This window comes from Dokdonella sp., assembly GCF_041395345.1.
Taxonomy (GTDB): domain Bacteria; phylum Pseudomonadota; class Gammaproteobacteria; order Xanthomonadales; family Rhodanobacteraceae; genus Dokdonella.
In genome coordinates, this window is the sequence record NZ_JAWLAR010000004.1 from 1 (window position 1) to 115,343 (window position 115,343).

A 115,343-nucleotide genomic window follows, 5' to 3' on the forward strand; every position below is an offset into this window, starting at 1 on the left:
ACGGATAACCGTAGTACCCCCCGTAGTAGCCTCCGAGGCCGTAACCATAGCCGCCGTAACCGTAGCCACCGTAGCCATAACCTCCGAAGCCCCAGCCGGATGCGTAACCCAATCCGCCCGCATAACCCCAACCCGTTCCGTAGGGATAGGAATCCAGGATCACGTCAGCGCCCGCGTCTTCGTAGTAGTAGTCGCCGGCGCCTTCGTAGGAATAGTAGTTGCCGGGATTGCTGACACATCCGGACAGAAAAGGCAGCGCAACGGCGAACAGCAGCAAGCGAATCATGGGACACCTCCAACCACGGGCCCCGGAAGCCGGGGCACTATGGACAACATGACGCTTGTCGACTCCGGTTTCAAGTTTCCGGGTGAGTTCAGCGCAGGCCGGGACACGCAATCGCGGCCCGCAGACTCGCGCAGACCGGATTCTCCGATGCCATGCTGCTGCCGTCGCCAGTTCCGGCTAGGCCTCGCCCAGCGCGCGCGAAACGATATCGGCGAGATCCGCCGAAATCGGTACGGTCGATTGAATGCGCAGGAGTTCGACGTGCATCAGTTCCCTTCGCACCGGCTCAAGACGCCGCCAGAGTGCGAACGCCCCGGCCAGGCGCGCTGCGACTTGCGGAATGCTCAGGTCGATGCGGATGACCGCGTCGGCGACCAACCGGTAGCCGGCACCATCAACACGATGGAAAGCACGCGGGTTGCGCAGCGCGAAATTCGACAACAGCGCATGGATCTTGTTCGGATTGTCCCAGCTGAAATCCGCATGCCTGCCGAGATTTGAAACCCATTCAACGGTATCTGGTGCTGGGCGCGTTGCCTGCACTGCAAACCACTTGTCCATCACGGTCGCAACTTCGCGATAGCGGCTTTCGAATTCTTCAAGTTCCGTCCGCGCATCGGAGTCGATCGCGTGCACAAGACAGGTCAAGGCCGACAATCGGTCGCTCAGGCAGTTGGCATTGCGAAAGCGGGATCGCGCGAGCGCACGGTGGGAGGAATCGGCCACGCAAAGCAGGCTGAGGCAACGGTTGCTCAGGCGTCGACACGCCTGTGCCGATGCGGACATGCCTTCGCGGGTGCTCGCAAGACGTGCCTCGCACTCGCGCAATGGCTGCTGCAAGGCATTGGCCAGCCGTCGCTCCAGGCTGGCGCGCGCCAGGAACACCGCTTCGGGATCCAGGCTCTCGCGCATTTCGCCCAGCGACGATTCGTCGGCAATGGTGAGCATTTCTGCCAGCGTCGAGGGGTCAAGCCCGGTGTCCGCAAGGGCGGCTCGCAGACTGTCAGCCAGGGCCTCGAAAGCTTCTGTTGACGCGGCATCCGCATCGAGTTGGCAGGCGAATGCCCGGCGGATCAGCGCATCGGTTGCCACCCAGCGATTGAAACCATCAGTTTCACTGGCGGCCAGCACCGCAAGGTCGCGCGAGGGCGGGTCATGCAGCAATCGCACGGGCGCCGAATAGCCGCGCAGCAGGGAAGGAATCGGCTCACACTCGATATCGAGGAACTTCAGCGAAACCTGCGCGGCATCGAGCACGACGACACGCTCGCCGCCCGAGGGCATGCCCTCCCCATCCAGCTTCAGCGGCAAAGCAGCTCCGGAGTGGTCAAACAGGGCGAGTGAAACCGGAATTGGAAGCGCCTTCGGTTGCGGCTGACCGGGCGTCGCCGGCGTGAACTGGCTCAGGGTCAATTCGAAGCTGCGATCGCGCTGGCAGTATTTGCCGACCGCCGTCACTTGCGGCGTTCCGGCTTGCGAATACCACGCAAGCCAGGGGCGCAAGTCCCGTCCATTGGCATCGCCGAGCGCAGCCAGGAAATCCTCGACGGTCACCGCAGCGCCGTCATGACGTGAAAAATAGAGGTCCAGTCCGCGCCGAAACGCCTCGCTGCCGAGCAGGGTCGACAGCATGCGCACGATTTCGGCACCCTTGTCGTATACCGTCGTGGTGTAGAAGTTGTTGATTTCGCGGTAGTGGTCCGGGCGAACCGGATGCGCCAGCGGACCGGAGTCCTCGCTGAACTGGCTTCTCCAGAGCGCGCGCACATCCTCGATCCTGCGCAGCGTCCGCGAGCCCAGATCGGATTCGAACTCCTGCTCGCGAAACACGGTCAAACCTTCTTTCAGGCTGAGCTGGAACCAGTCCCGGCAAGTCACCCGGTTTCCACTCCAGTTGTGGAAATACTCGTGGCCGATGATGGCCAGCACGCGTCGGAAATCGTCGTCCGTGGCGTGATCCGGGTCTGCCAGAAGATATTTCGAGTTGAAGATGTTGAGCCCGGTGTTTTCCATCGCTCCCATGGTGAAATCATCGGTCGCCACGACATGGAATATGCCGCTCTGGTAGCAGCGACCAAACCGCTGCTCGTCCCAGCGCATGGCTGCCTTGAGGCAATCCATCGCATGCCGGCAAAGTCCGATGGAATGCGCGGGAGCCCAGATCAGCAGGCGCACCTGCCGGTCTTCGCTGGTGACATGCGCATCCTCGATGCATTCGAGATGCCCGGCCACCAGTGCGAACAGATAGCTTGAGCGCGGCTGGGGATCGACGAAGCGGGCCCAGTGTCGGCCGTCGTCGAGTTCGCCGGCACCGTCCACATCGCCACCGGCGAGCAGCACCGGAAAGCGTGAGCGCAGAGCCCGAAGGGTCACTGTGTAGCGCGCCAGCACATCGGGCCGATCAATCGACCAGGAAACATGACGGAAGCCCTCGGCCTCGCACTGGGTCAGAAGAAAACCCTGCTCGATTCCGCCGCTCATGTAGAGGCCGAGCATGGCCTTGTTGCGCGAGGGATGAATCCTGGACTGCGTTTCGATTGCGGCACGTCCACGCAGCCCGGGAATGACGAGGCCGTCCGGTTCAAGCCGGTATTCACCCTTACCCAGTTGCCGGCCATCGACGGAAACGGAAAGCAGTTCGATACCGACGCCGTCGAGACGAAGGTCGATATCCGCCTGGTCCGGATCCTGGGCCACGACCATTCGCGTCTGCACACCGGTGATCTCCGCATCGAGATCGAAAACCAGTTCGATGGACTCCATGCGCCATGGCGGCGGGCGATAGTCGCGCAGATGGATGACGGGTTTCATTCGGCTTCGGGGATTCCGGCAAGGGCACTGCGTGGCCAACGCGGTCGGCGCGTGCTGCAAGTGACATGTGGGTTAGAGTCCATCTGGACCGCGAGATTGGGATATCGCGATGGGCAGCGTCAATCGGAGGCTGCAACCGCTGCCGTCAGGCCAGCCAGACGATTGGCGATGGAGGGGGATGAGAGCACAATCGCAGCCTGAAGCGTTCTGAAGCCCACGCGTCTGGCACGTACGGGCGTAGCCCATGTAAGGTGCGCGCTGTCCTCGCGAACAGGTTTCTGCCATGACTCCGGAAGTCGACATCAACAGGCCTGATTTCGCGGCAATCGAAAAGGCTGCCGATCGAATTGCCGCGCACGCTCATGTCACACCGGTCATGCGATCGGATTCGATCGACACGCTGGCTGGCGCTAGCCTGCTGTTCAAGTGCGAAAACCTGCAGCGCGCGGGCGCGTTCAAATTTCGCGGAGCCTGCAATGCGGTGTGGTCATTGTCCGACGCCGAGGCGGCGCGCGGCGTGGTCACCCATTCCTCCGGCAACCACGGTGCTGCCTTGGCTATGGCGGCGCGTACCCGGGGCATCGAGTGCCATGTCGTCGTGCCGAAGGGCGCCGTGCGTTCCAAGGTCGAAGCCATCACGAACTACGGCGCCAGCGTGCATCGCTGCGAGGCCACGATATCGGCACGCGAGCAGGCCGCCGAGACGGTCAGGCAGCAAACCGGCGCCAGCCTCGTGCACCCCTATGCCGACGCAAGAATCATTGCCGGGCAAGGTACGGCGACACGCGAATTCATCGCCGAAGTCGGTGCGCTCGACGCCCTGATTGTTCCGGTGGGGGGTGGCGGCCTGGTCAGCGGCACGGCCATCGCTGCTTCAGCGCTGGCGCCTGGCCTGAGCGTATTCGCAGCGGAACCCGCCGGCGCCGCGGATACGAAGGCCTCATTGCTCTCCGGTGAACGCATTGCCGATTTTGCTCCGGAAACGATCTGCGATGGCTTGCGCGCGCTGGTCGGTGCCGTCAATTTCGAGATCATCCGCGATCACCGGGTCGAGGTGCTGACCGTCGACGATGAGGAAACGGTCTCGGCCATGCGCCTGATATGGCAACGCATGAAGATCATCGTCGAGCCGTCGGCAGCAATCGTGCTCGCCGCCGTGCTTCGGCACCGTGAACGATTTGCCGGCATGCGCATTGGCCTGATCCTGAGTGGCGGCAATGTGGACCTGGATGACCTGCCCTGGGTACCCCACTTCGGGGTGGATGCATGAAGGACGCAGACACCCCGCCGGACGATGGCCAGAGCCGCTGCAACTGGGCCTGCGGAACGTCGGTCAAACGGGCCTATCGCGACTATCACGACGGCGAATGGGGCGTACCCGTACATGACGACAATCGCCTGTTCGAGTTCATCGTACTCGAGGGGGCACAGGCCGGTCTGAGCTGGCGCACCGTGCTCGACAAGCGGGACAACTACCGCAAGGCGTTCCACCAATTCAAGATTGCGCGCGTTGCCGCGATGAAGGATAGGGAACTCGAGCGCCTGCTGACCGACCCTGGGCTGATTCGCAACCGGTTGAAGATCTTCTCCGCTCGCAACAACGCGCTGCATGCCCTCGAGCTGATTGCCGAACACGGCAGCCTGGATGCGTGGCTCTGGGATTTCGTCGACGGCAAGCCCATCGTCAATCAGTGGAAATCGCAGGGCGAGGTTCCGGCGACCACCGCGATCTCGGATCAGATGAGCAAGACCCTGCACAAGCGCGGGTTTCGCTTTATCGGTTCGACCATCTGCTATGCCTTCATGCAGGCCACCGGCATGGTCAACGATCATCTGGTCGATTGTTTCAGGCACCCGAGAAATGCGGCCGGTTCCGGCAAGGCGCGCGCGTGATCGTCACCGATCCCCGCGCGTTCATCGAGGCGATGGCAATGCACTCGTTCGCTCCAGACCGCGCTGCCACGGCGCGCGCAGCGTTCCTGGTCAGCCCGGCCGAGTTTTCGCTGGCGACCGAATCCGCCAGCGACAACCTCTACATGAATCTGCAAGATGCTCCCGATCCGTTGCGCGCGCTTGCCGAACACGGCGAACTCGCACGCAAGCTGGCCGAGGATGTGCCGGTGATCAGTTTTCCGGGCGATCCGGCAGCCCCCGACGGGGTCTTCCCCAACAACGCATTCGCGACCTGCCCGGGACGCCTGATTGTCGGCAGCATGCGTCACCCCGTCCGTCGGCGCGAAACCGAGCGGGCAGATATCCGGGCCTGGTTTGGCGATCTGCTGGGTCGCGAGATCGTCGACCTGTCCGGCGCAGACCTGACCGCCGAACTGACCGGTTCGCTGGTGATCGACCGCGCACGCGGGATTGGCTATTGCGGACTGTCCGAGCGCTGTGACCTGGCCGGCGCGCGCGCCATGCACGACGCGTTCGACCTGCGCCTGACGTTCTGTTTCGAACTGGCCGCTGGCGAATATCACACCAACGTGGTTCTTGCGATTCTCGCGGGCCGCGCCGCCCTGATTGCCGAATCGGGATTCGCCGATCCTGCTGCCGCGCGGGCCATCGCCACGATCTACGCCGGCCAGGTGCTCTGGTTGCAGCCCGGGCAAAAGCAGGCTTTTGCGGCAAATGCGATTTGTCTTCGGCCGGAGCGGGTCTGGATGAGCGCCGTGGCGGAATCCGCCCTGAGCGCTTCCGAGCGCCAGGCGCTGAAAGCCTGGGGTTTTTCGATCGGCGCGGTGGGAATCGGCGAGCTGGAAAAGGCGGGTGGCAGCCTGCGTTGTTGCGTGGCGGAGATTTTCTAGGGTCAAGCGACAGGGCCAGCCTGAATCCACGGTTCAGGAACCGGCTGGCGCCGTCGCCAAGTTCAGGTTGAATTCAATGCGCGCCGTCGAGACTGCAGCATCGACGCCGTTCCAGCGACCGTCTTCACGTCCATCAAGGTTGAAATGCTCGCAGCCCAATTTCGTAGACAACTGCTCGTCGTGGTTGCGATCGCGGCCTTCGCTGTGGGCACTCCGCAGGCGTACGCCGCTGAAATAAGCGCGCAGGAAGCCGTGGATCGCGTGCAGCAGGAGACCGGGGGCAAGGTTCTCAGCGTCCAGACCCTGCGCATGGGCAAGCGCAAGATCTTCAGGATCAAGGTGCTGACCCCAAGCGGCCAGGTACGCGTCATAGAAGTACAAGCGGATCAATAAAGGAGAAAGCAATGCGAGTTCTACTGGTTGAAGACGAAGCCCCGCTTCGCGAAACGCTCGCCGCACGCCTCAAGCGTGATGGGTTCGCTGTCGATGCCGCAGGAGACGGCGAGGAAGGACTGTTTCTGGGTCGCGAGGTCCCTTTCGACGTCGCCATCATCGACCTGGGCCTGCCGAAAATGTCGGGCATGGAACTGGTCAAGCAGTTGCGCGAAGACGGCCAGCGTTATCCGATCCTGATTCTGACCGCACGCTCCTCGTGGCAGGACAAGGTCCAGGGCCTGAAATACGGCGCAGACGACTACCTGGTCAAGCCTTTTCACGTGGAGGAGCTGCTGGCGCGCCTGAATGCGCTGGTGCGTCGCGCGAGCGGCTGGTCACGCCCTCTGCTGGAATGCGGACCGATCGCACTCGACACCACGGCGCAGACCGTCAGCTCGAATGGAAACCAGGTCGATCTGACCAGCTACGAGTACAAGGTGCTCGAGTACCTGATGATGCACGCGGGCGAACTGGTCTCCAAGGCCGACCTGACCGAGCATATCTATCAGCAGGATTTCGATCGTGACTCGAACGTCCTCGAAGTCTTCATCGGCCGCCTGCGTCGCAAGCTGGATCCCGAAAACACGATCAAGCCGATCGAGACCGTGCGCGGACGTGGCTATCGTTTCGCACTCGAACGCACCGATTCGGGTGCGGACGAGCCCGAATCCGCTCCCGCCGCCTGAGCCCGGTCAGGCAATGGCACGCCCGCTGTCATTGCAGGCCCGCTCGCTTGCGGCGGCGGGCATTGCACTGGCCGCGTTCCTCGGGCTGACGTTCTTCGCTCTGGACCGGGCCTTTTTCGACGCGGCGCTCAGTTCGCAACGCGAGCGGCTTCAGGGGTATCTGCATGCCTATCTGGCCGGCGCCGACACCAATCGCGCCGGCAACCTGATCCCTCCCGAGGTCGGCCCGGACCCGCGCTTCGATCGTCCTGATTCGGGACTCTACGCAAGCATCGTCGGCGATCACGTGCGCAACGCCAGGGAGCGCCAGTGGCGGTCGCCTTCGGCGCTCGGAATCGATCAGCCCCTGGACAGCGAACTGGCACCGGGCGAGACCCGCTTTGAGGGCCCGCTGAAGTACGCTGATGGCGAGCTGTTTGTGTTGTCCCAGGGCATTTCCTGGAGCGTCGGCGATCGGCCCGAACTGAAGCTGACCTTGCACGTTGCCGAAGACAGTACGGCGCTGCAGAACCAGGTCCTCGCCTTTCGACGCACCCTGCTGACCTGGCTGGGTGGCTTGGGTGTCGGTCTGTTGCTGTTGTTGCTTGGCGTGTTGCGCTGGAGCATGGCTCCGCTGCGCAAGGTCGCGGGAGACCTGGCCAGAGTCGAGCGCGGCGCCGAGGAGCACCTTGGGGATCGCTACCCTGCCGAACTGTCGGGACTGGCCACCAACCTCAACAAGTTCATCGACTCCGAACGTGATCGACTCAAGCGCTATCGGCATACGCTGGCCGATCTCGCCCACAGCCTGAAGACCCCGCTGGCCGTAATTCGTACGCAACTGGAGTCGGAAGTCGAGGGCAAGCAATTGCGCTGGACGGTGCTCGAGCAGGTCGGTCGCATGGATGAAATCGTCGCCTACCAGCTATCCCGCGCGGCAACCTCGGGACGACAGACATTCGCTGCTCCGTTACCGCTCGAACCCTATGCCGAGGAAATCGTGCGCAGCCTGGAAAAGGTCTATGCCGACAGGCAGGTTCTGTGCGAGTTCGAGATCGATCCGGACAGCCGGTTTCGCGGCGACCAGGGAGATCTGATGGAGCTGCTCGGGAATGTGCTCGAGAACGCCTTCAAATGGGCGAAGCGCTCGGTCCTGCTGACGACCCGACCGATCGCTGCGCAGGGAAACCATCGAAGCGGCCTGGAGCTGATCGTCGAGGATGACGGTCCGGGCATTCCCGAGGATCGGGTCGACCATCTGCTCCAGCGCGGCGTACGTGGGGATGAGCGAGTCCAGGGGCACGGAATCGGATTGTCCATTGTCCAGGACATCATCAAGGCCTACAGCGGCAGCCTGAAAGTCACGCGTTCGTCAGCTCTCGGCGGCGCACGCTTCGAATTGCGGCTCATGGGCGACTGAGCAAACCTGTCTGGCTCGGCAAAGCCGCTCCGGGCGCAGGTCCGCGTCAGCCCGCAGCCAGCAACTCCACTTCGGCGCTCAGGCGCCCGGCAACCTGCTCACGACTGTAGTTCGCCAGCACGTAGTCCCTGGCCTTGCGTCCCAGCTGGCGGCGCTCGCCTGCCCCCATCGCGACCACGTTGGCGAAGGCTGCAACGAGCTCGTCCTGGCCCCTGAAAACCTGCCCACTGCCGCTGGCATGGACGTGATCGACAAGCACCTCGCACTGGCCGTTGACAATGATCGGCGTGCCCTGGGCCATGGCTTCGAGCAGTACGATACTGAGGCTTTCATAAGGTGAAGGCTGGACGAAGGCCAGGGCGCCGGCCATCAGCTCGAACTTGCGGGTCTCGTCGACGAAACCGAGGTAGCGGACATCCTTGCGATTTCCAACGCCGAGGACATCGTTGCCCGTCAGCACCAGCTCGACGTCCGATTCCGGATGCGCCGACTTGTAAGCGCTGAATGCGTCCAGCAACAAGGCACAGCCCTTGCTGACGTCGATGCGGCCGCAATAGAGGAGATAGCTGCGCTCTTCACTGGCAGCGCTGACCGGATCCGTCTCGACCGTCATCGCGACGACGTTGCCGTGGTCCACGTTCCAGATGCGCTTGCCGAGTCTGCGCTCGGCCTCGGTGTTCCAGAGCAGTCGGGGCGCTCGTCGTGCCATGCGCGCAAAGGTTTTCAGGTAGGCCGGTGGCTCATCGTGCAAGGCCGGTATCAGAGCCCAGCGCCGATGCCTGAGGGCGCGAGTGCCATCCAGGGTCGGCGGATACAGATAGGGCAGAAAGAAGACCGCGGCATAGTCGTCTCCGTGCGCGACCAGGTGCTGCTGGAGTCCGGGACAGTTCGGGCCTTGCGCGCGGATGAACTCCTCTTCCAGGGCCTCCGGCCAGCCATAGCGCTGAAGCGGTTCGGAGGATGGCGATCGCTCGAACGCCGAAAGCATGTTCCTGTGCAGGGCATGAAAGTACGAACCGCGCCCACGCTCAACCGTAAATCTGTGGATCGAGATGCCTTCCCGTTTCTCGACGCCCGGCTCAAGATCGTTGTCCCAGGCCTGGTAGTCGAAGGCGGTCGAGCTGAGTACATCCACCTCGTAGCGGGCCGAAAGCAACTGCGCATACTGCCAGGCGAGTGCCTCCGCGCCACCGACCAGGCGTTCGTGGCAACGCTGAACGACAATGGCGACGCGCGGCTTCAAAGCACGGGGGCCAGATGCTGGAGAAAGCGCTGGCGCAACACATCGACCGCGAAGGTGTCCTGATAGCGCTTGCGTGCCGTCATCAACAGCTCATTGCGCAAGTCATCGTCGCTGAACAGGCGTGCGGCGCTGGCGGCATACAGCCACGGATCATTCTCCTCCCAGCAGATTCCGGCATCACCCAGCGTTTCCGGCACGGCACTCGAGGCGTGCGCGACAATCGGCGTTCCCACCGCCATGGATTCGATCAGCGGCACGCAGAATCCTTCGTGCTGGCTGAGCAACATGAATACATGGCTGGCCAGATAGGCGGCCTTGAGCTGCGCCTCACTGGCACCGTTGATCCAGACAACCTGCTGACCCACGCCAAATTCGTCGATGCGTTGCCTGATCGCGCTGGTGTAGTTCTCCAGGCGCGGATCGATCTTGCCCAGCAGTATGAGACGCGCCGAATCGGAATAACCGCGGACATAGGCAGCGAATGCTTCGACCAGCTCGAGGTGTCCCTTGTTCGGCGCAACGCGGCCGACCATGAGGAAATTCCGCGAACCGTCAGTCAGGGTATCGACCAGGTTGGTGTCCGCTTCGACCTGGACGATTTCCTCGACGCGATGAAACGGAGGCAGGACGCCGCCCCGGTCCCTCGGCGCGCCGGCCTCGAGCAACTCCTCGAGGTTGTAGGCTGAATCGCCCAGATAAAGCTCGCAACCAAGCTGGGCCATCGTCGCAAGTTCTCGGCGGCCGGCTTCGCAGGCTGCCTGGTAGTCGGCGGAGTAGTCCTTGAAGAACGTCGCCGGCGTGATGTTGTGATACTTGACCACGCGAAAGCCGCGGCAACGCCCGAGAATCTCGACCGCAGTCGGCCAGCCGGTCGAAAAATGATAGATGACCAGATCCCCAGGACCTCCGGCAAATGCAGGCAGGCGCTCGGCGGGCCAGGTCTTGCGTTCCACATCCATCGAGGACAGGCAAAACACGCGTGTTTCGATGCCAAGGTCTTCAAGGGCCTGTGCCATCGCGATGGCGTCTGCGCCGACCGCATCCTTGCTCGTCAGTACGGGTATGAGTATCGCTGCCTTCATGCGCATGTACCCTCGGCACGCGGCAGAATGCAACGCTTGAAGAGGGATTCGCACGAACCAGTCAATTGATTCATGCCTGGTTTCCCACGCAAGCCAGAACGCAGATGGCCCCATCGGCCGACTGCACCTGCTCGACATGCTCAAAACCCGCTGCCAGCAACGCCTGGGCGATCAGGGCACCATCAACGATGGCCTCGGGTCGTCCGTCCAGTCGATCCGCAATCGTTGCGGGCTCACCGTGGAATCCGAACAGGACCCAGGCCCGCTTGCGCAGCACGCGGCGCGTCTCGTCGAGCAGCTGTCTGGCTGGCATCCTGCGCAGGAGACAGCCCACATCCAGCGCAGTCAGGGCATGCAGCGAATGATCGGCGCTGCGCGCAAGCACGGACGCCGGTTCGGCAACGATGATGGCCTGCCCCTGTTCTCTCGCTCGTTGTGCGATTTCGTTGTTGGTATCCACTCCAGTCGGCTTCAGACCCTTGTCGCGCAGGTGCCTGAGCCAGTCATCGCCACTGCACAAGTCCAGAACCTGCGCGGATTCCTGCAGATTGGAGGCCAGGCGCCCGGACCACTGATCGAGGCGTGCAGATCGGTGCGGATCCGATTGCAGGACGCGCGCCGAGATCTCGGCATGAAACGAATCCGATTTTCGCGTTTTTTCCGACTCGGCGAGCTCCAGTGCGGAAAGGTTCCTGCGCAGGGACGAGAGCCAGTGATTCATGCTCAACACCATGTGGCGCAGCTCCGTCGACTCCGAGCTGATGCGCTCAAAATCTTCACTCAGCGGTCCTACCCTGTCGAACAGTTGCTTCAGCTTGGCCGACATTTCCGGATTCTCGCTGCCGAGCTTGCCCAGTTCGATGAAGATGACCTCGATCTGCTGGGCAATGCTCCTGCACTGTTCGGCCAGCTCATGTTCGCGTGCACTGTGGAATGCATCGGTCGCGCGCTGGTGGCGAATGATTCGAGGCAGGCTGAAAAAGCCGATCAGCCATTCAAGCAGATACCCGAGCACAGGAATCAGCAGAATCTTGGCAAGCACATAGCGTGGCAACAACCACGGCACACGCACACCGATGTCGCGACCTTCCGGCGACCAGCGAATATTGCCGAGAATCTCGATCTTGCTGCGCCCCTGACTCAAAAGGCGCAATTGCGCGTCATATCCCGCTGGATCGGAACTGCGTCTGAGCAGGATCCTGTAGGCCTGATCCAGGAAGGAGATGTAGTTGGACTGACACAGCTCGGCGAGCGAGCAGGTATCGCGCATCTCGACCGAATCACGCCGCTGTACGCTCGTACGGCCCTCAATGCCCACCTTCAGGTCACCCGCACGCAGACGCGCCAATTCGGCATCTGCACGAATTTCTTCCTTGACGCGGCCTGGGGTAATTTCTGCGGGTGCTTGGTTCACGGGGAAAGAATGGCAGGTGTTGTCTGCAAGGACCCGACCGATGGCAGCGGGGCAGCGGTTGCACTGCCATCCTTGCGGCCGACAGCGAGCGGCATGATGCCATAGGCGCGCGCCATCGAAATATCGATCAGCGCATAGTCGGGCCGGTGCCGCCCGTCCAGGCGAGGCACGGCACTGCGATATCTAGCCCTGCCCGCCTTTCGTGCCGCTTCGAATCCGCGCGTGGCCCTGCGCCGGACCTGTTCGGCGGATTCCGCAACCGAGGAAAACCCTGCCGGCGCCTGCTGGCCCAGGAACGTGGTTTCGAGGAACTCCGCTTCGCGCTTGTCGGAATCCGAGTAGAAGCCGACGAAGGCATGCCCCGGGACCAGCACGAGAAAGCTGCCGATACCGAGCCGTTCCAGGGCCGAGGCAATCAGCACGCTGCCATCGAGACAATTGGCGACCCGGTCGTCCCAGGTGCTCGAAAGCAGGCGTACGCGCTGGCTGTAGATTTCCGGCCCCTGGCTGATTCCCGCACCCTCGTCCGCGTAGCGCAGGCCATGTCTCTCGAGCGCCAGCCAGAGTGCGCGGGCCACACGCACCCTGTCTGCATTGTTGTCTGGCGTCCAGTTCGGCGCGGTCATGTCCAGCCCCGCCAGGGCGATCATCTCGTCGACAACCGGATCGAAGGGATCGACCCAGGCCGCGAATGCCCAGCCGAGATCGATCCGTGCGTCGCCGTCACGCACGAAATAGAGCGCTTCGTCGAGCGGGTGCACGCGAATATCCAGCGATTGCTCGATCGTGCGCATGCCCTTGCCCGTCACCGAAACCCGCAGGACCTGGCTGCGTGTGCCGCGCATGCTGCGCAGGGCTCGCGGATCCCAGTCCAGGCGTGGCCGCAAAACCGTACCCGCCTCGACCCGCGCGTCGATCACGCTGGGCGCGCGCAATCCGGGCGTGGAAATCGTCAGGCGAACCTGCGTCGCCGGGCGCGCATCGTGGAACCGGATGCGCAGCAATCCGCTGCCGGCAACCGCGGGAGCCCGCGACGAGTCAGCCGATTGCGACAGTTCGAGCGCCGGAAAGACCTCTCCCGCCGGCGTCGTTTCGATATCCACCGACATGCCCGCTGCCGCGGATACCCACGCCGCGGCCAGACAGAAAAGGGCTGCCATGGCCGGTGTTCCTCGGCCTATGGCCGGCGAGTTCGCCCGATCCGGAGAATTTCGTGTTGCCAGTGAGACCATGCCGCGACTATCGTTGCCCCGACCTGCTCCTGTCCAGTCGGAATTCGGCTTGCATGAGCGCGCCCCCCTTTCTTCAGCACGGAATCACCATGCGTCTATTTGTCCTGTCCGCCCTTGTTGTCTGCACGCTTGCCGCTTGCGACCAGCCTGCACCCGAACCCACAACACCTCCAGCCGCTCAGGAGACTGCAGCCACAGCGCCCGCCACCACCGCGCCGGCCGAAGCTGTCGTAGCCAAGCCCCCCGAGGGCGATTGCGGTGACCAATCCGGCATTCCTGCGGAGGAGCGCCTCGCGAATACGCCCAAATGGTCTCTCGCCAGCGAACAGGACAACTTTGGCTTCGACGTTTTTCGCGGCGACACCGAGGATGGCGAGTTCATCAAGTTGAATGAAAATCCGATACTCGGTGCCGGTACGACCGACGAAACGCAGAAGTACCAGTTCCGCGACGACACGATCGATCCGTGCCGCGAGTACTGGTACTACGTCGAGTCGATCAGCACGGCTGGCGTTCGTGAAAAGATGACACCCACCTTCAAGGCGGCAGCCAAGCGATCGCCGAGATCGGATCCGTCCGCACAATGAGTCCGGTGGGGGACAAGGAAGATCCCAGTGCGGCGTCCCTGCACGGTGTCAATCAGTACTGGCGTGCACTCGAACCCGCGGATATGGATCGCGGCGACCATCGCTCGATGGTCGGTGCGATGTGGGAGGAAGTGGGCCAGCTCCAGTTCGAGTTCCTCCGAAGCGAGGGACTCGAACCACGGCATCGGCTGCTCGACGTCGGCTGCGGCGCAATGCGGGGAGGCGTGCACTTTGCGCGTTATCTCGACCGCGGCAACTATTTTGGACTCGATGCCAATGCATCCCTGATCGAGGCGGGTCGACGCGAACTCGATCTGGCTGGGCTTGCCGACCGTGATGCTCAGCTGATTGCCGATGCGAATTTCGATGTCGCCAGATTCGATGCGCGTTTCGACTACGCGATTGCCGTGTCACTGGTGACGCATCTTTACTTCAATCACATCCAGTTGTGCCTGGCCAGGGTTGCCGAACACCTTGAACCTGGCGGCCGCTTCTACATGACTTTTTTCGAAGCACCAGCCCCGGCACATTTCCAGAACCTGAGCCACGCGGGAGGTGAAATCACGACCTCCTACCTCAGCGATCCCTATCATCAGTCCTTCGATGAACTTGCCACGCTGGGACGGCGTGCGGGCCTGCATGCGCACCGGATCGGCGAGTTCGGCCATCCTCGCGGCCAGAACATGATCCTGTTCGCCGCCGAATGACGCGATGAATTCGTCGCAGGCTTCAGCATTGCAAAAATCGGGAAAGCCATGGCTCAGGCTGGCCATCGGCACGTGGCTGCTGCTCAACATCGTATTGCTCTGGCTCTACTACAGCCCGGCCCGGAAACCGCTGGTCGGTGACGAATTCGACTATCACGCCCGCGCGCTGGCCCTGCTGGCAGGACAGCCGGTGATCGAGCAATTCATCTGGCCGCCCGGCCAGACCTGGTTTCTGGCGGCGATTGGATGGATATCCGGCTCGACTGTGCTGGCCGCGCAACTGGTGCAAACCGGCTTGCTGGTAGTGTGCGCTGGCCTGCTGATCCGGCTTTGGCGGACCGTCGACAACCCGCTTGCAGCCTTCCTTGCCGCATCGATTTTTCTGCTCAACCCGGGGAATCTTGCCTACGCACACTGGCTTTGGCCCGAGGTCACGCATCTGGCTTGCCTGCTCGGTGCACTGGCCCTGTTGCTGACGGTGTCGCAGCGGCCTCGCCTGTGCGCATTCCTGGCCGGACTGCTGATTGGCCTGGCTTTGCTGTTCAAGAGCCTCATGGCGGGACTCTGGCCGGTCTTCTTCCTGTTCTTTCTGAAGCGGCGGGAGGGTCGGCTGACATTTTCTGTGGCCTCGGCCGGCGTTTTCGCCGCGGGTCTGCTGCTGGCTGCGCTGCCGGCGCTATGGAAGGGACAACTCGAGACCGGCAGGCCGATGATCGCCGACAGCTCGATGTACAACCTCGAGATCGGCATACGCGACCGCAGCCGCAGCGACTATATCGACGAAGCCGGGCTGCCGGCATTGACTGCTTATCTCGATAGCGCTGCACGTCCGCAGGATCGCAATGCGATCGCCTTCGACAGAATACGCAAGATGGTCGCCGAGCGCGGCTTGCCGGACATCATCGGCGAACAGTTGGGCACGCAGTATTTTCGCCTGTTCAATGCCAAGACCCTGCTCGTTTCGCAGATGCCCGGACCGGCCTGTGCCGGTCGACTTGGCGCCTACGCGGAGAATCCCCTGGGCCCGGCCCTGGTCGGTTTGTCGCAGGCGGCCCACACGATCACGTTGCTGCTTTGCGCCTTTGGCGTGGCCTTGTGGCGACGCTGGAGGCAGCCGCTGATCGCATTTGTCGCGGTCTATCTCGTCTATCAGCTTGCGCTCTATTTCGGTCTGCATGTCATGCAGCGCTATCTGTTCCAGATGATGCCGCTGCTCTGCGGTTTTGCCGGAAGTTTCCTGGCCCTGCTCGTTCAGCGCGACACGGTGCAGTCGGCCCTGGCGGTCAGTCGCTGGCGCATCTCGATCGGAGCCGCCCTTGCGCTGACCTTGCTCGGACTGGCCTGGCTGGGGCCCGTGCTGGATGGCAACTGCAGCTGATGCCCAGACCGTCCAACCCCGAACGGGCGCCAATCGGCTATTCTGAACATTCTTTACAGCACCGGCCGTCATGCCCCAGCACCTGATAGAACTGATCCGGTTCAGCACCTATGCCGAATTGCGCGCCGAGCGCTCGCGCAGCTATCTGGGCCTGATCTGGTGGGTGGCCGAGCCGGCGATGATGATGGCTGCGTTCTGGCTGGTCTTCGACGTCATCCTGAAGACCGGTGGCCCCGAATACCTGCCCTTTCTGCTGGTGGGGCTGACCATCTGGCAATGGATGAAATCCTGCATCACGCATGGCGGCTACGCGATCTGGACCAATCTGGGCCTGATTCGCCAGGTGCGTCTGCCGGTTCTGGTTTTTCCATTCGTGCAGATGCTTGCCGACACGATCAAGTTCTTCTATATCTTCGCCCTGCTGCTGGCAATCCTCTGGTTGATGGGATACCCGCCGGGTATCCAGTATCTGGCCCTGCCCGTGGTCTTTGCCATTACCCTGCTATTTTCGGCGGGCGTCGGTTTCATGGTCGCCGCCGTCGTGCCGCTGATTCCCGACTTGCGCTTCGTCATCGAGCAGATTCTGACCGTGGTCATGTTCCTGTCCGGCGTGGTTTTTGCGCTCGACGCCGTACCCTCGCCGTTGCGCGAGATCATCGCCCTGAATCCGGTGGCGACTCTGCTTGATGCGGCACGCGGAATTCTGATGCACGGACTCTGGCCCGACTGGCTGGCTCTGGGCAAGGTCGCCGTCATCTCCACGGCTACCTGCCTGGCGGGCATGGCCATCGTGCTGCGGCTTGCGCCGCGCTATCCAAAGCTGGCCGTGTAATGGGCGAGCTGCTGATCGAGCTCGAAAACGTCGGCGTGGCATTCAGCGCGCAGCGCCGTGTCGGCAGCGGTCGATTCTGGGCTCTGGAGGATGTCAGCCTGCGCCTGAATCATGGCGAGCGGCTCGGCGTCATCGGGCGCAATGGAGCCGGCAAGAGCACCTTGCTGCGCGTACTCGCAGGTATCCTCAAGCCGGATCGCGGCCACATGCGGCGGGGCGTCGTCTCCTGCCAGTTGCTCTCCCTGGCCCTGGGATTCACACCCTATCTTTCGGGTCGCGACAACGCGATTCTTTCCGGGCTGATGATCGGCCTGCGCCAGCGTGACATCGTCGCCCGGTTGCCAGCCATCAAGGAATTTTCGGAGCTCGGCGATTTTTTCGAACAACCGATCGCCAGCTACTCGTCGGGCATGGTCATGCGCCTGGGTTTTTCGGTAGCCATGCAGGCAGAGCCGGATGTGCTGCTGATCGACGAAGTTCTCGCCGTGGGCGATGCCGAATTCCAGGAAAAATCCGGTCAAGCCCTGCGCGAACGCATGCGCCAGGGGCATACCGTGGTGCTGGTCAGCCACGACGAGACACAAGTGGCCGCCTTGTGCGATCGGCTGTTATGGGTGGAACATGGACGCAGCGTGCTCGAAGGCAACCGCGACGAGGTATTCGCCGCCTACCACCAGGGTCTCGATCTGGCAACGGATCCCAAATGAACCAACAGGAAACGCGCAACCTGCTCGCACTTTCCCATCGTCTCGGCACAACGCCCAGGCGGGTTCTGATCGCGGCCGCGAGAATGACCGAGCAGCCCGAACTGGATTTGCCGGAAAGCCTGCGCCGGCTACGCAGTGCCGGCGTCCAGGGCAATGCCAGCATCGACGCTTGCGAGAGGCTGATGCTGACGCCGATCGACAGCTATGCCCGCGATGCACTCGGCACGGCTCTGTTCGCGCTTTGGCAGGGTTCCGGGCAGACGGACTGATGCGCGGCGCGGCCCTGATTGTGCTGGCGTGGAACAAGTGGGAACTGACCCGACGCTGCCTCGATACCCTGCTCGAGAGCGACCTTCAGCAGGCCGAAATCATCGTCGTCGACAACGGATCCGAGGATGAGACCGTGCTCGCCCTGGACTCGTATTCGGATGAAGTCCGGATCGTGCGTCTGCCCGAAAACCTCGGATTCGTACGCGGCATGAATGCAGGAATCGATGCGGCGCGCAGCGAAGATGACGTCGTCCTCCTCAACAATGACCTCGTCATTACCCAGCATGACTGGCTGAATCGGCTGCGCGATGCCGCGTATGCGTCCGCGGAGAACGGCATCGTCGGCTGCCGGATGCTCGGTGCCGAACCGGAAAACCTGCTGTTCCACCTGGGCGGCTTCATCGAGCCGGATCGGCTTTGGGGACAGCAGACCGAATCCGGCCAGCAGGAAACGGATGTCGGCCAGTTCCCGCGCACGCGTCGCGCCCAATGCGTCGCCTTCGCACTGGCCTACATCCGTCGTGATTGCCTGCAACGCATTGGAACCCTGGACGAGATTTTTCACAGTTATTACGAGGACACCGATTACTGCCTGCGCGCAGCGGAACAGGGCATCGCCAGTGTCGTTGCAGGTGCCGTCACCTTGCGCCACGACCAGCATGGATCGACCCGGGACGATGGCGGGTTCCGCGAACGCCTGTGGAAACAGAGCCGCGAGAGCTTCGCCGCACGCTGGCGGGATCGACTCACTGACCGCTATCGCGGCACCGTGCTCTGGCAAGGCCTGACCCGATTCCCGCACGCCTACGCACAACTGACCCATGGCCTGCTCTGGCGACTCGATGCACGCTGCATGCGCATGGCTTTTGCCGAAACCGCTCCCGAGCTGCTCGACGGCGGCGATTTTCGCCTTGAGCTGGCGGCCGAGCGAAGCCTGCCACCCTTGCCCGAAGTGGCCCTGGTATGCGCCCCGGGGCAGATGCTGGCGGCGGCACGCGGACAGTTCCGTGTTGCACTCGGCTATTGCGAATGGCAGCAGCCGCCTGCTTCCTGGGTCGAGCACAGCAAAGGGTTCGACCTGCTGCTGGTACCCGACGCATTCCAGGCCGGCGCATATCGCGATGCCGGGGTCAGGACTCCGATTGAAATCGTGCCGCTCGGTATCGACCGTGAGTACTGCCATCCGGACGTGCCTCGACAACGCGGACCGCGCGAGCGATTCGTTTTCCTGTGCGTGGCGGAAGAGTTGCAGCGTGACGCTCCGGGCCAGGTCATCGCAGCGTTTCGCAACAGCTTCAATGCGAAGGATCCGGTCGAACTGGTCGTCTACGTATGCCCAGGCCACGATGAAAGCGTTATTCGCGATGCGCTGGAGCCGTTGGTGAAGGCACCGGGCAAGGCGCGTGTCCGGCTGTTGGCAGGCTGGGGATTTCCAGCCTACGAACGTGCGCAATTGATGATGTCCGCCGATGCCTACGTCAGCGCACGGCGCGGAGCGGGCTGGGATCCCTTTGCACGCGAAGCGATCGCCTGCGGGCGCATCCTGGTCGCCCCGGCCTACGGCAGCCAGCGTGAACTGGTGCGCGAATGGGGGCATGCAGTGGAGCAGGAAGGCTACTCCGAGGATCCTGCGCAGCCGGGTTGCCTGTGGAGCGAATCCGACCGTGAATCACTGGCCTGGAACATGCGGGAAGTGTATGGGCGCCAGGAAGAACTGGGCAGCCTGGCCCTGTCCAATGCATCACGGTTTGCTTCGGCCCACAACCTCGATCTGAGCGCGGATCTGCTGGTCCGGAAACTCGAGAGCGGTTCGACCCTGAAACCCGCGGCAGCCCTGGTTGCGCCACACCAACCGCGCACGCTTGATCTGACAGGATCAGGCCAGATTGTCGTGCTCGGCATGCACCGCTCGGGGACCTCGAGCGTCGGCGGCATCCTCAATTTGCTTGGCGCCTGGCCCGGGCCCGACGAACTGCTGTTGCGCGGCGAGGACAATCCGCGCGGTCACTACGAGCACGGCGAACTGCACATGGCCTGCCTGCGCCGCCTGCAGGCTGCCGGTGGCGACTGGAAGCAGCCGCCCGTGAACGATCCGCCCGTCGCCGCCGTGGATGCGTTCCGGGCGGAGTCGGCGGCCGTTCTCGAAACCCTGGAGCCAAGACGACCGTGGTTCATCAAGGAACCGAGGCTCTGCCTGCTCGTTCGCGAACTGCTTCCCTTGCTGACCCGACCGGTGTTTGTCCACGTGGTTCGCGATCCGCGCGAAGTGGCCGACTCGCTGCGGCGGCGCGACAACATGCCGGCAATCGACGCGCTTGCCTTGTGGGAGCGCTATACGCGCGCGGCGTTTGCCGCAAGCTTCGGATGGCACCGCCTGATCATCGATTACAACGCGTTGCTCGAGGATCCGCTGGAATCCACGCGGGCGCTGCTCGACGATCTTGAGGCGGCCGGCATCGAGGGCTTGCGCATGCCTGCGGCCGAGACGATTCGCAACTGGATCGAACCCGAGCGCACACGTCAGCCTGTCGAAGGCATCACCCTGGACGACTCGCAGTCCGAGCTGCTGGCGAGCATCAGGGACCGCAGCATCCTCGAAAGCGCAGCGGCCGAATGCTGATCATGCCGAGTGGGTCTCGCATCGATTCACGCATCCGCACGGATCGGCGACCTTGCAACCAGACGCCGAGGCGTGCGTAATCGCGCGTCCACGCCCATCCTGAATTCACGTTTCCGAATGCATTCCTCCGCTGACCGCCACGCCGCAGAAGCAACCTGGGACGGACATCTGCTTGCCTTGCAGGCGTCCGCCGCGTGTCGTCTCGACATTCGCCTCGATGGATCGCGCTTTGTCGAGCTGCAGGCCGATGCGAACGGCCGCGCCAGTCTGGCCATGCCGTTTTCACCCTCGGGCAATGACATCATTTCCGTCCAGATGGACCTGCCCGGGACGACGGACGACGAACCCATGCAGGCGTTCCGGATCGAGTTCGACAAGGCTGGCCTGCTGCCGGCCACGGACCGATATTCCGCGACGCTGGCGCCGGCAGGCAACCCATTGCCCGTTGCCGAACGGCCGTTGGAGCCCGAGGTGGCGATCATCGTGCCAGTCTACAACGCAGCCGCGGAGGTCAGGCGATGCCTCGATTCCGTACTGGCAAGCAGCAGCGGCCGGTGCCGGCTGATCGTGATCGATGACGCCAGTACCGACCCGGAAATCACGCCACTGCTGGCGGGCTATCGCGGAATCGACGGCGTGGATATCCTGGCCAATCCGGCCAACCTCGGGTTCACGGCCACGGTCAATCGAGGCATGTCCCTGGCTGGCGAGGCTGATGTCGTCCTGCTCAATGCCGACACTGAAGTGGCCGGCCCATGGCTGACCGGATTGCGCCATGCCGTGCATTCGGCCCCGGATATCGCCACTGCAACAGCGGTGTCCGACAACGCCGGCGCGTTTTCGGTACCCGAGCTTGAACACGAAAATCCATTTCCGCCGCAATGGACATTCGCGCAAACCGCACGCGCGCACTGGCAGGCCGCCGGCCACGTGTACCCGGAATTGCCCACCGGCAATGGATTCTGCATGTACATCCGGCGCAGCATCCTTGATGAGATCGGACTGTTCGACGTCGATGCTTTTCCGCAAGGCTATGGCGAGGAGAACGATTTCTGCCAGCGGGCCTGTGCGGCCGGCTATCGGCATGTGATTGCCGGCACCGTTCTTGTGCGCCATGCACGCAGCCAGAGTTTCGGTGCGGAACGGCGCGAAGCGTTGGGCAAGGCCGGCATGCAGGTGTTGCGCGAACGCTGGCCCGACTACGAATCGGATGTCGGCAGGCAATTGTTTTCCTACGAACGTCGCGTGCTCGATTGGCGCGTGCGCCGAATCCACGCGCTGGCCGCAAGCCATGTGCCGAAGCCGCGACTGCTGCGATACTGTTCGCTGGCAGACTCGGCAGTTTCGCCCGATTACGATACCCGCATGCTGGAAATGAATGGCAAGCTGCTCTGCCTCGATGGCGAAAAGGTTCGATGCCGGGCGGCGGCTGGCCAGCCGGAAAACATGGATCAGACGGTTTCGTGCTTGCTGGTGGACCATGCCATCGAGCTTGTCGAACTTGAGCAGGGCATGGATCCCCGCTTGAGCGAAACACTGCAAGTGCAGGCCGATCGCCTCGGCATTCCAATGCTGTCACTGGCGATCGGCGAAACAGCGACATTCGCGCAGCGCGAGGCGGCGCGCCACTCAATGAACCGCTTCAAGAGAATGACCCGATGAAACGACGTTACTCGCGCGCACTCATAACCGGCGTGGGCGGCCAGGATGGCGCCTGGCTGGCTGCGCAGTTGCTGCGGGAAGGAATATTCGTTACCGGTACGCACCGCCCTTCCAGCCCGGCAGGCAACTGGCGACTGGACGAGCTCGGAATTTCTGCACATTCCGGTCTGGACCTGCGCCCGCTTGATCTTCGCGATGCATCGGCCTGCCGAACCATTGTCGCGGAGGTCGCACCACAGGCGATTTTCCATCTCGCCGGACAATCCCGGGTTGCCGATTCCTTTCGCGATCCACTGGGAAGCGTGCAGGCCAATGGCGTCGGCGCATTGAACCTGCTTGAAGCCATGCGCCGGGACGCGCCCGACGCGCATTTCGTGCTGGCCTCCAGCGCGGAGATTTTCGGCAACCCCGGTACCGCGCCGCAGAACGAAAAGACACCGACTGTCGCCACCTCGCCCTATGGCCTGTCCAAGCTGCTGGCGCATTCTTCGATGAACAGTTGGCGGGCCAGTTTCGGTCTGGCCGCCAGCAGTGCCATTCTGTTCAACCATGAATCCGAGCTGCGCGACTCCGCATTCGTCACGCGCAAGATCACGCGCGCGGTGGCACGCATCTCTCTCGGACTCGAGCAGGAACTCGCGCTCGGCAACCTGGACGCGCGACGTGACTTTGGCTATGCCCCGGAATACATGTCTGCGCTGGCAAACATGGCCGATCGCGAATCGGGTGACGACTACGTCCTCGCAACCGGGCATGCGGCCAGCGTGCGCGAATTCGCCAACTCGGCCTTCGCATCGGCCGGAATCACCCTGCAGTGGTCGGGGGACGGCAAGCACGAGTCGGCGATTGACGCGAGTACGGGGAAACAAAGGGTCGTCGTCGATTCGAGTCTGTTCCGCCCCGTCGATGCAGCCCTGCTGGTTGGCAACTCGGCAAAGGCGCGCAAGCGACTTGGCTTCAAGCCCAGGGTCGAACTGGATGAGCTGACCCGACGCATGGTCGAAGCCGATATCGAGCGCGAACGCAAAGGAACAAGCAACTAGTGCGCGTCATATTCAATGTCGACGCCATCAGCGCCCCGCTGACAGGTATCGGTCGCTACGCGCTCGAGCTCGCCAATGGGCTGGCCCGCCATGATGCGGTCGAGGAGTTGCGCCTTTACTCGGCCGTGCGCTGGGTCGACGACCCTGCAGAAGCGCTTTCCTCCAACAGGATTTTCGCCAGCCTGCGCCAGAACCTGCCGTTCAAGACGCGCGCCCTGGAAGTCTATTCGCAGATGCGCAACCTGCTGTTCCGCGCGCATACGCGCAAGCTCCAGGGCTATCTGCTGCACACACCCAACTACATCCTGATGCCATTCGAGGGCCCGGCCGTCACTACCGTGCACGACCTTTCGGCATTCAACTACCCGGAGACGCATCCGCCCGAGCGCGTACGCTTTCTTGAACGCCATTTGCCACGCACACTCGCTCGCGCTGACCGCGTTCTGACCGATTCGCAATTCATTGCCGATGAAGTCCATGAAAAACTGGGCGTGCCACGCGAGAAACTGCGCGTGGTCGCACTCGGCGTCGACGGCCGCTACCGGCCGCACGAGGCCAGCGAACTGGCCGAGGCCATGGACCGCCATCAACTGGTTGCCGGTGCTTATCTGCTGGTGGTTGCCACTCAGGAACCGCGCAAGAATCTCGTCCGCCTGGCTCGCGCCTATGCGCGGCTGCCAAATGCCACGCGCGCGCGCCACCCCCTCATCATCGTTGGCGCACGCGGCTGGCTCAGCGCCGATCTGGAACGCGCCCTGGCACCACTCGAAGCCAGCGGTGCCGCGCGCCGACTGGGTTACGTCAGCGAGGACGATCTGCCGCTGGTCTACGCAGGGGCGAGGGCGTTCGCGTTTCCATCGATCTACGAGGGTTTCGGCCTGCCCGTACTCGAAGCAATGGCAAGCGGCATCCCTGTACTTACTTCGAACGTTTCCTCGTTGCCGGAAGTGTGCGCGGACATCGCACTCTGCATAAACCCGCTGGATGAGCTCGAAATGTGCAGCGGGATCGAACGTCTGCTCGGCGATGAGGAATGGCGCGCAACCACAATCCGGCTCGGCCTCGAACTGGCTGCCCGGTATCCATGGTCCCGGTGCGTCGATGAAACCGTTTCGGTCTATCGCGAGTTGACCGGCGAGCAACGCTGAGTTGCAGGCCATGCCGACGACACCCACCGGCGCGATCGCGCGGAGCATCCGCAGTTCCGGGCGCGATAGGGACTCGTTCCAGACGCGCCCTGCAGACCACTCAAATGAAACTCGATCGGTGCTGCCTCGGGACTTTCCTGCGGCCGCCTGTTCCGGATCCGCAACAATTCGGACTTCCAGTTGTTGCCACTGGCGCCAACGAACAAGGGACTGAAGTCGCTCCTCGTCCTGCTTTCGCACGGCCTTTCCGATATCCCCCAATCGCCTCCTCTTGGGACTTCGTTCCGGCCGGCTGACGATCGCGAAGCTCGAACATTCACAAAGCCGGATCGCGTCCGTTTTGTTCCGCCCCTGTTGTCGCACTATAGTGCCGCACCGCCACGCCGCCGTGTCGGATCCGCGCAGGCGCGGACTGGCTGCGAAACTGGCACCTCTCCTGCAGGAGCCCGTAGTGCGCCGACGGAGAGTCTGCGTGCCCGAACCCAGCCAGGCAGAAACGATGACTCCCAGATCTTCCGAAACGCCAGTTTCCCGTTCGTCGCGAAATGCACGATCCGACGCGCTTCGACCGTGGCAGCGAAACCTGTATCGCTGGATGTTGCTGCCGCTGGGAATCATGGCCGCCAACTCGATCTACCTGCTCGCGTTCACGCGCTACTCGGCGTTCTTCATGAGCATGTTGCTGCTGCATCTCGCACTGGGCCTGCTGCTGACGGTGCCTCTGTTCACGTTTGTCGTCAGCCATGCCAGACGCATGTTCCGCACCCGCAACCGGCGTGCGAAGTGGGCTGGTCTGTCGGTCGCGACCCTGGCAATCCTGATTACCGGATCCGGACTGATCATGACTTTCGATGGGGCGACGATCGAAAACCGGGCGGTGTATCTGACCCACGTACTGGCCTTCCCTGCTGCGATCATTGCCTTCATTCTGCACCGCCGTGCGCATTTCCATCGCATGGCTTTTCGCAGCGTCCTGATTTCCGCCCTGGCAGTGGCCATGTTTCTTGGCGCCATGGCGATCTACCAGTACCTGGAAAAGCCTCCGCAGCGGATCGTCAACCAGGATGGGGACACCCAATACTTCCCGTCCTCCGCCGAAACCTTCGATCAGGGCCTGATCGATCCGGTTCGGCTGTCAAGCAACGAGTACTGCCAGGAATGCCATCCGCGCACCTACGAGCGCTGGGAAAAGAGCGCGCACCGGTTCAGTTCGTTCAACAATCCCTTCTATCGTCGCTCGGTCGAGCTCATGGCGGATCAGGTCGGCCGCGAAAAGACCAAGTGGTGTGCAGGCTGCCACGATCCGGTGGTCCTGTTTTCCGGGAAGATGGGCAAGGCCACCTTGCACGAATTCAGCTATGACGATTTCGAGGCGCAGCAGGGCCTGACCTGCATGTCGTGTCATTCGATCACCCAGATCAAGGATCTGTCCGGAAACGGCTCCTACGTGATCGAGGAGTCGGCCCAGTATCCGTTCGCCTTCAGCGACAACAAGTACCTGCGCGAGGTGAACAAGCTGCTGATTCGCATGGAGCCTTCACTGCATCGAAAGACGTTCATGAAACCGTTCATGCGCACGCCCGAATTCTGCTCCACTTGCCACAAGGTGGCCCTGCTTCCACCGTTCAACGAATACAAGTGGTTGCGTGGTCAGAACCACTATGACAGCTGGCAGGCTTCGGGCGTTTCCGGCGAAGCGGTCGGCTCCTTCTACGACCCGCCGGCGCCCAAGAGTTGTCGCGACTGCCACCTCCCGGAGTTCGCCGCCGAAGAATTCGGCGCTCGCGATGGCAAGCTGCATGACCACGTGTTCCCGGCAGCAAATACGGCGCTCCGGGCGATCGAAGGCGATGCCGAAGGCGAGCAGTTCATCAAGGATTTCCTGATCGGATCGGTCACGGTCGATCTGTTCGCGATCCGTCGCGGCGACCAGGTCTTGCCGATCGGTCCGGAGTTGCCGGTGTTGCATCCCGGCGAAACCGTGATCGTCGAGGTCGTCGTGCGTACGCGACGACTGGGTCATCCCTACACCAACGGCACCGCCGATTCGAACGAGACCTGGGTCTCCTTCAATGCGAAGAACGCGGACCGCACGTTGATGGAAAGTGGCAGCCTGGCGACAGACGGGCGGCTGGACCAGTCCGCCGATCGTCTGAGCCAGTTGATCCTCGATCGCGATTCGAAGCTGATGGATCGGCGTCAACCGGCCGACATCCATGCCACGCTCTACAACAACTTCATTCCACCTGGCGCAGCGCGCGTCGTGCACTACCGGATGAAGGTTCCCGACGACGCCAGCGGCAACATCGCCCTGAAGGCCGGCGTGCACTATCGCAAATTCTCGCGCGACTACACGATCTTTGCACTTGGACCAAATGCACCGGCCTTGCCGGTTACCGACCTTTCACTGGACAGCGTGAGCCTTCCGGTGTCCGATTCCGTGGCGTCGGCTTCCGCCGATGGCGCTGGTCCACGCGCGAATTCCGATCCGCTCTGGCTACGCTGGAACGATTACGGCATCGGATTGTTTCTGCAAGGCGACCTAAAGGGTGCCGGAGCCGCATGGGAGTCGACCGCGAAACTCGCCCCTGACAAACCGGACGGCCCGCTCAATCGCGCCCGCGCCCTGCTCAGGGAGGGCGATTTCGCCGAGGCGGAGCGCGCGCTCGACGAGGCCGAGCAGCGTCGTCCGAGCTGGGCGAAGACGCGCTTCTTCCGGGCGATGCTGGCCAAGGATCGGGGTCAGCTTGAGACCTCGCTGGAGGAACTGCTTGTCGTGGCCAGGCAATTCCCGCGCGATCGTGCAGTCTGGAACCAGGTGGCCCGCGTGCAATTCCTGCTGGGTCGCTACGACGATGCGCTGGAATCGATAGACCGCGTGTTCGCAGTCGATCCGGAAGACCTGACCGCCCACTATACGGCCATGCTGTCGCTCAAGGCGCTCGGCAGAAAGGACGAAGCGGCTGTCGAGGAGCGCTGGTACAAGTACCACAAGGATGACGAAACCGCTGCCGCGGTCATGGCCGAATATCGACGCGATCATCCGTTCGCCAATCGCGAATCCCTGCCGGTGCACTTCCATGACAATGCCGAGCCGGTGGCGGCGCCCGTACCCGACTGGATCGACGAGATCGGACCCAATGGCTACGAGTACAAGGGCACGGTTCCCTACGGCGAAACCACGTTGAAGGATGACCGCCCGCCGACACGGTCCGTGATGCGCAAGAACAACTGACGGAGTGGCGGACTTGTTACTGCAGGCTGCCATCCATGACCCGGGAGAAGACGTGACGCCATCCACCCCGCGCACCTGTGCCATCGCACTGGCAACTCTGTCCGTGCTCGGCCTCGCTGCCTGCAGCGACTCGGTCGAAGACACGCCGCCAGCTCCCATTGTCCCGGTGCAGGAGGCAAAGGCGGCCGCGGTGGATTTTCGTGATGTCAGTGCGACTGCCGGCTTGGACTTCCGCCACGCCAATGGCGCTGTCGGCGACAAATGGATGCCGGAAACCATGGGCGGCGGTGTCGTCATCCTCGACTTCGACAACGATGGTCGCAACGACATCCTGCTGGTCTCCTCGACAACCTGGCCAGGCCCCGCATCTGCTTCGATCGCGGAGTCGCCGAGCTCGCTGGCGCTGTTCCGCAATGACGGCAATGGCGAAGACGGCGTGCCACGGTTCAGCAACGTGAGCAGGCAGGCAGGGCTGGAGCGGGCGCTCTATGCCATGGGGGGTACCAGTGGCGACTTCGACAATGACGGCTGGACGGATCTCTACGTCACTGGTCTCAGTGCCTACGGAGGCAACCGCTTGCTGCGCAACGACCACGGGCGCTTCCTTGACGTCACCGCCGACGCTGGCATCGACGTACCAGGCTGGGGCACGTCGGCGGCATTCTTCGACTACGATGCCGATGGCAAGCTTGATCTTTTCGTGGCGCGCTACGTCGAATGGTCGCCGGATGCCGACCTCTTTTGTGCACTGGATGGCAGCAACAAGAGCTACTGCACGCCGGAACGCTACAGCGAAACGAGTTCTCGGCTTTTCCATAACCTGGGCGATGGCCGCTTCGAGGACGTGTCGGAGGCCTCGAACATAGCCAGTGCGAGGGCCAAGGCGCTCGGCGTGGCACCCTGGGACTACAACGGCGACGGTCGCGTCGATCTTGCCGTTTCCAACGACACGACACCGAACAACCTGTTCCGCAATGAAGGCGATGGCACGTTCACCGATGTCGCCCTCGAGAGTGGCATCGCCGTTGACGAGGCGGGACGATCGCGTGGCGCGATGGGCATCGACTGGGCCGACGCGTTCGCCGGCGGGTCGACGCTTGCGATCGGCAATTTCTCGAACGAGGCCAAGAGTTTCTACTGGACCGAAGTCGGCGACGTGTTTCTCGACCGGTCGATGTCGGCCGGTGTCGCCCGCAGCTCATTCCTCGATCTCACCTTCGGTGTGTTCTTTTTCGACTACGACTTCGATGGACACCCCGACCTGCTGTTCTGCAACGGCCATGTCGAAAACAGCGTGCAGGAAGTGCAGAAGCAGGTGAGCTTCCGCCAGGCCCCTGCTCTGTACTGGAACAACGGCGACGGACTCATGTCGAACGCGAGCGCACAGGTCGGTACCGACTTTGCCGCGCCCCTGGTCTGTCGCGGCTCGGCCTATGCCGATCTCGACGGAGACGGGGACCTCGATATCGTGCTGGTCGAGAACGACGGTCCGGCTCATCTGTACCTCAACGAACTCGAAAATCCCGCCGACAAGGTCGTGCGCATCGAATTCGCGGGCGATGGCGTGAGCGTCAACCGAAGTGCGTTTGGTACGAGGGTGATGGCGACCATAAACGGCAAGGCGCGCACTGAACAGGTTCGTTCCGCGCGCTCGTATGTCTCGGCGTCCGAGCCCGCCGTGAGCTTCGGTCTCGGTGATTCCGAGGCAATCGAACGCATTGAAGTCACCTGGCCCGACGGCTCGAAGCAGCAGGCTTCGAATCTCGCTCCCGGACGCTACCGCTGGGTGATCCGGCAAGCACCGCTGCGTGACGGCCCCTGAGGCGAAGGGCGCAACGCCGGATCCGGCTCGATCAGCGCAAGGGCGGCCCGCCATGGTCGCGAACGCGGGACATGAATTCGGCGGGCGTGACTTCTCGCATGGTCCACAGTTCATGCGCGCGTGCGGCGTTGTCTGGTAGCGACTCGCTGGCGGGATAGGGATAACTGCTCATGGCATGGAATGGATACGGAGCGATCGTGGTACCGGTCACGGTGTTCTTGTCGAAGTCCTTGTCCCAGCCGTCGGACACGAGCACCCAGTCGCGGACCCAGCCATCGGGCAAGGGCGGCAGCTGTCCTGCATCGAACTCCAGGCGAATGGCGTCGCCGCCGACGAACACGACCAGTTCGTCGTCCGTATCGCGAAGCAGCGAGGTAACGTCGCCGTAGCGCGTCGCCCTGCCCGGGATATCCATCCAGTGCGGCGCGGTGTCGACACTGTCATGGTCGAACAGCTCGGGACCGTTGGGTGTTTCACGATAGCCACGCGAAAATCCGCGCCATGCCAGCGTCGCCCTGGCCGGTGCCAGTTCGGTCCAGTGCGTCGGCACAGGCGGATCATCCACGGTTGCGTAGACCTGATCCCACCAGATTTCGAGGCTCGTGCGGATGCGAACGCGCGGATCCTCGGTGTTCAACAGCCCGGTCAGATCCAGCGGCATGATCTTGGTCTTGCCGGCCGGAAAACCCATCGACGGCATGACCGTTCGCCAGCCGCCCGCGCCATCCGGCACCTCGAGAACGGGCGCCTCGGCACGGATGTCCGAGCGCTGCGACAACGACACATTGATCGAAGTGTCCGAGTAGAAGATCCAGCCAACGAAATAGAGCATGACCGATTGCCCTTCGCTGACCGGGCCGAGATCGAGGACCAGCTCGTGTGGTGTGCGCACGCCCTGGTAGGCGGTCGGCTTGCCCGGCTCCACATAATCCCCATCTGCGTGCATGAGCAGCGAGGTCGCGTCGACGCCATCGGCAAAGGCGGCGCGCAGCGGCCGCGGATTTGCGACGGTAAACAGCTTTTTCTCGGTCGGCACCGGAATCATGCGCTCGTTCGGCACCACGCCTGTACCCGCCGGATGGTCGACCGCCGCGAGGTGGACCATGTCCAGGTAGACGGCCTCCCAGAGCTCCTCGGTGTAATCCAGGTGCAGGCGTCCGTTGGCATCCGGCGCGAGCTGATCGGGGCCCAGCAGCAGCCATTCGCGCGGATCGGCACCGGCCAGATTGACGCCATCGTAGAGCAGACCGATCGGCGCACGGCCGAGCGCGTCGGAAACGAAGCTCCACTCGCCACTGGCTCCGTTCATGGCGTAAACGAACGGGCAGGAACCTTTCAGGCGCTGCACTTCGACAACCGTTGCCTTGCCCGCCTGGTCAAACAGGTTCTGCGGCACCCCATTGGTCCAAAGGCTGCGCAGGACATCGACCCGGGTGTGCCGACCGAGCCCGAAGTGCGTCGGAAGCACCGACACGGTCCGTACCGCATAGAGATCGCCGGCCTTGATCTCGACCAGCGAGCCGACCCCGCGCCGATTGACCTTCTGGCTTGCAACGGGAAGACCCTGCAGCTCGACGTCGAGCCAGCCATTGGCATTGCCTCCGACGTTGGCGTACCCGCGCGATTGCCCTTTCGCATCGACAAGCAGGTCGAGATCGCCATCGGTATCGAAATCGATGGCAACCAGCTCATCGATGCGACCGACGCCCTTCGGTGCGATGTTCCAGGTCGTGAACGTGCGCAACCCCGCGTTGCGGAACAACAGCAATCCCGCCTTGCCGCCGAAGGCGATATCGAGGAAACCGTCGTTGTCGAAATCCGCAATCGCAACCCGGCTCAGTCCGGACTTCGCCGTCAGGCTGGCCAGATCGCCACCTGCTGTGCGCTCGAAACTGCCGTCGCCCTTGTTGATCAACAGCACCGCGCCCTCGCTGGCCGCCACGACAAGGTCAGGCCAGCCATCGGTGTCGAGATCGGCCGCCGCGACATCCCGCACCCTGGCCACGCCCAGATCAATCGACTCGAAGCGCCCCTGTCGCAGATTGCTGCGAATCACCAGTGACCCCTTCGCGGTCGCCGAGACGAGATCGAGATCCCCATCGCGGTCAAGGTCGTCGACGAAAACCCGAGCACTCGTGAATCCCGCCTCACCGGTTGCGGCAGTCACGTCGGTCCAGCTGCCGTCCAGATTGTTGCGCAACAGCTTGTCCGGGATTTCCGCCCCGTACAGATAGACATCGAGGTCGCCGTCGTTGTCGAAGTCGATGAACGCGATTCCGCCAAAGGGCTTGGGCACGGCGTAGGTGTCGGCTTCGCCGCGGTTTCTGAAGTCGGTTCGACGCAGCAAGCCCTGTGCAGTCGGGTTTCCTTCAATCGTCGGGCGCGGCTCGAACGTGACCGCAATCGGCTTGCCGGCACCGGGGCGCAACGAGGCTTCGAATCCGGAACCGAACGAGGTCAATGGCATACCGATGACCTCGGTGTACACCTCGGCCAGCGAGGCCAGGTAGCGATCGCTGACACGCAGCAGGTTCTCGACGACGCGCAGCCTGGCAATCGCCTCCTTCATGTCACCCGCCTGCAACGCCCTGGTGCTCTGGGCGAGATAACCGCCAAGCTTGGCATCGACCGGCGCCAGTACGGATTCAATCGTGGCCAGCGTGGCCGACGCTTCATCCTTTTCCGCACGTTCGAGCTGCAGCATCGCCAGCCTGAACAGGGCCGGGAGATTGGCGGGAGACACGCCGAGAATTTCACCCAGATATTGCCGGCGGATCCTGGCATCGGGATCGGCCTGCGCGTCATTGTCGGCAGAGCGAATCCAGCGCCACCTTGCTTCCAGATGGCCTGAAGAGGCCCTGGCTGCATTCGCCAGCGCCTCGCGCGCAGCCACTTCGTTCGCCTTTGCCGTCTCGATGGCAGCGCGAATCATCAGGATGTCCGATCGATCCGGTGACAGTGCGGAAGCCTTGGCCAGCAGTGAATCGGCCGCAGCCGTGTCGCCGCTTCTGAGTGCCGCGACCGCTTCGTTGGCACTCGGCAACGGATCGTCGCTCACGAGTACTGCCAGCCTGGCGAAGGTTTGCCTGGCTTCCGCGTTCCTGTCTTCCTCGAGATAGGCGAGCCCCAGGTTTTTCAGACTCAGGATTTCGGCGTTGTCTGTCGATACCGAAGAATCGCCGGCAAAGGCAGATGCCTGAAATGCCGAGATCAGCAGCACAACGGCGGGCAAGGTGAGCAGGTGGAGCAGACCACTTCGAAATGCAGACAAGGTCATGCGGAAATCCATGCAAGGGAAACGTCGATCTTGTTGAGCTTGCAGCGGCTCGAGAACATACGACTTCCTCGACGCTGCGGCGCCCCATGCCCATCATGCCATTCCGTGGACACTCCGTTCATGCGAGCCGGCCTGGCGCCCGGACCCGCCGCCCGATACATGTCACGTGCCCAGCAGGTTTGCGCCAGCGCACGTTGCGGCGCTTCTCGAAAAACCAACGCACGCAGAGAGGCGATGCCAGGCAGCAGCCCTGTTGCGCAGCAATAGTCCAGTACGCCATCAGCGCGTGGAGGTTGGTAGATGGCCACAACCTGCCCGATCTGCCGGAGTCGGAAATTCACGCAAAAAACCCGCAATGGCTGCGGGTTGAGTGACTTGTCCGGATTGGGCACTGCGCCTCAAACCGATTCTGGTGCGGCACCCGGATTCGAATAATAATCCTAACCGCATGATTTTAAACGTAATATCGGAGACGGAAACGCGAACATGCCCCCAAATATTCCCCCAAAGACCGCGGCTCCCTTGGGTGGCGGCAAGATACAAAGGCAGGCAAGTTTGGCTGAACGATGCGGATCAGGTTGAATCAACCTAAGATCCGGCGTTCTGCCTGTCGAACGCGTCAAAAACATCGCTGTCGTAGAGGCTCGCACTTACGATGTCACATATTGGAACGACTTTCGAAGCCGGTAGCTCTTTTCCTTTTACGGAATCGGCATCGAATGCCTTGGAATAGTCATCTGTGAAGGTTACCCGCAAATTATCTTTGTCTCTATAGCCGCTTTTGATTACTGCGATGTTGATATAGGCCATACTCCCCAACGCCAACGAAGGCATCCTGTAGAGGAAACCCACATAAATCTTTCTGTCCTTCATGCTCAAGAGAAGAGGTATGGGCCGCAACTTCCCGTCCTCGATTTCACTGACGACCTTCCAATACGTCTTCTTTCCATCTCTCGAAGCTAGTAGATTGCTGATGTCCATCCAGAACTGACCCACTTGGCGGGGTAATTTCATCAAAATTGACCCACCTGATTTCACTACCTGATCATTTTGTGCTCAGGGGACTTCGGAAGTGATCACAGTGGGCATGTTGGCCAAGATTCGGCGGATGTACTTCCGCGACAAGCTGTCGTTGCGCGAGATTGCCAAGCACAACGGTATCTCTCGCAATACCCTGAGGCGCTGGTTGCGCCAGGAAGACGCTGAACCGGTGTATCCGGCGCGGGCTGACCGAGCATCCTTGATCCGCCCGCGAGCGCTTGAGGCGTGGCTGAGCGCCGACCGGCACCGGCCCAAGCGGGATCGACGCACCGCACGGGTGATGTTTCAACACTTGCAGGCACAAGGCTATCCAGGTAGGTATGGCCGGGTCGCGACCACGGACCCGCCGTTGGCACGCCGAGGGCGGCGCCACGCGGCATCGTTCGGCGTTTGTGCCGTTGCGCTTTGAGCCGGGCGATGCATTCCAGTTCGACTGGAGTTGCGAGTACGCCGTCATCGGTGGCGTGCGCAGGCGCCTGGAGGTCGCTCACGCGAAGTTGGCCGCGAGCCGGGCCTTCCTGCTGGTCGCCTATCCGATGCAAAGCCACGAGATGCTGTTCGATGCGCCGGCGCGCCTTTGCTGCGTTTGGTGGCGTGCCGCGTCGTGGCATCTACGACAGCATGAAGACGGCGGTTGATCGGGTCGGCCGCGGCAAGGAACGCACGGTCAATGCGCGCTTCCTGGCCATGTGCAGGCACTACCTCTCTTCGAACCGGGGACTCTGAAATCGTGCCGCGGGTTGGGAGAAGGGTGTCGTCGAGAAGAACGTGCAGGATCGCCGCCGTCAGTTATGGACGAAGCCGGCCAGCGGCACTGGCCGACGTTGGCCGATCTGAACGCCTGGCTGACGAGCGAGTGCCATTGGGATGTCATGACCCATCCGGACTGCCCGGACCTCACGATCGCCGAGGTCTGGCAGAACGAGCAACCCAGTTCATGCCCAACCCGGCGCCATTTGATGGCTACATCGAGCAGCCGGTCCGGGTCTCGGCCACGGCGTGATCCACTTCCGGCGCAATCGCTACAGCGTGCCCACCGAAGCGGTCCGCAAGGTCATCAACCTGCATGTCTATCCCACCGAACTGGTGCTGGTGGCCGAGGGCAAGGTGCTGGCGCGACATGCCCGCTGCTTCGAGCGCTATCCAGACTCACTACCTGGCAGCACTACATTCCGCTCGTGCGGCGCAAGCCGGGGCGCACTGCGCGATGGCGCACCGTTTGCCGAGATGCCAGCACCATTACGCTCCCTGCAACATCATCTGTTGCGCCGACCTGGCGGTGACCGAGTCATGGCCCAAGTGCTTGCCGCCGTGCCGGTACACGGACTGGAGGCCGTGTTGATGGCGGTGGAACTGTGTTGGCATCCGGCGCACCGAATGGCGAACTACGTCATCGCGTGCTGCTGGCTTGCTGCGACTGGGCGAACCGGTCCTGCCGCGGGAAAGTATCGCTACAACACTCACCTGGCCCAAGAGCCTCAGGCCAACGTGAATCGCTACCACGACGCCCTGCGATCTGCGCAAGCCCAGAGTGCGTCATGGCCATTGAACTGATCGCGCGCCTGCGTCAGATGAAGTTGCACGGCATGGCCTCGGCCTGGCCGGAACTGGTAGCCAAAGCCGCCAGCGCGAACTGGATCCGGGCGCTGGCTCGCGGGAGTTCTTGCCGCCGAGAGTGCCGAACGGGAAGTGAAGGCAAGCCAATCAGATGACGCGCACTTCCCGGCACACCAGGATCTGGTCGGCTTCGACTTCACCGAGGCCCACGTCGACGAAGCGCTGGTGCGTCGCCTGCATGAATGTGCGTTCCTGGACAGCGCGCAGAACGTGGTGCTGATCGGTGGCCCGGGATCAGGCAAGACTCATCTGGCCACCGCTATCGGTATCGAAGCCATCCAGCACCATCATCGTCGCGTGCGCTTCCTGTCGACCGTTGAGCTGGTCAACACACCTGGAACAAGAAGGCCGCGGGTCGCCAGGGCAAGATCGCCCAGCGGTGAGCTATGCCGATCTGGTCATCCTCGATGAACTCGGCTACTGCCGTTAGTCAGGCAGGCGGTGCCTGCTTTATTCCACTTACTCTCAACCCTGTACGAACGCACCAGCGTCATCATCACCACCAACCTGAGCTTCACCGAATGGGCCAGCGTGTTCGGCGATGCCAAGATGACCACTACCTTGCTCGACCGACTGACCCATCACTGCCATATCGTGGAGACCGGAAACGAATCCTGGCGATTCAAGAACAGTTCCGCAGCTACCACACCGCGAAGGCGAAGCAGTCCATCCAAAACAGGAGAGAAGAAGACAAACCAGAACGACTTATCCACAACCGAGTAGCTACTACCGACCGAGGGTGAGTCCAGTTTTCGATGAAAACCCCGGGTCAGTTTTGCGTGGAAATCAACACTAGTAGATCGCCGACATAAGGAATTAGCCAGATCAAACGTGTAAAAATCTCTCCATGCAAGGAACGGAATTTTCGGTTTTCTATAGGCATGACGCCGCTAAAGCTGAGGTAAAGTAGCGACTCAAATTGATTGAGCATGCCCTTACCATATAGCCAGAACCCTGCCTCTCGTTCGGGCCATGCTTTATTGGTAAGCCAAGTAAGAATCACGCTTATGCCGAGCGCCAGGAATGCCGTTCCAATACCTGGGTAGTCCAATAGTGAGTGGATGAACCCAAAGAGATAGGCGCCCAACGAAAATTTCGACAGAAGCACGACAATTACGCGCGAGACTGTCGCTAGTAATACACCCAAGAAAGCCGAAGCGAACAGCAGCTGTTCCTTGGATTGGCGGGAAGACCAATAAATCGCGCAGTTCGCGTAGACGAGAAATATGTAGCCGCCCAATAGCGGCAATATCAACTGATTGAAGGGCATTTCCCTTCGCCCCTTCTTCGTCGAACGGTTACTTGCGAGCCTTCTTCTCCGGCCCTCGATTTCTCACCGCTGCACGTTGGTCTACACCGCCAGCGTTACTTCCCAGCTTCTGGACCAGATCCCGACCGCCTTTCGATTCGAAAAAAAGCCACCAGAATCGAGCGAACACCCGATCGGCTCAAGCTCCCGTAGGTTGCCTTGCTGAGTTGTTCAGTCGTAAGCAATTTTTCGACTAACGCGTTGTCAGCCATGATTGCACACTCCGTTGGCTTCGTATGTTTGACCGCATTGCGCGGCGACAAGATGCGAATCGCTTCACTCGCACGTTGTACAGAGTAGTCTGCCCTTATCTACCGCAGGAGTCCACCTTTCCGGCACCTCCCTAAGCCATTGTTCATACTCATATTTTTCAGCATGACGAGTAACGGGCGGATCGTTCGGACTACTCACAGCAGACCCGGCTGACAAATCGAGCTTATCGATACGATCTACCTAACCTTGGCTATCGCGGTATCACAAACCGAGTCGACTCGTCTTTCGCCCGATAGCTCCAGTCGGAAGTGTCTTAACTGTCGCATCAATCACACATATCGCAGTCGTTCAACAGCAAACGCACCATCGGAGCTGATCTTGTCTCCCAGCTTGCGTAGATGGTGGAACGTAGATTGTCCACGCTCACGCCCGACCATGAACACAGGGCCGTAGTCAGTATGGCGGGCCGTGGCCTTCTCGACTTCCTCGGATTTACCCCAGAATTGCTGGCCTTTCACTTCAAGCAAGGCAATGCCACCGGGTGTTTCTCGTTCGGCCAAGCTCACCACGAAGTCAGGGAAAAAGCCCTCTCCCTCGTCCCACCTATACAGGCCTATCGCTTCTGGCTTTCGATGGTCGGATGGGTTGCGGTGCCACCAGCGCACCAGTGGGCTGGCGTCGAGCAACTTAGCTACAGCTTGTTCATCTTCGTTCAATCCTTGAGGAACCACGCCATACAGCGCGCGGCGTGCGGGCTCCAACCGCAGATCGCTCTGCAATTCCGATAGCAGTGGCGCGTCCACATCGACGACCTGATCGTGCCGCATTCGTCGATAAGCAATCTTCAACAGGTCGGGGTGCCGCACCAGTACCAAATCGAGCTGCTGCATCAGTGCCTCTTCGTCAGAAGGCGCCTGCGAACCAGCCTGTTCGATCGCCTTGCGAAAGCGCTCAAGCAGCCGATGGGCCAATTCGCGGTCGTTGGATTCCCTCAGCTTCAGGCGAATCTGTTCCGCTCTGTCAGCCACCGCTTCCGGGGCGAGATCGGCAAACAAATCCGCACCGTCTTCGCCGACATGACCGCCCTCGAACAGATCGCGCTCGTCTCGGCTGACCAATGCGCGCGAACGCGTGCGGCTGTTCAAAACTTCGCCGGTAAAGTCGACGAAGTCGACAAGGCGCGCCTCGAAATCCGATGCTGCGGCGGGCAAGCGTTCGCCGCGCAACACTGCGGGGCTCTCGGCTCGGCGCGGATAGCGATGCAGAGTTTCGCGAGTCAGGGTCAGCAGTGCAGGTGAGAACGCGGACGGAACTATTGGTTGACTGCCGATCTCCCCTCCAGCCATGTGCAAGAGGTCGCGCGCCGCCGGAATCCACAACTCGCGCTCGCTGCCAGCGAGGCCACCATTGCCATCTTTGAGCGCATCGTCTGGCCCAGAGAAAGCAGTGCCCTGAGTCTGCACATCGTGAGGTGTCACCAGCAAAGACAGGGGCTCGCCGCTACGTGCAATTTGAACCTGTGCGGTATCGCCGATAACAGTAATTACGGTCTGCGTGCCGACTTCCGGTGCGCGCGTTGTCAACGCGTTGATCTGTGCACCCGCGTCTAGCAGACCTTCCTGCGACTCCGAATTGGCAAGAAATACGTAGCCCTGATTTAGCATCTCCGGCAAGTCATCGCGCTCTTGCAGCAAAGCGTGACGGCGCACAATGCGACCGATCACTTGCACGCCGAACGCTGCATCTCGCGTGCCGCGCAAGGCAGCAAGGGTAAAAGCGCGCGGTGCATCAAAACCTAGCGCCACCGCCATCTTGAATATCAGCACTTCGACCGAGGGGTCGTTCGCTAGGGCGATCAGGTCCGGGTCCGGCTCGGCGGCGGTATGAACGCGCACCGCGCTTTCAGAAAACTTGAGCACGTCGATCAGATACTCGCGTGCGTCGTTTTGCGCTTGTTTGCCATCAGGCACTTGAACCAGCATCAGCGGAGTCAAGTGCACGCCAGCTGTTCTCAGTTCGCTCTGGATGCGCCTGTGCATCGTTGTGCATTCACGCAATGCTAGATGTTCGAAATCAATCAACTGGCTGGCATTGTCATCGCGAGCGACAAAACGAACTGTGCGGACGCCGCGTTTGAGAAGTCGCGCTTCCACCGCGTCGAAACGGCTCACGGATGCCCAATCAGCTGGCTCGCCGATGCGGTAGCCCGTATCGCGCTCGAATGCCAACGCGTCCTGGTCGCGCGGGGTCGCCGTCATCATCAAAGCGTAATCCGGTTTCAACACTTCGCTGAAAAAAGCGCGCGCCTGCGCCGCCTTGTGGAAACCGTGATGAGCCTCGTCAACCACGCAGCCGATGCGAACACCTTCGGCGCGCGCCTGCTCGATCAGCGCATCCAGTGATTGACCATCGTCGCCCTTGCTACGCGCACGCCGGCTGTCGGCGTTACGTGCGGCAACCGAGCCCCAAGTGGTGACAAACACGCCACCGCCATCCACCGCGCCAAGGCGGCGGTCGCTATCCAGATCGAGCATACGCAGCGAGGGCGCGTGTGCGGCAATCACGGCGCGGGATTGCTCCACCAGTCCAGCAAACGGCGCAAACCAGAACCACAGCACGCGCTGACCTTTGCTGAAGCGAGCCAGCGCCTCCACCGCAATGATCGTTTTGCCGGCACCTGTCGGCGCTTGCAAAACGATCGCGCCATCGCGCTGGCGCGCCTCATCAAGCACCCGCTCGGGCATTTGGCGCATGCCTTCGTAGAGCGCGCGCACATTGTCGAAGCGGGCGACGATGCCGGTGCAGACTTCTTCCTGGAATGTCTTGAGATTGATCGGCATGTCAGCGTCCAAAACGTGCGCGTAGCGCTTGCGGGATGGGTTGCCAGTCGGCCTGCGGCGCGAGGTCGCGCACGCGTTCTGGCGACCAGCAATAAATCGTTGCGGGCTGATCGATCTCGGCCAGCCAGTCGCGCAGGCGGTTCACATGGGCCTCGCGGAAATCAGCCAGATAGGCGAGTGCGCCATCGGCAGCAAATCCCTTACCCGACCACGGCGACAGCGGCCGATCATGGATCAACTGCAACGCAGTCCAGATCTCGGCGTGTTCAAGTTTCAAGCTCAAGCGATGCGGCGGAATGCGCCGCGCGCGCAAGTAGGCAAAATCGCCGCCGAGTCCGGCCACGGCCTCGCCTTTCGTATTCGTGTAACCGCCCATCACGCGACGCACGCGCTCAGCGCAGACATCGCGGCACAGATTCTTGTCGGGTTGATCCTCACTGGCCTCGGTGCTGCTGACCAAGATGAAGCGGCGCTCGGCGCCGTCTTCTTTGTTGAGGTTAGCCACGGCTTGGGCCAGCGTACCCGAGCCGGCGAAGAAATCGAGAATCGTATCGCCTGGATTGCTGGCGATGCGCAAGATACGCTCCATCAGTTGCACTGGCTTGGGTGTTGAAAACACGTCGCTAGAGGATTCGAAACGCAGCACATCGAGCAGCTGCTTTTTCGCATCTTGGGTGTGGCCCACTTCGCCGTAGGTCCACAAAGTTTGTGGAACGACGCCTTGCTTTACTTCGGACAGGAAGCGTTTGACAGCAGGAATATTGTTGTCGCTTTTCCCCCACCAAATACGATTATCTGCATCGAGTTCTTTGAATTTTCTTTCCGAAACCACCCAATATCGTCCGGATGGTGGTCCTGCAATCTGTCGTCCAGAAGGCGTCACAATCGGGTACGTGCCATCACCATAGTAGTTGCGAGCTGACATATCGCTTGCTTTCCAATGGCCACGCGGATCGTTGTCCGGATTCTTATACGCGCTGTCTTGCGCCGCATTCCGTGGCAGCGAATTTGGGTGCCACCCCTCTCGATTGCGTGCATAAACGACGATGTATTCGTGGTCGTCGGAAAAATGTTGCGCAGAGTTCTTGGGTGAATACACCTTCTGCCAGATCACATTGGCAATAAAGTTCCCTTCGCCAAACACCTCATCCATCAACAAGCCGAGTCGAAACAATTCGTTGTCATCAATGCTGACGAAAATCACGCCGTCGTCGGCGAGCAGATCCTTGGCCAAGCGCAGCCGCTTGTACATGAACTCCAGCCACAGCGAATGGCGGAATCGGTGGCTCTTGTCGATGAAGCGATCGTTGTAGACGAAATCGCGATTGCCGGTGTTGTACGGCGGGTCGATATAGATGCAGCGGATGGCGCCCGCGTGGCTCATGCGCAGGGCACGCAGGGCATCGTAGTTGTCGCCTTCGATGATCAGGTTGTGCCAAGGTGCATCGCCGTGGCTGAGTGACGGGTCGAGTTCTAACGCAACGTAGTCGTCGTTGATCGCGGCGTCTGGGTCGATGTCATCCCTTTCCCACACCAGGCCAAGTTGACGCTCGGTATCGCGGCGGGTCAGCAGGCGGATCAATTGCTCCTTGCTCAGATCGTCGTACTTCGACACTCCACACTCCTCTTGACCGCGGCGCCGCCGGTATGGCGCTACATTAGACCAGATGTAACCTGAAACTTTCAGCCAGCCGGGTCCCGCGCTGCCATGCGGGCTTAGATTCATCCGGCTCGATTAAACAGAGGGTCGGCTTCTGGCCTTGTACTCGCCACAGTTGGGTCAGAGGAACAGATTGTGGTACCTCGCCATGAACGCTGACAGGGCCTCGTCGCGGAATTGCTCCTCTCGGCACCAGGCGTCGAATAGGCGCTCATATGTGGCGCTCCGCATTCCCTTGCTTCGTTTCGGAAACTCGTCAATATCTTGCCCCAGCTTGCGTAGGATCTTATGCGTCCGACCCCAGCTCCTGTCCAGAAAGTCGTTGGACTGGGACTGATACTTCAGGCGCAGACACTTGCGGCAGCCGGGAACGTTTGCGAGATAGACGATTGCGACGCGACGCCGGCAGCGTGGGCAAGTAAACCATTCACGCGTTCCGCCGAAGTGGCAGAGGGACTTCCAAAGGTCCAGTACAACGTGTCTGGGATCTCCGTTGCGGTTGTAGTCGAGATGGACGGAGTAGCTGTCTGGGACCCGTATGCCAATGGTGCCCGCGTGCTCGCCGTCCCGGCTCCACGTCCAGGAAAACGAGGCGCCTGCATTTAGGAGTCCACGGCGGTGCAAGTCGCGAACGTCCAAGCGCAAATAGTGCGATGTCTTTGCGTGGGAGGCGGGTCGTCCGGCACCCCATCGAAAACCGCCACGGCTCATGATCGAGATTCCACGGAAAACGAAATCATTAGGCTAACTCGTGCTTTTCAGGTGGAATTGCGCCGCCCATCTTTGTGGCATCGGCTCGAAACATTGGCCCGAAGCAGAACCCGAAATGCGCCCATGCGGTGGTAACTCTTTTAAGGTATGCAGTGACTGCACAAGGGACCCGCAGAAAACCCCTCTGACTTGTGCACTGAATGATGCAGTCGTGGGTTGCTTATGCAGTGACTGCACTAGCGCGACCGTTGCTAGGTCAGTGACTGCATCGGCATTGTGCAGTGAGTGCACTGGCATTTTTTTATGCTGCCATGGCTTCAAGCCTTGTTTGGCTTCGTCTTCTGCGTTTCGGTTCCGGCAGCTGAAAATCAGGGATTCCGTCGCGTTTCCAAGCGTTCGACGGAGTGAGGGTGGGCCGGATTTCCAGGTCATGCCCTCGCTTCTCGTCGATCTTGCGAAAGGTGAAGGCGAACAGGTTCGGCTTGTTCAGTCCGCCCTGTTGTGTACGGACAATGATTCGATAGTGCTCTAGCTCCAGCATTGCGGCTCTGAGCGTGTTCGAGGAATTCCAGCCCATGTCCTTCATCAGAGACCACGAACAGCACAGATAGCCATTGTTGAAGCCCGTGTATTGTGTTCCCAGGTCCAGAACGAGCTTGTTTGAATGCGGGCTCAGACGTCGGAAGTTCAGGTGACGAATGAGCGTCAGGGGGATCGCAAACGAGGCGCCTCCATCGAGCTCCTTCCATTGGCCCTTGTCCTTTTTTCTGGTCATTGACGTGCTTTCGCGTGCGCGACTATTCGCCGTCCCCCGCGTTTCTCTCCTCGGTCTTTCGGGTGGTGGCGCGCATTCTGCTGCTCTCCCAGTCAGGAGTCGCGAGAATGGACGAATTTCCACGCAATCCGCCCTTATGGGCGTCGCGCGCCGCAATCCTGGCTTCGCACCATTCCGTTACCTCATGCTCCAGCCATGCGCTAGCTCGCTGCCCAAGCTTGACTGGCACCGGAAAAGATGGCGGGTCGGCAGCTATGCGCCGATAGATTTCCGAGCCGGAAAGACTTGTACGAAAGCGAACTTCTGGCAGCTTCAGGAGTACCAGCGGCAAACCTGATTCGGATTCCCTGCGGTTTTTCATGCGACCTCACAAGATGCCCTGCGATGATTTGGGCTCAGTGGGTCCATTCTGATCGGGCGGATCGGGCTTTTCGACCTCAAAAAGTGGCGCGACTATTTGAAGTAACCCTGCTTTTCCATCGCTTCAATTGCTTCATCAATCGGCTTCTTCATTTCACGGTATCTCGCCCACGCGCGTTCAATCCCTGATTCAGACATATTGAATTTCGATGCAGCCAACGCGAACGCACCATCCGATCGGCTAGATTTCAGCGGCAGCCCCTCTTTCCTTCTCGCCTCCAGAAAGAGGCCTATCTTGACGGCTCGTCCGCCCATGTTGGATCCGGGACGCGCCTTTGGTGGAACGAGTCCCAGAGCCGCACCCGCACAATTTGGGCTGGCTATTGCGAGTTCGAGCGCGCCCGCGAGAAATTCTCGGACCGGCTGAGAAATCTCCGCGCCAGATCTAAGCGCCGCAATCACGCGACTCATCAGCCACTCCGCACTGCGAACATTGCGCATTTTTGCTCCCTCGATAAGCAAGTCCTCGATTGCTACGCCACGGGTCTTCAACTGCTTTGATTTCGCTTGCACTTCCAATCCTCACTTTGACCGTGATTGCCTTGAATGGAAGGGCAACGAATGCCGAACGACTATTACACTCGCTTGCGCCGAATAGCCGCTACGTTGCCGCCCACACGCAATGAGTCCAAGTAATCTGCCCATGCCTGCATCATGCTTCGACGCTCTGCCATGTACTGGGCTCGGTTGTAGGCTGCTCGCACCTTGTTGCGTTCGGCGTGGGCTAGCTGGCGTTCGATCACGTCGGGATTCCATCCCAATTCGTTCAGACGTGTCGATGCCATGGCGCGAAATCCGTGCCCCGTCATCGTATCGCGGTCGAATCCCATGCGTCGCAGCGCGGCGTTGATCGTATTGTTGCTCATGGGCTCGCCTGCCGTGCGGATGCCGGGAAACAGGTAGCGCCCTCGTCCCGTCAGTGGGTGCAGGTCGCGGAGTATCGCCATTGCCTGCGTTGACAGCGGGACGACATGAGCTTCGCGCATCTTCATCTTGTCCGCAGGTATTCGCCACTCGCCAGCGTCCAGGTCGAATTCCGACCATTCGGCGCGACGCAATTCGCCCGGTCGCGCGAATACCAGTGGAGCCAGTCGCAGGGCGCAGCATGTCGGGAAGTGTCCGGCGTAGGCGTCCAACGCACGCAGCAAGTCTCCGACTTTTGCGGGATCAGTAATTGCTGCGTGAGACTTCGACACAATCGGGGCCAGTGCTCCGCGAAGGTCTGCAGAGGGGTCGCGCGTGGCCATGCCGTGCGCGATGGCATACCGGAATATCTGCCCCACTCTGGCTTTCAAGCGATGCGCGGTTTCGTTTGCTCCGCGCGATTCAATGCGCTTCAGGACCGCCAGCAACTCGGGCGGGTCTATTTCAGTCATGGGACGTGGACCCAGCCAAGGGAAGGCAAACAGTTCCAAGGTCCGCTCTGCCTTCTTGTGCGTGATCGGTGCCATCTTCCGCTTCTGGCTCGCCAGCCATTGGCGCGCGACCCCTTCGAACGTCGTTTCTGCCGACAGCAATCGCTTGTGCCGGGCTGCTCTGCGTTGCGTGGCCGGGTCTATTCCGTCGCGAAGGGCGCGGCGCGCGTCATCCTTGCGTTCGCGTGCTTCGGCAAGGGTGACTTCGGGAAAGACGCCGAAGGCCAGCCGTGTGTCCTTGCCAGCGTAGCGGTAACGCCAGCGCCAATAGCGCGATCCGTTCGGCATGATCTCCAGATACAGACCGGCACCGTCGGTGAGCTTGTAGGGCTTCGCGCGCGGCTTTGCGTTGCGTATCGCTGTCACGGTCAGCGGCATGGGGCCATCTCGCTCTGACGTGGGGCCATATCGCCCACATTCCCCCGATGATGGCCCCACATCAGACTGGATGCAACGGGACTACTCGGGACAGCACGCAACAAAAAACCCGCATTCTCAGCGGGTTTCGGCGGGTCTTCGGGATTGTGAGGGATCTCTCGAAACCCCTGTATGGTGCCGGCACCCGGATTCGAACTGGGGACCTACCGCTTACAAGGCGGTTGCTCTACCAACTGAGCTATGCCGGCGTTGGGGGTGCGCATTCTAGAGGACAACCCGGCAAATACCAATGCGCAGGACCGGATGGTTTAGGCCGACTTTTCGATGCTGATCAAAAACAGTCGATCGCGCGCTCTTCAAGACCGGTGGCATTGACCGCCAGGACACGCCAGTTGACGGGCTTGTCGGCGGATCGGGCGAAATCGATCCAGTAGACCGGCAGTTCCTCCGTACGCTGGATGAGTTGTGGGGCGAATCCCATGGCCTCGATATCAGCCTTGCGCCGCTCCGCATTGGCCTGCTCGCGAAACAGGCCCAGAGAAATCGTATTGAGCTGCTCACCCGCGGTCACTACGTAATAGTCGCGCACGCCCTTGGCAGACAGGGTCCGTGCGACTCCAAGGGCTTCCTCTCGCGATTTCATCGCTTCGAGAAAGACCCAGTAGCCCCGGGATTGCGTCGCGCGCTCATCCCGGTACTGGATGCGCTTGACCACAGGCGTCATGGCACCGAGCGTGGCGCGCATGTCCGACTGCGTCTGGAAGGGGCCGATGGACACGCACACGTCGGTGCCGCTGGCCGTTGTCGGACCGGTTGCTACTGCTGTTGCCGCGGGCTGACCCCCGGCTGCATCGCGCTCGGAAAGCAGCACCAGTGCGGGGACGCCCGGGTCGCTTGGTGCAAACGGACTGGCTGCGGGTTGCGGAGCAAACGCGATCCAGCAAGCACCGCCAATGTTCAGCGCAAGCAGGAGCAGGAAAAGAACTCTGGGGAACATCCGATCTCGATGAAATTGGCGGAATGGAAGGTCTGGAGCACGATTCTAGCCCCAACACCTACGTTGAATCGTCTGCCTGGCAGGCAGTTGTGCTCGTTCATGCAAGTTCGCGGCAAGACGCAACGGGCCGAAGCAGCGCAGTCTACAGGGCGCCATTGATCCTCTGGAGGTCCATTCTGACACCGCATCGTGTCGCTGCAGCAGCGCTTCCGCAGCCGGCTAGCTGGATTCTTCCGCTGCCCAGAGCGCCAGACCCCGCAATACCAGATCCCGTCCACGCTCCACATCCGGCATAAGGGGCAGCCATTCATCGAGGCCGCCGCCGTCGCCGACCATCGCCACATCGGTGTCGAGGCGCCTGGAAACCGTCTCGCGAAAGCGCTCTACAAGCGCCACTGCCGCCAGCAGGCAACCGGACCAGGCTGCATCTATCGTGTTGCTTGCGATGTCGACAAGGGTTCCCTGACTCTCGCCAACCTGGGCAGTGGCACGACCGAGCGACTGGCGCATCAGCATGGGCGACGGCGCAATCAGTCCTCCGAGATGGTTTCCGTCCGCGGCTAACGCGTCGAGGGTCAACGCCGTTCCGCAGCTGATCAGGATTTGTGCGCGCGGCTTGTCCGCATGCAAGGCGGCGAGGGCAAGGAACCGGTCTACGCCCAGTCGAGCGGGGTCCGAACGATAAGCATTGGTGACGCCGAGCGCTGCCCGCGGACTACGCACGAAACTGGCCTCCTGGTTGAACAGACTTTCGACCAGTGTGGCCAATTCCTGCTCCCGCTCGGGCTTGACCACGCTGGCCACGAGGATTTCCTGCGGACGCTGCAGGGCGCTCCAGTTCGCGCTGAGCGCCGTCTCCAGCGAGGTATCGGCATGTGCGAATACACCGCCCATTGAACGTTTTCCACCGGTCCAGATGGCCCATTTCAGGCGCGTGTTGCCGAAATCCACCAGCAGATTCATGGCTGGACTTCCGACCGGATTCGAATGCTCACCTCACCGCTGTCCACAACGAGCTCCCCGTTTGTCGTGCTGACGCGCAAGGCTCCGGAATCATCGACCCCGACAGCCACGCCTTCTCGAAATCCCCGAGCAGTCGACACGCGGACAGAGTGTCCGCGCAGCACATCGTACTGCGCAAACTCCTTCTTGAACGAGGAAAATGTCGTATTCCTGAACTGTTCAACGGCTTCCAGAACGCGAGCGAGCAGTCGTCCGGCCAGCGCGTTCCGTTCCGGAACGGACTCACGTCGCGCCGAGGCCAGATCGATCCAGGCTTGATCGATGAATTCTTGAGCCGGTTCGCCAAGGCGCACATTGATACCGATACCGGCAATCGCATGGCAGGGCCCCAATGCATCGCCGCCCAGTTCGACCAGGATACCTGCCAGTTTTCGGCGACGAATCTGCACATCATTCGGCCACTTCAGACCTGCATCGACGTAGCCGAAGTCGCGCAGCGCCCGCACTACGCCTATCCCGACCACCAGGCTCAGCCCGGCCAGCGTCGACATGCTTCTTTCAAACTTCCATAGAATGGAAAACGCCAACCCTCCCCCGAGCGGCGAATACCAGCTGCGGCCGCGTCGGCCGCGCCCACCGGTCTGAATCTCGGCGAAACACACTCTCGGCGACGCGCATTCCGCTGAGACGCGCCGGGCCAACTCGCTGCTGGTCGAGTCGATCTGCCAGCAGACATCGATGTCAGCTGCGTCGAGCGCAAGCTCGGCCGGAAGACCGGCTGCGATCAGCCGCGCATCGAGCTGCTCAACACGGGATTGCAACGCATAGCCCTTGCCTGTCTGGACTCCGATTGGAGCGCCGTGCGAGCGCAGGCTCTCGATCTGCTTCCAGATGGCCGCACGAGTCACTCCGAACCGAGCCGCCAGGACACTGCCCGAGATTGTCTTGTCCACTTGCAACAGGGCCAGAAGCTGTTTCGCCTCGATGCTCACGAGCGGTCCTTGCGCTGACCCAGCTTTGGTTCTTCGTGGCGCAGCAGGCGCCCCAGATTGCTGCGATGCGTGTAAACGAGCAGTACGGCAATGCCCACCGCAAACGGCAGCAGCGCAGACGATCGGGAATACTCGAGCAGATCCCCGCCAACAACAAGGCAGGGAAAAGCCAGCGCCGCGCTGACTGTGGCAAGGCCGACGTAGCGCGTCACGCCAATGACGCCAAGCCAGACCACGAACAGCATCGCCGCGATCAGGGGTGCCACGACCAGGATCACGCCGACCGCCGTGCCGGCACCCTTGCCTCCGCGAAAACCGAAGAACACCGGCCAGCAATGACCGAGCACCGCAGCAAATCCGCACAGGGCGACTGCGCCATGCAGGCCGGTAGTCGGCAACTCCGCGTGTCCCGGCTGCCAGTAACCGAGCAAGGCCGCCAGCGCACCCTTGCCGACATCAATGACAACCACTGCCAGGGCAAACCTCCAGCCGGCAACGCGCAATGCGTTGGTTCCGCCGGCATTGCCGCTGCCATGCTGGCGTATATCCAGGCCACGCAAGCGACCCACCAGAAGACTTCCGGACAAGGAGCCAAGCAGGTAGGCAATCGCAATCTTGACTGCAAGTAGCAGCATATCCGGACTCCAGGAAACGATTCCGGCCATCACTGCCGCCGGATGTGCCTGCATGCTCTCATCAACCCGCATCCTTGGGCATCAGGGAAAGCGCTATGGCGCCGGGGCCGGCATGCGCTCCGATCGCGCTCCCTGCATCCAGCAGAGGCGCACACTCCACTCCGGGCAATTGTTCGAGCAGGGCATCGCGCACGCGTCGGCCCTGCTCGGGGTTGTCGCAATGCATGACCTGGGCGCGCCAACGACGGTTGCGATCCGTCTTGCTCAAGACCCGGCGCACGAATCGCTCGGCCAGGCGTTTGCCGTGCAACGTGACGCCCGTGACATGCAACTTTCCGTCGCCGCCGCCGATGCGCACGATCGGCACCAGCCCGAGCCAGCGTGTAATCGGCAGGGCCCATGCCGGCACACGGCCGCCGCGGACGGCCGAACTCAAGTCGGTCAGGAATGCAAACGTCGCGGTTTGCTCGCGCAACGTCTCGAGTTCGAGCGCAATGACCCGGGCGGCCACGCCGGCAAGCGCGCGTTCGGCCGCATACAGGGCGAGCAGGCCGTGCCCGCCGGAAACATTGGCGGAGTCGACGACGTGCACGCGCGGGCCATAGCCGGCGGCAGCCGATTCGCCCGCCTGCAAGGTGCCCGAAACGGCGCGCGAAACGCCAAGGTAAAGAACCTCCTCATGATGGCTGAGCAGGAATCCGAACAGACGGCGGAAATCTCCAGCGGGTGGCTGCGAGGTCCGGACCACGTGCTCGCTCGTGCGCAGCAGATCGTAGAACGCGTCGGGAGACAGCGACACCTTGTCCAGATAGTCCTCGGCCCCGACAGTGATGCGCACCGGCACCACCTGAATTGGCAAGGATTCAAGTGCTTCCGCCGGCAAGTCCGCAGCCGAGTCGATGACCACGACCGACTTGCCAAGCGTGTGAGCCGTACGTTGCTGTGCGTGCATGTCATCGGCCTTGCGTGCACGCACCTCGCCGAATTCCGAGAGCACTTCAAACAGCAGCGTCGGTTCGTTGACATGCATGTGCACACGCAGTTTTTCGCGGGTGCCCGCCATGACCAGGCTTGAGCCGCCGAGTGTGTCCAGCGCTGATCGGACCGCGGCGCGATCGATATCGCTGGCAGACAGCACGCACTCGGTACACCAGCGCTCGGCCGATTCGGCATGCGCGTCGGCAGCAACCACGACACCGGCCTCCCCGGAACCTGGCCGATCGACCTCGCTTGCCACAGACTTGCCATGGACGATGAACTCGTTGATGCCCTCGAGCAGATGCAGGAATCCCTGAGCTCCGGCGTCCACGACACCGGCCTTGCGCAAGACCGCGAGCTGGTTTGGCGTATTCGCAAGCGCCTCCCGACTGGCGAAGAGCGCCTGCGCAAACGCCTGGCGAAGGTCCTCGACGCCGTGATCGCAGGCTTCGCGCAGAGACGTCGAAAAGGCGGAGATCACCGACAGCATGGTGCCTTCGCGCGGCTCGGCGATCGCCTGGCGCGCCTGCTCGGAACTGAATGCCGCGGCGCTCGCCAGCTGGCTCAGCGCAAGGCGCCTGTGCCCGGCCAGCGATTCGCCGAGTCCCTGCAGGAATTGCGCAAGTATCGCGCCGGAATTGCCTCTCGCCGCGTCGATCGCTTCACTGGCCATGCGCTCGAAGACCGCCCCCGCGCTGGCTCGGGGCATGTCGCGCAGGGCGTCGCGCACGCTGCTCAGAGTGAATCCGAGATTGCTGCCGGTATCGCCATCGGGAACCGGAAAGACATTGATCCGATTGAGCAGGTCACGCTCCGAGATGACCCGGCCCATGCCCGCGATCAGGGCACGTTTGACCGCAGGCCCATCGGTGTCCCCATGGATTTTCGACATTCTGTGCAGAGCGCTGACGATGACTGGACGCAGCAGTCTAACGAGGCTGGCGGCAACAGGTCGCGCTGCGCTGCAGCGCATGGACACATCGCGAGCCGGGCTGTGCGGGTTTCCAATCCGGGCTTTGTCCGGCCGGGCCGAGAAATCCCCTTTTCGTTCATGGAACCACCACGAGCCTGCCAACCTTGGGGATGCCGTCCTGGCGTCACCGAACTTCCGGCCCTGGGCGGGCTGACCGCGACCGGACGGGACACTGTCCGCGACTGTCCGCTGCTGTCCACTGGACATGCTGCTGGAGCCCTGAATTTCCGCAAGTCATTGAAACAAAAATGGTTTGACCTCTGGCATGATTACTGCTGAGGATTCAGTGCACTATTGTGCATGAATCTTCCGGCAGCCTGCCGGCAAGCACGGCTGCTGGCGTCGATGCCGGGATCATGGGAGTATTCCAAGTCCCAGCGTAGCAGCAGTCCCGTGCAGCAATCCGGAGACTTGTCATGAGAACGCGCTTCATCACTTTCATTCTGGCCTCACTGCCCTTGGCGTTCACCGCGCAGGCCGGCGAGATCTCGATGGATAGCGGCGCCTATGGCTCTGGCGCCAGGGGAGATTGTGCTTCAGCGCGATCCTTGCATTCCGAGGATCGTGATGCTGCGGACAACAATACGGATGTCCGTTATTCCGGCACGGCATCGGGAAGCGCTCGCCTCAAGGTTTCCGATGAAGCCGACGAGGCCTCCGAATCTGAATCTGCCGGTAGCAGCGCAACCGGAAAATCGATGTCAGTCCCGGTCAAATCACGCAGCACGCGCTGGCAATCGCTGGTGCCCGGCGCCATCAAATAGCTGCGCGGCGAGAACCCCGCACGCTGTTGTCGCCGGGATTCGCGATCAAGTCACCCGCACTCGCGGAATAACAGACAGACTGCGCGCGTCTGTCTTCCTGTCTGGCTCAGGCCGAGACGGCGGTTCCTGAATCGCCTCCTGCAGGCCGCTCAGCCCGCTTCCGCCGGGCATGGGCAGCGCAGCAGCCTTGTTGCAGAGTTTGGTCCAGCCCACTAGCCTAGCGGATTGTTGTTCCGGTTGGTCGCCAATGTTGGATTCACCCGCGTCGTTTTCCTCCCTGATCCACGCTCGTCACACCCTGCACAAGCTTTTCGTTGCTGTACTGCTCAGCCCGTTGCCGGCCCTCGCCTGCACTGGAAGCGTGCACATCGAACTTGAGAACACGGAGCTCTATGCGCTGGATCACGCGGCAATCGTTGCTGCGCAGCCCGGCTTGGCCGATTGCACCAGCGATCGACTGGTGATGAAGACAAAAGGCAAGGAGGTCGCGTTGCGTGTCGTGGACGAGGACGGCAAGTTCGGCCCGGGCGATCGCGTCGAGTGGCTTGGCCAGCAACTGCATGGCCCGGCAAGCTGGTTCAACAATTACAGCATCAACAATGTCTACGTGCTTTCCGCTGCCGACGGCAGTCACATGCGCATGCACGATCTGGAGGCCGCTGGCGCTGGAGCTGCGCCACTGGAGCGCACCTTGCACATGGAGCAGGAAAACCTGCTGATCCGGCTCGATCCGAGCCAACACAAACCGGGCGAAGAACCGGATGTATGGCAATGGGTCAAGTTGACCCATGCAGATCCGGAGCCATTCAGCACCCGGTTTGATCTGCCGGACCTCGCCAGCACGCGGACAGCAGACGTGCGTCTTCGCTTGAACTTCCGCGGAATATCAAAGGTCGCTGTTCCGTACAAATTGAGGGGTACGCCGGTAGACGACCATGTCCTCGACGTACGCGTGAACGGAGCGCTGCTCGAACAACTCAGGTGGAATGGACGCGACGAGTTCACGCACGAGATCTCTGTTGCGGCGGAGAATCTGCGCCCGGCGGCCAACAAGCTGACCCTTTCAATTCCGAAACGCGGGCTGCCCTGGAAGGAAGAGCAGAACATTGTCGATGTCGTCATGTTCAACTGGATGGAAGCCAGCTATCCCCTGAAAGGGGATATCGAGGCCGGGGCGCCACCGATGCAGACCGCACAGCCATCTGACCTGGCCATCGAGCTGCACTGGAAAGGCGATGGGCCGGCACCGGCACTGGTGGGCGACGATGGCAGCCGCAGACTGCCGCTCAAGCTCGGCAATGGACGCTACCGTTATGCGTCGGCGCCGCCGGAAGTCAGCCTCTATCCCGAAGCAAGCTTCGCTTCGCCGGTTGCACTTCGGAGCATTGGCGAAAGCGTGTTGCGCACGCCCGGCACGGGCTACGACTATCTGATCGTCAGTCATGCCAGCCTGATCGACTCCATTAGGCCGCTTGCCGAATACCACGAAAAGCAAGGCCTCAAGGTGGCCGTTCTGGACGTTGCCAGTGTCTACGACGAGTTCAACCACGGCATCGTCCACCCGCAGGCTATTCGCAATCTTGTTGACCATGCCTGGCACGAGTGGCCCGAGCCTCGCCCCCGCTTCCTGCTGCTGGTCGGAGACGCGAGCTTCGATATTCGCCACGACGAATACAACGACCTGGCATACGCCAAGTTCGCCCACAGTGCCCAGGAAATGCTGCCCGGCCAGTTCTCCGGTATTCCTGCCACACGCTACGAATCCACCGACAAGCTGCTAGCCAGTCGAAACCTCATTCCAACCTGGCAATACCCATCGGCCGAAGGCCAATCCGCCAGTGACAACTGGTTTGGCGCGGTCGATGGAGACGACTATCACCCGGTCGTGGCCGTTGGCAGGTTTCCAGTGGTCGAACCTGCCGAAGTCAGCGCCATTGTCGACAAGACGCTCGACTACCTGACTACGCCGCAGCCCGGCAGTTGGCGCCGCGACGTGATGTTCATCACGGATGAATCGAACTACTTCAAGAAGGCTTCGGACGAGATTGCTTCAAGCGTCGGTCAAAAGGGGTTCCTTTCCGACAAGATCTACGCCAGTTCCGATGAAAAGGACAATATCGCCCATCAGAGTGCCATCAAGGATGGCCTCAACTCCGGGCAGTTGCTCGTGCATTTCATTGGCCATGGTGGCCGTTATATCTGGCGAACGGGACCGCCCGACCTGCGCAAGAATCACGATCTGTTCACGCTCGACGATGTCAGCCAGCTTGAGAATGGTGATCGCTTGCCGATGATCCTGTCCATGACCTGCTATTCGGCACCTTTCGACAACCCGACCGAAGACTCGATTGGCGAACGCTTCCTGCGTGAACCCGGCAAGGGCGCTGTGGCCGTATTCGCGGCCTCCTGGCGAAATGCACCCTCCACGACATTCAGCAAGAACCTGGTCAAGGAACTGCTGGTGCCTGATGCCACTATCGGCGAAGCAATCGTGCGCGCCAAGAAGAGTATCGACGACCGGACTCTGGTGGAAATGTACAATCTGCTCGGCGATCCGGCCGTCGTTCTCGAGCGACCGCGCTCCAGAGCGCGCGTGCAACTGGCAGGAGGCCGCTGGGATCCTTCGGTGACGGTCGCCTTGCCGGACAAGGACTTCTACGGCCGGGTCGGCGTCGACTGGATTGATGCCGAAAACAAGATCCTGGCCACCATGGACTATCAGGTGGAGTCGAACGTATTCAGCTTGCCGGTGCCCAGGTTCGAAGGCGGCAAGATTGCCCGCGCTGTCGGCGTCTATGCCAGCGACAAGAATGGCGACCTGGACGAGCTGACAGGGTTCAGGCTGGATTTCGCACGCTATCACCGACGCAACGGATTTCAGCTGAGTGCGTGGTTGAATCCCGAAAAGCCGCGAGCTGCCGATACGATCATGTTCAGTGGCTATGACGAAGAACCGGACTACGAAGCCGAAGCTGAATCTGCGAGCGAAGACTGATCCGATGCCGCGACTATCGGCACTGATCGAACTGGCGCGTCCAACGCAGTGGATCAAGAATGGATTTGTCCTGCTGCCGTTGTTCTTCGCGCACGCCATGTTCGACACCAGCGCAATGCAGGGTGCCGTACTGGCAACCGCTGCATTCTGCCTTGTGGCTTCTGCGGTCTATGCCTTCAACGATGCCCGCGATGCCGAGCGTGATCGACGACATCCGGACAAATGCCAGCGACCGGTCGCACGCGGCGCTGTCTCGGCCGATACAGCCTACGTCTTGACGGTTGCGCTTGCCGGCGCCGGGCTCGTGCTCGCGGCGCTCGTCAACATCGATGTAGCCGCGGTGATCGGCGCCTACTTTGTCATGCAGCTGGCCTACTCGCTCGGTCTGAAGCGAATCGCCTGGCTGGATGTCGGCATCGTTGCCAGTGGATTCGCCTTGCGCATTCTCGCCGGCGGCCTGGCGGCAGGCGTCCCGCTGACCCCATGGATTCTTGCCATGGGATTTCTGCTCGCACTCATGCTTGCGCTCGGCAAGCGTCATGGTGACCTGACCCACGTCAGCGACTCGGCCAGCCGCGCAACGTCCGCCTACAACCTGAAAAGCATCGAGCGGACGCTGGCCGTACTCGGTGGAGCGGTGGTACTGGCCTACATCTTCTACACGTTTTCGCCCGACGTTCTGGCAAGACACGGGCATCACGCGCTGTTCTTCTCGACCCCCTGGGTGCTGCTTGGCGTGTTTCGTTACCTGTTTCTTGTCTTCAAGCGCGGATCGGGGGGCGATCCCAGCCGCTTGGCGGTCCGTGACCCCGTGCTGCTGGTTTCCACTGTGGGTTGGCTGACGACGCTCGCACTGATTCTCTACCACTGACTGCCATCGGCGGCCCAATCCGGCGACAATGTCGCTGAACCCGAATTCCACGGAGCCTGCGTGCCGGCATTTGCCTACCAAGCGCTCGATAGCAGCGGCAAGACGCTTCGCGGCGTAGTCCAGGGCGACACGCCACGCGCCGTGCGCTCGCTCTTGCGCGAGCGCGGCCTGAATCCGATGGCAGTCGAGGAAGTCGCCGAGGGTTCGCGAAACGGTTCGCTGTTCGCGCGACGCGCCTTGTCCGGCAGCCAGCTGGCCACACTGACGCGCCAGCTTTCCACCCTGGTCGGCGCTGACTTGCCGATTGATGAAGCGCTCGCCGCCCTGTCCGAACAGGACGACAACGAACGTCAGCGCGCGCTGACCGTCGCGCTGCGCTCACGGGTCATGGAAGGCGCCAGCCTGGCCCAGGCCATGGCCGACTTTCCGGAAAGCTTCCCGGAAATCTTTCGTGCCACCGTGGCCGCAGGCGAACAGTCGGGCCATCTCGACACGGTGCTCGAAAAACTGGCCGACTACGCCGAGTCGCGCGACGCACTTCGGCAGACACTGCTTGCTGCCCTGACCTATCCCCTGCTGCTCTCGGTGGTGGCCGTGGCGGTGGTCGCTGGCCTGCTGACCTGGGTCGTGCCGCAGATCATCGGTGTATTCCAGAACATGCAGCAAACCCTGCCCCTGGCCACCCGACTGCTCATGGGCATGTCGGATTTCCTGCGCAACTGGGCATGGTTGCTGATCGCCTTGCTGACGGCGGGCGTGGTCGGCGTCAGGCTCGCCCTGCGTCAGGAAAGAATCCGCTATCGCTGGCATCTGCTGTTGCTCAGGATGCCCTTGTTCGGGCGCCTGACGCGCGCGGCCAACACCGCGCGCGCGGCGCGCACACTGGCCTTGCTGGCCGGCGCCGCGGTGCCCCTGCTGGAAGCGCTGACCATCGCCGCACAGGTCGTGCCCAATCTGCCGATGCGTGAATCGCTGCGCCAGGCTGCGTTCAAGGTACGCGAAGGCAGCGGATTTGCCCGCGCACTCGCCGAAAGCCGCCAGTTCCCTCCGGTCGCACTGCGACTGATCGCCAGCGGCGAACGTTCCGGAGAACTGCCGCGCATGCTTGGCGAAGCGGCCGCCCAGCAGCAGCGCGATCTCGATCGCTGGCTCGGCGTGCTTTCTGCGACACTCGGACCCGCCGTGATCCTGCTCGTGGGTGCAATGGTGCTTTTCATCGTACTGGCCATCCTGATGCCGATTTTCGACCTCAATCAGATGGTCAAGTAGCCGGGAACAGGGCATAAAGAATGGGGTATGGCAAAAGCAATCGACGACGCACGGACTCCTGGCTTCTACAATTCCCCGTTCCCCATTTCCCATTCCCGCCTCGCCAATGATCCACTTCGACAACGTCAGCAAGCGCTATGCCGGGGGACACGAGGCACTGAGTGGGCTCAGTTTCGAGGTGGCTGACGGCGAAATGGTGTTCGTGACCGGCCACTCCGGTGCCGGCAAGACCACCCTGCTCAAGTTGCTCGGCCTGATCGAGAGACCGTCGCGCGGCGAGATCGTTGTCAACGGGGCACCTCTGGCCCGGGTTCGCCAGCGCTCGATTCCGCAGGTCAGACGTGGCATCGGCATGGTTTTCCAGAATCACCGGCTGCTTATGGACCGTTGCGTGTTCGACAACGTGGCCGTGCCTCTGAGCATTGCCGGCGCGGGACGCGATGAGACCGCAAGGCGCGTGCGTGCGGCACTCGACAAGGTCGGCCTGCTCGACAAGGAACGCTCGGCACCGGCCACGCTGTCCACAGGCGAACAACAGCGGGTCGGCATTGCGCGCGCCCTGGTCGGCAAACCGCCGTTGATCATTGCCGACGAACCTACCGGCAATCTCGATCCGCAACTTTCAGTCGAGATCATGAACCTGTTTGCCGAATTCCAGCAGGTCGGAACCACCGTGCTGATCGCCAGTCATGACCTGCATCTGATCCGTCACATGGGCAAGCGCGTGCTCGTGCTCGATCATGGCCAACTGATTGACGATTTTCGTCCGGCGAGCGTCTGATGGCGAAATCCCGCTCCCATGAGAATCGCCTTCGCGTTGCGCCCGCTGCCAATCAGGCCCTGCCTCGTGAACGCCGCTCCTTCGGCGCACGCTGGAGAACCTGGACCGAGCAACACCGCCAGGGCTTCCGTTCGAGCCTGGATCGCCTGCGCGCCCGCCCCTGGGCGACGATGCTGACCGGACTGGTCATGGGTGTCGCACTTTCCCTGCCGCTGTTGTTGCATGTTCTGCTCGACAACGCACGCGACCTCTCGGGCGGCTTGCGCGAGGCGCGTGAATTCACCGTTTTCCTCGATCCCGCCGAAACGCTCGAAGCGGCCCGCAAGATGGCGGACGAATACGGCCAGCGCGATGACGTGCTCGCTGTGGTCAGCCGCACGCCCGACCAGGGCCTGGCCGAATTCCGACAGTTGTCCGGCTTTGCCGAAGCACTCGAAGTGCTGCAGGGAAATCCACTGCCGAGCGTGCTGGTGATCACGCCAAGGCTCGAGTCCGATGAGGCCGAACCGCCGCTGCTGGCGGAATTGAAGGCCGATCCGCGTGTCGACATGGTCCAGTACGACGCCGCCTGGCGGCAGCGGCTTACGGCCATTCTCGAGTTCGGCGAGCGCGTAATGCTGTCGCTGGTGATCTTGCTCGGCCTCGCTACCCTGCTCGTGGTCGGCAACACGGTTCGCATGGACATTCAGTCGCGCGCCGAGGAAATCGCGGTCATCCAGCTGATGGGGGCGAGCGATGGCTATGTCCGGCGACCGTTTCTCTACGCCGGCTTGTGGTACGGGATACTTGGCGGTGTACTTGCGGTGATCGCCGTTGGTATGGTCGAACTTGCGGTACGCGTTCCGCTGCTGGATCTGCTGGCCAGCTACGGAAACCGTTTCGACCTGCATGGCTTCGGCTGGGAGCAGGCTCTGATCGTCGTTGGCGCCAGCGCGCTGCTGGGCTGGACCGGCGCATGGATTGTCAGCACCCGTTACCTGTTTGCCGGGCGTCCGAAATCGTGAACATGAAAACCAACCTCACCCGCCACCTGTCCTCCGATGAACCACGCGTGCTGGTTGTCGATGGCTCGCGGGTCGTGCGCCGCCTGATCGAACAGATGCTCAAGTCGAACTTGCCCGGCGTTACCGTGCTGGCCTGCGAGACCGGCGCCGAGGCGCTCGCCCAGCTGAGTGACGGCGTCGTCGATTTCGTGACCACGGCACTGCGCCTGCCGGACATGGACGGCCTTGCTCTGGCCCGGCAAATCCGCGAGAACTCGCCGCAGGCGTACATGCCCATCGTCGTGGTTTCCGGTGACGTGCAGGAGCGCCTGGTCGAACGCACCCTGAGCGACGATGTCACCGACTACTTCGACAAGGCCCTGGGTTTCCAGGCTCTGGCCGAGTTCATTCGCGGTTATGTGCGCCCGACGGAGTCGACCGCGGGTGAAGTGCTCTACGTCGAGGACAGCCGGGTGGTCGCGCTGGCGACGCGGCGCATGCTCGAGAAGCATGGCCTGACGGTTCTCCATGTTATCGCGGTCGAGGACGCACTGGCCATGCTCGAGACGGCGCAATCGATGGACCGGATTGGCGCAGACATCGTGCTGACCGACGTCAACCTGAAGGGCGAGCTGACCGGGGGCGATCTGCTCGAACGGATCCGCCATCAGCTCGGCTACGGCAAGGGCCACCTGCCGGTCATCGTCATGACTGGCGACGACAATCCCGAAAACCAGGCCGCCCTGCTGCGCGCGGGCGCGAATGATCTGGTCGAAAAACCCATCGAGGAACGTCTGCTGGTGACCAAATTGCTGTTTCAGATGCGCGTGGGTCGGCGCCTGCGCGAGCGAGTCAGCCATGCCAGAACATGAGCAATGATCGTGTCATTCTCGATCCGTCCTGGAAGCAGCGCCTGAGCGCAGCTCTGGACGATCCTCGAATGCAGGCCCTGGGCACCTTCCTGCGTGCCGAAAAGGCCGCCGGAAAGATCATCTACCCGCGTGGTTCGCAGATTTTCGCAGCCCTCGATTCGACACCCTTCGATGCGGTCAAGGTGGTCATCCTGGGCCAGGACCCCTATCACGGACCTGGCCAGGCCCATGGGCTCAGCTTTTCGGTGCCGAACGGTGTCGCAATTCCGCCCTCGCTGCAGAACATATTCAAGGAAATCACACGTGATCTCGGCGTGCCCCGTCCCCGGCATGGCTGCCTGACCGCCTGGGCCGAACAAGGCGTGCTGCTGCTCAATGCCGTGCTGACCGTCGAGCACGGCATGGCCGGGTCGCACCAGGGCAAGGGCTGGGAAGAATTCACCGATGCCTGCATTGCTGCCCTTGCGGGAGAACGGGAAGGTCTGGTCTTCCTGCTCTGGGGCAGCTATGCGCAGGCCAAGGGGAGACTGATCGACAACCGCCGGCATCTGGTTCTGAAAGCTCCGCACCCCTCGCCCCTGTCCGCACATCGGGGCTTTCTGGGCTGCGGGCATTTTTCCCTCGCCAATCGCTATCTGGAACAACACGGGCAACGCGGCATCGACTGGGCGCTGGGGCCAGGCTGACACCGGCTTGCCGGTTTGTGAGGGGTCCGGTCCATGATTGTTCACGCCTGATTGCTGGTCTGCTCACTGCGCGTTAACCGAAACCGCGCTACTATACTGTCCAGTTCAGTTATTTCCGCATCCCGCCCCACAAACGGGAACTCCGCGCGGTCTTTAGCACTCCATGTATGCGAGTGCTAAAATCAGCGCATGAATGAGGATACCTGCATGAGCAATGCCGTCATCGCCGCCAATTTCCCGGTTCCCAGCCCGCTGGGCAGCCTGGATGCCTACATTTCCGCCGTTCACCGCGTCCCCATGCTGAGCCCGGAAGACGAGCAGGCACTGGCACGCGACTATATCGAGCGGGAAAACATCGAATCGGCTCGCAAGATGGTCATGTCGCATCTGCGCTTTGTCGTGCACGTTGCCCGCGGCTATGCCGGCTACGGCCTGCAGATTGCCGACCTGATCCAAGAAGGCAACATCGGTCTGATGAAGGCGGTCAAGCGCTTCGACCCGGACCAGGGCGTACGCCTGGTGTCGTTCGCCGTGCACTGGATTCGCGCCGAGATGCATGAATTCATCCTGCGCAACTGGCGCATCGTCAAGGTCGCCACGACCAAGGCGCAACGCAAGCTGTTCTTCAACCTGCGCAAGTCGAAGAAGCGTCTGGGCTGGATGAACAATGATGAAGTGAACACGGTTGCGCGCGAGCTCGGCGTACCGGCAGCAACGGTGCTGGAGATGGAGTCTCGGCTGAGCGGTCGTGACATCGCGTTCGACGCGCCGACCGACGACGACGAGGACAAGCGTCCTTCGCCTGTGATGTTCCTCGAGGACCATCAGAACGCCGACCCCTACATGACGGTTGAAAACGATTCCGAAGAGGAAGCCTCGCACGACACCCTGCACGAGGGTCTCAACGCCCTCGACAAGCGTTCGCGCGACATCATCCAGCGTCGCTGGCTAGTTGAGGGCGAAAAGGCGACGCTGCAGGAACTGGCCGACGAATACGGCGTGTCAGCCGAACGCATTCGCCAGGTCGAAGCCAATGCCATGAAGAAAATGCGCGCGTTGTTTGTGGCTTAAAAGCCGGGATTCGGGATTCGGGATTCGCAGGCTCGCCGATTGCCGACGCTTGAATCGCTGGCCTGTTCTTGGGCGTTATCGAGCAAGCGGTCCTGAATAGGAGCGCCGCAGAACGTGGTGCTTTTCCGAATCGCGAATCCCGAATCTCGAATCCCGCTTGCTTCCGACTATCCCATCTCGACCGGGTCGACATCGATCGACCAGCGCACGCGTCGTGCACCGGGCCATGTCCGGATCGCCTCCAGCCAGTCCGGAAGAAATGCCTGCATCGCGCTGCGCGTGGATGCCTCGATCAATACCTGGGAGCGCTGGAACCCGGCGCGTCTCGGCATCGGTGCCGGCAGCGGCCCATGGGCCATGATGCCCTTGCCCGTGGACTTTGCCAGCGCCACCGCCTCGGTCAGGAATGCGGTTGCATCGACCAGGGATTTCGACTCGGCTCGCAATAGCGCCATCTGCGCGAAAGGCGGCAAGCCGGCGGCGCGGCGTTCGTCCTTCAGATTGCTGACCAGGGCCGGATAGCCACCCCGTATCAGCGCCAGCAGGAGCGGGTGATCCGGATGATGTGTCTGCAAGATGACACTGCCGGGGCGTTCGGCGCGACCGGCGCGACCGGACACCTGCACGATCAACTGGCCGAGCCGCTCACTGGCGCGAAAATCGACGCTGCGCAAGCCTTCGTCCACGCCCGTCACGACGACCAGGGTCAGGTTGGGAAGATCGTGTCCCTTGGCCAGCATCTGCGTACCCACAAGAATGCGCGGCCCCTCGACATCCAGTTGCTCGAACACTGCGTCGCGCCCTGCTCGGCTGCGCGTGCTGTCCCGATCGACGCGGAGAACGGGCACGTCCGGAAAGCGCTGCTTGAGCGCTTCCTCGATGCGTTCCGTACCTTGTCCCTGCGGCGCCAGGGCGATGCCTGCACATTCCGGGCAGGCCGACGGGATCCTCGACTCGGCGCCACAGTGATGGCAGCGCAGGCGCGCCGCACCCCGGTGCACGGTCAGCGGGCGGTCACATCGTGCGCACTGTGCGCTCCAGCCGCAGGATCGGCAAAAAAGCACCGGTGCATAGCCGCGTCGATTGCGAAACACCAGGACCTGCTCGTTTCGGGCGATGCACCGCGCGATCGCATCGAGCGTGTTGATGGCCAGACCCTCTTCGAGCCGCTTGTTGCGCAGATCCATGATCTGCAGCGAAGGGGGGCGCGCAACACCGGCACGCTGGCTCAGGCGCAACGGGCGATAGCGCCCGGCATCAACGTTGGCAAGGCTTTCCAGGGACGGCGTGGCCGAGCCCAGCACGATCGGGATGCCGAGCGCCCTTGCGCGCACAACGGCCAGATCGCGTGCGTGATAGCGGAAGCCGTCCTGCTGCTTGTACGAGGTGTCGTGCTCTTCATCGACCACGATCAGCCCCGGCGCGGGCAGGGGCACGAACACGGCCGAACGCGTACCCAGGACGACCCGCGCTTCGCCGCGCGCCGCGTCGAGCCAGGCCTGGCTGCGCTCGCGTTCGGACAATCCGGAATGCAGGATGGCGATGTCCATGCCCAGGCGTTCGCGGAATCGCCGCATCGTCTGCGGTGTCAGCGCAATTTCAGGGACCAGCACCAGCGCCTGTCGCCCGTGCCGGATCGCCTCGCGGATCGCAGCCAGATACACCTCGGTCTTGCCACTGCCAGTCACGCCATCAAGCAGAAAAGGCGAAAAACGCCCCTGGCTGCCAAGAATCGCGTCCACCGCCTGCTTCTGCTCCGGGTTGAGCAGAGGTGCCGCCACCGCTGCACGTCCTGCTGGTTGCCTGGTCAGGCGCAGCTCCGAGACCCAGCCGCGCTCGCGAAGGGTACGCGCTGCCGCGCGCCAGCCTGGTATCTCGAGATCAAGCATCGCGGTTGACTGGGCACTCTCGGCGAGCAGGCTCAGCAGGGCATCGATCCGGGTTCCACGGCGATGCCCCGGCTGTTCCCGACCGTGTCGCCCACTGGCCGTCAATTCAAGCGCCGGAACGCCGCTTTCGGGAAGCTCGCGGCCGCTGCGCAGGCCAGTCGGCAAGCCTGCTTCGCAAACTTCCCCGAGCGCGTGCTGGTAGTACCTGGCCGCCCAGCTCAGGGTCTGCATCAGCTCCTCGGTCAGCAGCGGGCGCTGATCGAGCAAAGCCGAGACCTCCTGCAGCTTTGCATCCGCAACGGCGCTGTTGTCGGCGATCTCGACAACGATCCCGGTCAGTTGGCGACGGCCGAACGGAACGCGCACGCGACTGCCTGGCCCGGGCTCGGCCATGTCGGATGCGAGTCGATAATCGAACAGGCGATGCAGCGGCACCGGGACCGCCACACGGACGATGCGCGGCATAAATCATGAATCGGGTCAGGCCAGGCCAGCAGTTTAAGGCAAGGCCGACCCGTGCAGCAGCGGACCGCGAAGGATTGGCTCAATGGGTCGGACTCCGGAGGTTGCGCGTCCAGAATCAGGACGTTCTGCAGGGCGATGGCGCCGGGATTGCCGTTATCCAGCGCGCCTCCAGGGGGGAGCGTTCGCACGAAACGGGTCGATGGATCGAGCCCCTCCCGCTGCCGGCAAGGCGTTTGCACCACAATCTTGAGGGGTTCCCTAGATTATCGGGGCAAGTATTTGCTCTCCCAGAAGATTTTCCCTTATCCACAGGACCTGTGGATAAGCTTGTGGACGAGGGCCTCTGAGCGGTCGCTCCAGCCTATACAGGTGCGCTCGTTGTCATCTTGGTGAAACTTTGACCAGTCGAATTTAATCCATTCAATTCAATGACTTGAACTGACGACAAAGTGTGCCTTTCCGGATCATTGCAGGCGCGTCGACGGAAATCGCGGCGCCCCGGGCAACTGTGCAAAACAGGCTTGACAGGGCCTGAAAACGGGTGTGACTGGAAATCCTGCAGCCAGGGCAGCAAGCACGACAATTTAACGCGGATTTCTCGGAAAACGGCCAGGCGCGCGCAGTGGAAACGCCCTGCATCGTCGGCGACGGAACCTGTACGGACAATTCTCGACGCCAGAAATCCAAAATCAGGTAATCGCCAGGGTAATCGCCAGCGCAGCAACGAGAGCGAAGGACAGAAAGACCGTGTAGCAAAGGCCGATCACGCAATACTTCATCACCGTCATCACCCAGCCCTGGCGATAGACGCGCTTCTGCATGATCAATAGATAGACGAACAGCCAGACCCAGGCCGCCACGCGCAGCCACTCGATCAGTTCGAGCAGGACGGGCGAGTTCTCGGCCCATCCGGCTAGCAAGCTCAGGAACAGGATGACCAGCACGGACATGAAAATGAATGCGTGGCTGTGCAGGGCTACCAGCAGATGTTCCATGTACAGGCGGCGTTTGAATACATAGAAGATCTTGAGCAGGATCGCGAACAGCGGCATGACCACGAACAAGGTCTGTGGCAGCACGGAAAACAAGCCACTGGCAAGCCGTTCCTTATTTTCCTGCGCACCCTTGATGTTTTCCTCCATGTGCGCGAGCGTGCTGTTCAGTTTCTGGTTCAGCGCCTCGGGCCACCAGTCAACATGCATCGGGTTGGTCTTCGGATGCCAGGGCTTGCCATTCAGATCCATGACAATCCCGCTGCTCTTCTTTCTTTCTGGCGGTGATTTGCCTGCCGCCAGTGCGGCCGCATCCTCAACGACTTCTGCCCGGCGAATCTCGCCACGCTTGCGCACCCCGGCCAGCTTCTTCTCGAGTCGGGCATTCGATTTCGACCCGCTCTCGGCGGCATGCACGGTATCGGTCAACTTCGCAACCGCTTCATTGACCGCTCTCTGCACATCATCCTCGGTGCTGGCGCTTTCGAGGGCGAGCTCGAACACGCGCGCGTTGCGCTCGTCGACGAGCTCCGCGATTTCCGCGTCCATTTCGGATCTTGCCTCGGCGTCAGCACCGGGCAAATTTTTCGCCACAGTTAACGCGGCAATGGACTTTTCGGCCATCTTGCTGACTTCTTCCGCAGTGGCTGCATCATCAAAATCGCCGCCAAGGTTGATATCCTCGGGATCGATTGACGCCTGCATCGCAATGAACGCGATGATGGTGAGGAAGAAGAACAGGCGGAACGGGGTCACGTAGCGCGCGCGCCGCCCGGCCAGATATTCGGTGGTCAGGAATCCCGGACGGATATACAGATCCCACAGCGAGCGAAAGATCCGCGAATCGACATTGAGCACGATGTCGGCAAGATCGGACAGCACCTCGGTCAGGTGCCGGATCATGCCCTTTTCGGATTGACCGCAGGCATAGCAGAACGGGCCGTGCACCGGCGCTCCGCAATTCGGGCAGACGCGCTCCGTGGAATCGGTCGCGGGCACGTTGAACTCCGCGTCGGGAACGGTCAGGCGCCGGTCATCCGCCGGTGGCGGCGGGGGCGGGGGCGGCAATTCCAGTTCGATGCTCATTGCGCGCGCAGCATGCCCTGTTCGCGCAGCCATTCGCAGGTGTCGTGCACCAGCACATCCAGCGGAGTCAGCTGATAACCGAGTTCGCGCATCGCCTTGCTCGAATCCACGCGCAGATGGTGACAGGTAAAGGATACCGCCTGCGGGGTAATGCTGGGCTCGCGCCCGGTAACCCGGCTGATCGCATCGAGCACACGCGCATAACCACGCAGGAAGCCGGCCGGCAGGGTTTTCTCGGGCACCTTCCGACCCAGCTCCCGGGCGATGGTCTGGACCAGCTCGAGAAAGCTGGCCTGGGCACCACCCAGCAGATAGGACTGGCCGTGGGCGTCAAGTCGCCAGGCCGCCAGCTGCGCCTTGGCGATCTCGCGCACGTCGGCAAATGCACCGGAGCCTGGCGGGACGCCCGGCAGCTTGTCCTGGTCGATCAGGAGAAACATGCTGGCCCAGTTGTGGGTGTCGCCGGGTCCCAGGATATGCGCGGGATTGAGCACCACCGCTTCGATGCGTCCGCGCGCATCGGCCTCGAGTACGAGCTCCTCCGCTATGGCCTTCGTTCGCTCGTAATTGATCCAGGATTGCTGGCCCAGGCGCGGCGAGGATTCAGTCAGCGTTTCCTCCTGCTGGCCATAGGCCGAGACCGAAGAGGTGTGCACGAGCCGGCGCACGCCGGCAGCCTGCGCCGCCTCGATGACATTGCGCGTGCCATCGATATTGGTGCGACTTTGCTGGTCCTCGTGACGGCGCCACTGGCGCGTGTCGGCGGCCACGTGGAATACGCAATCCGTGGGCACCGACAAGGCCTCGCGCAGGGCATCCGGCTCCCCGATGGAACCCTTTGTGACAACGACTCCCAGTCCGCTCATTTCAGCGGCAGCGTCAGCTGATCGCACGATGGCGGCGACCTCGATACCGGTTTCCTGCAAACGGGAAAGCAGATGACGGCCGAGGAACCCGGTAGCTCCGGTCAGCATGACACGCATGGACGACTCTCCTGATTGGGCCTGGATCCGGGCCGGCCTGCTGCGCGATGCCCCGGGCACGTGAAATGGCGCCCCGGCTATAATCCGCGGCCGCAGGATGCTTCCCCGATGACCTCCATTCTATCCACCGACCGCCCCCGGGTGGCCAGCGAAGTCGCCGCGACGGTGCGACTGGCCTTGCCGCTGGTGCTCGGTCAGCTCTCCGCGATCGGCATGAATCTGATCGACACGGTGCTGGCCGGGCATCTTGACGCGCACACTCTGGGCGCGGTGGCACTCGGCAGCAATGTCTGGGTGCTGGCCATCATCGTCATCATCGGCACGATGATGGCATTGCAGCCCTCAATCTCGCAGTTGCACGGCGCCGATCGCGACGCGGACATCGGTCCGCTGTTTCGCCAGGCACTGTGGCTGGCCATTCCACTCGGTGTCGCTCTTGGCCTGGCAACGGCATTCGCTGCGCCCATGCTGTTCGGTCTGATCGGCGTCGAAGCGAGCCTGGTTGCCGATGCCAGCGCATTTCTCGGCGCGGTGGCCTGGGGCGCACCCGCGCTGTCGGTCTTCTTCGTCCTGCGCGGACTGAGTGAAGGCATGGGGCGAACCCGTCCGACCATGTATTTCAGCGTGCTCGGCCTGGTCCTGCTCGGTCCGATCGGCTATGTCCTCATGTATGGCGCCCTCGGCGTGCCGCGCCTCGGCGCCTTCGGTTGCGGCCTCGCCACGGCCATCGTGCTCTGGCTGCAATGCATCGCGTTCGCCGTGTATCTCGCTCGCCGTTCGACCTATCGGAATCTTGATCTGCTGGCGCGCTTCGATCGCCCCGACCTGCGCTCGCTGGGCGAACTGCTGCATATCGGCGGACCGATCGCGATCACCCTGCTGATGGAGGCGGGCCTGTTTGTGGCGGTCGCCCTGACCATCGGCAAGTTCGGTACCGACATCATCGCCAGTCACCAGATCGCCATCAACATTGCGTCGGTCGCCTTCATGATTCCGCTCGGCATCGCCATGGCGACCACGGTCCGCGTCGGACATGCGCGCGGAAGGCAGGACGCACGCGGCGTGCGCCTGGCCGGAGCCGTGGGCCTGCTGCTGACCCTGTGCGTACAGATCCTGTCGGCAACGGTTCTGTTCAGCATCCCGGCCCGGATTGCCGGGCTCTACACGACCGATGCGGCCGTCATCGCGCTGGCGGCCCAGTTGCTCACCCTGGCGGCCATCTTTCAGCTGTCCGATGGCGTCCAGGCGGCCTCGAATGGCGCACTGCGCGGCCTCAAGGACACCCGTGTACCGATGCTCATCACCGGATTTGCGTACTGGGCCGTCGGCATGCCGACCGGGCTCTGGCTTGCATTCAGAGCCGATCTTGGCGTGCGCGGCATGTGGATGGGCCTGATCGCAGGCCTCAGCGTGGCGGCCGTGCTGCTGACCCGCCGCTTCTGGCGCCTGGCCAACCGTTTGCAGGATTGATCGGCCGGGTCGATGGACCCACTTCATTGTCGTAGGCCGTTCGGGGCATGCCTTGGGCAAGGCATTCCGCTACTCTGAGAACCATCAATGTCGGGACATGCACCCGAACCGGAGTCTTCACGATGTCGCAACACCCACCGGGTCTTTTCGTGCGTTTTGTGCGCGGAATCTGGAATACCCTCAATTTCACCCGCCGCCTCATTTTCAATGCGATCTTCGTGATCGTGCTGATCCTGCTGGTCTCCGCGTTCTTTCGTGCGGCTCCTTTTCTCGACACGCGCACGGCTGTGGTCCTCGATCCACAGGGCCTGGTCGTCGAACAATTCAGCACCGATGCCAGCGAACGCGCCATCGCGAATCTGAGCGGAGACCCGATCAAGGAAATCCAGCTGCGCGACCTGCTCGGTGTCATCGACGCCGCAGCGCGCGACGCGCGCATTGAACGCATTGTCTTCGTGCCCGATCAGATGCTGGCCGGCATTTCCACGATGCGCGAAATTGGCCAGGCCTTCGACCGTTTTCGCGAAACCGGCAAGGATATCGTGGTGGTTTCCGAAGGCATGGGTCAGGGCCAGTACTACCTGTCCGCACATGCCGATGAAATCCTGCTCGACCCGGATGGCGCGGTCCTGCTGGAAGGGTTCTCCAGCTATCGCAGCTATTACCGCGACGCGCTGGACAAACTGGGTGTGGATGTACACCTGATCAAGGTCGGCGAATACAAGTCTGCAGCCGAACCCTACGTTCTCAATCACGCCTCGGAGGCCTCGAAAGAAGCCAATCTGTTCTGGATGGGTGGCATCTGGAACGAGGTGATCGGCGAAATTGCCGCGATGCGCGAGCTCGATGCAGAAGCCATCAGCAATGACATTGCCCACCTCGATACGCTGGTGCCGCAGTACCGCGGTGATCTGGCCAGGATGGCGCTCGAGCGCGGCCTGGTCGACAAGCTGGCAACACGCAGCCAGGCGCGCGAGCTGCTCATCGCGCTCGGCGAACCGGACGAGGAAGGCGAGTCGTTCCGGCAGGTGCACTGGACCCAGTACCTGGCCATGCAGATTGGCGAAGCCCTGCCCGACGTGCGCCCTCAGGTCGGCGTGGTCGTGGCCCAGGGCGACATCGTGCAGGGCGAGCAGGCCCAGGGCATGGTCGGTGCAAAAACGGCTGCAAGGCTGCTTCGGCAAGCGCGCGAAGATGACGAGATCAAGGCCGTCGTGTTGCGCGTCGATTCGCCGGGCGGCGACGCCTACGCTTCGGAAATCATTCGCCGCGAAGTCGAACTGATCAAGGATGCCGGCAAACCGGTCGTGGTCTCGATGGGCGACGTCGCCGCCAGTGGGGGCTACTGGATATCGATGGATGCCGACGAGATCTGGGCGCAACCGACCACGATCACCGGGTCGATCGGCATCTACGGTCTGTTCGTCACGATTCCCGAGGCACTGGCAAAAATCGGAATCAACACCGATGGCATCGCGACCACGCCGATTGCCGGCGCGTTCGATATCCGTCTGCCACTCAACCCGCAGGTCGAGACCATCATCACCAGCGTCATCGAGAAAGGCTATCGCGAGTTCATCGGCAAGGTAGCCGAGGCGCGCGGAAAATCCGAAGAGCAGATCAACGCCGTTGCACGGGGCCGTGTCTGGAGCGGCTCGCAAGCGAAGGAGCGCGGATTGGTCGACAAGTTGGGCGGTCTGCAGGAGGCGATTTCCGCCGCGGCTGCGCGCGCGAATATCGGCAGGGACTTCGGCACGCGCTACGTCGAACCCGAACTCAGTGCCTGGGAGCGGTTCGCGCTTTCCCTCAGCGATAGCGAGGCCGCTGTCAGCCTCGGACGCTGGTCCGGACTGTCTTCACTGCCCCGGCAGATTCTCGGCAATGCCGAACTGGAGCGCAGCCTGGCCTTGCTGCGAAACCTCGGCGGCAACCGCTACGGCGTCGTGGCGCATTGCTTCTGCACGCTGAATTGAGCTGGCGGCATTCTCAACCGCCGCCGGCTTCATCGATGGCCTTGTCGCGTGCCGCCTTGGCTTCCTCGAGCGTCGCCTCCACGGCTCTGGCCTTGTCGAGGGCCTTGAGCTGATCGTCCAGGACGGTCGGCTGTTTGCGGGCGACGGATGAATCCGTCGATTCCTCCGCTACCGGCGCATTCTCCTCCGGCGTGGAGGAAGTGCACGCCGGCAACGCACACAGGCAGGCGGCGGCGCAGGCGATTTGCAGGCTTTGTCGTAACATGGCGACCTCGGGTCATCCGCGAGACTGACCCGAGTCTGCGCTCCTGACATGAGTCAAACAACCCATGAATCCCTCCCGCTGGCGACTCGACGGACAATTGGCCCTGGTCACCGGTGCAAGCCGTGGCATCGGCCTGGCGACCGCGCGTGAGCTGGCATCGCTGGGTGCGGACGTGCTGCTGGTAGCTCGCGATGAACCGTTGCTCGAACAGGTCCGCGACGAGCTCGCCGAGGAATTTCCGCAAAGCGCCCTGCATACGTTTGCCGCCGACGTCACCGAACAGGAACAGCGTCTCGAGGTTTTCGACTACATCAATGATCTGGGCCTGAGTCTTTCCCTGCTGGTCAACAACGTCGGCAACAACGTACGCAAGGCCACGCTCGACTACAGCGAGGCCGAGTACCGAAGTCTGATCGATACCAATCTCGTCTCCGCATTCGAGATGTGTCGTCTGGCCCATGCGCACCTCGTCCAGCATGCGAATGCCGCAATCGTCAACGTCGGCTCGGTCTCGGGAAGCATCTCGGTACGTACGGGCTCGCCTTACGGAATGACCAAGGCCGCCCTGCATCAGCTCACCCGCAACCTCAGTTGCGAATGGGCCACCGATGGCATTCGCGTCAATGCGGTCGCGCCCTGGTATATCCGCACGCAACGCTCCGAGCCCGTCCTCGCCGATGAAGACTATCTGGAGGAAGTGCTGGAGCGCACTCCGATGCGACGCATTGGCGAGCCCGAGGAAGTGGGCGCGGCCATCGCGTTCCTGTGTTTGCCAGCGGCCTCGTACATCAGTGGGGAATGCATTGCGGTCGATGGAGGATTCCTGCGCTACGGGTTCTGATTCGACCCGCGCAGTGCAAGGCGGATGCCTGGCATTCGCAGCCGAAAACGGCGAGTCGAGGCTCGAAATCGCTGTTAGATTAGGCCCCATGCAAGCCCAGTCCTCCAGCCCGCTGCTCGATCCGGCCATCTGCGAACAGGCGCGCCTGACTCGCGATTCCCGCTTCGACGGACTCTTCTACACCGCCGTGAAGACGACCGGAATCTATTGCCGGCCGGTCTGCCCTGCACCCACTCCCAAGCCGCGCAATATCGTCTACTACCCGAGCGCTGCCGCGGCGGCGGCGGCCGGCTTTCGTCCCTGCCTGCGCTGTCGCCCGGAGGCTGCGCCGGGATCACCGCTGCATCATTCGGGCAGTGCACTGGTCGCTGCAGCGCTTGGCCTGATCGAAGAGGGCATTCTGGACGAGCACCGGGTCGCCGATCTGGCCTCGCGCATCGGCGTTGGCGAACGTCATCTGCGACGGCTGTTCGATCAGGAAGTCGGTGCCAGCCCCGGCGACGTGGCATCGACCCGACGACTGCTGTTCGCCAAGCAGCTGCTGATCGAATCCAGCCTGCCGATCACGGACATCGCCGGGGCCGCAGGCTATTCCAGCCTGCGCCGATTCAATGCCGCCTTCCTGGATGCCTACGCCAAGCCGCCGCGAGAGATTCGGCGAGGCCGTTGCGTGGCGGCATCGGATGACGCCATCGAATTGCGCCTGCCCTGGCGACCGCCGTACGACTTCGACGCGTTGCTGGCTTTCTATGCGCGCCGGGCCATTCGTGGTGTCGAATTCATCGAGGCGAACAGCTACCGACGCAGCGTTGTCATCGACGGCGAGCCGGGCTGGATTGAAGTTTCGGCCATCAGGAATGAGCCGGCACTGCGACTTCGCGTCCACGATGTCCGCCCTGCGCGTCTCGGCATGCTGGTGACGCGCGTGCGCCGCATGTTCGACGTCGACGCCGATCCCGCCGCCATCATGAAAACCCTGCGTCGCGACAAACGATTGCGTGCACTGGTCCGGCGCTGGCCGGGCCAACGATTGCCCGGCGCGTGGGATGCGCATGAACTTGCAGTCCGCGCCGTGCTCGGCCAGCAGATTTCCGTGGCTGCGGCGCACACGCTGGCCTCGCGAATCGTCGAACGGTTTGGCGAACCGCACGAAGCGAGTGCGCCTTTCGGACTCGGCGCCCTGTTCCCGAAACCCGAGGTTCTGGCCGACGCGGCACTGGAATCAATCGGCCTGACCGGCGCGCGTGCAGCAACGATCCGTGGCCTTTCGCGCGCCTGCGCCGAGGGCAGGCTCGACCTCTCCAGCTTTCAGTCGCTGGACGACTTCATCAGGACGCTTTGTGAATTGCCGGGCATCGGTGCCTGGACCGCCCAGTACATCGCCATGCGAGGGCAGTCCAGGCCCGATGCCTTTCCCGCTGGCGATCTGGTTCTGCGCAAGCTTGTCGGTGAAGGCGTGGCCGTTCCGGAGCGGGCCCTGGAAAAGATTGCGGAAGCCTGGCGCCCCTGGCGCGCATACGCCGTCATGCTGCTATGGCGCAGCGCCACCTGAAAGGAACACCCATGTACTACGACACGATTGAATCGCCGATTGGACCCATCCTGCTGGCAGGTGATGGCCATGCGTTGCAGCATGTCGGTTTGCCTGAGGCGCGGCGGCCCTTCACGATTCCTGCCGGATGGCAGCATGAACCCTCGCGACTGGCCGAACCGACGCGGCAGTTCGCAGCCTATTTCCGCGGTGAGCTGACTGATTTTGATCTGCCTCTGAATGCGGCTGGCACCGCTTTCCAGAAAAAGGTCTGGAATGCCTTGATCGGGATTCCGTACGGCACGACCATCAGCTATGCGGAACTCGCCAGGCGCATCGACAATCCCAAGGCCAGCCGTGCGGTCGGCCTCGCCAATGGTGCCAACCCGCTTGCCATTATCGTGCCCTGCCACCGAGTAATTGGCGCGAACGGCTCCATGACCGGTTACGGCGGCGGTCTTGGGGCAAAGCGTTTTCTGCTCGCGCTCGAATCGGGACGTGCAGCGACGGCGGATCGCCTGATCTGAGCGAATCAGCGGCGACAGCCGGCGAGGCGCGATTGCCAGTCGCTGACTTCCGCGCGGACTTGCTCGGTGGTGTCGCTGAACGCAAAACGCAGGCGGCGCTGCGCGTCCTCGAGCTGATCTGCATAGAACGCACACAGCGCTGCGCCACTGACACGGCTGCAGGGATCTTCCACCCAGGTATACAGACCGGCCCCCCTGCCCTGACGGGGCGGAACGACCGGAACATCACGCAGCCCCGGCGCCGAGATGCCGATGCCATTTGATCCGGCATAGGCTTCACCCAGGGTCATCGGAGGATAGCCGAGCGTGCCCAGGGGCACCGCGCGACGATTGCCGACACCGTTTGCACTGAGGTAACGGGTGCCATCCTCGCGCTGGCAGAGAAATGCCGAAGATGGTGGCTGCAGAGACGCTGGCGGCATCGCACTGACGGGATTGACGGCTGCCTGCGGTGCGGGACGCACGGACTCGGCTGGTTCTGCCAGGCCAACCGCGACAGGATCATCCGGCAGATCGCGCTTGCGCGAAGGTTCGCCGGGTAGACAGGGCTTGTCCTGAAAGCGGACCACGCCGTCGGCTCCGATGCATTCATGGATGGAGACAGAGCGCGCCGGGGATGACACGGCAAGCGTTGCGATCACCGACACCAGAATGCCAATCACCCATGTCCGGCTGCCGTTCATCTGCCCTGCAGCCGAACGGTGCAAAGGGCGGCCATCATGGCCGCCCCCGCATGAATCGATCGGTCAGAAGTGACCGATGACGATTCTCGCCAATCAGCGCTTGATGTCCTTGGCCACGGCATTGGCATCATCAAGGGCACGCTTGGCATTGGCCTTGGCGATTTCATGGGCTGCATTTGCCTCGTCCTTGCAGGAACGGGCCATCTCCGACGCCAGCGTGTCGCATCGCTCAAGCGCGACCTTCAGCTCGGCATCGGCCTTGGCTATCGCCACATCATAATCGGCCTTGGCCTGCGTGCTCACCGTTTCGGCCTGGATCTGAGCCACATCGGCTTTTGCAGACTGGGCGACATCCATGGCCTGATCCGTGGCAGCGTTGATCTTCTCGTTGGCCCTGGCATCCGCTTCGGCAACTTCCGCGCGCGCTTCCTGGCGCGCTGCGTCCAATTCATTCTGCGCCTTCGCGCTCATCTCGCTGGCATCCTTGCGTGCCTCGGCCAACTCCTCGGATGCCTGCTGTCTGGCCTCCTCGATCTTGCGCTGCGCTTCAACGGCGGAATCCTGCTGACTGCACGCAGCCAGCATGATCAGCATTGTCAATGTCGATACGACCTTCAGGGGTTTCAACATGCGATCTCTCCTGTTCTTGTTAACGGCCTGGCCCTGCCCTGTCGCTGCGGGGCGGGTGCCGCGGCACGCATTAGATGGGTTCGATCGTGAATGCATGCTAATGCGCCGCGAATCCGTTCAGCGCGCGGACACGTTGCGCAAAAAAAGCAAGGAGTTCGCAAGCCGGATTTGTACTGGCTACTGCATTCCGGGTCAGCGCTGGCGCGTCGCGGCGCTGGGCAAGCCGGCGATACGCGCATACTCGCCCTGTTCGAATCGCTGCGGATCGGCCAGCGCAGCTTCGGCCATCGGCGTCGCATCGTTGCCCCAGAACAGTTGATCGCCGACGCGCAAGGTCGGCACGCCAAACACGCCACTGGCCAGCGCTTCGTCGGTGTTTGCACGCAAGCGATCCTTGACCTCGACAGCGCCAATGGCGGCGTCCGCGTCGGCGATGCCGATTCGCTCCGCTACCGTGCGAAGCGCTGTCGTTGAATCGGCGGCACATCCCTGTCGCCAGACATGATCGAACAGTTCGGCGACCACTTCCCAGCCGGATCCGGCGGCGATGGCGAGGCGCAGCACGCTGATCGGGTTGAATGGATGCGCGGGTGGAAATCGCAATGGAATGCCTGCGCGCTCGGCGCTCCACTGAACCATGCGATAGGTGAACTGGCGTTTGCCCGGAATCTCGGCCGGACCCAGCTGGCCGTGGTGTTGGAGGATCGCAGCCAGCAGGATCGGGCGTGGCTCTATGCCGTATTGCGCGGCCAGCGCACGGATGCGCGGCAGTTGCAGATAGGCAAACGGCGAAATGAAGTCGAAGTACCAGACCGCGCTCATGCGTTGCCTCAATGCAGGGTCTTGTAGAGCTCCGGGTCGAAGGCATCGACCTGGATCACTTCATTGCGGGCATCACGCGCATCGTTGAGTCGATCGAATTCAAGCTGGGTGATGACACCGGCAGCAAGACCCAGATCATCCAGCATGTGGCCAGGCGCGCGATCCAGTTCACCGGCGCGAACCGCATCGCGCAGTTTGGTCTCGATCGGCAAACTCGCCACGGCCTTGTCCAGAGCGGCCTCAAGCATGCCGAGGCCGGGCTCGTCAGGATCCGGAATGAAGATGTCCCCGGTAAGGGTTTGCCGTGCCTCCCGATCCTCGAGGATATCGCGAGCGACACGCCTGCCGATGCGATCGGATGGCGGCCGGAATCGCGCACCCAGCGGAAAGATCAACCATCCCAGCCACCAGGCCGCTGCACGCATGGGCAGGTTCTCGAGCACGCCAAGCAGGGCTTCCTGGACACGGTAGAGACTGTGCTCGACCGACCAGCGAACCAGACCGAAGTTGGCCGTGGTCTTGCCTTCATCGTGATAGCGCTTCAGTGCGGCCGATGCGAGGTAGAGGAAGGCGAGTGCATCGGCGAGGCGGCCGGATATCTTTTCGCGCCGCTTCAGCGATCCACCCAGGGTTCCCATGGCGGTGTCGGAAAGAATCGTGAACGCGGCCGAGAAACGGGAAAGGTGCTGGTAGTAGCGCGCGGTGTCCTCGGTTTTCGGCACGCCGGCCAGACGTGACCCGCTCAATGCGAGCAGGAGCGCCCGAACCGAGCGTGTCACCAGCAGGTTGACGTGGCCAAAGATGGCCAGATCGAATGCCTTGAGATCCTTGTTCGCCACCGATTCGATCTCCTTCTGCACGAAGGGGTGGCAGCGGATCGCACCTTGCCCGTAGATGATCATCGATCGGGTCAGGATATTGGCTCCTTCCACCGTGATTCCGATCGGCACCGCATCCCAGGCGCGCGACAGCATGTTGCGCGGTCCGCGCTGGATCGCACTGCCGGCACGGATATCCATGGCATCGGAAATGACCCCGCGCATGGCGTCGGTCAGGTAGGCCTTTGCGATCGATCCGATCACCGCCGGTTTTTCACCGGCATCCAGCGCGCCGCAGGTCAGATCGCGAGTCGCGCTCATCAGATAGGTCATGCCGGCGATTCGAGCCAGTGGTTCCTCGATGCCTTCGAAGCGACCAATCGGCGTGTCGAACTGCTCGCGCACGGTGGCGTAGGCACCGCAGATGCGCGTCGCCATCTGCGCCGCACCGATGCTCAGCGCCGGCAGCGAGATCGAGCGACCCGCGGCCAGCGATTCCATCAACATGCGCCAACCGATCCCGACGCCATCGCGTTCGCCGATGATCGCATCCAGTGGCACCCAAACATCACGACCCACCGTGGGTCCGTTGTGGAAGGGCACCCCCATCGGATCGTGGCGAAGGCCGATTTCCACACCGGGCGTGTCGCGCGGTATCAATGCACAGGTGATGCCGCGATCGACCTCGCCCCCAAGCAGACGATCCGGATCCTTGAGGCGGAACGCGAGTCCGATCAGGGTCGCCACCGGAGCGAGGGTGATATAGCGCTTGAGCCAGTTCAGGCGCAGCCCCAGCACTTCCTCGCCGTCGATCATGCGCTTTTCGACAATACCTTCGGACTGCGTCGCCGCCGCGTCCGATCCTGCCTCGGGCCCGGTCAGCGCAAAGCATGGAATCTCCACGCCCTCGGCCAATCGCCTGAGATAGCGGTCCTTCTGGGCCTGGGTACCGTAGTGCAGGAGCAGTTCGCCGGGACCCAGCGAGTTCGGCACCATGACGGTGACGGCTGCGGTCACCGAGCGACTCGAGATGCGCGTGACAATGCGAGATTGGGCCAATGCGGAGAAGCCGTGGCCACCATACTCCCTGGGAATGATCAGCCCGAAAAGGCGGTGTTTGCGGATCAGTGCCCAGACCTCAGGCGGCAGGTCACGTTGCTGATAGACCTCCCAGTCGTTGATTGCACGACAGAATTCGTTGACCGGGCCATCCAGGAACGCCTGCTCCTCGTCGCTGAGGCCACGCGCCTCGAAATCGATCAGCTTCTGCCAGTCCGGCATGCCGGAGAAGAGATCCGCATCCCACCAGACGGTGCCGGCTTCCAGCGCGATGCGTTCGGTATCGCCGAGGCGCGGGAGTACTTTCGCGAACACCGGCATGACAAATCGTGAAACCAGCGTCCGGCGAAGGGCGGGCAGTCCGAACACGGCTGCGATGACGATCAACAGGGTCGTCACCGCGACGAACAGGGCGGGCGAGGCGACGCCGGTCACGCGCCAGCCGACGAGGATGACGGCGCCGGCGGCGACTCCGCCCAGAAATCCCCAGCCGCGAAATGCCAGCGCAAGAAAGGCCAAAACGGCCAATGCGATTGCAATTCCCATTCGATCACCTCCGTTCGAAGTCGCACTGATTATGCGCCACCTGCCATCGGCGGCGCCTGTTACGCGCACGCAGCGCTCAGGTCCGCTGGTTGCCGTTGCGAAGGAACAGTCGATATGCCGGGTTCGCGCTTTCGTCGCAATGCGGATAGCCGAGTTTGGCCAGGAATGTCCGGAACTGCCTCATGTCGCCGTCCGGCACCTGGATGCCGACCAGGATCCTGCCGAAATCCGCACCCTCGTTGCGATAGTGGAACAGGGAGATGTTCCAGCCGGGATTCATCGCCGAAAGAAAACGCAGCAGGGCGCCAGGGCGTTCGGGGAATTCGAACCGGTACAACAATTCATTGCCGGCGGCCATGGAGCTGCCTCCGATCATGTGTCTGAGATGCTGCTTGGCCAGCTCGTCTTGACTCAGGTCCAGCGTCGAAAAGCCCTGGGCGCGCAGGTTGCGTGCAATGCCCGAGCGATCCCGATGCCCGCTGATCTGGACGCCGACAAAAAGGTGGGCCTGCTCCGCATCCGCCATCCGGTAGTTGAATTCGGTGATGTTGTGGCCTTCGAGGGCGTCGCAGAACCTGCGGAATGAACCGCGCTTCTCGGGAATGCTGACCGCGAAAACCGCCTCTCGCGCCTCACCCACTTCGGCGCGCTCGGCAACGAAGCGCAAGCGGTCGAAGTTCATGTTGGCACCGCAGGCCACCGCCACCAGGGTTTTCCCGCGGACCTGATGGGCCGCCGTCCACGCCTTCATGCCGGCGACCGCAAGCGCGCCGGCGGGCTCGAGTATGCTGCGCGTGTCCTCGAACACATCCTTGATGGCCGCACACACGGCGTCGCTGTCAACGCGCACGATCTCGTCGACCAGCTCGCGGCACAGGCGGAATGTTTCCTTGCCGACCTGCTTGACCGCCGTGCCATCGCAGAACAGGCCGACATCCTTGAGTCGCACCCGACGACCGGCCTCGATCGACTGTGCCATGGCATCGGAATCGGCCGCCTGCACACCGATGATGCGAATCTCGGGACGTACCGCCTTTGCGTACGCGGCGATGCCCGAAATCAGGCCGCCACCTCCGATCGCGGCAAAGATGGCCTCGATCGGACCGGGATGCTGGCGCAGGATTTCCATGCCGATCGTGCCCTGCCCGGCAATCACGTCCGGATCGTCGAATGGATGCACGAAAATCAGGCGCCTACGTTCAGCCAGGGCGTCGGCATGGGCCTTGGCATCGGAATACGATTCGCCCGACAGCACGATCTCGACATGTTCGCCACCGAAGCTGCGGACAGCTTCGATCTTGACCGCGGGCGTGGTGACCGGCATCACGATGATCGCCTTGCAATCGAGCTTTGCAGCAGCCAGGGCCACGCCCTGCGCATGGTTGCCCGCCGAAGCCGCGATCACGCCGCGCTTGAGCTCGGCGCGGCTGAGTCCGGCCATCTTGTTGTAGGCCCCGCGCAGCTTGAACGAAAACACGGGCTGACTGTCTTCGCGCTTGAGCAACACCGTACACGCGGTACGCGTGGACAGGCCGGTCGCGACCTCGAGTGCCGTTTCGCGGGCGACGTCGTAGACGCGCGAAGTCAGGATGCGTTTGAGATAGGGGTCAGGCATGAAGTCTGGTCGATTGTCCGGGAGCTCCGGATGCATTCTGGCCAGAGTACAGGGGACGAACGCAAGCAGCACGCCGACACGCCGAGCGGGATCGGCGCGGGGCTATTTGCCCAGGTCGAGGTCGTCCATGCTCCAGATGAATTCCAGAGAAATCACGCTGGCGCCCGAAGCATCCTGGCGAACCTTGCACTTGAACACCTGGGTGAACTCCGACTCGAGCCCCTGATCGAACACGATCGGCGCGGACAGCTGCAACATGCCCGCTGCGCCATCCGCGGCTTCGGCGCTGGCAGCGAACTTCTCGGAATCGATAACGAACGACTTGCCCGCCAGTCGGCTGTTCGCCTCGGCCATGCAAGCATCGACGGCTGCCTGGTTTCCGCCTGAACCGCCACAGGCACACAAGGAAAAGGTCAGACTTGCAAGCAGGATAGAACGCATCGGCATGCTCCGGACTTTGTATACACAAGGTCGCACATCGTGATGCGCATCACGGCATCCCGATGCATTGGAGTATAGGCATAGCGCGCGAATAACCCATGCTGCGGCGCAACGAAGTAGCTCGTACTTCGAGACTGCCCCGGCTTGTCCGAAAGTTCGCTAGTAGCGCGGCGTCGTCGGGTCGACGTCGGTCGCCCAGGCTTCGATGCCGCCCTCGATGTTGTGCACGACCCGGAATCCCTGCTCGCGAAAATGCTCGGCCGCTCGCCGACTGGAATTTCCGTGGTGACAGAGAAACGCCAGGGGCGTGTCCCTGGGCAACTGCATCAGACGCTCATGGCTGCTGGCATCGAGTACTTCGGCATCCGCAAACGGGGCCAGTTCGCGCTCAGCGGCGGGACGCACGTCGATAACGGTAATCTTGTTGTCATCCAGCAGACGCTTCAGGCTTTGTACGTCGAGTGCGTGGACTTTCGGCGGCGCTGCCGGCAGATCGATCGACAGCCCTTCGCCCTGCGCGGTTTCGGTCCAGCCAATATGAGCGCCCCTGGCGCGCTGCGCGCTGGCCGGGTCGAACAGCACGTCGATGCCGTTGGCACTCACGCGAATCTCGCTGCCCTGGACCTCGCGAAGCTGGAACTGTGGCTGAAAGCGACCGTCGATGGCGAGAAACAGGCCCATGCCCTCGGCATCGCTGAGTGCCTGGCGGATCTGCGCGGCGGCCTCGTCGCTGATCGTTATTTGTGGTGGCGTGCGATCGGGCTCGGGGAGGCCAAGTAGCTTGTGCAGCTCTCCCGTGACGGCCATGCCCTGCACGATGTCGGCGCCGCCGATCAGCTCCCCGTCCACATAGAGCTGAGGGATCGTCGGCCAGTTTCCATATTCCTTGATGCCCTGGCGGATGCCCTCGTCGGCGAGCACGTCGACCGTCGTGTAGTCGTCCACGAGCCCGCTGAGAGCAGCGACCGTCGCCGCCGAGAACCCGCAACTGGGCGCATCGCGCGTGCCCTTCATGAACAGGACGACGCGGTTGCTGGCCAGCAACGACTCGATGCGCTGGCGGACGGGTGGCATGTCGGACATGGGGTGTACCTCAAGGCAGGAATTCGAATGGGTGGCTTCGGTCGGTCGTGCAGACCCGGCCCATGGGCTGCACATGGGTGCGCAAGACCCGATGTGCAAGGGTCCGAGCATGATCGCCGCGGAGCCTGCATGGCGGCGTAGCCTCCCCGGTTTGGCCGACCGTGAAAAATACTGGATAATTCGCGGTTCAGGGGAACGACTACCGTCAGGGGAAACGACATGATCCGCCAACTGCCACTCTGCGTCGCCATTGCACTCGCTACGTCGGCGCATGCGCAGGCACCCACCGATCCATCCTCGGGCGATGTCACCATACCGGTCACCTACGTCGGATCCAACGCGCGCGTCTCGCTCGGCGTCGACAACGACGGCGATGTGCTGGGCGAAATTCTTGCGATCCTCGGCAAGACCGACGAATCCGCATGGCTGGCGGAACTCTGGCTCGGCCAGAGCAGTTCCGGCGGCATCCAGGTCAGCTACAACCGGCTGTTCGGTTCCCCCGACAGCGACAAGGCCAGCGTCTGGAAATTTTTCGTCGCCGGCGACCAGAACATGTACCGGGACAACAAGGCGACAATCGGCGTGGGCTGGGAGCGCGACGACCTGTTCTTCAGCGGCTACTACAGCCATGCAACCTCAGGCTCGCGCCTGGTCAACTCCTCCCTGGTCACCGATACGACCACCCTGACCGGGACCGATGCCAACGGTGCCTATACGCAATTGCAGACAATCGAGACCCTGACCGACTTCTTCGAGCACCCCTACGAGAACGGCATCGGTTTCCGCCTGGGCGCCTATTTTGACGAGCCGCTGCTGCGCGTGCGCGCCGGCTTCGACTACGAAAAGGGCGATTTCAGTTCCGACCAGTCGACCTTCTCGCTGGGCATGGACAAGCTGTTCCGGAACAGCCCGTTCAGCCTCTCCGTACAGGGCGAGTACCTGCGCAAGTCCGGCGATTTCGAGATTGACGAGTCCGACAGCCGCGGCTGGCTGCTGGTTCGATACGACTTTGGCCAGAACTATCGCGTTCGCGACCCGTTCCGCATGGTCGAAGTGCGCACGCCGGCGCCGGCTGCCGCACCCCCCTCCGAGCCACAGGTGATTCGCAACGAAGTGCGCCTTGATGGCGATGCATTCTTCGGCTTCGACCAGTCCGACCTGCGCCCCGACGCCATCGCCGCGCTGGACGAACTGGTTGCCAAGCTGGCTTCGTTGTCGCGCGTCAGCCGTGTCAGTGTCATCGGACATACCGATTCGGTAGGCACTGAAGACTACAACCAGCGACTGTCCGAGCGCCGCGCAGCCAGTGCCAAGGCCTATCTGGTCAGCCGCGGCATTCCCGCCGACCAGATCGACACGCGCGGAGCCGGCGAACTCAATCCCGGTTTCCCCAATGACACGGCGGAAAACCGACAGAAGAACCGTCGCGTCGACGTCGACTTCCTGACCATCGAGGAAACCATTGTGCCGGCAGCGGCTCCGGAGCCTGCCCCGGACAAGGTCGAATGGGTCCGCGAGCCGGTCAAGGCCAATCCGGCCTGGATCGAACGCGCATTGCGCAACCCTGCCGAACACAAGCGCACCGTTGACGTCTACAAGTTCGAGGAAGAGTCCAGCACGACCACTCTCGGACCGCGCGAATACCTCAACGGCATGCCGGTGGCTGCCGATGACGCAGCCACTGTCGATTTCGATTCGGTCGACAACCTGATCAATGTGCTCGCCAATGACAGCGATCCGGAAGGTGACGCACTGATCATCAGCAGCGTCTCTACGCCCATGCATGGCAGTGCGCAGATCGTTGGCGGGCAGGTCAGCTATACACCGATGCCGGGCTATTCCGGACCTGACAGCTTCACTTACACGATCAGCGACGGCAACGGCGGAACCGCTACAGCCACGGTCAGTATCACCGTCAATACCGCAGCGGATTCCAACCAGCCTCCCGTTGCGGTCGACGACGATGGCGGAGCTCTCAAGGGTTACTCAACCGATATCGATGTACTGGCAAACGACAGCGATCCGGATGGTGATCCGCTGACGGTGGTCTCGGTGGACCATACCGGCCCGGGCATCGCCGACATCACGATCAACCCGGACAACACGATTCACTACCAGTCCATCCACGGCTTCTCCGGAATCGATACCTTCACCTACACGATTTCAGACGGCCGCGGCGGCACCGCAACAGCCACGGTCGTGGTCGATGTCTACGAGATTGCCCACGAGTGACGTGGCGCGAATCAGTCGCGGCTGTTTCAGCGGTCGCGACTGGCCAGCAAGCGCCTCGCAACGGGCAGTATCAGTTCCACCCATAACGCATATTGCTCCGCCGACGGATGCAGGCCGTCTTCGGCAAGCATGCTGCGTGCGACACCACGTGAAATCCCGGTGATATCGATCCAATGCGCGCCACGCTCCACGGTCAGGTCGCGGGCGCAGCCATTGAACCGGTCGATTGCGGCACCGACCGCAGCGCTATCGACGCCTTTTTCCGCAGCGAAACGCGTCACGCCCCAATCGGGAATCGAGACGGTGATGACGCGTTCGGGCTGGCCGCCAGCCTGGCCGACGGCAAGATCGAGCAGACTCGAGAATTCGGCAGCGTAGTTGTCCAGGCTGCGTCCGCGGTACTGGTTGTTGACACCGATCAGCAGGCTGACCAGGTCGTACGGGGGGCGGAACGCGAAGTGCGCCGCTGCCTCCAGCAATTCATCGGTGGTCCAACCGGTGGTCGCCAACAGGTCGGCGTGATCGATGCTCCGATTCTCGGCCTGCAACGTCGAGATCAGCTGCGCCGGCCAGCGCCGATCTGCATCCACACCCTCGCCGATCGTGTATGAATCGCCGAGCGACAGCAGGGTCAAGCCGCCAGGATTCCGGATCACGCTCGTTCCATGCCCTGCCATTCAGGCCACGTGGCGCGCGCGTCCGGCGTCTTCGGCAACGCGCTGCAGGGCGCGCTCGATGCGCTCGAATACCTCCTCGATCACGCCCGCCTCCGGCAGCAGCGTGATGCGGAAATGGTTGCGATAGTCGACGTTGAAACTGGAGCCCGGCACGATCAGCACGTCTTCGGTTTCAAGCAGATGCAGCGCAAAGTCTTCGTCGTCGAATTGCGGCAGCACGTCGGAATCGATACCGGGAAACGCATAGAGGGCCGCCTCGGGCGCGACCACTCGCATGAAATCGCTGCGCGCAACCGCATCGAGCACGGCCTGACGCGAGGCATGCAAGCGCCCGCCCGCACCGGTCAGTGCCCTGATCGTGTCGGGGCCCTGCATGGCCGGCTCGATCGCCCACTGCCCCGGCACGTTGCCACACAGGCGCAAAGCGGCGAGCAGATCGAAGGCATGCAGCATGTCGGCTACGCGGGCCTCGTTGCCTGAAACCGTGAACCAGCCCACCCGGTAGCCGCAGGCGCGGTGTACCTTGCTGAGCCCACCGAAACTCAGGCACGGCAGATCGCCGGCGAGCGGCGCCAGCGGTTCGAATCGGGCCCCTTCGTAGAGAATGCCGTCGTAGATTTCGTCGGCCAGCAGGACAAGGCGATGCCGCTCGGCCAGATCGACGATGGCAGAAAGCAATTCGCGCGGATAGTTCGCGCCGGTCGGATTGTTCGGATTGATCAGCACGAGCGCGCGCGTCCGCGGCGTGATCAGTGCGGCCAGTTCATCAACATCAGGCAGATGTCCGCGCGCAGCGGGGCAGGAGTAATGCACGGCCTTGCCACCATTGAGGATGGTGGCCGCTGTCCAGAGCGGATAGTCGGGCGCCGGAATCAGCACTTCGTCACCCTGTTCGAGCAACGCGCGCAAGCTCAGGTCGATCAGCTCGCTGACGCCATTGCCGATGAACACGCGCTCGGCGCTGGCCGTCGACGATCCTCGCGCACGTTGCTGGGCTGCGATTGCTTCGCGGGCGAGCGGCAACCCCTGCTGCTGGCAATAGGCTTCGCTGTGCGGCAGCGATCGCGTGACCGCTTCGCGAATGTGTTCCGGCGCTTGGAAACCGAATGCCCCGGGATTGCCGATGTTGAGGCGGACGATGTCGCGACCTTCGGCCTCCAGGTCGCGCGCCCGGTGGCTGAGGGTGCCGCGAATTTCGTAGCGAACTTCGGCAAGGCGGGAACTGGTTTTTACGGCTCGGTGCGGCATGCTCGGGCACTTTCTAGTCGATTCGGCATCTTAGCAACAACTCTTGCTGCATCGCACACAAGGATTTGTGCAACCAATCCCACAGTTTGCGCATCCAATACCTCCGCATGCACCGATCTCGTCGATCAGTACCTTCGGCAGGCGCAACTTCTCTGCCGCATCCGCACAATCGATCACCAAGACATTGACAGTTCGAGTTTTGGTGTTATAGTTACCTACAACACTACCCAAACAGCACAGACCATGAACCGCCAAATCCCCACGATTCTCATTGCCATCGCGCTGAGCGCCGCCCTCGCAGGCTGCTCTGGCAGCGCGGCAACCGACTCGGTCGCGGACACCAAGACCGAGGCCAAGGTCGAGGCTGCGCAGCCGGTCGAAACGGCCCGTGTCGAGCAGGGCGAGCTGATCGCACGTTATTCCGCGACCGCTACCTTGCAGGCCGAACACGAAGCCAAGCTGATCAGCGAAGTGCCGGGCACCGTACTTGAGCTGCTGGTCGAGGAGGGCGACAACGTCAGGAAGGGCCAGTTGCTCGCCCGCGTGGATGCCGCGCACAGCCGCCTGCAGTTGCGCGAGGCCGAAGCCGACCTGCAACGCCGCAAGAACGATGTCGACCGCGGCGAGAAACTGCTCGGCCGCCAGTTGATTGCCGCTACCCTTCAGGACCAGGCTGAATCCGACTATGCCGTGCGCAAGGCCGATGTCGACCTCGCCAGGGTTGTCGTCAACAAGGCGGAAATCCGCGCTCCGTTCGATGGCGTCATTACGCGCCGCTGGATCAAGCAGGGACAACTGCTGGAAGCCAACGATGCAGTCTTCGACATGGCCAACTTCAATGATTTGCGCGCCGAACTGCGCGTCCCCGAACGCGATGCGGTCGCTCTGGCTGCTGGCCAGCCGGTCAACTTCACCGTCGACGCCCTGGCCAATCGCGAGTTCGAAGCAAAGGTCGAACGCGTGGCGCCCGTGGTCGACAGCGACAGCGGCACGGTCAAGGTCACTGTGCAAGTCGACAATCGCGACAGGACTCTGCGTCCTGGCCTGTTCACGCGAATGGACATTTCATTCCTGCACGTCGCCAACGCCGTACTGATGCCGAAGGCCGCCGTGCTGGGCAGCCGCGATGCCACCATCGCCTATGTCATCGAAGATGGAAAGGCCGTGCGCACGCCAATCCGGCTCGGTCACGAAAACGGATCCAGCATCCAGGTGCTCGAAGGAATCGACGCAGGAGCGGAAGTCGTCGTCACGGGCCACGCGGCACTGAGCGACGGCGCCCTGGTCGAGGTCCTGGGCTCGGATCCAAGCGCGACGATCGTGCATGCTCGTGCGGTCGCGCTCGCCGGCAGCAGTGAGTCCTGATCGGCGAACTGCATTGCTGGCGTCGCCGATCGCATTGCGAGATTCATCGCATTCGCTTTCCTGCAACCTCGTGAGAGGTTCGGGCTAGAATCCGGCGATGGCCGATTCCCCAGAAACCCTGCTTTCCCGAATCGGCTGGCGCGGCACGATACCTGCCGCGCCAGCCGATCATCCCGAATACCGCATTGCACGCGTCATCGCCCAGCACCGCGCCGGTTACGAATTGCATGATGGCGTGCATGCCTTCAATGCGCAGCCCGCACCACGTTTCCTGAAGCCAGGCATCGATCCGACCGAGCGCCCTGCCGTCGGAGACTTTGTCCTGGTCGGCAACCACAAGCCACCGAACATCGAACAGATTCTTCCCCGTCGCAGTACCCTGGCCCGCGCCGCTGCCGGTGAACGCCACTTGCGTCAGCTGATCGCTACCAACATCGATACGGTGATGGTCGTCAGTGGCCTGGACGGTGATTTCAATCCGTCGCGCATTGATCGCTACCTCATGCTGGTCGAAGGCAGCGGTGCCGAGGCCGTCGTGGTACTGACCAAGGCCGACACGACCGAAGACACCGAAGCGGCCGTGGAAGAAATGCGCAAGCGCGTACCGAAAGGCAACGAGATCATCGCGGTCAATGCCAAATCGGCCGACAGCGTTGCCCGGTTGCTGAAGTATTTCGGACCGGGCACATCGACGGTACTGGTTGGCTCCTCGGGAGTCGGCAAGTCGACGCTGACCAATACCCTGCTTGGCGAGTCGCGCCAGGCGACCAATACCGTTCGCGAAACCGACAGTCGTGGCCGCCACACGACGACCTACCGCGCACTGATCCAGCTGCCCAGCGGCGGCTGCCTGATCGATACGCCCGGCATGCGTGAGATCAAGCTGACCGGCGAGGAATCGCTCGATGGCAACCAGTTTGGCGACATCGAGGATCTGGCCCAGGATTGCCGCTTCGGCGATTGCAGCCATCTGAGCGAACCCGGCTGCGCCGTGCGTGCTGCGCTGGAAGACGGCCGGCTCGACAACGCGCGCTGGCACAACTACCTCAAACTGCGCGACGAACTCGCCGCTGCCACGGACAGTCTTGAAGCGCAACTGCGGCGAAAGAGCGAAGCCCGCGTCCTGACCAAGGCCCTGGGTCGCCGGCTCGACGAGAAATACGGTCGACACTGATTGGCGTGAACGACCCGCGAGGGCGCTGCCAATCTGGAAATTCGATGCCAGCGTGGGACGCTGATCCGCTGGCTGGCGGCTGAAGACATCCGGTAGTCGGCTTCCTACTGCACGCCCTCGCGCGCCGCCAGGGCGAGCTTGATCAACAGGTCGCGCTCCGCCTCGCCGGGTTCCTTGCCGGGTATCCAGCTGAATTCGAAATGCCGACTGCCTTGCAGGTAACGCACCGTGGCTCGCGGATTTCCTTCGCTACAGGCATGGCTGATGCTGCCGTGTGCACCGAGCGCAGGCAGCGGTTCGGACCTGCAGCCACCGCTGCTTGCCATCGTCTGCGCAAGCCCGGGACTGACGTCTTCGACGATGGCCAGCATCAGCACGCGCTTGCCGGCGTTGGCAATGCAGCTGTTCGAACCATAGACCTGCTGCGAAAACGTGGCCCCCTCGAACAGTCGCTTCAGGACCGACTGGTTGAAATACTCGCAGCGCGTCGCCGCCTGCATGGCGCCCTCATCGGCTGACAATTCAAATGCATTGCGGGCGAGCGCAAGATACGCATCGCGAGCAGCCGTGGAGACCTCGCCGGGAACCGTGAGCGACCCCATCACCACAACGCGTCCTTCGTGCCCGACCAGAAACAGCGAATTCCGCGCGCCGCCTGCGGAATCCTCCTTCGGTCGATAAGCGAAGCCCTTGCTGCCCAGGCCCTCCATCTCCTCGATCACGTGACTTGAACCCAGATTGGTGCGCATGCTGACGACAAAGTCCTGCGCCTGCCCGGCGGAATCCTTGACCATCTGGTTGAACGACAGCACAGCGGGACCGCCTTCCGAGCGACCCAGAAACTGGCAGGAACCTACCTGCCCGCCGCTCATTGTCTGCCATGGACTATAGGCGGGCAGTGCCTTGGCCACCTGCGCTGCGGGAAGCCAGGCGCATGCGTCGGCGGCCAGCGCGTTCAGGGGCAACAGGAAAACAAGGATCGCCAGCCATTGAGTCTTCATTGAGTCGGCCTCCCCGGTTGCGAGCGGTCATTTTGCACGCCTGCATTGGGGGACGCCAATGGAGCAGCACTGACGATGCGGTGCTGCATCGATCCGGATCTTCTTGAACAGGGTGAAGCGTGAAGCATGCGCTCCAGCGCGGGCGTCCGGGTTCCGAAGCGCGGCGCGGATGTCCAACAGATGTGCTTGGCAGATCCTGTTGCAACCACACGCAAGGTTCGGGCTAGACTCGACACGTTCAATCACGGGGAATTCCAGATGAAGTACTTGCTGCTTGCGGTGATGGCGCTGCTCCTGGCCTTCGGCATTTCAACGCTCAGCGCGGAGAAGTCGAAGAGCACGATGAACGCCGATACGTTTGCCGGCCTGAAGCTGCGCGGCATCGGGCCGGCCTTCATGTCCGGGCGGATAGCCGACATCGCGATCGATCCGGTCGACCCCAGCACCTGGTACGTGGCGGTGGGCTCGGGTGGCGTCTGGAAAACCGAAAACGCGGGCACGACCTGGACGTCCGTCTTCGACGGCCAGGGCTCCTACTCCATCGGCAGCGTGACTCTGGACCCGAGCAATCGCCACACCGTCTGGGTTGGCACCGGCGAAAACGTTGGCGGCCGTCACGTGGGCTTTGGCGACGGCGTGTATCGCAGCCAGGATGGCGGGACTACCTGGAAGCACATGGGACTCAAAGCCAGCGAGCGCATCGCCAAGATTGTTGTTCATCCGGATGACAGCCAGATCGTCTGGGTCGCCGCGCAGGGTCCACTCTGGTCGAAGGGTGGCGAGCGCGGCCTGTACAAGACGGTCGACGGTGGCGAAACCTGGAAGCGGGTACTTGATGCGGGAGAATGGGCCGGGGTCACCGACCTCGTGATCGACCCGCGCGACCCGGATCTTCTCTACGCCGCAACCTGGCAACGCCAGCGATCGGTCGCCGCCTTTGTGGGGGGCGGACCGGAATCGGGATTGCACCGCTCCACCGACGGCGGCACCACCTGGGAGCGCCTGAAGACCGGCCTGCCGGAAGGCCCGATGGGCAAGATCGGACTGGCCATCTCGCCGCAGAAGCCGGATGTGCTGTATGCGGCAATCGAACTTGAACGGCGCAAGGGTGCGGTCTATCGCTCGAGCAATCGTGGCAGCAGTTGGGAGAAGCGCTCGGATACGGTATCGGGCGGCACCGGCCCGCATTACTACCAGGAGTTGTACGCGAGCCCGCACGCCTTCGACCGCATCTATCTCGCCGATGTGCGCATCCAGATCAGCGACGATGGCGGCAAGACGTTCCGACCCATGGAAGAAACGCACAAGCATTCGGACAATCATGCGCTGGCCTTCCGTGCCGACGATCCGGACTACCTGCTGGTCGGCAGCGACGGCGGTCTCTATGAGAGCCAGGATCTGGCCAGGACCTGGCGCTACATCGACAATCTTCCCGTCACCCAGTTCTACAAGGTCGCCGTCGACGACGATGCCCCGTTCTACAACATCTACGGCGGCACCCAGGACAACTCCTCGCAAGGCGGACCCTCGCGGACCGACAACCGCAACGGGATTCGCAATTCCGACTGGTTTGTCACGCTATTTGCCGACGGTCATCAATCGGCCACGGAACCCGGCAATCCGGACATCGTCTACGCCGAATTCCAGCAGGGCAATCTGGTTCGCTACGATCGCGCTACCGGCGAAATCGTCTATATCCAGCCGCAGCCGGAGCCGGGCGAGGGATCGGAACGATTCAACTGGGATGCGCCGATCCTGGTCAGCCCGCACGACCCGAAGCGACTCTATTTCGCATCACAACGCGTCTGGCGTTCCGACAACCGCGGCGACACCTGGCGCCCGATTTCCACCGACCTCAGCCAGGGTCGCGATCGCATGCAGATGCCGCTGATGGGTCGCCAGCAAAGCTGGGATTCCGCATGGGACATGTTCGCCATGTCGAACTTCGGCAGCATCACCTCACTGGCCGAATCACCGAAGGCAGAAGGCTTGCTCTATGCCGGTACCGATGACGGCCTCATCCAGATCAGCGAGAACGGCGGCGAAAGCTGGCGCGCCGTGTCGGTCGGAAGCTTGTCCGGTGTACCCAGGGAGGCATTCGTCAATGACATTCGCGCCGATCTGTTCGACGCAGACACGGTCTATGTCGCGCTCGACAATCACAAGAACGGCGACTTCCGCCCCTACCTCTATCGCTCGACCGATCGTGGCCGCAGCTGGAGTTCGATGGTCGGCGATCTGCCCGAGCGTCATCTGGTCTGGCGCCTGGTCCAGGACCACGTCAAGCCCGAGCTCTTCTTCGCCGCAACGGAGTTCGGCCTGTTCTTCACACCCGATGCCGGACGCCATTGGGTGCAGCTGAAAGGCGACGTACCCACGATCTCGTTTCGTGATGTGACCATCCAGCGCCGCGAGAACGATCTGGTCGGCGCATCCTTTGGCCGCGGCTTCTTCGTTCTCGACGACTATTCGGCCTTGCGCCAGATCGATGCCACGGCGCTGGAGAGCGAAGCGACGCTGTTCACGCCGCGACGTGCCTGGTGGTACATCGAGAAACGCCCGATGGCAGGAGACGGCAAGGCCTATCAGGGCGACGGCTATTACGTTGCGCCGAACCCCGATTTCGGCGCGATATTCACCTACTACCTGAAAGATGACGTGCAGAGTCGCGCCGACAAGCGCAAGGCCGATGAGAAACCGCTGATCGAAGCCGGCAAGGACACCCCGGTGCCCAGTTGGGCCGCACTGGAAGCCGAGCGCCGCGAACAGGAGCCCGCATTGATGCTGGTGATTCGCGATACCGATGGCGACATCGTGCGTCGCGTTCCCGCTCCGACCCACAAGGGCGTCCAGCGAGTGAGCTGGGATCTGCGCTATCCGTCCATGGACGCCATAGGTACGCCACCCGACTATTTCAGCCCCGAACCGGTGGGCTTCCTTGCCATGCCCGGCCAATACAGCGCAACGCTGGAACAGCGTATCGACGGCGTGGTCACTCCGATAGCCGGGCCCGTCGAGGTCAAGGTGGAACAGATGCGCACCGGTTCACTGCCGGCCAGGTCGCTGGCCGAAACCGGCGCATTCCTGAAGCGGCTGGCGAGGGTCAACGCGGGTGTGTCAGCAGCCAATCTGCAGTTGCCGGCACTGGCAGCCCGGGTCGACCAGCTCGGCCAGGCGCTGGCCCGTTCGCAGGCAGGCCCGTCGGTGGACAAGCAGTTCGACGCTGCCAGGCAAACCCTGTTCCAGATCGAGGAGGCCTTTTCCAACAATGTATCGAAGGCTGAAGTCGGCGAACCCGAGGCTCCCTTGCTGGCGCAACGCTACTGGCATGCCATGCTCGGCGTCACGTTCTCCAGCTACGGCCCGACGCCCAGTCACGAACGCAGCCTGGAGCTCGCCGAAGCGGAACTGGCCTCGCTGAGTGCCCAGGTCAAGCAACTGGAGGAACAGACCCTGCCGGCAATCGAGCAGGCGCTGCAGGCGGCAGGCGCACCCTGGTCGCCAGGGCAACCCTTGCCGGGAGGCTGAGCCTACGCGCTTCGTTCAGATGACAACCCGGAGGCAAGCTGGCCAAGAGCACAGCAGTTGACATACGAAACTGATCGTATGATGCTCTTGGCACGCTTCCCCGGGGAGTCCTCATGCGCTCATCCATCCTGCTCTGCATCGTTTTTCTGGCAACGACTTTCGGCACCGCAGGAGCCCATGATCCAGAGCCGCCCCCGCCAGGATCCGACGGCGAAGTCGGCTATTGGCCCGGGCCAGGCATCAGTGGGCCGTGGTACAACCCGCAGCGCAGCGGCGAGGGTTTTGTGCTTGGCTACATGCCGAACGGCAGTTTGCTGGTCAACTGGTTCACTTTTCCGGCGCCCGGCGAATCGGGCACCCAGGACTGGATCGTCGGCGAAGGCGGATACGTAGTCGGCAACCGGGTCCGCTTCGATCACATGTACCGCGCGTTCGGAGGTGTCTGGGGCGAAGCATTCGACCCCACAGCGATCGATCGCGTGGAATGGGGAACCCTGGAGTTCGAATTCCACGACTGCAATACCGCCACATTCCGCTATGACGGTCCGGCAACCCACGGCAGCGGCGAGTATTCCATGATCAAGCTGGCAGCCATTGACCAGATAGATTGTGCGGGCGGGCGGGAACTTGCTCCCTCCGGCGGACGGGCGCTCGAAGGTCTGCGAAGTCTGAGCGGCGCATGGTACCTGCCATCACGCTCCGGTGAGGGCTGGTATCTGCAACAACTCTCGGATGATCGTCTCCTGGTCAACTGGTTTACCTACGATCCCGCGGGCAACCGGGCCTACGTACTTGGCCTCGGCTATCGCAACGGAAGCAGCTACGAATTTCCCGACATGTACCTGGCGCAAGGCGCCCGATTTGGCGAGGCTTTCGATCCTGCCGATGTCCTGCGATCGGCGTGGGGGGAGATGACCATCACTTTCACCGACTGCCGGAATGCAACCTTCGAGTACCAATCCAGCGTGCCCGGCTATGGCAGTGGCAGCTATCAGCCGGTGCGGCTGACCGGACTCGCCAGCTCCGTCTGCATCGACGGCACGCCGCAAGCGATGACCGGTGGAAGCTGGACGCAACACGCCAGCATGCCTGCGCCTGCCCAGTCGGAACTCGATGTCGCGACTGCCAACGGACATATCTACGCATTGGGGGGCTTTGGCGATCCGAGAGGCTTCAAGCGCTACGATGCAGCGACCGATCAGTGGACTTCGCTGGGCCAATTGCCAGCGGGACGTGACCACCTTTCCGCGTTCGCGATCGATGGCGGTGTTTTCTATACCGGCGGGGCATTCAATGGCGGCGGAGAAACCGGCGTCAGCGGCTACCGGTACGACATCCAGAGCGGCCTCTGGGAGGCACGTCCGGACCTGCCCTTCAACTATGGCAGCCGGGCCGCCGTGCTGAATGGACGCGTTTTCATCGGTAGCGAGGATGGCGGGCTCTGGGAATACGATCCACGCCAACGGACAAGCCGGTTCATTCCGCCACCGCCCAACTCGGCCCAACGCGATCATGCCCAGGTCCAGGCGTTCCTCGGCGAAATCTGGGTGATTGGCGGGCGCTTTCCGGAAACCAATCGGGTCGCCATCTATGATCCCGTCGCCGAAAGTTGGCGAGCCGGTCCGCTGACCAACCGTTTTCGAGGCGGTTTCGGCGCAACCGTCGTTGGAAACCAGCTTGTGATCGGCGGTGGTGAAGTGGTCACCGGCACGCGTCGACTCGAGCCCAGCGTCGAGATCTATGCGGCGGGCTCCACGAGCTGGACCCTTGCCTCGAATTTGCCCGTGCCGGTTCATGGCACTGCGGCAGCGACAGTGGGCAATCGCGTCTACTTTGTCAGTGGTTCGACGGCTGCTGGCTCGGCCTGCTGCGCGACGGGACAACTGTTCTCGATCGAATTCACGCCCTGAGAGGATTCTTGCCGAAAACCTCGCGCACTGAACCGTGTGGTTGACCCTCCGCAAGCAGCTGAACTTCTACATGGCGATCGGGGACAACGGTCATTGGAGGACGCCGCCGGGCGCGGCAGGATGACACGACGCTTCACTGCGCCCGCGAAATCACGGACCGTGCAGGAGACTGGCACGCCATTGAGCGCTATCCTCGCTCAGGCTTTCTGCGTGCGTGCGTGAGCCGAGCCTGGCCACAAGATCGGCCAGCCCTGCTGGCCGGACAATCCAGTCGCCAGCGACCCGTCAACATGCACGAAACCCGCTGCCCGGCTAAACTCCGGGGTCTGGTGGCCACCTTCCGGCGGTTGGCTGCCATCCCATCCAAACCGCTCGCCCGCGAGGAACCCGCATGAATCAGCTTCAGGACATTCTCGACCAGGACCTCGATCCGGTTGAAACGCGCGAGTGGACCGAATCGCTGCAGTCGATCATCCAGACCGACGGTCCGGAGCGGGCGCACTACCTGCTCGAGCGCATGGTCGAGGAAACCCGACGCGCCGGCGGGCACCTGCCGTTCCAGCCGACCACGGAATACATCAACACCATTCCTCCGCACATGGAAGCCAAGTGCCCCGGTGACGCGGCCATGGAATGGCGGATCCGCTCGCTGGTGCGCTGGAATGCAATGGCCATGGTCATCCGCGCCAACCGCAAGCCCGGCGACCTCGGCGGACACATCGCGAGTTTCGCTTCCAGCGCGACCCTGTACGACGTCGGCTTCAATCATTTCTGGCGGGCGCCGAGTGACGAGCACCCGGGCGACCTGATCTTTCATCAGGGTCATTCGAGTCCCGGCGTCTATGCGCGCTCGTTCCTCGAAGGCCGCATCACGACCGAGCAACTCGACCACTTCCGCATGGAAGTCCAGGGCAAGGGCAACGGGCTCTCCTCGTACCCGCATCCGTGGCTGATGCCGGACTACTGGCAGGTTCCCACCGTTTCCATGGGCCTGGGGCCGCTGCAGGCGATCTACCAGGCGCAGTTCATGAAATACCTCGAGCATCGCGGCCTGATCGAACCCAGCGACCGCAAGATCTGGTGCTTCATCGGTGACGGCGAATCCGACGAGCCGGAATCACTCGGTGCGATTTCGCTGGCCGGACGCGAGGGTCTCGACAATCTGATTTTCGTGGTCAATTGCAACCTGCAGCGCCTGGATGGCCCGGTGCGTGGCAACGGCAAGATCATCCAGGAACTCGAAGGCGTGTTCCGGGGCGCCGGCTGGAATGCGATCAAGCTCTGCTGGGGCAGCTACTGGGATCCGCTACTCGCGCGCGACACCAAGGGCATGCTGCGCAAGCTGATGATGGAAACCGTCGATGGCGAGTACCAGAACTGCAAGGCCTTCGGTGGCGCCTACACGCGCGAACATTTCTTCGGCAAGTATCCGGAAACCGCCCAGCTCGTCGCCAATCTTTCCGACGACGACATCTGGCGCCTGAATCGTGGCGGCCACGATCCGCACAAGGTCTATGCCGCCTATCACGAGGCCGTCAACACCAAGGGCATGCCGACCGTCATCCTGGCCAAGACGGTCAAGGGCTACGGCATGGGCAGTGCCGGCGAATCGCAGAACATTACCCATCAGCAGAAGAAGATGGACGACGCGGCCGTGCGGGCGTTCCGCGACCGTTTCAATATTCCGATTTCCGACGAAGATCTGCCCTCGGTGCCCTACTACCACCCGGGCAAGGATTCGCCCGAAGTGCAATACATGCTCGAACGGCGCAAGGCACTCGGCGGCTTCCTGCCGCAGCGGCGCATGAAATCCGAGTCGCTGGCGACTCCGGAGCTCGGCGCGCTGGAAGCGCTGACCAAGGGTTCCGGCGAGCGCGAGATCTCGACCACCATGGCTTTCGTGCGCGGCATGAACCTGCTACTGCGCGACAAGACCATCGGTCCGCGCATCGTGCCGATCGTCGCCGACGAGGCGCGCACCTTCGGCATGGAAGGCATGTTCCGCCAGATCGGCATCTATGCGCCGTTCGGGCAGAAGTACAAGCCGATGGATGCGGACCAGCTCATGTTCTATCGCGAGGATCAATCGGGCCAGGTGCTGCAACAAGGCATCAGCGAGCCGGGCGCGTTCTCCTCGTGGATGGCCGCCGCGACCAGCTACTCGGTCAGCAACGTGCCGATGCTGCCGTTCTACATCTACTATTCGATGTTCGGCTTCCAGCGCATTGGCGACCTGGCCTGGGCCGCAGGCGACATGCGCGCACGCGGCTTCCTGCTCGGCGGAACGGCTGGCCGTACCACGCTCAACGGTGAAGGCCTGCAGCACGAAGACGGACATTCGCACCTTCTGGCCGGCGCGATTCCGAACTGCCGCAGCTACGATCCGACCTTCTCGTTCGAGGTGGCGGTGATCCTGCAGGACGGCGTACGCCGCATGCTGACCGAGCAGGAGGACACCTACTACTACATCACCCTGATGAACGAAAACTACACGCATCCCGACATGCCCGAAGGTGCCGAAGCAGGCATCATCAAGGGCATGTATCTCCTCCGGGAATCGGGAATGGGGAATGGGGAGAAGGGGAAAGCAAAGAGCAAGGCGAAGAACGTGCCGCAGGTGCAGTTGATGGGTAGTGGCACGATCCTGCGCGAAGTGATGGCCGCTGCGGATCTGCTCGAGGAGGAATTTGGCGTGGCCAGTACGATCTGGTCGTGTCCGGGTTTCAACGAGCTGCGTCGAGACGGTTTCGATGTCGAGCGCTGGAACCGGTTGCATCCGATGAGCAAGAAGCCGCGCAAGAGCTGGGTGGCGGAGTGCCTGGAAGACCATCCCGGACCGGTCGTGGCTGCAACCGACTACGTGCGCGCCTACTCGGATCAGATCCGCGCGTTCATCCCCAATGGTCGGCCGTTCATCTCACTCGGTACGGACGGCTACGGGCGCAGCGATTCCCGCGAAGCCCTGCGCGGGTTCTTCGAAGTCGACCGCTACTGGATCGCGCATGCGGCCATTTCCGCACTGGCCGCAGAAGGCAAGATGAATCCCGAGGACGTCGCGCGAGCGATCAAGCAGTGGAAACTCGATCCGGAGAAACCAAACCCCGAAACGGTCTGACCGCCGGTCAACCGGAATGGTCGGGGCAAGCCCCGCCTCTCGCCCGTCGACCGCAGGTTTGCCGCCAATCATGGATTCCGCATTTCGCGATATCCCGAGGCACTATCTGCCTCGGCATGTGCACTACTACTACGCTCGCATCAAGCTGGCGACGGACCCGCTGTACGTCGGGGTCGGCGAAGTTCTGGCGGGTCGCAACGAACCCCTGCTCGATGTGGGCTGCGGCATTGGCCTGCTCGCTCACACGTTGCGTGCACAGGGCTACAAGGGCAGCTATGCGGGCGTCGACATCGACGCAGGCAAGATCGAATCCGCGCGGGCGGCGGGCGTACGCGCCGGGCTGACCGGCCTGGATTTCGATACGGTTGATCTGGCCCTCGATTTCCCCCGTCATCAGGGAAACGTGGCCTTGCTCGACATCATCCAGTTCCTGCCACCCCAGGCGCAGGATGTCCTGCTCGAGCGCGCCATTGCCAGCGTCAGCCCCGGAGGCATTCTGGTCATTCGCACCGGCCTGCAGCGCTCGGGCCCGCGACTGCGTTTCACGCGAGGCATCGATCGACTGGCACGTCTGACGCGCTGGATGAATGTCGGGCCGAACCGCTATCCGCGCAGGGATGACCTCGAGGCACGCTTCGCCAGACACAACATGCAGCCCCGGTTCACCCCGTTGCGTGCGCGCCTGCCGTTCGAGAACTGGATGATCTGTGCGGAGCACCCGGTCGCCGGCCCGGCAACCTGATCGAAATCAGCTGTTGAGCTGCCAGATCGCTGCGTTGAGCAGCGTCGCGAACGCAATCCAGGCGAGATACGGCAGCATCAGCCAGCCGGCCAGACGATCGTGCCGAAAAAACCGCACGATGGTCACCAGCACCAGCAGATCAAGGACGACGATGTCGACCAGGGCAAGGTCGATGCGGTGCAGGCCAAAGAACAGCGGCGACCAGATCGCATTGACGACCAGCTGGACCAGCCACAAGCCGATCGCCAGACCCGACCCGGCCACACGGTAGACCCGCCAGGCGGCAATGGCCATCAAGCCATAGAGCAGGGTCCATGCAGGTCCGAATACCCAGTTCGGCGGGTTGAATGCAGGTTTTTGCAGCGCGGCGAACCAGGCATCCGGGGCAGCCGTTGCGCCGACCAGCGCGGCGACCGTGACCAGCACCAGGAATACGATCAGGCTTTTCCATCCGCGCATGCTTTGAGTCCCCGAATCGGTGAAATGCTGCCGCACCCTACACGAGCACGGGCAACCGCGGGTTAACGGCGAAAACGCTCACGGCGTCGAAGGCTACCTCGATCGCCTGAATTCCGATCTGCGTTGAAGCGAGCCGCTGTCCTGCACGACGAATCCGGCGTTCTGCTGCTGCGGCTCCTGATGGCGTGTGGACCGGGATCCTTCATGCGCCGGAACACGCTCAAGCACCCAGGATCCAGTGCCATAGCGGCAATGTGAGCATCGACGCGACTATCCCGTAGCCGACCAGGGCAGAGGCAAGTTCCGGCGCCAGTCCCGCCGATGAAAGCAGCGCGCCCGACGTCATCATCGGTGGCATGGCCGTGAGGTAGACAGCGACCACGCTGATTTCGGCTGGCAGCTCGAACCAGCGGCACAGGCCGAACGCGATCAGCGGCATCAACAACAGTTTCGCGACCAGACCCAGAACCAGCGGCAGGCGATGCTGGCCAGGAAGGCGCAAGCGCAATTGCATGCCAAGTGCCAGAACGACGATCGGCAGCAAGGCATCGGCAAGCAGCTGCAGACCCTGACTGACCGCCTGCCCCGGTTGCGCTGGCATGATCGTCAGCGCAAGCACCAGCGCAATGAACGGAGGAAACCCGATGACCCGGCGCAGGATACCGAGGGGCGTGGGTCGGTCACCGCCTCCGAACCACGCAACAACGAGCAACCCCCAGGTAGTCAGGATCAGAAAGGAACCGAGCTGGTCGTAGACGACGGCATAGGGCATCGCGCTGGCACCGACCAGGACGGGAATCAGCGCATAGCCGATGAACGAGGTATTGCCGAGCGGCACCTGCAGCAGCAGGTTGGCGGTAGCGCCTCTGTCGAGCCGAAGACGTCGCGCGACAGGCCAGATCCCGATGTTGGTCACCAGCAAGATGATCCACGGCACCGCGACCAGACCGATCAGGTCCTTCCTGAATTCGAGTCCGGGTGCATGCAGCAGAATCGCGGCGGGCAGGCATACATTCAGCACGACGAGATTCAGCGTATGTGCCGCGTTCTCAGGAACCATGCGGCGCCAATCGAGAAATCTCCCGACAGCCAGCAACACGACGATGAAGGCGAATATCGCGACAACCGACATCAACGGATTCCCAGGCCGGCCGCACTCAACATCGGAGCAAGCCCTCGTGGTGGCTGCCGGGCGAGCAACATTCGCGCTGCAATTGCACGTTCACCCACGCGCTCAGGGGATGATCAATGGAAGCGCCGCAATGGCGCTGGATACGGCCATGTTCGCGTTGCAATTCCCCTTGTCCGGCTCGCGCACACAATGGAACGCGACCAACTTCAGGCCATTCAGATTCTTGCAGGGTGCGCCGCGCACCTTGAATGAGTTTTCCGTGCTCGCACCGCTGGCTACGGGTCCGATATTCGCGAGCGATTCGCCGCTGGCGGCAGATACGCTTGCCGTGGTGCTGCCCTCGACCGCCAGGGGCAGCACCCTGAAACTTCCACGGCGAACCGCTGCGTCCATGCCATTGCTGGCGGTGTAGTCGACACGGCAACTCGGCAAGCCCATCATCGTGTCATCACTGGCAGCGCGCAGTTGCACGGAAAATTCGCCGGCTTGTGTGGTCGAGGCTGCAAAGGCCAGGAGGACTCCGATTGCATGGGCAGCGGGTCGAGCGATTGAAAACATGGTCAGCACTCCGTGTGGAAGAATTGGGAACACTTCGGGCGTGCACGCTTGTTGCGAGCCAAGGCGCGGATCTCGCGCCTCGCCACAAGCCTGCTGCATGTCCATTGCCCGGAAAAGACAGGCAGGCAACCTTCTCCACACGCTCGCGACTTGCGGCGCGCGTCGATTGGCGGTGCCCGGGATGACGCAACTCTAGCCCAGCCCGGGCGTCGAATGAAGACGCAGCTGGTCATGAAATGCGGCAGAGCTGCGCATGGCTGCCATGCTGAACTACCATGCAGAGCACTTGAAGACATGTCATCGGCAGGAAAATTCTCCCGTGAGCGAAAAACCGTCCTCCGTCATCGTCGTGGGCAGTTACGTGCAGGACCATGTCTGGCTGACAGACAGCTTCCCCAAGCCCGGAGAAACGCGGCGGGCACTCGGATTCAGCACCGGGCCCGGCGGCAAGGGCTTCAACCAGGCCATTGCCTGTGTCCGCCAGGCGGGTGACGTGCTTTTCATGGGTGCGGTCGGCAGCGATGCGCTCGGCCATGGCGCCCGCGAATACGCAAGCCGGGAAGGTCTGGCCTGCAAGTGGCTCGTGATCGACGAGGTGCCGACGGCCACAGCCGGTATCGTCGTCAATGCAGAGGGCGCCAACCAGATCATGGTCAATCTGGCTGCCAACGAAAAGCTGACCATCGATTTCCTGCAGTCCAACGCAAGCCAATTCGCTGATGCCCGCGTGCTGCTCGTGCAACTGGAAAACAATCTCGACGCCGTACGCGGCGCACTCGAGCTTGGAGGTCGGCATGGGCTGTTGCGCATGCTCAATCCGGCACCGATGCACGCCGGTGTCGACGCATCCCTGCTGGCCGAATGTGACGTGATCACGCCCAACGAGACCGAGTTCGCGCAACTGCTGCAGCACATCGCCGGCAAGCCCTTGCCGCCAGCAGAGGTGGCCGCAAAAGCGGACCGGGAGTTGAACGAATGCTGTCGCCGCCTCGGCGTCGCAACCTGCCTGATAACGCTGGGAGCCTCCGGCTGCTTTGTTTCGCATGCGCCGGATAACCTGCGTGGTGACAGCGAACCTTTCTACCGGCTGCCGGCCGAAGTCGTCCATGCAGTCGATACGACCGGTGCGGGAGACGCGTTCAATGGAGCCCTGGCAGCCGCGCTGGGCAGGGCGACGAAGGGGTCATTCCGGGAAGCGGTCGTCGAGGCCAACCGCGTCGCGGCACTCAGCACCGAGAAGCCCGGCGCCGCGCAGGCCATCCCCTTCAGGGCCGAGGTCATCGAGCGATTTGGCGGAACGACAGGCTGACCATCGGCGGCGCCTGCAAACGCCCGGAATCCGGGGCGCCGTCGCCGAACACAGATCCGATCGGAAGCCGGCCAGAAATTCACTGCCGAGGACACGCAGATTCACTGACGCCGACGACGGCGGGACTGGCGCAACCGGAGCAAGGCCCGACGACGCGAGGTGCGCCGCCAGAAATAACGCAGCACCAGCAGGAAGATCACGCCGAGCGCGATCATCAACACGGTCTTGCTGCGATGAACCCAGGTCAGCAGCCACTCGTGGTTCTGTGCCCCGTAGTAGCCAAGATAGACCCAGACCGGAACGCTGATCAGCGCCGCGAACCCATCCAGCAGGAAAAAACGCAGGAACGATACGCGTCCGGTCATGCCGGCGGTCAGGAAAATCGGTGAGCGCAATCCCGGCAGAAAACGGGCGACAAACATCAGTCGATTGCCGTAACGCGTGAATTTGGCCTGGACGCGGGCATAGCGCCGAGGCGTCAGCAAATAGGCGACCCAGCGCAGGCGCAAGGCGCGCTCGCCAAAAACACGGCCAATCATGAACATGATCGAGTCGCCAGCGAGTACACCGACGATTCCGACAACACACATGACATGCACATTGGCATAGCCAAGCCCGGCAATGACGCCGCCGGCGACCAGCGTGATGTCTTCCGGAATGGGCAGGCCGAAACCGCAAATCATCAGCACCACGAAAACGGCCGCGTAGCCATTGGCCGTGAAAAAGCTGATCAGGGTCTCGAGCAATGCCATCAGCCGCGCGCCAGGCTCGGGCGTCGACGGCAGCATCCATCAAGGCAGGGATTCGGGTTCAAGCTGTCTGAATGGGTAGCGGGAACAGGCGAAGTTTAGCAGGCGAGGCGCGCCCAGATGGCCTGGCCTGGGCATTCGATCGTGCCGCGAGTCGCCGCATGGAATCGGATAACGGCGTTCTCGGGCTAGAATGCGCGCCCATGCGTATCGGCAAACACCCTATCGAGCCCGCTGTCGTGCTCGCGCCCATGGCCGGCGTGACCGACAAGCCTTTTCGCCAGTTGTGCAAGCGCCTTGGGGCGGGCCTGGCCGTGTCCGAGATGACTACGGCCGATCCGCGTCTCTGGCACACGGCAAAATCGCAACGCCGCGTCGACCACGCTGGCGAGCCCGATCCGATCAGCGTCCAGATCGCCGGATACGATCCGCAGATGCTCGCCGACGCAGCACGCTACAACGTGGATCTTGGCGCACAGATCGTCGATATCAACATGGGTTGCCCGGCCAAGAAAGTCTGCAATGTCTACTCGGGATCGGCGCTGCTGCAGGACGAGGATCTGGTCCGGCGAATCGTCACCGCCGTAGTCAGTGCTGTCGACGTGCCGGTGACGCTGAAGATCCGCACCGGCTGGAATCGCGAGAATCGCAACGGCGTGCGCATCGCGCGCATTGCCGAAGATGCCGGCATCGCCGCGCTGGCGGTGCATGGCCGCACGCGTGCCGACCTGTACCAGGGCGAGGCAGAGTACGAGACCATCGCGGCCATTCGCGATGCAATCCGCATTCCGCTCATGGCCAATGGCGATATCGATTCTGCGCAGAAGGCTGCGCGCGTCCTCAAGGAAACCGGCGCCGATGCGGTCATGATCGGTCGGGCGGCCCAGGGGCGCCCATGGATCCTGCGCGAGATTGCCCACTTCCTCGCCACTGGCGAGAGCCTGGCCGAGCCTTCGCCGCTCGAGGTGCGCGACATACTGCTCGGCCACCTTGAGCATCTGTACGCCTTCTACGGCGAGTTGCCCGGCGTCCGTATCGCACGCAAGCACCTGGGCTGGTACGCGAAGGATCGACCGCAGAATGCGGCATTCCGCAGTGTCGTCAATGGCACCGATTGTGCGAGCACCCAGCTGCGCCTGACCCGCGACTATTTTGATCGGCTCGCCGGACTGCAGTCGCTGGCGGCCTGACGTCGCGGTGGCTCAGGGAAGGACCTGAAAGGGACACAGATGGGTCCAGATCTCTCCAAGCTGCGATGCAGCGAAGTTGTGCCCGCCGACAAACAGGGTAAACCAGAGATCGGTGTTCACGACCCAGCCATTGGCCTGAAAAATGTTGCGGTCAGAGATGGCGTATGTGGCCAGCGGGTCACCATTGCCAACATGAATATCGAGCGGAATCCTGCGCGCGGCAGTCGCCACGAGGGCATTGCATGTGGTCGGATTGCTGCAGGCAAAACCTTCGAGAACTCCGGCGCTGACCGAGTAGGCGGCAAAGGTGTCGATCGAAATGGGCGCACCAAAATCGTTCAGCATGATGTCGTGCATGACATGCCCGCCCGCTGAAAAGCCCCAACCGATGCGGCGCGACTGGTCGATATTGTAGGCAGCCTCGACGTCGGAGATGGCCGCAGCCATGACGCTGTAGTCGCTCGGATTCGGTGGCGGTGCGATCCAGCCTCCTGACGCGCCTGTCCCCACCGGTACCACCACGATGAATCCGTTGGCGTCGGCGATCGAGCTCCAGGTATTGCGCACCGAAAGCGCCGCATTGTTGGCTGCACCAGGACCGGCCTGACCGTGCAGGGCAAGCACCATGGGCATGGGCTGGGTGGGCGTATAGCTGGCCGGCACCCTCAGGTGGATCGTGTGCGTGCCATAACCGGGTACGGATACGGATCGGGAAACACTGCCGGTTGCACCGCCGCTGCCGTTGGAAGGCAGTCGGGTGACTGCAGCGGCGGTCTGGAATCCGTTGACGAAGATGGCATCGGGATGGGCACAGACCCACGGCGGCAGGGTGGCGGTTGTGGCTGCGGGTGCAGTTGTGGTGTTTGCACCGAGTGCAAACATCACAAACCACGGAAAAACACGTCTCTTGCGCCACATCACTTTTTCGCCCGGCTTGCTCAGGATTTTTCTGCTTTCCTGGCGCGCTTTTCAGCCTCTGCGTCGTGCAGACGCCGGATGGCATCGGCGATTCTTTCGCGCTCAACTAGAACTTGTATTTGCGGATTTACTTCCGCAGCTTCGAACTGCGGACGACTTGCATAACTTCCTATCGCGTCAATGACTCGCTGAACTTCGCCAGGCTGGGTGAGACCGGCACTTTGGATCAATGCGGCGCCGTCAGAATCGACCAGGCGAACATAGAACAACCCGTCCTTCTCCTTGTACCGCTTCCATTGTGGCGGTGCCGCGCTCTCATTCCTTTCATTCCGCTGCGCCGTCTGCATCTTCGCTATGGCGGCTGAAGACCCGATTCCCATGGAATCACGCAGGGCGGCAATAAACGGCGCACTGCGTTCGCGCGCCTTGCGTGCGCCCTCAAGGAGGCGCTGCTCGATCACATCCGGTTTGGCCATCAATGCGTTGTAGCGTTCGCGCGGCTCGGCCAGCTCGGCGTCGATGCGCTCGAACAGTTTCTGCTTGGCGTCGCCCCAGCCAATGCCATCGGCGAACGCCTGACGCATAAGGCTGGTTTCCTCCGCACTCGCAAACGCCTGGTAGATGGAAAAGATATTCGAGCCTTCCGTGTCCTTGGGCTCACCGGGAGCGCGCGAGTCGGTGACGATGCCGAGTATGGCCTTTCGAAGATCCTTCGCCGACAGCCACAGTGGAATGGTGTTGTTGTAGCTCTTCGACATCTTGCGACCATCCAGACCCGGCAGGGTCGCGACACTGTCGTCGGTCACCGCCTCGGGCAAGACGAAGGGTTCCGCGTCGTTCCCGGTGACGGCCTTGTAGACCTCGCCATAGAGATGATTGAAGCGCTGGCCGATATCGCGCGCCATTTCGATGTGCTGGATCTGGTCGCGGCCAACCGGCACACGATGCGCGTTGAAGATGAGGATATCGGCGGCCATCAGTACCGGGTACATGAACAAGCCGGCGCTGATGCCGGCATCACCATCCTCGTTTTCGGCCACATTGCGGTCGACGGCCGCCTTGTAGGCGTGGGCCCGATTGAGCAACCCCTTCGAGGTGACACAGGTCAGCAACCAGGTCAGCTCGGGAATCTCGGTGATGTCGGACTGCCGATAGAAGAAGGCCCTCTCGGTATCCAGGCCCAGGGCCAGCCAGGTTGCCGCGATTTCCAGCCGCGACTGCGCGATACGCGCAGGATCCTCGCACTTGATCAGGGCGTGGTAGTCGGCAAGGAAGTAGAACGACTCGACATCGGCCCGTTGGCTGGCCTCGATCGCGGGACGTATCGCACCGACGTAGTTGCCGAGATGCGGTGTACCGGTCGTGGTGATGCCGGTCAGTGTGCGGACCTTCTCTTTCATGAATGCTGTGCCGGGCTGGGCCTAGGGATCGACAAGTCTAGCGAATCCGGGCGCCAGCGAGGCTCTGGAAAGGGAAGGACTCGAAGGAGTCTGGGTAAATCGCCGCTGAATCGCCCCCTGCTGTCGAACCCCGGACTGCGCGGGCACGCGTTGAATCCATTACCCAACCGCACCTGGAGGTGCCCAATGCGTGCCCTGATCTGCTCCACCCTGCTGGCCCTGTTGCTGTCTGCACCGGCTGTCGCCGGCAACCTGCTTGACCTCAGCGTGGTCGATCGCGACACCGGCTCGACTCTGCGCACTTACAGCATGGACGGCAAGCTCTACATCGCCGGCAAGCCGGGGCATCGCTATGCGATTCGCCTGCGCAACCGCACGGGAGGGCGCGTACTTGCCGTGCTTTCCGTCGATGGCGTTAATGCCGTCAGCGGAGAAACCGCCAGCGCCAATCAGAGTGGCTATGTGCTCGATGCCTGGGAGTCCACCGAGATCAATGGCTGGCGCAAGAGTCTGGACGAGGTCGCCCAGTTCAACTTCACTGCATTGCCAAACAGTTACGCGGCACGGACCGGCCGTCCGATGAATGTCGGCGTGATCGGAGTGGCAGTATTCACCGAACGCGAGCAGCGCTGGATTGCCGAAGATCGCGAGAACAGCGTGCCGCCACCGAGCAGCCGACCCTGGATGAAGGATTCGGAAGCCAGGCAGGAATCCGCGCCTTCGGAGTCCGTTGCAGAGGCTGCCAAGTCTGACTCCGCAGGGGCGGCTGCGCCGATGGCTCGTCAGCCGGCACCTGCGGAACGTCTGGGCACCGGTCATGGCGATCGCGAATGGTCGCGAGTGGGCACAACCCGGTTTGTGCGCGCAAGCAATCGCCCGGCGGAGACCCTGGCCATCTGGTACGACAGCCGTGCCAACCTCGTCGCGCGCGGCATCATTCCGACCCGCCCCCTGGCCAGCCGCGACCCCGATCCGTTCCCGAACAGGTTTGTCGCCGATCCACCCTATCGCTACTGATTCCGGTGTCAATGGCCGGCGATTCTGACCGGCCAACTTGCGCAGGCCGTCCATGCGCCTGCCGGCAACCTGGCAGACTCGCCGTCTGCCAGGTCTTGTCCGTGAAGCAATCGATCACGCACGGTCGACCCCGGCCTTGGATCTGGTGAAGGCGCCAAAACGAAACCGCGCCATGCCACTTTGGCCGCTGTGGCAGTTTCGAGCGCCGGTCCATTCCGGTGCCTTGCCGCAGCCTGGATCTCTATAGCCCTATAGATATATCCCCTGGCCCGAGCCGTTCATGTTGCCGGGAACCCGGGTCGATCCTCACCCCCTTTTTCCATACCGCCGCGCATGCCAGCACGTCCTGGGGGGAGTGTCGGTGCCCAGCTTTGGACAAGCGCTTTCGCCCACCCCGAGGGCCGTGCGCGACTGCGTCTTGCCGGCCCTGACACCGCCCGAAAATAACTGTTGCTTAACGATCAACTTAGGAAGAGTATCTGCGCCGGTTCGTGCCCAAATGGCCCGGATCGAGCAGGGGGTCTTCAAGGGATAGAACAACTGGTCGTGGCATTTGCACCGACTCCATTAGTACTGTTTCCCAACAACATATACATGGGGAAAATCATGAAATCGTCTTCCGTCGCATTGCGCGACAGGTTTGGCCGCGCTAAGCCACTGGCCAGCGCGTTGGCTTTGACGTTGTTTACAGGCATATCCGCATCCGCTTCCGCCACATACAATCCGGTCGTGAATATCGCGCAGGCAATGCCTGCAACCGCATTGTTCAACACCTTGCTGGCTTCGCCCGCAGAAGGTCCCGCCTACTACACCATCGTTTTCAAGGAAGCACCGCTGGCAACCTATGCCGGCAACGTTCCAGGTTTGCCCGCGCCGTCCATGTTGCTCAGAAACGGTCAACCGTCCGGGAAACTCGACGTAAAGTCGCCTGAAGCACTGGCCTATGTCAGCTATCTGCAAGGCAAGCAGGAAGTATTCATCAGCCAGCTCGGCAATTCGCTCGGCCGGCCACTGGACGTCATGGCGCGCATGCAGCACGGTCTCAACGCGGTCATTGTCCGCCTGAGCAGTGCCGAAGCCTCGGAAGTGATGGCGCGCAACGATGTCGATTTCATTGAAAGAGAGCATGAGCTTCAGCTCGATACCGATCGCGGCCCGAGTTTCATCGGCGCGCCATCGATCTGGGGTGGCACGACCGCCAGTGGCGTCGCAACCAGGGGTGAAGGCATTCTGGTCGGCGTCATCGATACCGGCGTCAACTGGCAGAGCCCGGCCTTTGCCGGCGTGGGCCCGGTCGACGGCTATGTGCATGTCAATCCGCTCGGCAGCGGCAACTATCTCGGCCAGTGTCAGGTCGGTGCCGTCGATGCGGGCAAGTGCAACGACAAACTGATCGGCATCTACAACTTCGCTTCGCCGGGAACCAGCGGCGCCGATACCCAGGGCCATGGCTCGCATACCGCAAGCACGGTGGCAGGCAATACCTGGAATGCCGTCTACGCCTCCGGCCCGTTCACCATTTCCGGTGTCGCGCCCCACGCCAATGTCGTCACCTACCTGGCCTGTCCCTCAAGTTGCCCAAGCACGGCCACCTCGCAGGCTGCCAATCAGGCTGTTGCCGACGGCGTGGATGTCATCAACTACTCCATCAGCGGCGGTACCTCGCCGTGGACGGACGCTACCTCGACCGCCTTCCGCAATGGCGTCGCCGCCGGCATGTTCGTAGCCGCATCCGCTGGCAACACGAGCACCTCGGTGCCGAATCCGATCGGTCAGGTCAACCACATGGAGCCCTGGGTCGAGACCGTTGCAGCCTCGACACAGGATCGCATCATTGCAGTCAGCCTGGACCTGACCAGTGAAGCGTCTCCGCCGCCGAATACCCAGGACATCCCGATGCGCACCGGCGGCCTGCCGCTGCCGACTTCGAACCTGGTCAATGTTCCTCTGATCAAGAGCCCGAACTTCGCGAATGGCTCGACCGACGGTTGCTCAGCCTATCCAGCCAACACGTTTGTCCGCACTGGTGCACCGACCGACCGCATCTTCTATGACGGTTTCGACGGCACTTCGCCACCCGATGTTACCCAGGGCGCAGTAGCTGTCCTGCACCTGGACGGAACCGCCAGCTCCTGCGGCAGCGGCACGCGTCGCGCTGCTGCGTTGGCAGCCGGTGCTGTCGGCGTCATCTTCGTTGATGTCGTCTACCTGAATCTCGGTGCCGCGGATACCTCGTGGTCGATGCTGATGAGCAACTGGCTCAATCTTGAAGCCGGCTCCACGCCAGCAACGGCAACCGTGACCATCGATATCGCAGCCAGCGCATACCCGAGTCAGGGCGATGTCATGGCTGACTTCAGTTTCCGCGGTCCGCGCACGGTCAATGGCCAGGGCATGGTCAAGCCCGACATTACCGGTCCCGGCGTGGACATCCTTGCGGTCGGCGCTGCCAATATTGTCGGTACCGATGGCGTCTACCTCAATAACGGCACCTCGATGTCGAGTCCGCACATGGCCGGCGCAGCCGCGCTCATGCGTGCACTCAATCCGACCTGGTCGCCGACCCAGATCAAGTCTGCCCTGAACCTCAGCTCGAACAACTTCGGCGTGACGAACGTCGGCGGAAGTCCGGCTACGTTGTGGGACTACGGCTCCGGCCGCGTCAACCTGACTGCGGCATCTCAGGTCGGCCTGATCATGGACGAGACTTCGGCCAATTTCCTTGCGGCCAATCCGGCTACCGGCGGCCAGATCTCGAGCCTCAACCTGGCCAGCATGGCCAAGACTGGCTTCATCGGTGACACGGTCTTCACCCGCACCTTCCGTCGCGCACGTGCAGGCTCGCAGACCTACACCTTGTCGGTGGCCGGATTCCCGGCCGGTGCAGTCGAGTTCTCACCCGCTTCATTCACGGTGAATTCGAGCGGTTCCGAGGAAGTCACGGTTACCGCACACGGTGGCTTGCTGACATCGGCGACATGGAACCTTGGCGAGCTGATCCTGACCCCAGCCAGCAGCGTGGAACCGGTTCTGCATCTGCCGATCGCGCTCAATCCCGCCGGCCCGGTCATCGACGTTACCCCGAAGACCCTGTCGGGCACTTCCGATACGACGGTCAGCAATGACCTGACCATTGCCAATGTCGGCAATCCGACTCTGAACTGGACCGTGCTCAACACCGGCACGCCGCAGGTCACGCCGCTCAACACGACTACCTCGGGTAGCGGGCAACTTGGCGGCTACTATATCGGCGCAGCGGAAGGCTACTACTGGTCGCAGAATTTCGACATCGTCGGTGCAACCAACGTCACCACGCTGCGCGCCAACGGCTTCCTGCTTCCGAGCGGCAGCCTGACTGCCGGCAATACCCCCAGCGTTACCTTCAGCATCTACGCTGACAATGCCGGCGAACCCTCCGGTGCGCCAGAGGGCTTTGGCGCAGCACCGCTGTGGACCTACTCGAACACGATCGGCACCGCTTCAACGACCGGTATCACCGGTACAAACGGTACCGTGCAACTCGTGTTCAGTGCGCCAGGGGTGCCGCCGTTGAACCTGCCGACAGGCCGCTACTGGATGACGGTCTTTCCGAGCATGAACGGCACCGGTGTCGGCACGGCGGGCAATCCGCTCTGGGCCTGGCGCACCAGTCCGGACGCGCAGATCGGCAATCCGCCGGTTCTCTACGCCCCGTTCGACGATCCGCTCAACTTCCAGACCGACCCGGCGACGCTGAACATGTCGGCCTTCGTGCAAGGCAGCATCGCATGCGCACTGCCGTCCTGGGTCGGCCTGACCACAACGTCCGGTTCGCTGGGCCTCGGCGCTTCCGATGTCATCCCGGTCGACTTCGATGCCACCGGGCTTAGCGCGGGCACCTACACCGCGACGCTCTGCATAAGCAGCAACGCGACGAACATCGCCGTGCAGCCGGTATCGTTGTCTTTCACCGTGCCGAACGGAGGCGCAACTCCGCCGACGCTGAGCAAGGCATTCAACCCAACCAGTGTCGAAACCGGCGTGCCGAGCACCCTGACGATCACCCTGAACAATCCGGGTCCGACCGTCTCGACCCTCACGGCAGGCCTGTTCGACAATCTGCCGGCAGGCCTGGTAGTGGCAGCCACGCCCAATGACTCCAGCACCTGCGCCAACTCCGACGTAACCGCAAACCCTGGCAGCAGCTCAATCGGGTTTGACCTGGCCGCTGAGATTCCCGCCAATGGAAGCTGCACGATCACAGTAGATGTGCAGTCGGCAACACCCGGTGTGTACCTCAACACCATCCCGGCAGGAGCCCTGCAGACCGATACCGGAAGCAACACGGGTGCGGCGAACGCAAGCCTGACGGTTACCGCACCGGTGTTCGACGCACCGACAACGGGCATTGCATTCGGCCCTGCCAGCGTTGCTGCAGGTACGCCAAGCACGCTGACGATTACGTTGGGCAATACCAATGGCGTCGTTGCGAACCTGAGCGCCCAGCTGGATGACAATCTGCCAGCAGGCGTCCTGGTTGCTCCGACACCAAACGCCGCCACCAGTTGTGCCAGTGGCGTGGTGACCGCGGTGGCCGGCAGTACGGTCGTCAGCCTGGCAAGTGGTGCGCAGATTCCGGCGGCCGGTAGTTGCACGGTGACGGTGGATGTTCGTGCAGTCAGCCCCGGAACCTTCAACAACACCATTCCGGCAGGGGCACTGCAGACCGATCTTGGCAACAGCACGGCAGCGGGCATGGCAGCACTGGATGTCACCGCGGCTGCCTTCCCAGCACCGTACTGCTCGCGCGCGTTCACTAACGCCGTTGAGCCGATCACCCTGGTCAGCGTCAGCGGAATCAGCAATGCGACCAGTGCGACAGTCAATGGCACCCCGGCACTGGAAGACTTCCTGTCCATCAGCGGCACGCTGGTCCCGGGCGCGTCCTACACGGTCACTGTGAAGGGCAATACCGACGGTGCGTTCACAAACCTGTATCGAGCGTACTTCGACTGGAACCAGGATGGCGTATTCAGCGAGACCGCCGCAGAGCGCTATGAACTCGGCTCGATCAACAGCTCGACCGGACTGGATGCAAAGCAGACCAGCGCAATCGTTACCGTCCCAGTCAATGCGGCGGCGGGAACGACACGCATGCGCATCGTCAAGAAGTACTCAACCGCCGGTTCTGCATGCGGCGGCGACGACGCAGCTGGAACGTCCTACGGTCAGGCTGAGGACTACACGGTGGCCCTCGTGCCAGGTGGTTCGCTCCCGACTATCGCCAAGGCGTTCATGCCGGCGACAGGCGATGTGGCGCTCCCAAGCACGCTGACTATCAGCCTTGGCCAGTTCAATGGCTCGGGTGCGGCGACAACGACCGCCCCGCTAGTCGATACGCTGCCAGCAGGCCTCGCAATTGCTGCGGTGCCAAATGCGTCCACTACGTGTCCAGCCGGCGTCGTCACTGCGGTCGCGGGAGGCGGATCGGTCACCCTTGAAACGGGGGCGCAGATTCCGCTGGGTGGTTGCAATGTCGTCGTGAATGTTCAGGCCGCTGCGCCGGGTCTCTTCGCGAACAGCATTGCCGTTGGCGCACTGCAGACAAGTATTGGCAACAGCGTCGTCGCAGCAATTGCCAATTACCGCGGATTGGCCACGGGTCCGACCAGCTACAGCACTGGTTTCGAAGCACCGTTCACGCTCGGCGGCATCAACGGGCAGCAGGGCTGGGCAACGCTTGGAACGGCAGCGAACGCTACCGTATCCGCGGCGCAACCGGCGCTGGGAACCCAGCATCTGCGCATCACTTCGCTGGCATCCACGGCAACGACACCGGTTGGCGCGCTGTCCCCGACCCAGGCAGTCGCGAGCGGCGCATACTCCGTGCTGACGGCAAAGTTGCGTATCACGCGCACAACCAATGGCGCGACATTTGACCTCAATCCGCAAGATCCTGTGGCGGCGGTGGTCAGTACGCTGGTGCGATTCGACAAGGGCGCTGCGCGGGACATCCTGATCCCGGACTTCACACTCGGTGTATACCAGCCGACAGGAGCCGCCTGGCCGTTGAACACCTACTTTGACATCAGCATGGCGTTCAACCGAGCGGCCGGAACGGTCCAGGTCTGCATTGATGGAACATCGATATACAACGGCGCCAACGCCGTGTCCTCGCCCTATATCGGCAACGTGATTGCCAAGCAGAGCGGCGCGTCGTCAAGCACCGCCGGCAATACCATGGATGTCGACGAACTGGTCATCAGCAATACCGATACGGCGCCGGTTTGCACACCATAGCCACCTAAAGGGACGCCGATCCCCCAGCCTCACCTTGAAGGGCGCCGAAAGGCGCCCTTTTTCTTGACGGGGGTTAATGCGAAGCCCGGGTCCGCAAACGAGCCCGTCATGACTCTTGTCCGCACAGGCCGGTTGCTAAACCCGGCTTTCTGGGCAGGCTCCGGTTGTCGCCAATTTGGCTCCGGCCGGCTCGATCGGACTTGCAAAGTCCCACACGAGGGAGTTTGCTTGGCCGCAAACCCCGTGCCTTATCGCAACGGCAAGTCAGCTTGCGTGCTGGATCACAGCGCTGGCGTGATTTTCTCAGGCATGCTGGTGCCGAAATTCGTAAACAGGAATCTTGGGTCATGCGTCGAATTGGATTGTCATTGCTGCTGATTCTTGCAACAGGCGCCATGGCCAGCGAAACCGGTGCCGTGCGCTTCGATGCCGGGTCGCTGAGTCGCCTGCAGAATCTCGCACCAGGCCAGTCTGTCGAAGTGGCCGAGTTTCCGGCCGGGCCGGGCGTGCTCACGGCCATCGACTTCAAGCGTATCGAGGTCTACGCGCCGGGCGCCCGCATCGTGGTTATCGATGACCAGGGCGAGCACGAAATTCCGCGCAGCAATCGCATTCATCTGATCGGATATAGCAAGGACGGCACCACGCGCGTGGGTCTGTCGTTTGATCCCGATCTGGCCAACGCGCCTTACGGCGCTGGCTCGAGTCCGTCAGGCGCCTTCGAGATTCAGAGCCGGCGCATCGAGAATGGCTGGCAGTTCAGCGCGACCAGCGCGGAGTCGGCCCTGCCGGAAGGCATCACCCTCGACTACCCCACCAACGACGATTCCCTGCCCAATCCGAATGCCGCTCCGCAGGCGCTCGATCACCTGAGCCAGGACAATTCCCCTCTCGGCACTCTGCGTTTTGCCGTGGTGGCCGTCGATACCGACGTCTCGTTCATGAGCGAGCGCTTCAGTGGCAATACGGCGAATGCGACCGCCTGGATCGCCAGCCTGTTTGCACAGATGAACATCATGTACGAGCGCGATCTGGATGTAAGACTGCTGCAGGGCACAACCTTCCTGCGCACCGCCTCGGACCCCTATTCGAATACGGATTCCCCGGCCTCCTCCGCTACGCTCGCAGAGTTCGGAAACTATTGGCAAGCGAACTACAGCTCGGGCGGTTCGGCGGTCAGCCGGGCATTTGCCATGCTCTTGTCGGGCAATTCCTCAAGCGGCAACTCCGCATCGGGTATCGCCTGGGTCAACTCCTACTGCCAGACATCGGGCAGTGGCGGCAGCTACAGCATCAACCAGATTTTCACCAATCCCGGTATCGGCGTTGCCAGCACGGCCTTCATCGTCGGTCATGAGCTGGGACACAACTTCGGCGCGGCACATACGCATTGCAGCAATGCCACGACCGGGAACTACCCGACTTCGACGAATACGATCGACCAGTGCAATACCTTGGGCACCGGTTGCTACTCGGGACCGACCAGCTGCCCTGTATCGGGACCGGGTGCGCCCAAGGGAACGGTCATGAGCTACTGCCATCTGAGCCCCAGCAGTTGCGGCTCGAATGTGCAGGAATTCCACCCCACGCACATCACGCAGGTTCGCAACCGCATTGCCGCGAATACGCCGAGTTGCCTGACCCTGACCGACGTGCTGTTCGAGAACGGTTTTGACTGATAGCCGCTCATCTGGCGACTCGGGAGTCGGGAGCAGCATTTCATACGCACGTTGCGGGACGGATTGAGACCAGCGCCGCTCCCATGACCGGCAATTCGGCCGCTGACCCGGTTCCGCGAGCACGCCCTGATTTCGCCATGACCTGGAAGCGCAACAGCGCTTCTCCAGCACGCAAGTCCCCGATTCCCGCTACCCGCGACTAGTTTTCCGCATCCCCGATCGCCGAGCGGACCTTCTGCGCATGGGTGAACTCCGGCGCGGCTGCAGGCATGCCTGGCCGCTCGAGAATCTTGATCACCGATCGGCGCATGTTCGGACGCCTGGGTTCGCGGGGCGCGTCAACCCGAATGCTGCTGCGCTCGATCGTGCGACGCTCGGTCATCTGGCGATCGGCACGGTGAATGGTCTGCTCCAGATCCTCGCCGTCCTTGCGCATGGCAAGCCCGAAGGAGAACGGAATCGTTTCCTGGGTCGACTGCGCCGCCTGCAGGCGCGAGGCAAAGGATTCCAGAGTTGCCCTGTCGCAATCCCGTAGCAGGATCACGAATTCGTCGCCGCCCAGTCGGACGATGGAGTCATCCTTGCGCACCATGCGCTCAAGAAAGCGGGCGGTGCGGACGATGGCCTGATCGCCAGAGCGGTGTCCGTGGGCGTCGTTGCAGCGTTTGAGCTGGTCGATATCGATGACGACGCAGGCCCAATGCGCATTGGGCACGGCATCCGCCTGAAAGGCGGCGAGGTGACTGCGGTTGTAGCAGCCGGTCAGCGGATCCTTGCGCGAATTCTCAAGCAGCCTGCGCTCGTTGCGACTGCGGTCGCTGATATCGATGGCACAGCAAATGACCTGCTGGCTTTCGTCGGCTGCGGTACGCAGACGATTGCGGAACTCCCAGACCTGCTCGCTGCCATCACGAGCAAGCATGTGCACGGCGCCGGAACCTTGTCCATTGCGCGCGACGTTGAGCAGATATTCGACAAACGCGTCATGCTGACGCGGTACCACGAATTCGGACAGCTTGTGGCCCACGAGCTCGTCGGCGGGATAGCCCAGGG

At 62.3% G+C, this 115,343-nt stretch carries 85 protein-coding genes, 1 tRNA gene and 2 pseudogenes (1 of these 88 running past the window's edge); 46 read left to right on the forward strand and 42 right to left on the reverse strand.

Annotated elements, in window-relative coordinates:
• Positions 1 to 286 (reverse strand): hypothetical protein (locus tag R3F00_RS04605; RefSeq protein WP_371280548.1); only part of this gene is annotated, 286 nt, incomplete at its 3' end.
• Between the two features lie 177 nt (positions 287 to 463).
• A complete protein-coding gene (gene pepN / locus R3F00_RS04610; protein WP_371280549.1) occupies positions 464 to 3,097 on the reverse strand; it encodes an aminopeptidase N in 2,634 nt (877 codons plus the stop codon).
• Between the two features lie 283 nt (positions 3,098 to 3,380).
• Here pepN and R3F00_RS04615 point away from each other — a divergent pair, with 283 nt between their 5' ends.
• The 6 genes from R3F00_RS04615 (at position 3,381) to R3F00_RS04640 (ending at position 8,421) form a co-directional block, all read left to right on the forward strand.
• Positions 3,381 to 4,367 (forward strand): pyridoxal-phosphate dependent enzyme, encoded by a 987-nt coding sequence (locus R3F00_RS04615; RefSeq protein ID WP_371280550.1) that lies wholly within the window; start codon positions 3,381 to 3,383, stop codon positions 4,365 to 4,367.
• Positions 4,364 to 4,990, forward strand: coding sequence for a DNA-3-methyladenine glycosylase I (locus tag R3F00_RS04620; protein WP_371280551.1), 627 nt, complete (start codon positions 4,364 to 4,366; stop codon positions 4,988 to 4,990). Before R3F00_RS04615 ends, R3F00_RS04620 begins: the two co-directional genes overlap by 4 nt.
• Positions 4,987 to 5,901 carry an arginine deiminase-related protein gene (locus R3F00_RS04625; RefSeq protein WP_371280552.1) on the forward strand — a complete coding sequence of 305 codons (915 nt, stop codon included), beginning with the start codon at positions 4,987 to 4,989 and terminating at the stop codon, positions 5,899 to 5,901. Before R3F00_RS04620 ends, R3F00_RS04625 begins: the two co-directional genes overlap by 4 nt.
• 144 nt (positions 5,902 to 6,045) lie before the next feature.
• Complete coding sequence (locus tag R3F00_RS04630) at positions 6,046 to 6,294, forward strand: PepSY domain-containing protein (protein WP_371280553.1); 249 nt, start codon at positions 6,046 to 6,048, stop codon at positions 6,292 to 6,294.
• Positions 6,295 to 6,305: 11 nt separating this feature from the next.
• Positions 6,306 to 7,022 carry a response regulator transcription factor gene (locus R3F00_RS04635; protein ID WP_371280554.1) on the forward strand — a complete coding sequence of 239 codons (717 nt, stop codon included), beginning with the start codon at positions 6,306 to 6,308 and terminating at the stop codon, positions 7,020 to 7,022.
• A gap of 13 nt (positions 7,023 to 7,035) precedes the next feature.
• The gene (locus R3F00_RS04640; RefSeq protein WP_371280555.1) at positions 7,036 to 8,421 is read left to right on the forward strand and encodes an ATP-binding protein; all 1,386 of its coding nucleotides are present in this window, start codon (positions 7,036 to 7,038) and stop codon (positions 8,419 to 8,421) included.
• Positions 8,422 to 8,467: 46 nt separating this feature from the next.
• Here R3F00_RS04640 and R3F00_RS04645 read toward each other — a convergent pair whose 3' ends face one another.
• The 4 genes from R3F00_RS04645 to R3F00_RS04660 form a co-directional block, all read right to left on the reverse strand.
• Positions 8,468 to 9,664 (reverse strand): glycosyltransferase family 4 protein, encoded by a 1,197-nt coding sequence (locus R3F00_RS04645; RefSeq protein WP_371280556.1) that lies wholly within the window; start codon positions 9,662 to 9,664, stop codon positions 8,468 to 8,470.
• Entirely contained in the window at positions 9,661 to 10,746 is a 1,086-nt protein-coding gene (locus R3F00_RS04650) for a glycosyltransferase family 4 protein (protein ID WP_371280557.1), read from the reverse strand. The genes R3F00_RS04645 and R3F00_RS04650 overlap by 4 nt, the downstream gene beginning before the upstream one ends.
• A gap of 70 nt (positions 10,747 to 10,816) precedes the next feature.
• On the reverse strand, positions 10,817 to 12,160 hold the full coding sequence (locus tag R3F00_RS04655; protein ID WP_371280558.1) for a hypothetical protein: 1,344 nt from the start codon (positions 12,158 to 12,160) through the stop codon (positions 10,817 to 10,819).
• A complete protein-coding gene (locus tag R3F00_RS04660; RefSeq protein ID WP_371280559.1) occupies positions 12,157 to 13,320 on the reverse strand; it encodes a hypothetical protein in 1,164 nt (387 codons plus the stop codon). Before R3F00_RS04660 ends, R3F00_RS04655 begins: the two co-directional genes overlap by 4 nt.
• A 161-nt stretch (positions 13,321 to 13,481) precedes the next feature.
• Between R3F00_RS04660 and R3F00_RS04665 the strand changes: the two genes are divergently transcribed.
• The 12 genes from R3F00_RS04665 to R3F00_RS04720 all read left to right on the forward strand — a co-directional run bounded on the left by R3F00_RS04665 (position 13,482) and on the right by R3F00_RS04720 (position 29,403).
• Positions 13,482 to 13,979 carry a hypothetical protein gene (locus tag R3F00_RS04665; RefSeq protein ID WP_371280560.1) on the forward strand — a complete coding sequence of 166 codons (498 nt, stop codon included), beginning with the start codon at positions 13,482 to 13,484 and terminating at the stop codon, positions 13,977 to 13,979.
• Complete coding sequence (locus R3F00_RS04670; RefSeq protein WP_371280561.1) at positions 13,976 to 14,686, forward strand: cyclopropane-fatty-acyl-phospholipid synthase family protein; 711 nt, start codon at positions 13,976 to 13,978, stop codon at positions 14,684 to 14,686. The genes R3F00_RS04665 and R3F00_RS04670 overlap by 4 nt, the downstream gene beginning before the upstream one ends.
• Positions 14,687 to 14,714: 28 nt before the next feature.
• Positions 14,715 to 16,064 carry a glycosyltransferase family 39 protein gene (locus tag R3F00_RS04675; RefSeq protein WP_371280562.1) on the forward strand — a complete coding sequence of 450 codons (1,350 nt, stop codon included), beginning with the start codon at positions 14,715 to 14,717 and terminating at the stop codon, positions 16,062 to 16,064.
• A gap of 70 nt (positions 16,065 to 16,134) precedes the next feature.
• Positions 16,135 to 16,896, forward strand: a complete 762-nt coding sequence (locus R3F00_RS04680; RefSeq protein WP_371280563.1) for an ABC transporter permease — start codon at positions 16,135 to 16,137, stop codon at positions 16,894 to 16,896.
• Positions 16,896 to 17,603, forward strand: coding sequence for an ABC transporter ATP-binding protein (locus R3F00_RS04685; RefSeq protein ID WP_371280564.1), 708 nt, complete (start codon positions 16,896 to 16,898; stop codon positions 17,601 to 17,603). Before R3F00_RS04680 ends, R3F00_RS04685 begins: the two co-directional genes overlap by 1 nt.
• Entirely contained in the window at positions 17,600 to 17,872 is a 273-nt protein-coding gene (locus R3F00_RS04690; RefSeq protein WP_371280565.1) for a hypothetical protein, read from the forward strand. The genes R3F00_RS04685 and R3F00_RS04690 overlap by 4 nt, the downstream gene beginning before the upstream one ends.
• Positions 17,872 to 20,493 (forward strand): glycosyltransferase, encoded by a 2,622-nt coding sequence (locus tag R3F00_RS04695; protein ID WP_371280566.1) that lies wholly within the window; start codon positions 17,872 to 17,874, stop codon positions 20,491 to 20,493. Before R3F00_RS04690 ends, R3F00_RS04695 begins: the two co-directional genes overlap by 1 nt.
• A 117-nt stretch (positions 20,494 to 20,610) precedes the next feature.
• The gene (locus R3F00_RS04700) at positions 20,611 to 22,155 is read left to right on the forward strand and encodes a glycosyltransferase family 2 protein (RefSeq protein ID WP_371280567.1); all 1,545 of its coding nucleotides are present in this window, start codon (positions 20,611 to 20,613) and stop codon (positions 22,153 to 22,155) included.
• Positions 22,152 to 23,198, forward strand: a complete 1,047-nt coding sequence (locus R3F00_RS04705) for a GDP-mannose 4,6-dehydratase (protein WP_371280568.1) — start codon at positions 22,152 to 22,154, stop codon at positions 23,196 to 23,198. Before R3F00_RS04700 ends, R3F00_RS04705 begins: the two co-directional genes overlap by 4 nt.
• Entirely contained in the window at positions 23,198 to 24,346 is a 1,149-nt protein-coding gene (locus R3F00_RS04710) for a glycosyltransferase family 4 protein (RefSeq protein WP_371280569.1), read from the forward strand. The genes R3F00_RS04705 and R3F00_RS04710 overlap by 1 nt, the downstream gene beginning before the upstream one ends.
• Before the next feature lie 499 nt (positions 24,347 to 24,845).
• A complete protein-coding gene (locus R3F00_RS04715) occupies positions 24,846 to 27,581 on the forward strand; it encodes a multiheme c-type cytochrome (RefSeq protein ID WP_371280570.1) in 2,736 nt (911 codons plus the stop codon).
• Between the two features lie 13 nt (positions 27,582 to 27,594).
• Complete coding sequence (locus R3F00_RS04720) at positions 27,595 to 29,403, forward strand: CRTAC1 family protein (RefSeq protein ID WP_371280571.1); 1,809 nt, start codon at positions 27,595 to 27,597, stop codon at positions 29,401 to 29,403.
• Between the two features lie 31 nt (positions 29,404 to 29,434).
• Here R3F00_RS04720 and R3F00_RS04725 read toward each other — a convergent pair whose 3' ends face one another.
• Complete coding sequence (locus R3F00_RS04725; protein WP_371280572.1) at positions 29,435 to 32,680, reverse strand: FG-GAP-like repeat-containing protein; 3,246 nt, start codon at positions 32,678 to 32,680, stop codon at positions 29,435 to 29,437.
• Positions 32,681 to 33,268: 588 nt separating this feature from the next.
• A complete protein-coding gene (locus R3F00_RS04730; RefSeq protein WP_371280573.1) occupies positions 33,269 to 33,694 on the reverse strand; it encodes a hypothetical protein in 426 nt (141 codons plus the stop codon).
• A gap of 67 nt (positions 33,695 to 33,761) precedes the next feature.
• On the opposite strand from R3F00_RS04730, the pseudogene istA reads away from it, so the two are divergent.
• Together istA and R3F00_RS04740 are read left to right on the forward strand one after the other, a co-directional pair.
• Positions 33,762 to 35,275 (forward strand): annotated as a pseudogene (istA, locus tag R3F00_RS04735) (IS21 family transposase).
• 135 nt (positions 35,276 to 35,410) lie between these two features.
• Positions 35,411 to 36,061: pseudogene (locus R3F00_RS04740) on the forward strand (ATP-binding protein).
• Positions 36,062 to 36,107: 46 nt separating this feature from the next.
• Here the strand turns inward: R3F00_RS04740 and R3F00_RS04745 are convergent.
• From R3F00_RS04745 to R3F00_RS04805, 13 genes are all read right to left on the reverse strand, one after another.
• Positions 36,108 to 36,608 (reverse strand): hypothetical protein, encoded by a 501-nt coding sequence (locus tag R3F00_RS04745; RefSeq protein ID WP_371280574.1) that lies wholly within the window; start codon positions 36,606 to 36,608, stop codon positions 36,108 to 36,110.
• A 581-nt stretch (positions 36,609 to 37,189) separates the two neighbouring features.
• On the reverse strand, positions 37,190 to 39,700 hold the full coding sequence (locus R3F00_RS04750) for a DEAD/DEAH box helicase (protein ID WP_371280575.1): 2,511 nt from the start codon (positions 39,698 to 39,700) through the stop codon (positions 37,190 to 37,192).
• Between the two features lies 1 nt (position 39,701).
• Positions 39,702 to 41,315, reverse strand: coding sequence for a site-specific DNA-methyltransferase (locus tag R3F00_RS04755; RefSeq protein ID WP_371280577.1), 1,614 nt, complete (start codon positions 41,313 to 41,315; stop codon positions 39,702 to 39,704).
• A gap of 1,057 nt (positions 41,316 to 42,372) precedes the next feature.
• On the reverse strand, positions 42,373 to 42,846 hold the full coding sequence (locus R3F00_RS04760) for a hypothetical protein (RefSeq protein ID WP_371280578.1): 474 nt from the start codon (positions 42,844 to 42,846) through the stop codon (positions 42,373 to 42,375).
• 22 nt (positions 42,847 to 42,868) lie between these two features.
• A complete protein-coding gene (locus tag R3F00_RS04765) occupies positions 42,869 to 43,207 on the reverse strand; it encodes a helix-turn-helix transcriptional regulator (protein ID WP_371280579.1) in 339 nt (112 codons plus the stop codon).
• A gap of 92 nt (positions 43,208 to 43,299) precedes the next feature.
• Positions 43,300 to 43,779 (reverse strand): hypothetical protein, encoded by a 480-nt coding sequence (locus tag R3F00_RS04770; RefSeq protein WP_371280580.1) that lies wholly within the window; start codon positions 43,777 to 43,779, stop codon positions 43,300 to 43,302.
• Positions 43,780 to 43,841: 62 nt separating this feature from the next.
• Positions 43,842 to 45,059, reverse strand: a complete 1,218-nt coding sequence (locus R3F00_RS04775) for a tyrosine-type recombinase/integrase (protein ID WP_371280581.1) — start codon at positions 45,057 to 45,059, stop codon at positions 43,842 to 43,844.
• A gap of 172 nt (positions 45,060 to 45,231) precedes the next feature.
• A tRNA-Thr gene (locus R3F00_RS04780) sits at positions 45,232 to 45,307 on the reverse strand.
• A gap of 83 nt (positions 45,308 to 45,390) precedes the next feature.
• Entirely contained in the window at positions 45,391 to 46,056 is a 666-nt protein-coding gene (locus tag R3F00_RS04785; RefSeq protein WP_371280582.1) for an SPOR domain-containing protein, read from the reverse strand.
• A 219-nt stretch (positions 46,057 to 46,275) separates the two neighbouring features.
• Entirely contained in the window at positions 46,276 to 47,019 is a 744-nt protein-coding gene (locus R3F00_RS04790) for a type III pantothenate kinase (protein ID WP_371280583.1), read from the reverse strand.
• The gene (locus R3F00_RS04795) at positions 47,016 to 48,011 is read right to left on the reverse strand and encodes a biotin--[acetyl-CoA-carboxylase] ligase (protein ID WP_371280584.1); all 996 of its coding nucleotides are present in this window, start codon (positions 48,009 to 48,011) and stop codon (positions 47,016 to 47,018) included. Before R3F00_RS04795 ends, R3F00_RS04790 begins: the two co-directional genes overlap by 4 nt.
• Positions 48,008 to 48,646, reverse strand: coding sequence for a glycerol-3-phosphate 1-O-acyltransferase PlsY (plsY, locus tag R3F00_RS04800; protein WP_371280585.1), 639 nt, complete (start codon positions 48,644 to 48,646; stop codon positions 48,008 to 48,010). The genes R3F00_RS04795 and plsY overlap by 4 nt, the downstream gene beginning before the upstream one ends.
• 61 nt (positions 48,647 to 48,707) lie before the next feature.
• The gene (locus R3F00_RS04805; RefSeq protein WP_371280586.1) at positions 48,708 to 50,516 is read right to left on the reverse strand and encodes a DegV family protein; all 1,809 of its coding nucleotides are present in this window, start codon (positions 50,514 to 50,516) and stop codon (positions 48,708 to 48,710) included.
• A gap of 497 nt (positions 50,517 to 51,013) precedes the next feature.
• Here R3F00_RS04805 and R3F00_RS04810 point away from each other — a divergent pair, with 497 nt between their 5' ends.
• The 9 genes from R3F00_RS04810 to rpoH all read left to right on the forward strand — a co-directional run bounded on the left by R3F00_RS04810 (position 51,014) and on the right by rpoH (position 60,889).
• Positions 51,014 to 51,361 carry a hypothetical protein gene (locus tag R3F00_RS04810; protein WP_371280587.1) on the forward strand — a complete coding sequence of 116 codons (348 nt, stop codon included), beginning with the start codon at positions 51,014 to 51,016 and terminating at the stop codon, positions 51,359 to 51,361.
• A 247-nt stretch (positions 51,362 to 51,608) separates the two neighbouring features.
• Positions 51,609 to 54,356: a C25 family cysteine peptidase gene (locus R3F00_RS04815; protein ID WP_371280588.1), complete on the forward strand. Its 2,748-nt coding sequence runs from the start codon at positions 51,609 to 51,611 to the stop codon at positions 54,354 to 54,356.
• Between the two features lie 4 nt (positions 54,357 to 54,360).
• Positions 54,361 to 55,227, forward strand: coding sequence for a decaprenyl-phosphate phosphoribosyltransferase (locus tag R3F00_RS04820; RefSeq protein WP_371280589.1), 867 nt, complete (start codon positions 54,361 to 54,363; stop codon positions 55,225 to 55,227).
• A gap of 60 nt (positions 55,228 to 55,287) precedes the next feature.
• Positions 55,288 to 56,496 carry a type II secretion system inner membrane protein GspF gene (gene gspF, locus R3F00_RS04825; RefSeq protein WP_371280590.1) on the forward strand — a complete coding sequence of 403 codons (1,209 nt, stop codon included), beginning with the start codon at positions 55,288 to 55,290 and terminating at the stop codon, positions 56,494 to 56,496.
• 106 nt (positions 56,497 to 56,602) lie between these two features.
• Positions 56,603 to 57,277: a cell division ATP-binding protein FtsE gene (ftsE, locus tag R3F00_RS04830; protein ID WP_371280591.1), complete on the forward strand. Its 675-nt coding sequence runs from the start codon at positions 56,603 to 56,605 to the stop codon at positions 57,275 to 57,277.
• Complete coding sequence (ftsX, locus tag R3F00_RS04835) at positions 57,277 to 58,281, forward strand: permease-like cell division protein FtsX (RefSeq protein ID WP_371280592.1); 1,005 nt, start codon at positions 57,277 to 57,279, stop codon at positions 58,279 to 58,281. Before ftsE ends, ftsX begins: the two co-directional genes overlap by 1 nt.
• Before the next feature lie 2 nt (positions 58,282 to 58,283).
• A complete protein-coding gene (locus R3F00_RS04840) occupies positions 58,284 to 59,132 on the forward strand; it encodes a response regulator (RefSeq protein WP_371280593.1) in 849 nt (282 codons plus the stop codon).
• A complete protein-coding gene (gene ung / locus R3F00_RS04845; protein ID WP_371280594.1) occupies positions 59,129 to 59,818 on the forward strand; it encodes a uracil-DNA glycosylase in 690 nt (229 codons plus the stop codon). The genes R3F00_RS04840 and ung overlap by 4 nt, the downstream gene beginning before the upstream one ends.
• 207 nt (positions 59,819 to 60,025) lie before the next feature.
• Positions 60,026 to 60,889: an RNA polymerase sigma factor RpoH gene (gene rpoH / locus R3F00_RS04850; RefSeq protein ID WP_371280595.1), complete on the forward strand. Its 864-nt coding sequence runs from the start codon at positions 60,026 to 60,028 to the stop codon at positions 60,887 to 60,889.
• A gap of 167 nt (positions 60,890 to 61,056) precedes the next feature.
• On the opposite strand, the gene R3F00_RS04855 is transcribed toward rpoH, so the two are convergent.
• From R3F00_RS04855 to R3F00_RS04865, 3 genes are all read right to left on the reverse strand, one after another.
• The gene (locus R3F00_RS04855) at positions 61,057 to 63,243 is read right to left on the reverse strand and encodes a primosomal protein N' (RefSeq protein ID WP_371280596.1); all 2,187 of its coding nucleotides are present in this window, start codon (positions 63,241 to 63,243) and stop codon (positions 61,057 to 61,059) included.
• Positions 63,244 to 63,932: 689 nt separating this feature from the next.
• Positions 63,933 to 65,321, reverse strand: a complete 1,389-nt coding sequence (locus tag R3F00_RS04860; protein ID WP_371280597.1) for a DUF3667 domain-containing protein — start codon at positions 65,319 to 65,321, stop codon at positions 63,933 to 63,935.
• Complete coding sequence (locus tag R3F00_RS04865; protein WP_371280598.1) at positions 65,318 to 66,304, reverse strand: NAD-dependent epimerase/dehydratase family protein; 987 nt, start codon at positions 66,302 to 66,304, stop codon at positions 65,318 to 65,320. The genes R3F00_RS04860 and R3F00_RS04865 overlap by 4 nt, the downstream gene beginning before the upstream one ends.
• Before the next feature lie 108 nt (positions 66,305 to 66,412).
• Here R3F00_RS04865 and R3F00_RS04870 point away from each other — a divergent pair, with 108 nt between their 5' ends.
• Both R3F00_RS04870 and sppA read left to right on the forward strand, forming a co-directional pair.
• Positions 66,413 to 67,774 (forward strand): MATE family efflux transporter, encoded by a 1,362-nt coding sequence (locus R3F00_RS04870; RefSeq protein ID WP_371280599.1) that lies wholly within the window; start codon positions 66,413 to 66,415, stop codon positions 67,772 to 67,774.
• A gap of 122 nt (positions 67,775 to 67,896) precedes the next feature.
• Positions 67,897 to 69,747: a signal peptide peptidase SppA gene (gene sppA, locus R3F00_RS04875; RefSeq protein ID WP_371280600.1), complete on the forward strand. Its 1,851-nt coding sequence runs from the start codon at positions 67,897 to 67,899 to the stop codon at positions 69,745 to 69,747.
• Between the two features lie 13 nt (positions 69,748 to 69,760).
• On the opposite strand, the gene R3F00_RS04880 is transcribed toward sppA, so the two are convergent.
• Positions 69,761 to 70,012, reverse strand: coding sequence for a hypothetical protein (locus tag R3F00_RS04880; RefSeq protein ID WP_371280601.1), 252 nt, complete (start codon positions 70,010 to 70,012; stop codon positions 69,761 to 69,763).
• Positions 70,013 to 70,076: 64 nt separating this feature from the next.
• On the opposite strand from R3F00_RS04880, the gene R3F00_RS04885 reads away from it, so the two are divergent.
• From R3F00_RS04885 to R3F00_RS04895, 3 genes are all read left to right on the forward strand, one after another.
• Positions 70,077 to 70,853, forward strand: coding sequence for an SDR family oxidoreductase (locus R3F00_RS04885; protein WP_371280602.1), 777 nt, complete (start codon positions 70,077 to 70,079; stop codon positions 70,851 to 70,853).
• Positions 70,854 to 70,941: 88 nt separating this feature from the next.
• A complete protein-coding gene (locus R3F00_RS04890) occupies positions 70,942 to 72,405 on the forward strand; it encodes an AlkA N-terminal domain-containing protein (RefSeq protein ID WP_371280603.1) in 1,464 nt (487 codons plus the stop codon).
• 11 nt (positions 72,406 to 72,416) lie between these two features.
• Positions 72,417 to 72,911 carry a methylated-DNA--[protein]-cysteine S-methyltransferase gene (locus tag R3F00_RS04895; RefSeq protein ID WP_371280604.1) on the forward strand — a complete coding sequence of 165 codons (495 nt, stop codon included), beginning with the start codon at positions 72,417 to 72,419 and terminating at the stop codon, positions 72,909 to 72,911.
• A 5-nt stretch (positions 72,912 to 72,916) separates the two neighbouring features.
• Here the strand turns inward: R3F00_RS04895 and R3F00_RS04900 are convergent, their stop codons facing one another.
• The 7 genes from R3F00_RS04900 to grxD all read right to left on the reverse strand — a co-directional run bounded on the left by R3F00_RS04900 (position 72,917) and on the right by grxD (position 80,608).
• Positions 72,917 to 73,594, reverse strand: coding sequence for a hypothetical protein (locus R3F00_RS04900; protein WP_371280605.1), 678 nt, complete (start codon positions 73,592 to 73,594; stop codon positions 72,917 to 72,919).
• A 93-nt stretch (positions 73,595 to 73,687) separates the two neighbouring features.
• Positions 73,688 to 74,224, reverse strand: a complete 537-nt coding sequence (locus tag R3F00_RS04905) for a hypothetical protein (protein ID WP_371280606.1) — start codon at positions 74,222 to 74,224, stop codon at positions 73,688 to 73,690.
• A 192-nt stretch (positions 74,225 to 74,416) separates the two neighbouring features.
• Positions 74,417 to 75,046, reverse strand: a complete 630-nt coding sequence (locus tag R3F00_RS04910; protein ID WP_371280607.1) for a 2-hydroxychromene-2-carboxylate isomerase — start codon at positions 75,044 to 75,046, stop codon at positions 74,417 to 74,419.
• An 8-nt stretch (positions 75,047 to 75,054) separates the two neighbouring features.
• On the reverse strand, positions 75,055 to 77,469 hold the full coding sequence (locus tag R3F00_RS04915; RefSeq protein WP_371280608.1) for an acyl-CoA dehydrogenase: 2,415 nt from the start codon (positions 77,467 to 77,469) through the stop codon (positions 75,055 to 75,057).
• A 76-nt stretch (positions 77,470 to 77,545) separates the two neighbouring features.
• Positions 77,546 to 79,084, reverse strand: a complete 1,539-nt coding sequence (gene ilvA, locus R3F00_RS04920) for a threonine ammonia-lyase, biosynthetic (RefSeq protein WP_371280609.1) — start codon at positions 79,082 to 79,084, stop codon at positions 77,546 to 77,548.
• A 102-nt stretch (positions 79,085 to 79,186) separates the two neighbouring features.
• Positions 79,187 to 79,525 (reverse strand): hypothetical protein, encoded by a 339-nt coding sequence (locus R3F00_RS04925; protein ID WP_371280610.1) that lies wholly within the window; start codon positions 79,523 to 79,525, stop codon positions 79,187 to 79,189.
• 159 nt (positions 79,526 to 79,684) lie between these two features.
• Positions 79,685 to 80,608 carry a Grx4 family monothiol glutaredoxin gene (gene grxD / locus R3F00_RS04930; protein ID WP_371280611.1) on the reverse strand — a complete coding sequence of 308 codons (924 nt, stop codon included), beginning with the start codon at positions 80,606 to 80,608 and terminating at the stop codon, positions 79,685 to 79,687.
• Between the two features lie 219 nt (positions 80,609 to 80,827).
• On the opposite strand from grxD, the gene R3F00_RS04935 reads away from it, so the two are divergent.
• A complete protein-coding gene (locus R3F00_RS04935) occupies positions 80,828 to 82,840 on the forward strand; it encodes an Ig-like domain-containing protein (RefSeq protein ID WP_371280612.1) in 2,013 nt (670 codons plus the stop codon).
• Between the two features lie 26 nt (positions 82,841 to 82,866).
• Here R3F00_RS04935 and R3F00_RS04940 read toward each other — a convergent pair whose 3' ends face one another.
• Positions 82,867 to 83,493 (reverse strand): SGNH/GDSL hydrolase family protein, encoded by a 627-nt coding sequence (locus R3F00_RS04940; RefSeq protein ID WP_371280761.1) that lies wholly within the window; start codon positions 83,491 to 83,493, stop codon positions 82,867 to 82,869.
• A 24-nt stretch (positions 83,494 to 83,517) separates the two neighbouring features.
• Complete coding sequence (locus R3F00_RS04945; RefSeq protein ID WP_371280613.1) at positions 83,518 to 84,765, reverse strand: aminotransferase class I/II-fold pyridoxal phosphate-dependent enzyme; 1,248 nt, start codon at positions 84,763 to 84,765, stop codon at positions 83,518 to 83,520.
• 243 nt (positions 84,766 to 85,008) lie between these two features.
• Here R3F00_RS04945 and R3F00_RS04950 point away from each other — a divergent pair, with 243 nt between their 5' ends.
• The gene (locus tag R3F00_RS04950) at positions 85,009 to 86,130 is read left to right on the forward strand and encodes an efflux RND transporter periplasmic adaptor subunit (protein WP_371280614.1); all 1,122 of its coding nucleotides are present in this window, start codon (positions 85,009 to 85,011) and stop codon (positions 86,128 to 86,130) included.
• A 97-nt stretch (positions 86,131 to 86,227) separates the two neighbouring features.
• On the forward strand, positions 86,228 to 87,304 hold the full coding sequence (gene rsgA / locus R3F00_RS04955) for a ribosome small subunit-dependent GTPase A (RefSeq protein ID WP_371280615.1): 1,077 nt from the start codon (positions 86,228 to 86,230) through the stop codon (positions 87,302 to 87,304).
• Between the two features lie 104 nt (positions 87,305 to 87,408).
• On the opposite strand, the gene R3F00_RS04960 is transcribed toward rsgA, so the two are convergent.
• Positions 87,409 to 88,305, reverse strand: coding sequence for a hypothetical protein (locus R3F00_RS04960; RefSeq protein WP_371280616.1), 897 nt, complete (start codon positions 88,303 to 88,305; stop codon positions 87,409 to 87,411).
• 258 nt (positions 88,306 to 88,563) lie between these two features.
• On the opposite strand from R3F00_RS04960, the gene R3F00_RS04965 reads away from it, so the two are divergent.
• From R3F00_RS04965 to R3F00_RS04980, 4 genes are all read left to right on the forward strand, one after another.
• On the forward strand, positions 88,564 to 91,833 hold the full coding sequence (locus R3F00_RS04965; protein WP_371280617.1) for a hypothetical protein: 3,270 nt from the start codon (positions 88,564 to 88,566) through the stop codon (positions 91,831 to 91,833).
• Positions 91,834 to 91,946: 113 nt separating this feature from the next.
• Positions 91,947 to 93,743 carry a Kelch repeat-containing protein gene (locus R3F00_RS04970; RefSeq protein ID WP_371280618.1) on the forward strand — a complete coding sequence of 599 codons (1,797 nt, stop codon included), beginning with the start codon at positions 91,947 to 91,949 and terminating at the stop codon, positions 93,741 to 93,743.
• Between the two features lie 391 nt (positions 93,744 to 94,134).
• Positions 94,135 to 96,858: a pyruvate dehydrogenase (acetyl-transferring), homodimeric type gene (gene aceE, locus R3F00_RS04975; RefSeq protein WP_371280619.1), complete on the forward strand. Its 2,724-nt coding sequence runs from the start codon at positions 94,135 to 94,137 to the stop codon at positions 96,856 to 96,858.
• Positions 96,859 to 96,928: 70 nt separating this feature from the next.
• On the forward strand, positions 96,929 to 97,600 hold the full coding sequence (locus R3F00_RS04980; RefSeq protein ID WP_371280620.1) for a class I SAM-dependent methyltransferase: 672 nt from the start codon (positions 96,929 to 96,931) through the stop codon (positions 97,598 to 97,600).
• A gap of 6 nt (positions 97,601 to 97,606) precedes the next feature.
• Here the strand turns inward: R3F00_RS04980 and R3F00_RS04985 are convergent, their stop codons facing one another.
• From R3F00_RS04985 to R3F00_RS04995, 3 genes are all read right to left on the reverse strand, one after another.
• Complete coding sequence (locus R3F00_RS04985; protein ID WP_371280621.1) at positions 97,607 to 98,059, reverse strand: TspO/MBR family protein; 453 nt, start codon at positions 98,057 to 98,059, stop codon at positions 97,607 to 97,609.
• A gap of 220 nt (positions 98,060 to 98,279) precedes the next feature.
• Positions 98,280 to 99,191: an AEC family transporter gene (locus tag R3F00_RS04990; protein ID WP_371280622.1), complete on the reverse strand. Its 912-nt coding sequence runs from the start codon at positions 99,189 to 99,191 to the stop codon at positions 98,280 to 98,282.
• A 102-nt stretch (positions 99,192 to 99,293) separates the two neighbouring features.
• Positions 99,294 to 99,749: a hypothetical protein gene (locus R3F00_RS04995; RefSeq protein ID WP_371280624.1), complete on the reverse strand. Its 456-nt coding sequence runs from the start codon at positions 99,747 to 99,749 to the stop codon at positions 99,294 to 99,296.
• Positions 99,750 to 100,068: 319 nt separating this feature from the next.
• Here R3F00_RS04995 and R3F00_RS05000 point away from each other — a divergent pair, with 319 nt between their 5' ends.
• Positions 100,069 to 101,058, forward strand: coding sequence for a ribokinase (locus tag R3F00_RS05000; protein WP_371280625.1), 990 nt, complete (start codon positions 100,069 to 100,071; stop codon positions 101,056 to 101,058).
• Between the two features lie 101 nt (positions 101,059 to 101,159).
• Here R3F00_RS05000 and R3F00_RS05005 read toward each other — a convergent pair whose 3' ends face one another.
• Complete coding sequence (locus R3F00_RS05005; protein WP_371280626.1) at positions 101,160 to 101,810, reverse strand: DedA family protein; 651 nt, start codon at positions 101,808 to 101,810, stop codon at positions 101,160 to 101,162.
• Positions 101,811 to 102,010: 200 nt separating this feature from the next.
• Between R3F00_RS05005 and dusB the strand changes: the two genes are divergently transcribed.
• Entirely contained in the window at positions 102,011 to 102,997 is a 987-nt protein-coding gene (gene dusB / locus R3F00_RS05010; RefSeq protein WP_371280627.1) for a tRNA dihydrouridine synthase DusB, read from the forward strand.
• 12 nt (positions 102,998 to 103,009) lie between these two features.
• Here the strand turns inward: dusB and R3F00_RS05015 are convergent, their stop codons facing one another.
• Positions 103,010 to 103,915, reverse strand: coding sequence for a hypothetical protein (locus tag R3F00_RS05015; RefSeq protein WP_371280628.1), 906 nt, complete (start codon positions 103,913 to 103,915; stop codon positions 103,010 to 103,012).
• Positions 103,916 to 103,935: 20 nt separating this feature from the next.
• Positions 103,936 to 105,315 (reverse strand): tryptophan--tRNA ligase, encoded by a 1,380-nt coding sequence (locus R3F00_RS05020; protein WP_371280629.1) that lies wholly within the window; start codon positions 105,313 to 105,315, stop codon positions 103,936 to 103,938.
• A gap of 186 nt (positions 105,316 to 105,501) precedes the next feature.
• On the opposite strand from R3F00_RS05020, the gene R3F00_RS05025 reads away from it, so the two are divergent.
• From R3F00_RS05025 to R3F00_RS05035, 3 genes are all read left to right on the forward strand, one after another.
• Positions 105,502 to 106,332, forward strand: a complete 831-nt coding sequence (locus R3F00_RS05025; RefSeq protein ID WP_371280630.1) for a hypothetical protein — start codon at positions 105,502 to 105,504, stop codon at positions 106,330 to 106,332.
• A 606-nt stretch (positions 106,333 to 106,938) separates the two neighbouring features.
• A complete protein-coding gene (locus R3F00_RS05030; protein ID WP_371280631.1) occupies positions 106,939 to 112,611 on the forward strand; it encodes a S8 family serine peptidase in 5,673 nt (1,890 codons plus the stop codon).
• Positions 112,612 to 112,958: 347 nt separating this feature from the next.
• Positions 112,959 to 114,290: a M12 family metallo-peptidase gene (locus R3F00_RS05035; RefSeq protein WP_371280632.1), complete on the forward strand. Its 1,332-nt coding sequence runs from the start codon at positions 112,959 to 112,961 to the stop codon at positions 114,288 to 114,290.
• Between the two features lie 199 nt (positions 114,291 to 114,489).
• Here the strand turns inward: R3F00_RS05035 and R3F00_RS05040 are convergent, their stop codons facing one another.
• Positions 114,490 to 115,343, reverse strand: the 3' portion of a protein-coding gene (locus R3F00_RS05040; RefSeq protein ID WP_371280633.1) for a diguanylate cyclase domain-containing protein. 742 nt of this gene lie beyond the right edge of the window; only the last 854 of its 1,596 coding nucleotides appear in the window; its start codon lies off the right edge, out of view — the gene reads right to left on this strand; it ends in the stop codon at positions 114,490 to 114,492.

Excerpts from the sequence above, each read along its gene's own strand:
- R3F00_RS05005 (WP_371280626.1), bottom strand. The coding sequence starts at position 101,810 with ATGGCATTGCTCGAGACCCTGATCAGCTTTTTCACGGCCAATGGCTAC.
- R3F00_RS04960 (WP_371280616.1), bottom strand. The coding sequence starts at position 88,305 with ATGAAGACTCAATGGCTGGCGATCCTTGTTTTCCTGTTGCCCCTGAAC.
- R3F00_RS04680 (WP_371280563.1), top strand. The coding sequence starts at position 16,135 with ATGCCCCAGCACCTGATAGAACTGATCCGGTTCAGCACCTATGCCGAA.
- R3F00_RS04900 (WP_371280605.1), bottom strand. The coding sequence starts at position 73,594 with ATGAACGGCAGCCGGACATGGGTGATTGGCATTCTGGTGTCGGTGATC.
- R3F00_RS04660 (WP_371280559.1), bottom strand. The coding sequence starts at position 13,320 with ATGGCAGCCCTTTTCTGTCTGGCCGCGGCGTGGGTATCCGCGGCAGCG.
- R3F00_RS04725 (WP_371280572.1), bottom strand. The coding sequence starts at position 32,680 with ATGACCTTGTCTGCATTTCGAAGTGGTCTGCTCCACCTGCTCACCTTG.
- R3F00_RS04935 (WP_371280612.1), top strand. The coding sequence starts at position 80,828 with ATGATCCGCCAACTGCCACTCTGCGTCGCCATTGCACTCGCTACGTCG.
- R3F00_RS04630 (WP_371280553.1), top strand. The coding sequence starts at position 6,046 with ATGCTCGCAGCCCAATTTCGTAGACAACTGCTCGTCGTGGTTGCGATC.
- plsY (WP_371280585.1), bottom strand. The coding sequence starts at position 48,646 with ATGCTGCTACTTGCAGTCAAGATTGCGATTGCCTACCTGCTTGGCTCC.
- R3F00_RS04775 (WP_371280581.1), bottom strand. The coding sequence starts at position 45,059 with ATGCCGCTGACCGTGACAGCGATACGCAACGCAAAGCCGCGCGCGAAG.
- R3F00_RS05020 (WP_371280629.1), bottom strand. The coding sequence starts at position 105,315 with ATGAAAGAGAAGGTCCGCACACTGACCGGCATCACCACGACCGGTACA.
- R3F00_RS05025 (WP_371280630.1), top strand. The coding sequence starts at position 105,502 with ATGCGTGCCCTGATCTGCTCCACCCTGCTGGCCCTGTTGCTGTCTGCA.
- R3F00_RS04870 (WP_371280599.1), top strand. The coding sequence starts at position 66,413 with ATGACCTCCATTCTATCCACCGACCGCCCCCGGGTGGCCAGCGAAGTC.
- R3F00_RS04670 (WP_371280561.1), top strand. The coding sequence starts at position 13,976 with ATGAGTCCGGTGGGGGACAAGGAAGATCCCAGTGCGGCGTCCCTGCAC.
- grxD (WP_371280611.1), bottom strand. The coding sequence starts at position 80,608 with ATGTCCGACATGCCACCCGTCCGCCAGCGCATCGAGTCGTTGCTGGCC.
- R3F00_RS04750 (WP_371280575.1), bottom strand. The coding sequence starts at position 39,700 with ATGCCGATCAATCTCAAGACATTCCAGGAAGAAGTCTGCACCGGCATC.
- R3F00_RS04695 (WP_371280566.1), top strand. The coding sequence starts at position 17,872 with ATGCGCGGCGCGGCCCTGATTGTGCTGGCGTGGAACAAGTGGGAACTG.
- R3F00_RS04895 (WP_371280604.1), top strand. The coding sequence starts at position 72,417 with ATGTACTACGACACGATTGAATCGCCGATTGGACCCATCCTGCTGGCA.
- R3F00_RS04615 (WP_371280550.1), top strand. The coding sequence starts at position 3,381 with ATGACTCCGGAAGTCGACATCAACAGGCCTGATTTCGCGGCAATCGAA.
- rpoH (WP_371280595.1), top strand. The coding sequence starts at position 60,026 with ATGAGCAATGCCGTCATCGCCGCCAATTTCCCGGTTCCCAGCCCGCTG.
- R3F00_RS04805 (WP_371280586.1), bottom strand. The coding sequence starts at position 50,516 with ATGTCGAAAATCCATGGGGACACCGATGGGCCTGCGGTCAAACGTGCC.
- R3F00_RS04985 (WP_371280621.1), bottom strand. The coding sequence starts at position 98,059 with ATGCGCGGATGGAAAAGCCTGATCGTATTCCTGGTGCTGGTCACGGTC.
- R3F00_RS04705 (WP_371280568.1), top strand. The coding sequence starts at position 22,152 with ATGAAACGACGTTACTCGCGCGCACTCATAACCGGCGTGGGCGGCCAG.
- R3F00_RS04885 (WP_371280602.1), top strand. The coding sequence starts at position 70,077 with ATGAATCCCTCCCGCTGGCGACTCGACGGACAATTGGCCCTGGTCACC.
- R3F00_RS04995 (WP_371280624.1), bottom strand. The coding sequence starts at position 99,749 with ATGTTTTCAATCGCTCGACCCGCTGCCCATGCAATCGGAGTCCTCCTG.
- R3F00_RS04730 (WP_371280573.1), bottom strand. The coding sequence starts at position 33,694 with ATGAAATTACCCCGCCAAGTGGGTCAGTTCTGGATGGACATCAGCAAT.
- R3F00_RS04865 (WP_371280598.1), bottom strand. The coding sequence starts at position 66,304 with ATGCGTGTCATGCTGACCGGAGCTACCGGGTTCCTCGGCCGTCATCTG.
- R3F00_RS04815 (WP_371280588.1), top strand. The coding sequence starts at position 51,609 with ATGTTGGATTCACCCGCGTCGTTTTCCTCCCTGATCCACGCTCGTCAC.
- R3F00_RS04715 (WP_371280570.1), top strand. The coding sequence starts at position 24,846 with ATGACTCCCAGATCTTCCGAAACGCCAGTTTCCCGTTCGTCGCGAAAT.
- R3F00_RS04690 (WP_371280565.1), top strand. The coding sequence starts at position 17,600 with ATGAACCAACAGGAAACGCGCAACCTGCTCGCACTTTCCCATCGTCTC.
- R3F00_RS04745 (WP_371280574.1), bottom strand. The coding sequence starts at position 36,608 with ATGCCCTTCAATCAGTTGATATTGCCGCTATTGGGCGGCTACATATTT.
- rsgA (WP_371280615.1), top strand. The coding sequence starts at position 86,228 with ATGGCCGATTCCCCAGAAACCCTGCTTTCCCGAATCGGCTGGCGCGGC.
- R3F00_RS04700 (WP_371280567.1), top strand. The coding sequence starts at position 20,611 with ATGCATTCCTCCGCTGACCGCCACGCCGCAGAAGCAACCTGGGACGGA.
- R3F00_RS04915 (WP_371280608.1), bottom strand. The coding sequence starts at position 77,469 with ATGGGAATTGCAATCGCATTGGCCGTTTTGGCCTTTCTTGCGCTGGCA.
- R3F00_RS04880 (WP_371280601.1), bottom strand. The coding sequence starts at position 70,012 with ATGTTACGACAAAGCCTGCAAATCGCCTGCGCCGCCGCCTGCCTGTGT.
- ftsX (WP_371280592.1), top strand. The coding sequence starts at position 57,277 with ATGGCGAAATCCCGCTCCCATGAGAATCGCCTTCGCGTTGCGCCCGCT.
- R3F00_RS04810 (WP_371280587.1), top strand. The coding sequence starts at position 51,014 with ATGAGAACGCGCTTCATCACTTTCATTCTGGCCTCACTGCCCTTGGCG.
- R3F00_RS04860 (WP_371280597.1), bottom strand. The coding sequence starts at position 65,321 with ATGAGCATCGAACTGGAATTGCCGCCCCCGCCCCCGCCGCCACCGGCG.
- R3F00_RS04685 (WP_371280564.1), top strand. The coding sequence starts at position 16,896 with ATGGGCGAGCTGCTGATCGAGCTCGAAAACGTCGGCGTGGCATTCAGC.
- R3F00_RS04790 (WP_371280583.1), bottom strand. The coding sequence starts at position 47,019 with ATGAATCTGCTGGTGGATTTCGGCAACACGCGCCTGAAATGGGCCATC.
- R3F00_RS04905 (WP_371280606.1), bottom strand. The coding sequence starts at position 74,224 with ATGTTGAAACCCCTGAAGGTCGTATCGACATTGACAATGCTGATCATG.
- R3F00_RS04980 (WP_371280620.1), top strand. The coding sequence starts at position 96,929 with ATGGATTCCGCATTTCGCGATATCCCGAGGCACTATCTGCCTCGGCAT.
- R3F00_RS04950 (WP_371280614.1), top strand. The coding sequence starts at position 85,009 with ATGAACCGCCAAATCCCCACGATTCTCATTGCCATCGCGCTGAGCGCC.
- R3F00_RS04635 (WP_371280554.1), top strand. The coding sequence starts at position 6,306 with ATGCGAGTTCTACTGGTTGAAGACGAAGCCCCGCTTCGCGAAACGCTC.
- R3F00_RS04765 (WP_371280579.1), bottom strand. The coding sequence starts at position 43,207 with ATGAAAAACCGCAGGGAATCCGAATCAGGTTTGCCGCTGGTACTCCTG.
- R3F00_RS04650 (WP_371280557.1), bottom strand. The coding sequence starts at position 10,746 with ATGAAGGCAGCGATACTCATACCCGTACTGACGAGCAAGGATGCGGTC.
- sppA (WP_371280600.1), top strand. The coding sequence starts at position 67,897 with ATGTCGCAACACCCACCGGGTCTTTTCGTGCGTTTTGTGCGCGGAATC.
- R3F00_RS04890 (WP_371280603.1), top strand. The coding sequence starts at position 70,942 with ATGCAAGCCCAGTCCTCCAGCCCGCTGCTCGATCCGGCCATCTGCGAA.
- ftsE (WP_371280591.1), top strand. The coding sequence starts at position 56,603 with ATGATCCACTTCGACAACGTCAGCAAGCGCTATGCCGGGGGACACGAG.
- R3F00_RS05035 (WP_371280632.1), top strand. The coding sequence starts at position 112,959 with ATGCGTCGAATTGGATTGTCATTGCTGCTGATTCTTGCAACAGGCGCC.
- R3F00_RS04760 (WP_371280578.1), bottom strand. The coding sequence starts at position 42,846 with ATGACCAGAAAAAAGGACAAGGGCCAATGGAAGGAGCTCGATGGAGGC.
- R3F00_RS04840 (WP_371280593.1), top strand. The coding sequence starts at position 58,284 with ATGAAAACCAACCTCACCCGCCACCTGTCCTCCGATGAACCACGCGTG.
- pepN (WP_371280549.1), bottom strand. The coding sequence starts at position 3,097 with ATGAAACCCGTCATCCATCTGCGCGACTATCGCCCGCCGCCATGGCGC.
- R3F00_RS04965 (WP_371280617.1), top strand. The coding sequence starts at position 88,564 with ATGAAGTACTTGCTGCTTGCGGTGATGGCGCTGCTCCTGGCCTTCGGC.
- R3F00_RS04970 (WP_371280618.1), top strand. The coding sequence starts at position 91,947 with ATGCGCTCATCCATCCTGCTCTGCATCGTTTTTCTGGCAACGACTTTC.
- R3F00_RS05030 (WP_371280631.1), top strand. The coding sequence starts at position 106,939 with ATGAAATCGTCTTCCGTCGCATTGCGCGACAGGTTTGGCCGCGCTAAG.
- ilvA (WP_371280609.1), bottom strand. The coding sequence starts at position 79,084 with ATGCCTGACCCCTATCTCAAACGCATCCTGACTTCGCGCGTCTACGAC.
- R3F00_RS04990 (WP_371280622.1), bottom strand. The coding sequence starts at position 99,191 with ATGTCGGTTGTCGCGATATTCGCCTTCATCGTCGTGTTGCTGGCTGTC.
- R3F00_RS04820 (WP_371280589.1), top strand. The coding sequence starts at position 54,361 with ATGCCGCGACTATCGGCACTGATCGAACTGGCGCGTCCAACGCAGTGG.
- R3F00_RS04910 (WP_371280607.1), bottom strand. The coding sequence starts at position 75,046 with ATGAGCGCGGTCTGGTACTTCGACTTCATTTCGCCGTTTGCCTATCTG.
- R3F00_RS04925 (WP_371280610.1), bottom strand. The coding sequence starts at position 79,525 with ATGCGTTCTATCCTGCTTGCAAGTCTGACCTTTTCCTTGTGTGCCTGT.
- ung (WP_371280594.1), top strand. The coding sequence starts at position 59,129 with ATGAGCAATGATCGTGTCATTCTCGATCCGTCCTGGAAGCAGCGCCTG.
- R3F00_RS04620 (WP_371280551.1), top strand. The coding sequence starts at position 4,364 with ATGAAGGACGCAGACACCCCGCCGGACGATGGCCAGAGCCGCTGCAAC.
- dusB (WP_371280627.1), top strand. The coding sequence starts at position 102,011 with ATGCGTATCGGCAAACACCCTATCGAGCCCGCTGTCGTGCTCGCGCCC.
- R3F00_RS04945 (WP_371280613.1), bottom strand. The coding sequence starts at position 84,765 with ATGCCGCACCGAGCCGTAAAAACCAGTTCCCGCCTTGCCGAAGTTCGC.
- R3F00_RS04855 (WP_371280596.1), bottom strand. The coding sequence starts at position 63,243 with ATGCCGCGCATCGTCCGTGTGGCGGTCCCGGTGCCGCTGCATCGCCTG.
- aceE (WP_371280619.1), top strand. The coding sequence starts at position 94,135 with ATGAATCAGCTTCAGGACATTCTCGACCAGGACCTCGATCCGGTTGAA.
- R3F00_RS04665 (WP_371280560.1), top strand. The coding sequence starts at position 13,482 with ATGCGTCTATTTGTCCTGTCCGCCCTTGTTGTCTGCACGCTTGCCGCT.
- R3F00_RS04785 (WP_371280582.1), bottom strand. The coding sequence starts at position 46,056 with ATGTTCCCCAGAGTTCTTTTCCTGCTCCTGCTTGCGCTGAACATTGGC.
- R3F00_RS04640 (WP_371280555.1), top strand. The coding sequence starts at position 7,036 with ATGGCACGCCCGCTGTCATTGCAGGCCCGCTCGCTTGCGGCGGCGGGC.
- R3F00_RS05015 (WP_371280628.1), bottom strand. The coding sequence starts at position 103,915 with ATGTGGCGCAAGAGACGTGTTTTTCCGTGGTTTGTGATGTTTGCACTC.